We start from the raw sequence: 112,608 nt of genomic DNA on the forward strand, positions 1-112,608 counted from the left end.
GCGAAATTGAAGGTTGCGTTGCGATGCGCCAAGTCACTCCTGAAATTTGTGAAATGAAGCGACTATATGTTCGTCCCCATGCTCAAGGACGCCATCTTGGTCGCGCCCTCGCCGAACGCCTGATCGAAGAAGCGCGCACTGCGGGCTATAGCGAGATGAGGTTAGATGTGCAGGCGAAGTTCGTTCCCGCGCGCAAGCTGTATGAAGCTCTCGGTTTTGTCGCCGCCGAGCCGATCTCTTTCAATCCGGTCCCCGGCGCGTCATTTCTCGGTCTCCACCTGTAGCTAACACGATACTTCATCTCGGTTGGTGGCCGACAAACAGGCGATAGCCGCTACCCGCCGTGTCTTTCCCGCCCTGATGCAAAGCGGGCCGGGCCAGCCCCTCGCTGCGGGTCGCTCCCGCCTTACACTTCGTCCAGATGGACCAAGTTCATGCCCGTCATTCCGGCGCTACGCAGCGTTTCGGCCAATTTATCCGACATGAAAGGGCCGTTGCCATGATGCTTGTCATACCAAAGATGGTGAGCTCCGATCTGACTAGAGTTGAACACCACCCGCCCTTTGACATTCGGATCGAAATCAGGAGGCCATTGCTCGCGCGGGACTTCACGCCCCGGCATCCAATGGATGCCATGAGCGGGCAAGAGTGTTGTCTCTTGCCGGTCCACGCTGTCGAGCCGATTGCAGACCACCATGAAAAACATATTGGCTATGACGGACCTACGCGCCCCGACAATCTGCATGGGTAGGAATTGATGCACGCCGGGTTCGAGCCGTTCGACAATATCACGAAACGCAGCGGTCACAATTTTCAAGCCGTAGAACTGGCCGTAGTCAGGAATGATCCCGTTCGTCCGTGCCTTCATCTGCTTTGGCAAGTGATCGGTCTGAACCCTTCGGCCACTTACGTGCGCGCGTCCGTGTCCAAAGAACAAGCCGCCATCTGGGGTGGCGTCCGCGACTTCGATTAGCTTGTCTCCATCACCGGGGACGGCATCATAGCCAATGACTGCTCGGCCATTAGCCCGCAGTTCCGCCGTCAAACTATAGACCATTAAGTGGCCTGCTGCCGGTTTGGTTAGGTCTGAGTGTCTAGGCCCGAGACTCAATCAAAGCCAGAACGCCAATGCAGTGACGAGCGCTACGCCTGACAGGAAGTTGGCGGCCAGCTTGTCGTAACGGGTTGCTACGCGGCGGAAGTCCTTGATCCGGCAGAAGGCGTTCTCGATGAGATGTCGCCCCCGGTAGCGCTGCTGATCGTAGCGGATGGCGCGCTTGCGATTGCGCCTGCCTGGGATGACAGGGCTGGTGCCGTTCTCGCGCAGGGTCTTGCGCAAGCTGTTGGCATCGTAGCCTTTGTCGCCGAGCAGGTAGCGCATGTGGCCCGCGCGTTCGAGCAGGGCCGGGGCGGCCTTCACGTCGCTGACATTGCCGGCGGTCAGCATCAGTGCGTAGGGTCGGCCAAGCACGTCGGTCAGGGCATGGACCTTGGTTGTCCAGCCGCCGCGAGAACGGCCGATCGCCTGCGTCTGGCGCCCCCTTTTCCGCCAAACGCCGAGCGCTGGGCCTTGATGTATGTGCTGTCGATCGCGGTGCTCTTCGTGACCGCGCCTGCTTCGGACAGGGCATCGAGCAATTTTGTCCAGAAGCCTCGCCGCGACCAGCGGTTGAAGCGGTTATAGATCGTCGTGGAAGGCCCGTAGTCCGCTGGGCAGTCGCACCACCGGCAACCGGACTTCAGAACATGCAGGATACCTGAGATCACACGCCGATCGTCCACCCGGCGGGCACCGGGCTGGTTCTTCGGCAGGTGAGGCTCGATCGCAAGCCAGGCTTCATCCGACAACCAAAACAACGAGCGCGACATCGACAGGAGCCTCCATCCATCGTGGATGGCAACCTTGAATCAACCCATGCACGCATTTTCAAGAGGCTGATTGGGTTTGGACCCTAGCTAAGATTTGCGGGCTACCGATGTTGCGGAGGTAGCGAACGTAGCAGACGCGATCTAAAGAGCACCGGGTTTGCCCCTCGCCACGGCAATCATTGCCAAAAGATGGGCTTGCAGGAAGTCGTCAGGCTTTGGACCAATCGATATTTGCCGCACGGCGATCTGCCTGGTCAGCGTTGAATATTGCCGTCATTTCGGCATTGGTCGGGCGCACGATCAAACGGGTGTAATTGCGATCGGGGGCCCATGGCCCAAGCTGCGGAGCCTTCTTATCTGATCGAATGAGTTCGAAGGGTTCCATGCCTTCGTAGTCGATCCGGGCGTGTTTTGCATCCAACTAGTGGAAACGGAAATCGTCGGGGCGTGAGTTGGATGCAGGATCGTCGAAGCTCATCTCCACGTCGTCGTCGACTATTATCACGCTTTTGGCACTGCGGCGCAGGGTGGGGCCTGAGACTTGCGAGAATGTGTCTCCATCTAACTGGAAGTGCTCAGGGCGTCCCCAAGTTGCCTCTGTTCCAAGCAGTGCATCACGCACATCGAACCGGTTCGCGAAGAGCGTAGGTCCGGTCCTCTACGGAAGACCGGACCTACGCTCGAGAACACCGAAATCACCGCGCCGTGAGCGGGGGTCAGTTTCTCAGTTCGACGAAGGGGTCAAACCCTCTGTTCGGTTGACAATCCTGATAGGTTGGATCGGAAGAGCCCACTCAATTGCAGGTTAGGCAATAGTTCGCCCAACAGCAGTGCCACTGAGCGATCAGACCCGCCGGGCAATGCGATGAAACCGTCAATCGCTCCCACATGTGCCCACCGCTCTATCTCGCGCACCGCATCGGCAGGCCGCCCTACGAAGAGCCAGTGCGCCGATCCTGCAACCTCGGGCCGAGAAAGAAGATCACCAACCGTTGGCGCATCGCGTGCGATCAGGCGGCGCAAAAGAGCTGCGTGCGTCCGGCTGCGCACGTTCCGGTCCTCATCCGGCAACATCTCCAGCGTGATCTTCTCGCCCTCCGGCATCGAGCTCACATCCAGACCAAGATTATCCGCGATCACGCGATATCTTCGGGCCTCGCCCAGACCCCGATGCGTTTCGGCAAACATATCCCGGGCTTCCGCCTCGCTGTCCGCAAGATAAAGGCTAAGCCCCGGCAGGACGCGCACGGCGTCGGGATCGCGTCCATGGCGCGCGGCACGTTTACGAATATCCTGGCGCAGTTCGATAGCTGCGGTCATGTCGGGCGTTGCGGCAAATACGCCATCGGCGACCCGAGCCGCGAAATCTCGTCCTTCATGCGAGGCGCCCGCCTGAAATAGCGGAATGCGTCTACCCGGGAATGCTGGCAGGTTGAGCGGCCCTTCGACCGTGAAGTGCGCGCTACGATGTCTGATCGGTCGGACCCGATCAGCATGCCCATAGAGTCCGTTGCCCCGATCATAGACCAGCGCCTCCGCCGGATAGCTCGACCACAGCGCCTGCACGACATCGATGAATTCGGCCGCCTGGGCATAGCGCTGGGCCGAAGACGGGAAGGGCTCGCTCCCGAAATTGCCGCTTCCGTCCATGGAGGTGACGATATTCCAGCCCGCCCGCCCATTGCTGAGCCAGTGGAGCGATTGTAGCTGCCGGGCGATGATATAGGGCGGGTAGAAACTGGTGGACGCGGTCGTCACAAGCCCGATGCGCTGGGTCTCGCGGGCGAGGGTGGCGAGAAGCAGCGTTGGATCCAGGCTGCTGAACCCTGGCGACTTGCTAAGTGCGCCGGGATCGAGGAACAGCGAATCCGGGCGGAACAGAAAATCGACCCCCGCCGCTTCCGCACGCCGGGCGATGTCGATGTAGAAGTCGCTCGAAAATATGTCCTCGACCCGGCTATCGGGTCTGCGCCACCCATTGCCGGTCAGCCAGGTGACCGCAAGGCTGAGTCCGACGCATAGCGGCGGTGTCGTCGTCATGCGTACGCCCCGGTCTGGCTACTGACGGGCACGACCATCGGCGCGCCAGTGACAGGATCGGGCATGACCAGCGAGTCCATGCCGAATATCTGCGCAATCCTCTCGCGCGTAAGCACAACTGCTGGCGTGCCAGTAGCGACGATAGCACCTGCCTTCATCGCGATCATATTGTCGGCATAGCGCGCCGCCAGATTGAGGTCGTGCAGCACCATTACCAGCGTTCGCCCTTTGGTCCGGTTGAGATGCCGGCACAGGTCGAGCAGCTCGAGCTGATGGGCGATGTCGAGATAGGTGGTCGGCTCGTCGAGCAGCACGAGCGGCGTATCCTGCGCGAGCGTCATCGCCAGCCAGACACGTTGGCGCTGTCCGCCCGAGAGGGCATGGACCGGACGATCGGCAAGATCGCTGATCCACGTGTCGGCCATCGCCGCATCGACCGCCCGTTCATCTTCTGGGGACCATTGGCGCAGCAGGCTCTGATGCGGATAGCGACCGCGCGAGACCAGATCGGCGACGCTTATGCCCTGCGGTGCGATCGATGATTGCGGCAGGAGCGCCATGGTGCGCGCCAGATCGCGCGCCTTCCAGTCCCGCAGGTCACGGCCATGGAGCAAAACACGGCCGGAAGAGGGGGCAAGCAGCCGGGACAGGGCGCGCAGCAGGGTCGATTTGCCGCAGGCGTTGGGGCCAACGATAATGCTGATCCGGCCGGCCGGAATGGCGATATCGAGACCATGCGTGATCTCGCGCGCATCATATCGCAGGGTCAGGCTCTCACCGCGCAGGATCGCGCTGTCGTCATGCATACTGGTCGTCACAATTCCCTCGATCGGGTAATGAGCCAGGCAAGATAGAGGCCGCCGATAAGACCGGTCACGCGACCGATCGGCAGCGTCGCCCCGAAGGACAGAGCCTGTGTCAGGACATCGGCGAGCATCAGCAGCACAGCGCCGGTGAGCGCGGCCGTCAGAACCGGCATATCCCCATCCCGCACCAGATTCCGCGCAATCTGAGGGGCGGCCAATGCGATGAAAGCGATCGGCCCGGCCGCGCCGGTCGCGAGCGCCGCCAGCACGACGGCGATGGCCATGGCGCCAAGGCGGCAACTCCCGACGCGAACGCCAAGCTGGCAGGCCATATCGTCGCCAAGCTCGATCATGCGGAGTGGTCGGGCGCACAGCATCGCCAGCGGTGTCAGGAGCAGGACGCCAAGGGCAACCGGCAACGCATGCCCCCAGTTGCGGGCACTAAGCGATCCGGCCAGCCACAGATTGGCCATGACCGCATTGTCGAGCTGTCCACGCGCCAGCAGCAGGCCGTTCAGAGCGGAGAGGACAGAGCCGACGCCGATCCCGATCAGCACCAGGCTTTGGCTCGCGACCGCACCATCACGAAGCGCAAGGAGATAGACAAGGATCGCCGTCAGCAGACCGCCGGTGACGGCGGCAGCCGCAACGGGAAGCGGCGATGCCCCGACAAGAACGATCCAGCCAATGGCGCCGGTCGCCGCTCCCGTGAGGAACCCGATGACATCGGGTGAGCCCAGCACATTGCGTGACACGGACTGGAAGATTGCCCCGGAGACGCCGAGTGCAGCGCCGGCTCCGCAAGCGGTGATGACGCGCGGCAGACGGATGCCGAGGATGATCCTGCTGGCTGCTTCGTCGTTCGAAGTCCCGGCGAGGATCGCGGCCACCTGCGCGAAGGGCACATCGATCCGGCCCATGGTGAGGGCCACAAGAGCCAGGATCAGAAGCATGAACAGCAGACCCGCTCCGAGCAGCAACGCTCTGGGCGACAGGATCAGCGACAGGCCGCCCGTACGCGAGACGATGCGCCTGCCATGGGCCGTGATTGGCGTGCCCGTCATGAATGGCCGAGCCTTCGCCCGCGCACCAGCGCGATGAAGAAAGGGCCGCCGATGAGTGCGATCATGATGCCGACACCGACTTCTCCGGGGCGCGCGACCATCCGTCCGGCCATGTCCGCCACGATCATCGTGCCGGCCGACAACAGCATCGCCCCGGGAAGGAGGCGGCGATGCGCTGTCCCTACGATCGCGCGCGCGGCATGCGGGGCAGTCAGGCCAAGGAAGGTGATCGGTCCAGCTGCGGCGGTGGCGGCTCCCGCAAGCAGAATCACTGCGAAGGCGGCCAGCGCCCACGTCCGGCCTGGATGGCTGCCCAGCGAGCGGGCCAGATCGTCGCCGAGCGCGACGGCGTCGAGCCTGCGGGCAAGTCCTGCCACGATCAGCAGTCCGGCGCCGATCGGCAGGGCGACCGCGCCAAGGGCGGCAAAGCCGCGCCCTTCGAGGGAGCCCACCGTCCAGTGCCGGAACTGGTCGAACACTTCGGCTTCGCTGTTGATCGTCACCATGTGGGTGAGAGCCAAGAACATGACCGTCAGCGCCGATCCGGCAAGCACCACCCGCACCGGATTCATGCCCTGGCGCACTCCGCCAAGCAGATAGACGGCCAGACCGGAAAGCGCTGCGCCCCCAAGGCCGAACCAGACGTAGGCACCAGCCTCGGCCTGTCCGAAGAAGGCGATGGCGATCGCGATGCCCGCGGCCGCGCCGGCATTGACGCCCAGGAGACCCGGGTCCGCGAGCGGATTGCGCGTCAGCGCCTGCATCACCACGCCGGCCGCGCCCAGCGCCGCGCCCACCAGAAGCGCTGCCAGAGCACGGGGGATGCGCAGATGCCGGACCAGAAGATGCCGGTTGTCGGCCGGATCGAACGCGGTCACGGCATCCCAAGCCTGCCCGGGCGACAGATCTTCCGCGCCGATGGCTATGCTTGCCGCCGCCAGCAACAGGACCCCGGCAATTCCGGCCACCAGCCAGAGCCCCTGGTGTTGATGCCGCAAGCGTTGATCGCTGACATTCGCATCCATCATTTCCCGAAGGTCTTGACGATACCGTCGACGATCTGGGTCGCGCTATAATAGTCGATCCGGAAGCTGTTGGCGCCCAGGCTCTGAACCTGTCGCGTGCGGACCGATGGCAGATTAGCAAGAACCGGATCGCCCAGAAACGCCGCAACGCGTTCGTCATTCGCGCGCAGCAGGAAGGTCGTCGCTGCGGTCAGCCGGGGCAGCATCTCATAGGGGGCCCAGACGAAGTCGCCCCGGGCCTCCGAGGCGGCGTGCCAGGCCGGATCCGGGTCTTCGACTGTGAAGCCAAGGCCGGAAAGGAGGCGGCCATGCGCGCCATTGGCGGTTGCGATCGGATTGGTCGTGCCCGATCCATTATAGCTGATGATGTTCACCTTACCCGCCGGCACGGCGATCTTTCCGCGAGCGTCCGCGACATAGCGGTCGAACGCGGCGATTCGCGCCGCCGCCTGCTTTTCGAGACTCGCTGCCTTGCCGAGCTGGATCGCCAGATCCTGCCAGGACTGGCTTCCATAATCGACCAATATGGTGGGCGCGATCGCCTGGAGCTCAGCGCGCTGCGCGAGAGCGGAATCGGCGCCGCCCGTCGAGACCACGATGAGGTCGGGCTCTACCGCAATGGCAGCCTCGATATCGACATCGCCGGCTGGCCAAATATTTTCGATGCCGCGCTCTTTCGCGACGCCCGCCCATTGGGGAAAATACTGACCATTGGCGGCAGAGGCGCTGGCGATCAGCGGCGCATCGATGGCAAGTAAGGTGCCGGTCACCGACGCAGCCGTAGAGAGAATGCGATGCGGTTTGGCAGGAATGTCGGTGACAGTACCGTCCGCATTGGTGAAGCGGATGCTTCTCTCACTCGGCGACGTCGAACCATCAGCACTTTTCCCGCACCCACCAAGGCCGCCGCCCAGGAGTGCGAGGCCGAAAGTCATAACCGCATGCCGACGCGTTACCGTCATTCCGTCCATCGCGGGATCAGCCTCCATCAATATGCTTGCACCGGCCACAGGGGGCGCTATTGTTGCGAATGAATCGCATTAAATGCGTTAGACCGGAAAGCGCAAGCCTGACGCCTATCGCGAGATGCGGGAATGCTATCGTGCAATCGCGGGGGTTTCGCGCACGGCTGTGCAGGATGCCTCCTGGACAAGGTGGGAATGTCATGCCTTCGACGGCCGCCGCGCTATCGGTCGCGGACGTTTTGAAACAGGCAGCGCAGCCGGTGCTGAACGCTAGCGATGTTGATATCGAGGGCGCAGGCCCCGAGCGAACCATCATCTCGGGCCAGCTGTTCTCGCGCGAGGTCCAGACTGGGCTCTACGTCAATATGCATGACGTCCTCTATCTGGGCGATTGTGCCTTCGATGCCCGCAAGGAACGATCTCTAAGCTGCGGCCTTCTCCTCGCGGGCGAAGTCGCGCCGATCGGCATCCGGGGATATGATCCCGTCATGCAGACACGCGGGCGACCATTCCTCTTCGGTCTCGGCCAAGCCACGCAATGCGACCGGCTCTGGCGCGCTGGTACCCGCAGCCGCGGCGCCGGGGTGACGCTGAACCCCGACTTTCTCGAGCGTTTTGGAGCGGATGTGGCCGACGACGGTCTTGCACTGCTCCATCAGTATTTGCAGCCCGGCTCGCGTTCGGCCGTGCTGCCCTCCTCGCGCGCGCTGACGCAGATAGCGGTACGCCTTCTCGATCACCCCTATCGCGGGCCGCTGGCGGCTCTGTTCCTGGAATCCAGCGCGCTGCAGTTCGTGCTCGAGATAGCGTTCCTGCTGCGCGATGAGGACAGGCTCGCCCGTCAACTCGGTCGTTTGCACCTTGGCCGGGTGACCGAGGCGCGCGAAATACTCGATGCGCGCCTGGCCGATCCGCCGAGTTCGCTGGAGCTCGCCCGACAGGTCGGCGTGAACCTCACCACCCTGCAGGAGAATTTCAAGACGGCTTACGGGATGACCTTGTTCGCCTATGTGCGGGTCGAAAGACTGAAGTTTGCGCGAGAACTCATCCTCGATCAGGGGCTCGGTATCGCTGAAGCGGGCTACCGCGTCGGCTTCGGTAGTCCGGCCGCCTTCACCGCCGCCTACCGCCGTCAGTTCGGGCATCCCCCATCGGCAGAGCGCGGCGCCATGCTCAATTGAGCGACGCCGCGCCCGGGCCAGAGGTTACCAGCTCAGCCTGATCGATCCGGTCAGTGTCCGGCCCGAGCCATAATAGCAGGCCGTCAGGGCTGAGCAGGTGGCGACATAGCGCTTGTTTGCAAGGTTGCTTCCGTTGATGGAAAGCAAGGCCTTCGCGCCGCCGATCTGCCCGAGATCGTAGCGGATCGCCGCGTCGAAGAGATGATAGGCGTCGATATGCAGGGTGTTGGCAAGATCACCATAGGTATCGTCGACATAGCGGGCGCCGGCGGCCAGGCTCAGGCCGGTCAGCGCGCCTTGCTGAAAACTATAGTCAAGCCAGAGAGAGCCCATCCAGTCTGGAACCCGGATCATCCGGTTGCCCTGGTTCGTCGTATCCCGCGTGACCTTGGAATCGAATACGGTCGCCGCCCCGATGACGCTGAAGCCCGGAAGCGGGGTTACACGGCCCTCGAGTTCGATGCCGCGGATGCGGACCTCGCCCGTCTGCACCTGGTAGGATTCGGTGCTCGTATTCTGCGGGTCGGCGGTGAGGACATTCTTCTGCCGCAGGTCGAACGCCGAAAGGGTGATCATGCCGTCGATCGTCCGGGGCTCATATTTGAGGCCGATTTCCCATTGATCGGCGGTGATCGCCTTGAAGGTGCTGCCGTCGCGCGCCGTGCCGATCGCGGGCTGGAACGACTGCGAGAAGCTGGCATAGGGCGACAGGCCGTTAGGGAAGGCATAGAGCAGGCCTACGCGGCCCGAAAAGGCTTCGTTCCGCGACCGGGTGGCCGCATTGTTCAGCGTGTTGAGCGAGTTGATCTTCGCCCAGTCGTAGCGGCCGCTCATGGTCAGTCGCCAATTGCCTGCCGCGATCTGGTCCTGGAGATAGGCGCCGCTCTGGCTGTCGGTCTCGCGCGTGCCGACCTGATTGACCAGCGTAGGCGCGAAATCATAATGCGTGTAGACGGGATCGTAGATGTCGATCTGGATCGCGGTCTGCGACACCGCCGCCTGCTTGCGCAGGAAATCCCACTTGGTCCGCTGCCAGTCGAAGCCCGCCAGCATGACATGCTCGATGCCGCCAGTGGCGAACCGGCCTTCGAGCCGCGTGTCGATAGTGTAGCCGTTGGAATCGCCTTCACCCTGGACCGCACGGCGCGGGAGAATGCGCCCGTTCGTCAGCGTATTCGGATTGGTGACGGTCTGCCCGCGCACGCCATAAACGACGGTGGCGCGATAGAGCGAGTCGACATGGGTGAAGCGCGCATTCTGGCTGAGCTTGAGCGCGTCGCTGAACTTGTGCTCGAACTGCCAGCCTGCCGACCAGACCGTACGATCATAAACGTTCCAGTCCGGTTCGCCGAGGAACGTACGGTTGTCGATATATCCCTCCGCCGCCGGGATCACCGATCCCTGATAGGGCAGGAATTGGAAGGTGCTGCCGCCGCTGTCTTCCTGGTAGAAGGCCTGCAGCGTGAGCTTCGTCCTCTCGCTCATCTCGAAGGCGACGCTTGGCGCCAGAAACCATTGCTGGTGATCGACATGTTCGAGTTGCGTGCCACCGTCCTTGAACAGGCCGACGAAGCGCGCCGAAACGCTGCCGCTCTCATTGGCCTGCCCGAGGTCGAAGGCGGCCTGGTATTTGCCATATTCGTCCGTCAGCAATTGCAGCACCTGCGGCTGCCCCGCTCGCGGCGTCTTGCTGATCTGGTTGACCATGCCGCCGGGCGCTAGCTGGCCATAGAGGACGCTCGACGGGCCTTTCAGCACCTCGACGCGCTCCATGTTCCAATTGTTATAGGCCGCGTGGTTCCAGCTCGAGGAACTGTCGGACGGCATCCGCAGTCCGTCGAGCATGATGTTGCTGGCAAATCCACCCGCATCGAAGCCGCGGATGTACATGTCGTCGATGCGGTTATCCATGCCCTGGCTTTCGGGTAGGACGCCGGCGACATAGCGGGTGGCTTCGTTAAGCGTCTGCACGCCGCGCGCGTCCAGTTCGTCGCGGGTGATGACAGACACCGATTGCGGCGTCTCGCGCGGCGGGGTGGTCGTCTTGGTCGATGCGTCGATCGTCTCGGCCGGACGATAGGCGTTCACGACGATGTCGGCCTCGTTGCTATCCTGCGCAACCGCCGGCGCCGCCGACATAAGCGCATAGGCCAGCAGGGAGCCAGCCAAGGCCGGCCGCTTCAGCCGGGTTGCTCCCCGAATGCTGGACATTGCTTTACGCGCGGATAGTCTCAAACCACTCATCTGAATCCCCTATTGCGAATGTTTTGCAATAGGGTGAAGGCCGATCACGCCGCAATGTGCGGAACTATCGCGAAATCCAAAATTTCTGTCGTGCGATCCAACCCGGGGACATCTGCTGTGGCGGTTTACTGAACTAGGATCTTACAGTGGCGACAAACGCGCGCGCCGGTGAGGCCGCTTGCTCAATTAGGAGATCGAAGATGGCCGAGAGCCATGTTACCATCGCGACGACGAATTCCAGACGATACCAAAGTCAGCTTTGCAAGCATTGGAGGCACAAACTCGACGTGGAAGGGCATGAAACCCATGCTATCGTGAGACTGCCGCGGGCGCTTCTGACTATGCATGCCGACGAAGCCGCTCTACAGGTTCACTTGCTAGCCGACGATGCGGATGGGCTGGAAGCCATGAAACATGTAGTGACCTCGCATCTCGATCGCTTCGCCTTTCGCGAGGCACCATTTGATTATCTGTGGAACGACGCCTGATAGCAAAACTCGCATAGGAAAGCTGGCGATTTGCAAATGGAATCCGCCTTCATATGCTCCAAAACTTTAACGCACAGTAGGGTGACCTATCGAGCCCGACTTGGAAACGCAGATATTTGGCCGCGTAAGCGTTTCAACCTGCTGCCGGCCCGATGCGGCCCATGACGTGTCGACTGATTCTGCGCTGGACCAGTGGTATCCTGATATCCGTATCTTAGCACTCAATCAGCGCCTCTGGGAGCAAGCAAAGAAATATCGCCCAGTAATGGCGATCACCCGGCAGATGCTGCCAAGCTCAATGCTGCACCCAAGGGCCATTATATCGGATTGTACCCGTGCGAATTGCATTCGAGCGTGTGCAGGACGAGCCGAAGTTACCTTTTGGTGGCGAGACTGGGTAGATACTGAATCGCCGGTCCATCGCCAAACTGACGCGCCGCCGCCTGAGCGAAGCGCTTTGTGTCGAGGGCCAGATCGAACGCACGAGCTAAGCAACCCATAAAAACTGCGCCCATCCCGGTCTTCGCGGCGCCTTATAACTTCTCTTGAAACCTGACCGGCAGGTTTGTGCGTGCGCTCATGCCGTTTGCTTCTTTGACCGGCTGTGATGGGTGGAAAACGGACAGGCAGGTTTCAGCTGAGGACCGGAGTTAACTGCCATCAGCGATCGTCCTGAAAACAATCGAGTTTCGGGACGCTATTTTGCAGGGTCGGAGAGGTGATCGAATAGTGCCTTCGCTGGCGGGGTAAGGTCGCTTTCATCACGTACACACAAAGACAAATGGCGCATTGTCCATTCGTCACGGAGCCTGGTGATCGCGATCCGCGTCGATCGCTGGCATCGTTTTGCCGCAGACTCGGGAATGATGCCAACGCCCGCGCCAGCGCCTGCCATCTGGCAAATGCCCTGGAAGTTACGAAGACGTATACGCATCTTCATCTTCGTACCCAACCGGGATGCTTGGTCTTCGATATGATCCTGCAAGGCACCGCCCGCCATGCCGATGAACTGATCGCCGAGAAGGTCGACGAACCGTGCCTGACGGTTTTGGATCAGCGGATGGTCTCTGGACGTTACGGCAACGAGGCGATCGACCGCAAAGGGCCGCATGGTCAGGCTACCCGTCTCGACTGCGCTCGACAGCACACCGATCTCGGCGAAGCCCGCGCCGACGCTTCTGGCGATTTCGCCGCTTTCACGCTCCTTCAGGTCGACATCTATCTGCGGATGCGTAGCCATCCAAGAGCCAAGCCGCTCGGGCAGAAACTCTGTGATGGCGGCGGTGTTCGCGAAGATGCGCACGGAAGCGCGTAACCCCTTCGCATATTGTCCTATGTCGCCCCGCATCTGTGCCATTTGGTGCAGGATCGTGCGAGCATGGTGTGCCAGCATTTCTCCGGCTTCGGTCGGTGCGATGCCACGACGCCCCCTGTTGAGCAGCGTCACTGCTCCGGTCGCTTCCATATCTCGAAGGCGTTCGCTAGCCGCCGGGAGCGACAAGCCGACTTCGGCTGCGCCGTGGGTGATGCTCCCGGCATCGACCACAGCCAAGAACAGCCGAAGGTCTGTCAGGTCGAATCGCATCGTGGCAACCTAGTGCATCCCGTGACTTCGGTACAGCCGAAGCCAGCCCTCGGGCCTTCCACATTGTGCGCGCGGATGTGACGGTTAGGTCTGCAGTATGTTCGATTATTCGCTCTCCCTCTTCGCCGCGATCGTCGCCACCTTTTTTGTGGCGGGCGTCGTGAAGGGCGTAACGGGCATGGGCCTGCCCACGGTGGCGATGGGCGTGCTGGGATCGCTGCTGTCGCCGCTCGCTGCCGCAGCCCTTCTGCTGGTGCCGTCGTTCGTGACCAACGTCTGGCAGCTTCTGGCCGGGCCTCGGTTCGCAATGCTAGTCCGCCGCCTTTGGCCGATGATGCTGACAATCGTGCTCGGTACCGTTTTTGGCTCGATGCTGCTGACCGGGGGGCAGACCGAACTCACGACGATTGGCCTCGGCGTTGCCCTCATCATCTACGCAGCATACACGCTACTCGCCAAACCACTTCATGTCTCGGCGAAATGGGAACCGTGGTTGTCGCCGGTGGTCGGCCTCGTCACCGGACTTGTGACGGGCGCGACGGGAGTATTCGTGATTCCGGCCGTGCCGTACATCCAGTCGCTCGACCTGGAGCGAGACTATCTGGTGCAGGCACTGGGCCTGTCCTTCACCATATCAACGATTGCCCTTGGCATCGGCTTGTTCTGGCATGACGCAGCTCCGGTCGGAAATCTCCTGACCTCGACGCTGGCTATTGTTCCCGCGTTGCTCGGAATGGCAGCCGGACAGGTGATCCGCGAACGGATCAGCGCCCAACTGTTTCGGCGGCTTTTCTTGATCTTCCTGCTGCTGCTCGGTCTGGAAATGGCCTTGCACGGGCTGCTCTGAAACAAGGGAGCGAAAGCATGGCAATGGCATTCAAGGATGTTGGTGTTCTATCGATTCTGCTGTGCCTCGACCTGCTGTGCCTGTCGGTCGCTGTTGGTAATCTTAGCATCGGGGCAGGCACTCAGAGAGGTTTGATGTGCCAAGACAACGGCGCGATCCGAATCCTACCGCCAAATGAGCAAACCGCTATGCTCAATGAAATGATGCTGCATGACTGATCCCGCAGCGGCGTAAACGGCTGCAACGCGTTGGGAATTCGCCCGAAAGCACCCGAGTCTGGGCGAATGTTCGACAAACAGATGCTTCCGCCAGCGTCCGTTTCTGTTCATCGCGGATTGCCCCAGAAACGACCGACTTGGGGCGGTTGCTGACGGGCTGCACCGGCGGTTAAATGTTTGTAAGTCCGATCGGCTGCTACGCGCCCATTCCGGTCGCTAATCTGAATGGGAGCCTTTCCCGAAAGCCGTCATTCTAGCATGCCTCGGCAGCTGAAGGGTGGGCATCATGCCCACCCTTCTCGTATCAAGCCACGAGGTGCTGTTTGAAGAACGCGGTCAGTTTATCGAATGGAATGATGTCCACCTGGTCGTAAAGGTCGGTGTGCGTGGCGTCCGGAATGATCATCAATTCCTTGGGCTCTGCTGCCGCCGCATAGGCCGTCTCGCTGAAGTAGCGCGAATGGGCGTTTTCGCCGTGGATGAGCAAGACCGGCCGGGGCGATATTTCCGCGATATAAGTGAGGATCGGCAGGTTCATGAACGACAGCGGCGTGGTGAGCGACCATGCGGCGTTCGAGTTGATCGCACGCGGATGGAAGCCGCGTTTGGTCTTGTAGTAGGCCGCATATTGCACGACGAACTCCGGCTCGCCGCCCTTCAGTTCCAGCGAGACCGGGCCGTAAGCAGGGCTGCCCTTCTCGGCGTCGGTCCAGCGCTGCCGGCTCATTTGCTCCAGCGCCTCGGTACGCTGTTGCGGGGTCGTACTGTCATTGTAGCCCTTCGACATGACCCGGGTCATGTCGTACATCGTGCTGGCGACGACGGCCTTGATCCGCTTATCAATTGCGGCGGTGCTGAGTGCCATGCCACCCCAACCGCAGATGCCGATGACGCCGATCCGTTCGCGATCGATCTCCGGTCGCAGCCCGATGAAATCGACGGCCGCGCTGAAATCTTCCGTGTTGATGTCAGGCGATGCGACGTTACGCGGTTCACCGCCGCTCTCGCCGGTGTAGGAAGGGTCGAAGGCCAGGGTCGCGAAGCCGCGCGCAGCCATGGTCTGGGCATAGAGACCAGAGGACTGCTCCTTCACGGCACCGAAAGGCCCGCTGACCACGATTGCCGCGAGCTTGCCCGTCCCGCGCTCCTTGGGGAGGTACAGATCCGCGGCGAGAGTGATACCGTAGCGGTTCTTGAACGAGACCTTCTGGTGATCGACGGCTTTGCTGCGTGGGAACGTCTTGTCCCAATCCTGTGTCATACTTGGTGCCTTTGCTGAGGAAATGTCGGGGATCGAAAGAGTGCCGAGGGTGACAAGGCCGGCAGCGCCGGCCTTCAGCACACCGCGGCGCTCGAATGAGAAGGATCGGTCGGTCATGGCGAGGCTCTCCCTGGTCAGGCGGGTTGTTCGGTGAAGCTCGGCGTGACGCCGATGCGTGATGTGACGATTGCCAGCAGCGAGGCGACCATGAGGAGACCAGCGGCGAGGCTGAATGGACCACGATAGCCCCAGGCGTCGAACAGCGTGCCGCCGACAATCGCGCCCAGCATGATCGCAAGCTGGATGATCGCGACCATCAGCCCGCCGCCGGCCTCCGCCTCGTGCGGCATGGTTTTGCTGAGCCAGGTCCACCATCCGACCGGCGCGGCCGTTGCCAGCAGGCCCCACAGGGTCAGCAGCAGACCGACGTTCAGCGGGGTGCCGTCGATTTCGACGAGCGTTATGGCGATGACCGCCATTATGGCGGGAATGGTGATCAGCAGACTGTAGAGCTGCGACTTGAGCAGCCAGCCGATCACGATCGTGCCGACAAAGCCCGCAACGCCGAGCGCCAGCAACATGCCCGAGATCAGCGGTGCGTCGTTACCCGTCACCAGGTCCAGGAACGGGCGCAGATAGGTGAATAGGGTGAACTGGCCGAAGAAGAACAGCGACACAGCGACCATGCCAATGGCGAACTTGCGATGCTTCAGCAGAGCGAATACGTCGCGCGCGCGGATTGTCGCCTTTTCAGGTGGCAAGGCGGGAAGGCTGCGCCACTGCCACAGCAAAGCGATGACGGCGAGCGGCACTACGCAGAAGAAGGCGCCGCGCCAGCCGATCAGGCCGCCGAGCAGGCTACCGATCGGCGCGCCCAATGTGGTCGCTACCGCATTGCCGCCATTGAGCAGGGCCAGCGCCTTGGGGACTGACTCCTCGGGCACAAGGCGCATGACGATCGCCGCCGATATCGACCAGAAGCCGCCAATCGCGACGCCGAGCAGGGCGCGTCCTGCCATTAGTAACGGGGCATTGGGCGCGAGTGCGACCATCACGCCCGACACGACCATCAGCGCAGTAAAGATTAGCACGACGCGGCGCCGGTCCGACACGCCGATAATCGCCGAGATGAACAGGCTGGTGACAAGCGCGAAGAAGCCGGAGATGGAGATCGACTGTCCGGCATGCCCCTCGGTGATCGCGAGATCGCGCGCGATCGGGGTCAACAGGCTGACCGGCATGAATTCCGATGCAATCAATATCGTGGCGCACAGCGCCATTGCGATCACCGCTCCCCAGGCGGGCGCAGTCGTGGCTTTGCCGGATGCCGGCATGGACTACCTCATTCTTCTCTGATGAATTCCTTCTCCGCTATCTAGCTCGCGCGCCGATCCATTATTAGAGGTATAAGTCTTCTGATAATCAGTAGGGATTGTAATCAATGGCGCGGGACACGCTGAGTGACATCACCGCCTTCGTGGCAGTGGCGCGCGAGCGCGGCTTCACCAAGGCAGCCGGTAAGCTCGGCCTTTCCCAGTCCGCGATAAGCCAGATCGTCAAGAAGCTGGAGGATCGGCTCGGCGTTCAGTTGCTGGTTCGCACGACCCGTAGCGTGGCCCCGACCGAGATCGGCGAGCGGCTGCTCCAGAAGGTGAGCCCCTATCTGGACGGGATCGAGGCGGAACTGGCCGCCGTCAACGAAACGCGGGACCGGCCCGCGGGCAAGATCCGTATCAGCGCATCGGACCACGCGATCAACGAGCTTCTACTGCCGAAGCTGTCCGATTTCATGAGGGACTATCCCGATGTGAAGGTCGAGATGATCACCGATTACGGTCTGATCGACATCATCAGCGAACGCTACGATGCCGGTGTGCGCTACGGTGAAACTCTTGCCAAGGACATGATCGCCGTGCGAATCGGGCCCGACGCACGCATGGTGGCGGTCGGATCGCCGGCCTATTTCGAGCGCTATGGTCGACCCAAAAGTCCGTCCGATCTGCAATCACACAATTGCATCGGATTGCGCCAATCCTCCGGTCGCCTTTACGCATGGGAATTGCAGCGGAAGGGCGAGGCGGAGATTAAGGTGCAGGTCAGCGGGCAGTTGATCTTCAACAACAGCTATTCCTGCCTCAGCGCAGCCGTGGCGGGACTTGGCCTCGCCTTCATCCCACAGGATCTGGCCGAAGCGTATCTACAGGCTGGAAGGCTCGAAATCGTGTTGGACGAATGGAGCCTGCCGTTCCCAGGCTTCTACCTTTACTACCCGACTGTCACCCAGCCATCGCCCGCCTTCTCGCTGCTGGTTGAGGCACTCCGATATCATTGGCCACGATGACCTTGAACAGCTGAATGACTGGCATTTGTCGAGGTCAGCAGGGGCAGCAACGCGCCCATTCAAGCCGTTCGACGGAGATCATGGCGAACAGATGAGCGGACATTCTGCTTAAGACCGTGGCTGGGACATAGTGGCCGTTGCGGCCAACGGTCACGAAGCGCAATTTTCAGGTCGTACCTCGCCAATCACGTTGCTCAGTTCTGAGTGAAAAAATCAATTTCTTCTGAAGTTTGGATCATCATCGATACCATTGTGTTCAGCGGTATGTGGTTCCGTCCAGCCTGCCTGTCGCGCGCAGCATGGCGGCCTGGGCAACCAGGAGATCGGACCGAGCCATGGCTACGGCAAGCTCCGCAGCGCGGAAGCCTTGGTCGGCAACGAGAATATCAACAGTGGAGCGCAAGCCGAAGCTATATTCGGCCCTGACGCCCTTTAGCGCGAGATCGGCGGCGGCAAGTCCCTCTATGTTGGCGCGTAGGCGGCTGCGGGCGGCGTTCAGCATGGCCCATGCGGTGTCGGCACTGCGCAAGGCATCACGCTCGGCGGCATCGGCCAGGAACCGCTCCGCACGGTTGTTCGCTTCCGCCTGCCGGATCCGCGAGGAGACGAGGCCGCCGGTCAGCAAGGGCACGCGCAGGGTCATCCCGACCTTTCCGGCGCCTGCGAAATCATGCAGGCTTCCGCCCGAAAGCCTTTCGCCACGTCCATAGGCGCCGCCGAGGTCAAGCGAGGGGGCTCCCTCAGCCCGCGCGCGCTCGATCCTTGCGCGTGAGGCTTCGACAGAAAGGCGCTGCTGGAGCAGCATCGGATTGGCCGTTTCCGCGGCCTGGCGTGCCTCGTCCCGGCTTGTCGGAAGCGCGGCAGGCGGCGGGACTTCGGCCGTGAGCGTACCGGCATCACGACCTACCGCTGCCCGATAGGTCGCCGCTGCCGTGGCGAGCGCGCCTTCGGCATCGGCAAGGTTGGCGTCGATGGTGGAGCGCTGCGCTTCGAGTTGCGCCACGTCGGTACGGGTCGCCTGCCCGAGATCGTAGCGTGCGCGGGTTTCCGCCACTTGCGTGTTGAGTCGCTCAATACCGACCCGCGCCACTTCCACCGCCTGCTGGTTGTAGAGCAGTGCGGCGTACGCGGAGACGACCCCTTGCAGGATCGCCGCTTCGGTGTCGCGCAGCCCTTCCTCTCCGGCAGCGACATCGCCATTGGCAGCGCGCACGGCCGAGGAGACCCGGCCGCCGGTCCAGATCGGCAGGGCGACGTTCGCGGTCAGCGAAGCCGCCTTACCGTAGCCCTGACGGTCGTAACCTCCATCGCCGTCGATCGACAGTGTGGGCCGTGCCAGTGCGCGCTCTTGCTCGGGCGTTTCGGCGAGGGCTTCTTGCCGTGCGCGTGCGGCGGCAAGCTGCGGGTTGCTCTCGTAAGCCGCGGCGATTGCCTCGCCGAGGGTTTCGGCAGAGGCCGGAGAGGCCAGCAGCAGGGCGGTGACCATCCATGCCGCTCGCTTATTCAGCACCCGTTTATTCATGACGGAGCGCCCAGGCCGGAGCCGCACGGCTGGCGCGTAGCGACTGTCCAAGCACCGTCAGCACTGCAATCACCGTCGCCAGCAGGCTGCCGCCGATGAAGAAGAGCGGCGAAAGCGCAATGCGGTCGTCGAACCCCGTCAGCCAGGTCCGCATCGCCACGAAGGCCAGCGGCCAGGCGAGCAGGTTGGCCAGCAGCACCGGGCGCAGGAACTGGCCGACCAGCAGCCTGGCGATATCGCCGGAGGAAGCACCGAGAGTCTTGCGGATGCCGATTTCCTTGATCCGCATCTGGGTGTTGTAGGAGGCCAGCCCCCAAAGCCCGACGCAGCCGATCAGCACGGCAAGGCCTGCACCGATGGCGAAGAGCCGCGTGGCGCGGTCGTCCGCCTCGTAGAACTTGGTGAGCTGGGTGTCGGCGGTTTGCGCCTCGAACGGCACTTGCGGCACTGTGCGCTGCCAGATCGTGCGCACGGCATCCATCGTCGCACGGGGATTGCCGGTGAAGCGGATCGAGGCGACGGCCGTGCTCGCACGCTCCGCTTCGCGATAATAGATGTAGTAGCTGGCGCTGGTGGGTTCACGGGGGGAGAAGAAGCGCATGTCCTCGACCACGCCGATGATCGTGCGCGGTCGGCTGCCGCCGACGGTTTTGCCCACCGCGTCTTCCGGCGATCGGAAGCCGAGCGTCGATACCGCGCGGCGGTTGATGACGATGTTGACCACCTTGGATGCATTACGGCCCAAGGAGTCATCTTCCCGGTGGGCATCTTCGAACACGCGGCCGGCAAGAAGGCGGGTACCGTAGGCTTTGAAGAAGTCGGGACCGGTGACGATCCAGCGCAGGGAAGGTCCATCGCCTGCAACGCCCGGCAGGGGGACGTTATCGGCATTGTCTTCACCGCTGCCGCCAACGGCATTGTTGCCGATCGCCACGGTACGGACAGATGGCAACTCGCGGATGGCGGAAACGACCGCGCGGGTCTGGGCGCTGGAGACGAGGTTGTCGCGGGTGGAGAGCAGCACCATCAGCCCATCGCGCCGGAAGCCGAGGTCGGATTGCCGGACATGGCGGGTCTGCGCGACCAGCACGCCGGTACCGACCATGAAAGCGATGGCAAGGCCGAACTGGAGCACGACCAGCCCTTCACGAACGCGGGTGCCGACACGCCCGCCGCCGGGCGAACGGGCAGAAGCAAGTACGCTGTCGGCCGGAAAGCGGGACAGCAGCAGCGCCGGGTAGAAACCTGCGAGAAGGCCGACGATCAGAGTGAGTACCACCAGCGCGGGCACCACCAGTGCATAGGGGATCGTCAGCGAGAGACCGCCAGCGGCGTTCACCAGCGGCAGGCTCAATTCGGCAAGAATGAGCCCGATGAGGGCGGCGATGCCCACCGTGAACATCGCTTCGCCCAAAAACTGGCGCACCAGTGCCAGCCGGTCTGCGCCAAGAACCTTGCGCATGGCGACTTCTCGGGCGCGCAGGTTGGCGCGCGCCGTCGCGAGATTGACATAGTTCACGATCGCCACCAGCAGCGTCAGCAATCCGACGATCCCGAGCGTGATGACCGTGATCTTCGCGCTGGCGCTAGCCGAACCGGCCGGCTCCAGATGCATCCGGGTGAGCGGGAGCAGCTTGAGTTGGTGAACCTTGGAGGCCTCCTTGCCCATATCGGCAAGGGCGCGCCGGTCGACGAAGGATGGCAGCTTCTGCTCGAATGCGCGCGCGGCCTGCGGAGTATCGAAACGCAAGAATGTCTGGAGAGAGGTGCTTCCCCAGTGAAACCACTGCCTCGATGGGGGTGTAGAGGGCAACGGTAGCAGCAGCGAAATCTTGAAATCGCTGTTCTTGGGCATATCGCGGAACACGCCGGCGACGCGGTAATTGGCGGTCTTGTCCACCGCGATGGTCAGCGTCTGGCCGATTGGATCGCTCGTCCCGAAATACTGGCGGGCCAGCGTCTCGCTGATCAGCATATTGGCGGGCTGGCGCAAGGCCGTGCCGCTGCCGCGCACCATCGGCAGATCGAACACCTCGAAGAACTGCGGGTCCACTTGCGCGACATCGGCCGGTACGGCAACGCCGCCGCGAATGACGGTGCCGCCGTTCCTGCCGCCCCTTATGCGAGTGCCGACAACACCGGGAAAGTCCTCGCGCATCTGTTCGAGCAGGCCGCCCATCGTATAGGGATAGGCACCGTTGAATGGGCTTTTCGGCATGTTCCACACGGTCTGCACCACGTAGATGCCGGCATGCCGGGGCAGCCATTTCTCGTAGCTGGTCTCGAACCGGGCATAGAGGCCGAGGACGAGGAACACCGCGATCCCCACCGCCAGTCCGCCGACATTGAGCGCGGCATAGAGCTTGTGGCGGGTGAGCGAACGGTAAAGCGAAAGCAGGGCGAAGCGGTTCATCGGTTACCCCTCAGATCGACCGCATCGCCGAGGCGACGATGCGCCCGTCGAGCATGTCGATGCGGCGCTTTGCCATGTCGGCATGGCTGGGCGAGTGGGTGACCATGACGATGGTCGCGCCTTCGTCGTTGAGGGCCTGAAGGATGTTCATCACCTGCTCGCCATTGGCGGTATCGAGGTTGCCGGTCGGTTCGTCCGCGAGGATCAGCTTGGGGTCGCCGACGATGGCGCGGGCGATCGCTGCGCGCTGCTGTTGGCCGCCGGAAAGCTGGTGCGGGAAATGGCGCGCGCGGTGGGCGATGCCGACTTTGTCCATCGCCGCCGAAACCCGTGCGCGGCGGTCTCCGCCATTCGGGCGGTAGGCGAGGCCGAGGGCGACGTTTTCCTCGATGGTCAGTTCGTCGATCAGGTTGAAACTCTGGAACACGAAGCCGAGCGTTGAGCCGCGAAACTTCGCAAGGTCCTTCTCGCCCATCGCGGCCAGGTCCTGATCGCCGAACAGATAGCGGCCGCCCGTGGGCCGGTCGACCGTACCCAACGTGTTGAGCAGGGTGGACTTGCCGCAGCCCGAAGGCCCCATGATGGCGAGGAATTCGCCAGCGGCCACCTCAAGGTCGATATCGCGAAGCGCGGTCGTCTCCACTTCGTCGGAGACATAGCGGCGCTGGATATTTTCCAGACGGATCATGAGCATGGTTCCCTGTTAGCGGAGATTGAGCATGTCGCCGGTGACCGACGAAGTATTCGAAGTGACGATGCGTTCGCCCGGTTGGAGGCCGGATAGGATTTCGACCTGTTCGGGATTGCGGCGGCCGGTCTTCACGGCGCGGCGGCGGGCATGGGCGCCATCGGCGTCGAGCACGAAGACCGAGGTGCCGCCGCCCGCTTCCAGCCAGCCACCGACCGGAGCGACCAACGCAGGCGCTGTGCTGCCCAGAGTGATGCGGATATCGAGCGTCTGCCCGCGATTGAGCCCCGCGGGCGGCGCACCCGCGAAGTCCAGCTCCGTGCGGAAACGGCCGTCGTTCACGGCAGGAAGGACTTTCGAAACGGTCAGGCGGGCACCGTCCACGGCGGCCTTCTGGCCCACGGTCACGCGGCGCAAGTAGTATTCGTCGACATCGGCGGTCAGCTTCCACGAGCCTTCGCTATCGACCTGCCCGGCCGGATCGCCCGGCTTCAGCGCCTGTCCGGGCTGGATCGTGAAGTTGGTGAGGCGGCCGCCCATCGGCGCGCTGATCGTCAGTGCATCGAGACTGGCGCGCACGGCGGCGAGATTGCTTTCCAGCCTGCCGCGCGTGTCGTTGAGCCGGGCACCCTGCGTGGCAGTGATGCCCGCCTCCCGCGCGCTGCCCGATTGCAGCTGGGCAAGCCGCTTCTGCTGGTAGGCGGCCTCTTCGGCATAGCTGCGCACCCCGGCGTCAGAGAGATAGCCCTGATCGTAAAGCTGCTGGCGGATCGCCAGTTCGCGGCGCGCCTTGATGAGATCGTAATTGGCCTGCGCGACTTGTCCGGCGCGGTCGATGCTGTTGCGCTCGATGCCGAGGTTCTCGCCCGCCACGCCGCCAAGCTGGCTGGCGATCTGCGCCTCGCGGGTGAGTACGTCGAGCCGCAGCTCTGGGTTGGCCAGCGTGGCCAGCGGCTGGCCTTCGGAGACCATGACACCGTCCTGCACAAGCAGTTTCTCGACCTGCCCGCCCGAGAGCACGCCGACCAGCGTGGTGACTTTCGGTGCGACTATCGCGCGCACAGGCAGATAATCGGCGAAAGGCGCGCGGCTGACCATGCCGGTCTCGATCTGCGCGGCGGCGATATCGGTCGACCCGCTGGCCGGCAGCAGCCGCCAGAGCAGGACGGCAGCCACCGCGCCCCCGGCAATCGCCAGAACCGCAGGCCGACGCCATAGCGGCGCGCGGCGGCGTTCGACTTTGCGATCCATCTCCGCGCCGGGGGAAACGGTTGCATGTGCGGGCTGTTCGGTCATCATGGGGACAGTGTCGCTCATCTCCGCCGGAAAGCCTAAACGTCGATGAATGCTGGAGTTTTTGAAGATATCGGTTCCGGTGACCGTCCGGCGGTGGACACAGTGTCCGCAAATGGACAGTCGGGTAGCCTGTCAAGCGATGGTGCGATCCTGCTGGTCGATGACAACCCCGCCGTTGCCGGGGCCATGGAAATCGCTTTCCGCATGGCGGGACGACGGCTCGAGACTGCCGGTGGACCGGAAGAGGCGCTCTCGCGTCTGGCCAGTCGGCGCTTCGATGCGATCCTGCTCGACATGAATTTCTCCCCCGGCCAGTCGAGCGGAGAGGAGGGACTGGCCTTGCTCACGCGGATCATGGCGGACGATCCGGCGGCCTGTGTAATCGTTATCACCGCGCACAGTGGCATCCGGATCGCGGTTGCGGCGATGCAGGCCGGGGCGCGGGACTTTGCGATGAAGCCATGGCGGAACAGTGAACTCTTGGCCAAAGTGGAGGCTGCCATTGCGCGCGAGGCGCCTGCGGGGCCGGTTTCGGCTTCCGCCGCGGTCGATGTAGAACCTGTCCGCCTGCTGGGTGAAAGCACGGCGATGCAGGCCCTGCGCGAGCTTGTCCGCCGCATTGCGTCGACGCCTGCCGGGGTGACGGTGACCGGGACCTCCGGCAGCGGACGTATGCTGACGGCGATGGCGGTTCATGCCGCATCGGGGCAAGGTGAGGGCGAGCCGCCGAGGATCGATCTGCGCGATGAGAGCGCATGGGGGCGCTTGCAGGACAGCTCCGGCACCGTGATCCTGCGTCATCCTGACAAGCTGAGCGAAGTGGCGCAGGCGCGTTTGCTGGATCGCCTGTCGCCCTCCATCCGCTGTATTGCGATTGCCGACGATCTTGCCGCACTGACGCCGGCCTTGCGACGGCGGATCGCGACCGTCGAAATCGCGGTGCCGCCGCTCGCCCGGCGGGAGGGCGATGGTATCCTGCTCGCCCGGCACTTTGCACGCATGGCGGCGGAGCGGTTCGCTCGTCCGACGCCCCGGCTGACGGCCGCTGCCGAAGAGGCGATCCGTGCGACCGTGTGGGATGATGAAGTGCGCGGTCTTGCTCTGGCGATCGAGCGTGCGGTGCTGCTGGCGGAAGATGGCACGATCGATGTGGCGGCGCTGGCATTGCCGGTGCCGCAGGTCGCCGTGGGAACGGTGGAAACCAGCTTCGACCTTACCGATGCCGAGAAGGCGATGATCGACGCCGCCTTGCGCGAACATCGCCATAACGTGACGCATGCCGCCACCGCTCTGGGTCTCAGCCGAGGCGCGCTCTATCGCCGAATGGCGCGCTATGGGCTCTAGATGGCGCGCGGTCCTGACCGGGATCGCGCTTGCGCTCAGCGGATTGGTGGCAAGCGAGGCCTGGCACCGAGGCATGTGGGGCACGATGACCGGAGCCGGGCTGGTCGCCGCCTGGATCGTGCTGCTCCATGCTTGGCGTTCCGGCCTGGATAGCGTGCCTGCAAGCAAGGCAGCTCCGGCTCCGGCTGGGCAAATCGGCTCGCATCGTCTGCTGCTCGATGCCGCCCCCACGCCGATGCTCGCCGTTGAGGGTGGCAGTGCGCGAGCGCTGAACCGGGCAGCGCGGCAGCTTTTCGCGACCGACGACAAAGTGCTGCCCATGCCGACCGCGCTGGCCGAGGGCGATGTGAGCCATTTCCGCCATGAAGGGCGTAGCTGGCGGATCGATCGGGTGCAGCTCGCGGCCGAAAACCGCGCCGTGATCACCCTGATCGATATCGAGCAGGAGGAACGCGCGGCCGAAGCGCGCGCTACTGCCGAAATGATCCAGGTGCTCGGCCACGAACTGTTGAATGGGCTGGCACCGATCGTCTCGTTGGCGGATAGCGGGCTGGTCGCAATCGACAATTCAAATCCCGACATGCTGCTGCTTCGTGAGATACTCGGCACCCTGACCCGGCAAGCAGAAGGGCTTCAGCGGTTCGTCGAAGCCTATCGCACTTTGGCGCGTCTGCCTGCGCCTCAGCTCTGTCTCATCCCGGTCGAGCAGCTCATCGCAGATCTCATGCGTCTTTTCGCAGGGCGTTGGCCGCAGGTCGCGATTTCGGTCGACGTCGACGAAGATCTTTCCTGGCCGATGGACCGCGATCAGATCAGCCAGGCCCTGTGGGCGCTGATCCAGAACGCGGCGGAAGCGGCGAGCGCCGATCGCGGTGCCGATGCCAGGATCGAGATAGCCGTTTTCTCTCGCGATCAAAGCCTCGCCTTCGAAGTCCGCGATAACGGCAATGGCATTATGCCCGGCCATGAAGCGCTTGTATTTCGGGCGTTCCACACGACGAAACCCGAGGGCACAGGGATCGGTCTCAGCCTTGCTCGGCAGATCGCTCATGCTCATGGCGGAACACTCTCAAGCCATAGGTCCGCTTATACGGTATTTAGTTTGCTATTGCCCAGGAAAGGTCGTGATCTCGGGGTCTCGTATTGAGCCATTAGTGGCAAAAGGGAGTACCTTGAACAGCAACACCGGACGCTGACAGACGCAGCTCAGAAAGACCGGGTCGGCTGCCGAGTAGCGCGAGCGTCAGCTATCCTCGCGAGCTGGCTCCGATCCGGACATTCGCCTAACGGCCAGATCCGGTCACTCTGTTTCTGTATGGAGAAAAGGGCATTCCCCGCCGCCGCCAACGATAACTTATCCGGTCGAGTGCAAAATCGTCGCTTCCCAGCACAATCGTCCCCGGTAAACCCGGCGATGCGAGAGGGCGCGAAACCACTGACAAGATCACCGCATCGCCGCGCATGGCGGGATCGACGACGTGCGCTAGCGCCCAGCGCAACCACACGTCCTTGCGGAAGAGTACAGTGCCGCTAAGCCCGGACATTGCAAAAACCAAGCCCAGAATTCTCCCGCCCAACCGTGCAGGAGAGCGAGTGTTTGCGATCATCACCAGCTATGTCTGTAAGCGACCGTCAACGTGGCTCCGTTTGCCGGGATGCGCGTGGAATTGAGGTCGTTACGAAGTAACTGGCTGTAGACAGGCAGATATTGCTCATTGAAAATGTTCTCGATGCCCGCCGTGACCAGACCCCGTTCATTGAGACGGTAGCTTCCCAGCAGGTCAAACGTCACATATTGCTCAACCTTGCGTCGGCCGAAGCTGGTAGCGTCATTCAGCCGGTAATCCCGATCGCCGGAAAGCAGGCCCTGCAGGCGGATATTCAACCCTTCCAGCGGCGTGATACCCACATAAGCCGTCACTTTCAGCGGCGGGATGCGATAACCAGTCATGATCCTGCTTGCGGACGCATTGGCGGGGCGTTCCCGGCCCTCGATATAGGTGACGCTGGCGCCGGCACTCACGGGGTCACTGCTCTCCCCGACGTCGATCGCCGCTTCCACGCCGCGTATTTTCTCGGCGGTCCGCAAAAGGAAGAGAGCGTTGTTCAGGCTCTGGATATCCCCCAGCTTCGAGTTCGTCTGAAACAGGGCGAGCGTCGCCCTGGCGCGATCGAAGCGACCGCGCCATCCGATCTCATAGCTGTCGATCTTCACGGGACTGAGTTCCGAACCCCGGATGTTGAAGCCGGGCCGCGCATTTCGGACCTGTAATCCGACGTCAGGAAGTTGAAAGCCCTGGGAGAAGGAGGCGTAGACATCATGATCCGCCACAGGCGTTACCGTCACGCTGCCGTTGAACGTCCAGGCGTCATAGGTCACCGACCCGCCGGTGACAGTGCCGGGAACTGCAACACGATACTGGTTGAGCGGGGTGAAGTCCTCGAAGGACGCCCGAACGCGATCATAACGGGCACCGCCCTCGATCCCCAGCCAGTCGGCAAATCTGTGCTGAAGCTGCGCGAGGCCGCCGAATGTTCGTGTGGTCACTTTCGGCATATAGATGAGGGTGCCGGTGCGATCGAAGACCAGGCCGCCGCTCGCATCATAGGCTGCCGGATCGAAGACATCGAGCGGCATGTCCGTCTTCTCCTGGTTGAAATCTCCGCCCCAGGTCAACGAGGTCCGTGCCGCCAGCGGTGTCTCGATCGTTAGCCGCCCGCCAAGCACCGTACTATTTTGCATGACCTGATCCACATTGTTGCCGCGATTGGGTGATGAACGGAGATCATTGGGCGTGAAACGGAGAAACGTGTCGCGATAGTAGCCAAGCAGGTCCAGACGGCTGCCGAAAAGATCGCGGTCGGCATAGTTGACGGTCAGAATCGTGTTCCTGACCTGGTTCTGCTCTGCAAGTTCCAAACCTTTGAGCGCGCCAGCCAAGGCGGTGCCTGGCGAGAGTCGGGCGGGCGCGGGATCGGATGCATAATCACTATCCTGATCGAGCCGATAGAAGCCGCCAGAGACCTGGAAATAGCGCATATCATCGATCCGCATGCCGATCTTTCCGCCGATGCTGACGATATTGCTGTCGAACTGGTCGCCCTGGCTGGGTTCAGGGGCACGCCGGTCGCCACGCGCATCATAGCTCCCTCCAACGTGTTGGAGAGTGCCATTGAGGGCAAAATCCAAGCCTCCGGCAGAACCGGATACGAACTGGGTCAATCGACCGCTCAAACCTTCATCGGTTATTCGGGAAAGCGAAGCCGTTCCGCTGAGCGTCGTTTCAAGCCGCAGCGGTCCGCCTGCTGGCCGCGTCGTGATGGAGATGATGCCACCTGAAGCGCCGCCGCCGTAAATCGCGCTACTTCCACGCAACACCTCGATACGATCAATATTGCCTGGGTCGAGGCTGATAAGGTCACGGGATGCGTTGCGATTATTGTTGTAGGGCACACCGTCCACCAGCACCAGCGCGAGACGGCCTCTAAGCGTTTGGCCGAAGTCGCTCATCACACGACTGGAATCCGCCAGACCCGGCACCGCCTTGGCCAAAAGGGTGGCCAATGTGTCGGAGGCCGCGCGACCGGACTCGACGGATTGCCTGTCTATGATCGTCACTTGATGTCCTGGTGCTACGATCCCTGCGCGGGTCCGTTGTGCGGTGACGACAATATCCTGTGCGGGAGTGTTAGCCGCATCGAGGGTGGATGGCTCCGGTTCGTGGGTGATTGCGCGCGGGCCTTGGCGTGCAGCCGGCGTCGATTGGACAACCCTTGTTCTTTGGATTGTAAAGCCACCCCTTCCATCGGGACGTGCTTCGATGCCGGTGCCCGCAAGCAGGCGGTCGAGCGCTTGCGCGGGCGTGTAGGGCCCGCGTAGGCCGAGGGTGCGCTTGCCTCGCACCAGCGCCGGGTCGAAAACGATCATTACGCCGGTCTTTCGGCCGAGCTGGGCGATGGCGTTGCCGAGCGAGCCGGCGGGAATGTCGATGTCCCTTGCCGCTTGTGCCGTCTGCGCCTGCGCCGGCATGGGGAGCGCACCGATTCCTGCCCCCAAAATCGCGACAGTCGCCGCGCCGCACATTCCCTTGAATTTCACCACCCGGAATACCCCATTTCACATACCGCTTCACCAAGGGGGACGGGCGAATCTAAAAATCGGGAACCGCTTGCTGAAAATTATTTTGCGCGTACCCACAGCTCGCCGTCGGCGGTGCGCGACACGCGCAGCCCGGTTGATCGCAGGATGCCGTGCAACGCGCGATCGGTGTTGGCCAGAGGAAAGCTGCCCGACACCCTGACGCCGGCCAGCTCGCCTTCATCGAAGCGCAGCGGCTGCGTGCGATAGCGGTTGAGTTCGCGCAGCACGCCCGCCACCGGCTGATCGTCGGCCGCGAGCCAGCCTTCGGCCCAGATCGCTGCCGTTTCAGGATCGACACGACCGAGGCGGGCGAGCTTCCCCTGTCCCATGCGCACCTGGTCGCCGGGAGAGAGATCGACGCAGGCTTCGGGTCCAGCCACCGACAAGCAAGCCCGCACGCTGGACTCGATGACGGTGACGATGGTCGCATCGGCCTCCATGCGCACGATGAAGGCGGTCCCGTGCGCGGTCGCAGTGCCGTCGTGAGTTTCCACGGCGAACGGTCGCGCACTGTCTTTCGCCACTCGCGCCAGGATTTGACCCCGGAAGAGAGTGACGATCCGGTCTGTGCCGCTGGCGCGGAAGTCCAGCGCCGCGTCAGTGTCGATGGTGAGGCCGCTGCCATCAGCGAGCGTCACGGCGCGCTGCTCGCCGCGCGCTGTCTCGTAGTCGGGGAACCATGCCCGAACGGTCAGCGATTGTGCCGCCATCCATCCGCCGCCGGCGATCAGGACCAGGCCGAGCGTCAGCCCGCCGAACCAGCGGCCCTTTCTGGATCGCCTTTCCAGCACGGCGTCGATCGTCTCGCGCCCGATATCGTCCGTGCTGTCGAATTGCGCGTCGAGGCCGCGCATCCGCTCCATCGCCAGGCGATGCAACGGATGCTCGCGGGACCACGCCTCGCAGGCGTCGTGATCCTCCTGGGTGGCTTCATCGGTCGCGAGCTGGGCCGCCCAATAAGCCGCCTTCTCGACCATCTCGGGGGTTGGGCGGGGCGCTTTCACTCAGTCAGGATAGGCGAGCGCGTAGCAATGCGCATAGACCTTCGCGACATGGCGCTTGACCATGCGCTCCGATATGCCGAGTTGGCGGCCCGCATCGGCATAGCGCAGGCCGTCGAAACGGACCATCATGAAAGCATGGCGCGCCTTCTCCGGCAGGGTTTCGAGCAGGCGCAGGACCGCGCCGAGAAGCTGCGCGGCTTGCGCGATGCGCTCGGGCGTCAGATGGTCGGCATCGCCCATGCGTGCGGCATGGACCGCGAGATAGGCACGTTCGATTTCGCGATGGCGAATGTCGTCGATCAGGATACGGCGCGCGACGGTGGACAGATAACTGCGCGGATCGCGCACTGGCTCGGGGTCTGATTCAAGGACACGACAGAACGTATCCTGCGCTAGATCGGCGGCGCGGTGCGAGCATCGCGTGTGCCGCCGGAGCCATTCGCGCATTCAGTCGCCGTGCGACGCATAGAGCGCGCTGACATCGATTGTTGCTGCGGTCGCCGGCACTTCTGACTACTCCCTGATCGCAACCCGGCGATCATCAGACAGTGACGTCGAGCAGATTTCTCCCTAGCCTTCATGCGATTGGTTCGCAATAGTGCAAGCCGGTAAATCGGGAAATTGGTGAAAACCTCCGTTTACCTCGGTTCAGGATCGGTCAGGCGAGTATCTGGATACCGTGCTTTTCGAGGAGCGACAGGAGCTTCAGCGCTGCGCTGCTGGGCTTCTTCGCCCCGGTTTCCCACTTCTCCACCGTGCTTTCGCTGGTGTTGAGATAGCGCACGAAAACCGGCTGACTGAACTTGTTCCGTTCGCGTAGCCGCTTGATTTACTCTGGCGCGATCATCGGGGGCTCGACCAGGCAGCTTTGATCGAAATGGCGCATCGTGGCCCTGTCGATCGAACCGACACGATACATGCCAGCGGCGGCGCTATGAATTGTCTCGAAAGCGTCGCTTTTGAACTTGGACTTGGCCGTCATTGCATATCTTCGTTGTCTCACGCGCCGCCAACTCTCGCGCAATCTGATCGTCCGTTTTTTAAGTATAAAGATCGACGAGATCGCGAAATGCCGGTAATTCAGCATCATCAATGTTGGCGCGGTCCTTCCTGGCGTAAACCCAGAAACGCCGCCCACTTCGCCGATTCGTTGCATGTCGATCGATCCGACTTATAGGTCGGCTTGTCGAAAGCCCTCGGTGCCACCTGCCCAGGACATATATCGAACCGGGGTACGCGGCGTCGTAGACCTGGTTGAGAAGCCGAAGGACATGCAGATGAAACTGACACGGACGCCTATCACCATGCACGCCGCCGCGATCGTCGCCTTAGCGACTACCGGGTCATTTCTCACGCCCGTCCCCGCCGTCGCGCAGGGCGTCGATTATCACAAGGCGCAGCAGGCCGGTGAGGTCTGGCAGCGCAAGCAGGCCGAGAACAACCGGCGCGCGGTCGAGCGCCAAGGCAGCGACGCCTACCATGCGCCGCTCGCCAGAGGCGAGCGGCTGGTGGCATTGGTGAAGTACCGCGACCGCTACAACCGCATGGTCAGCAGCGTCGGCCAGAAGAACGCCGACAGCTGGCTGGGTGGCATGGCGCGCGCAGATCGCGCCAAGCGATAGGAGGCCCACGATGAAGATCCTGCTCGTAACCCTTGCTTTCGCCGCTGCTTCGCTCACAACCATGGCAGCGAACGCACAAGGCGTGAACTACCACAGCGCACAGCAGGCCGGAAAAGTCTGGGGCGACAAGATGGAGGTCGACACCCGTGACCGGAAGCCCGCTACGACGGCGGAACTCAACGCCGCCCGAGTGCGTCACGCTGCCGAATACAACAGGCTGCTTGAAAGCGTCGGCCGCAAGAATGCCGAACGGTGGCTAGGCATGCAAGCCCAGCAGGATCGCCGCGAGCGCACCGCCGCCCGACGTTGAACCCTCGGGGCGTGCCCGCATCTTCGCGATGAAACGGCAACGGTTCCGGTCGAACGAGACTATCTCGGGGGAATAGCACGACAGGTCCGGTAACCGGAAGCGATCGGATTGTCCGCTTCGCCGCTGGTAAACACCTTAAGGCCCGCATCCAATCGCTCATAGGTGAAGACGCAAGTCGCCAGGCCGGTGCGGGCGCACGCCGAGCCTTCGGTGATGTCCTTGGCGGCAAGTGCCGCCGCGCGATCATCCCTGCGATTGTGGTGATGATGCATCGCCGTCCAGCCATCGCGTCCCAACAGCTTGCGGCGTTCCCCGACAGACTGCTCCATGATGGCGGGCAAGGCAACGGCGGCACCGCATTCGGAAATGGCGCGCGCAGGTGTTTGCGGCCCGAATTCCAAGGTTAGCCTCATTGTTGCGTCGCGAGCCACAGGGTCCGGTAGGATGTGCATCGCCGCATTAACTCCGTATGCGTCCCGCTGCCGACCAGACTGCCGCCTTTCATGAAAAGAACCTGATCGGCACCCTTCGCTGTCGCCAGGCGATGGGTGATCATAATAAGCGTCGTCGCGTTATTGGTCCTGCACCGCAGCCTCGCGATCACATCGGCCTCGCTGCGCGGATCGAGCGCGGATGTGCTTTCATCCAGGATCAGGACCGGCACGTCCACCCCCGCCAAGCGCGCAAGCTCCAGCTTCTGGATCTGGCCACCCGATAGGCGCTCACCCTGTTCTCCCAATTCCATATCGAAATCGATCGGTCTCCCGGGCTCGTGAAAGCGCCAGACATGAAGCAATTCCTCGACGTCGCTGATGGGCTGGCTGGCCGGGGGATAGAGGATATTCTCCCGCAGCGATCGGTTGAACAGGCCGATGAACTGCGGCGCATAAAGAATATAACGATGACGCTCGCTCCAGGGGATCGTCGCAATATCGACCCCTGCAATCTGAACCCTTCCCGAGGCAGGTGCGAGCACGCCGGCAAGGATTTGGGCAAGCGTGGATTTGCCCGAACCGTTCGGGCCAACGATGGCGACGAAGCGGCCTGACGCGATGTGCAGTGAAATCCCGGCGAGGGCGGGCAAGCCATCATCATAGCGGAAGCTGAGATTTTCAGCGGCGAGATCGGCGTCGGCAAAGCGGTCGGGCTGCCAAGAACCCCGCTCATCCTCGGCATTCGTCAATGCCAGAACGTCGCGAATGTTGGCGATCGCGACACCGGCCTGCGCCAGGATATAGCCCAGCGAACTCAGCGGAACCGTCAGTCTAAAGGCGTAGGTCTGCAACAACACGAATTCGCCTGCCGTCATTCGCCCCTTGCCGACATCGAGACCGGCCAGCATGAGCAGCGCCACAAGTCCGGCTCCCACGATGCAGAACTGCAGCGCTGCCATGACACTCAGCGAACGGTACATGGCCACATTGGCCTGCCGCTTCGCGCTCAATGTCCTGCCCACATAGTGGAGTTCGCGATCGAGAGCGCCGTTGAGGATGACCCGGCGGGCATTGCGCACGATGTCGCCGATCGTGCGGGACACATGCGATGCCGCCGCATTGGTTGCATCGGCATGCACACGATGGCGTGCCGCACCCATCCAGGTTGCCCCGAGGAATCCCAACAGCGTTATGCCGAGAATCAGGACATAGCGAGGCTCGATCAGGCTGGCGATCACCGCGAGACTGGCAAGAGCCTGCAGGAAGACAGGGCCCAGCCGCCAGATCAATCCTTCCACGACCAGGGTCAGGCTATAGGGCAATCGCTCCAGCATGCCGGGAACGCGTCCGCTCCGGCTGTCGCGCGCCGCGGTGATTTGAGGCAGGGCGGCGCCAAGCGCATGGGTTTTAAGCTGCCGCGCCAGTGCATCGACCATTTTCGCGGTGCAGGAAAGCCTCGCCGTTTCCAGGATGGAGGCGCCCGCCCAGCATCCCACGAACAGCAGGATGTACAACAACAATTGCATGGGCGGTCCCACTGGTCCGGCCAGCGTGTCGATCAGCAGCTTGAGCGCATAGGGACCGGCGACGCCCATCGCGATCACGAGGGCTTCCAGGGCGAAAGCCTCTATCAGGCTCCGCCTGGCACCGAGGTCCGCAGACAGCATCAGCCGCGTCAGCCGGACCAATATGCCGAACGTCGTCACTGTAATGGCCTCCTGGCAATCGATGAATGAGCCAGAAGGAGGATTTGGAACGCGGCCTCTATCCTAGCGGCAAATCAGGCTGTTGCGAAGCCGGGATCGCGAGACGCCAGAAAGGGAAGGGAGGGGCGGGAATGTGACGGGAGACGTGGATCGTCCCGTTGTTCCTCTATCTCAAGGAGATGGTTCCCATGGCGACCCTTGCCCGCATGAACGAAGCGCCCCCCGTATCCGCCCCCTATCGCATCGATGTCTCGCGCGGCCGAATGAGCAGCCGCGTTTCGTCGGAATGGTTCTCCCGGCCCGACGATGAGAAATATCTCTCGCTGACCAGCCTCTATGACGCCGTTCGTGGCCGCGCGGACCGGGCGACCACGCGCATCGTCGAAAGCCGTGCGATCCGGGTCGAAGCGAAAAGCGACAATCCTGAACGCCTGATGCTGATGGCGCCCGGAGATGATCGCCCCCTGGCGCCGACCAACTGGTCCTTCGGCCAGATGGCGAGCCTCGTTGGGGCACCGGCCTCCTATCTTCGCCAGCTGCCAGCGGCCCTTGCGGGCATCAACCTGCAACATGGGCTCATGACCCACCGCGGCGAGCAGGTCAAACTGCTGCAGACGGACAATGGCAGAACCGAACTGCGCGCTGCTACCGGTTCCGAATATGGACGCATTTTCGACTGGGAGTTGGTCCAGGCTGTAATGGCCTTTGCCGGCGATGGCGTCGGGGATACGCGCTGGAAGGTGCCTGGCACAATCCAGTGGGGCAGCGTGACCTACAATCCCCACGTGGATATCACCAAGGAGACGACCACACTCTACGCATCGGACAGAGATATTTTCCTGTTCCTCGTCGATGATACGCATCCGATCGAGGCAGGAAAACTGCCAAATGGCGATCCTGACCTGTACTTTCGCGGCTTTTATGCCTGGAACAGCGAGGTCGGCTCGAAAACGCTCGGCATTGCAACGTTTTACTTGCGCGGAGTATGCGCGAACAGATGCCTTTGGGGTGTCGAGAATTTCGAGGAAGTCAACATCCGCCACTCGAAATTCGCCGGCGCCCGTTTTGCCCATCAGGCCGCTCCGGCACTCGAGCATTTCGCGAACTCCTCTCCGTCGCATTTCATCTCCGGCATCAAGGCCGCCCGCGAACGGATCGTCGCGCGTAAGGACGAAGATCGCGAGCCTTTCCTGCGCAGGCGCGGCTTCTCGAAGGCCGAGACCACGAAAATCATCCAGACCGTGCTCGCCGAGGAAGGCCGGCCGCCTGAATCCATCTATGATTTCGTGCAGGGCATAACCGCGCTCGCACGGTCGAAGCCCCATCAGGACAGTCGCCTCGAACTGGAAACCAAGGCCCGAAAGCTCCTCGAACAGGCGCTTTGACGCCCGGCCTTCGTCCGCTTCTCCGCTCTTCAGTCCCGCATCCTGGTCCCGCGCCAGGATGCCCTTCGTCATGAAAGGATGCCCTCATGCGTCCCCATCAATCCGCTCCCCTCCAGGAATTTACCGTCGACGTCGCCTTTTTCAGCGGCGCAGACCCTTTCGCCACCGAGACATATCGGATCCCGGCCGCGACATGGTTCAGCGCGCAGCAGCAGGCGCTGCATATGTCGGTGAACAGCGTCTACGATAATGCGCGCATTCCCGATCTCCGTCGCACCGCCACCGTTCGGTCCGTCTGACGCTCATCTGCGATCAAGTCGGCCATAGCCAGCCACTCCGGCGCATCATGCGGCGGAGTGGCCTGTCCCGATCAAGGACATCATCATGCAAAAACCCGACGATTGCATGTGGCGCGCGCTGCTCGATTTCCGCGCGCGTCATGGCCGGCGCTGGAAGGACGCGCTCACTCTTAAATGGATGAACGGCGATGACGAGCGAGAGCCACATAGCGCATCGCTTCGCATGATCCGCAACCAGTTCGGGCCATCCTGGCTCTGGGACTTGCCCAGGCTTCGCCTCGACAACGCGGCGCGGCGCCTCGCCAATCTGGAAATGCTTCCAGATATGTGCGCCTGTCCTCATCCGGAGACCGGCGAGACCATCATCATCAAGCGCGGCGAGACCGGATATTGGCCGATGCCCTCGCTCATCGCGGTCGATGCGTTCAATGCCAGTTTCAATGCGAGGCCTGCCGCGATCGCAGCCATGCAAGCCGGAGCCATGTTCGGATGGCATGTCCCGGCAGCCGATCCCGATCACCAAAGGCGATAATAACGACTTCGGCTTCACTTCTAACAATGATTACGCTTGGTGTTGAGGTGAACCGGTCTGCCGATCTATATGCGTCAGTTCTGACAGAGACATATAGATTGGCAATGACCCTCTGCTCGGCGAGGATTGGAAGATGAAGATGCTCGGCAAGGCCGCCTTTATATTCGGCGCGATCCTGCTTTCGCCAAATGCTATAGCGCAGGTGCCACCTCCGCCTCCTCTTCCGCAGCAAGGGAAGATTTCTGAAGATTTGGTTCGTGTCTTCGCTGACAAGGATCTCAGCGGATATTCGAACCTTCTTGCTGACGATCTTAAAGTCTACGAAGATGACGTATTGATAGCGCAGAGCAAAGGAGAATGGCTCAAACGCTTTGGTCCAATGCTAGGTGCTAAGGGCGTGTCATTCACCCTATCCCATGGATTCGCGTCCACCGGCAGAATCCTCTTCACGGAATACTACAATACGGTGGCAAGCTGGGGCGGATCGGTGCCTGCCCATTGCTGCTGGGGATATGATGCTGTCGCCTACGACATTGCTGACGGGAAAATTAAGTCAATCCGACGGCTCAAAGGCGGTGATATGAAACTCGATGAGACTGGCAAGCGTGCCACTCCATAGCTGTAGCACATGGCAATGGAGGAGGGTGAAAAATGACGGCCCGTTCTCTGACGCCATGATGCGAGCGCCTTGAGCCACACTGACCTCAGCTAGTCATCTGCACGCAGAGGTGGTCTGCGCTTTGCCCGGTGTTCAGGACTCTCGATCTTATCGGCAGACATGCCGATCGGCTTGCAAGCGATCGTTCCGGCTGTAGACTTGTTCGACCATTGTCTGGGAGAAGGGCCACGCAACATGGCGCACAAGTTCGAAATCTATAAGGACAAGGCTGGCGAGTTTCGCGTACGCTTCAGGTACAATGCCGAGATATTGTTCTCGACCGAGGGCTACAGCAGCAAAGCCTCGGCGAAGAATGCGATCGACTCGATCAAGAAAAATGGCCCTGAAGCGCCCATCGAGGATAATAGCTAAAGGCTCGCCGCCAGGGCTCGGCACCAACTTTCCCGAGCGACACCTTGCCCTGGTTGATGCCTGTGGCCGCCATATCCACAATCAAATGGCAAGGCGACGTGCCGACCACGTTCGGCCATGTCCATCCTTTGAGCGCGGGAGGCCTTTAGTGCTTTAGCCTATGACCGATCGTTACAGCTTCGACGGCGCGCCCTTCGAACAGGATATCTTCTCGCATTTCTTCCTCAATGTGGCGCAGGCGAATGTGGCTGCTGCTGAACGCTACGGTGAGGACAGGGCGGCCATTGCGCAGGCGGTCGATCGGGCGATTCTCACCGAACTCCAGGCCATCCTGCCCTCGATGAATCCGGCGGCTCTGCTGGGTTTGCGCGCCGGTTTTCCCGATGCGATCCGCCACCCCGCCTTCGGCAGGGCCTGGCTCCTCGTCCGCGAGGCAGCCTCCCATTATAGCGACTTTCTCGCGATCAGTTCTTCGGTCGAACCCGCGATCATCATGGCCGCCCTCGATATTCCCGTTATACCCTTGCGCGGGACCGATATCGACAGCCTCGCCCCGCCGACAAGCGATGTGGACAGGCTTCTCGAGCTATGGGACACGCCACCGCATCCGATCGTCGGATTCGAGCCTGCATCCCTCGATCACTATTTTCTCGTTTCCGGTTCCGTCCGTTCGCTGCGGCGCTGTCTCGCCGGCGATCCGCGTTTCCAGTCGCTGCGCGCGATCATGCGGCCTGCGGACTTTCCCTTGCCGAAAAACCCGACCGGAACCTGCGGGATAAGGCCCAAGCAGCAGGGCCAGCGCATCGGATCCGTGTGGCACAAGGATAATCCCGGCGGGCCCCTCATCACTATATTCATTGGTGGATGGATGGAGGGCGGCAAACCCTGCGACAACGGCGCGCCGCTCCATCAGCCGATGCCGATGCGCATCCTGGAATATATCATGCGGCATGGCGTGCTCGCGATGTCGATCGTCCAGAAACCCTCGGGCAAGACCTGATCGCACGCCGGCAATCTTCACGTCGCATCAAGGCCTCCATCCGTCGATGGATGATCCCGATGCTCTGGCCTGTCGCCGCCTTCCCGCCTATGCGCGCGCCGGGCCGCGGCTTCAAAGCAGCATATGGCCTCCACTCCTGACGGCGACTCTCATGCTGCAGCCGCCGTCAGGAGACCAGCCAACGTGCTGAAATAGACGTCAATTCACCTCGTATCCCTATTCTGCGACGTCTATGCACCAAGCGCGCTGGCGGCTCTCGGGCGCCCTTGCGCCAAATCGTTCCAGGCCCGCCAAAATAAATTCGTCCAGTCGGGGACCAATCAGCGCGTGAATCGTTGACCCGGCTGAGCAAAGCGAAAGCCGCATAGGGGACTGCAGTGGTGATACCGTCCGTCGCCGAAGATCTTCGGCCGCTCCACATTCTCGTTGTCGACGATGATCCGTTGCTTCGTGCCTTCCTGGCAGACGATCTCCGCGACGAAGGCATGACAGTGATCGAAGCATCGAACGCCGACGAAGCGCTGACTTATTGCCAGTCGAACGCACCTGTCGACCTTGTCTTTACCGATGTGCAGATGCCCGGCTCGATGGACGGCATTGGTCTCGCACACAGGCTCAGCAAAACGGAACCCGGCATCCCCGTCATTGTCACTTCGGGCGCAGTCCCGGTTGACAGCCTCGTTCCCGAGATCCCGTTCATCGCGAAACCCTATGCTGTGAAGGACGCCAGAACACTGATATTCTCGACCCTGGGTTTGGAGCCACAGGACACCGAATGACAAGCCTTCTGCTGGTGGAAGCCGATATTCTGGTGCGCGCGGCACTCGCGGCTTACCTTCGTGAATGCGGCTTTAGGGTGATCGAAGCCACGAGCATCGCCGAAGCGCGCATGTTCCTTGCTGACGTTAACGCCTCCATCGATCTCGTTCTGGCCGAAATCGGGGGAACGGATGAGGATGGCTTTGCCCTTGCGTCCTGGATCAGAAAGGAGCGCCCTGCGATAGACGTCATCCTCGCTGGTACGCTCGAAACGGCCACGAAAAAGGCCGGGGATCTGTGCGAGAGCGAACCGTCGGTGACCAAACCTTATGATCACCAGCTTGTGCTGGATCGCATCCGCCGCGCTGTCGCGGGCAGAGAACGTGGTGCCAAATAGACCGATAAACTGCGCCCACCACATCATACGCCGTTGTTCAACCTGCCGACCGGCTTATCGTCGACATAGCGGTCATCTCGCCTGAGCAGTCCGACATCGTCAGTCGAGAAGATCACCCTTCTGCATCGCAGCAAACACTGGAAGGCCGGGCGTAGCCGCAATTGCAGGTGGTCCATCTCCCCGCCATATGGCGCAGACCACAGCGATCACCTGTGCGCCTGCCTCCTCGACCAGCCGGGCGGCGTCCGCGACCGCGCCGCCGGTCGTAATCACATCTTCGACAAGCACCACGCGCTTGCCCGCGACGTCGCCACCTTCGACTGCCTGGCAGGTGCCATAATCCTTTGCCTTCTTTCTTACGAAAGCGGCCGGCAGCCCGGTCTCAAGCGACATAGCGATTGCGATCGGCACGCCGCCAAGCTCAAGTCCGGCAAGAACCTCACTTCCCTCGGGCAACAGCAAGATCATCTCGGCGGCCACGCGCCTTAGCAGCGCTGGGTCAGCCTCGAAGCGATACTTGTCGAAATATGTCCATGAGATCTGCCCCGATCGCAGGCGAAACGCTCCCTGCAACGAAGCAACGGCTTTGACGGCCTCGGAGAGCGACGGATCGATCACGACCGGACAATGACATAACCGCGTCGCGGTCGCCAGCAGGAGCACCTTCGCTGCGATCCGTCGCCAGATGGCACAGCGATCCGTCGCATGCCGATCCCAACCACGCCCGTCATGATCCGATCCCAGGAGAAGAGGGGGAGGGATGGCGTGATCCTCGAGGAGATCGCGCATGCATGACAATCCGCTCAGAAATTCCGTCCAGCATGGTTGCGGGCCGTCGCTGCCTTCCTCCGGTGCCGAGGCCTTCCGCCATGATTGAAGCTTCGACAGCCTTCGATCCCGCCGACGCGCGATGCTGGGTCGCGCGGGGCCGCCCCGAAGATCATGCAGAGCAACTGGCTCGCGCATGGGCTGACTTCCCCGATCTTCCGAATGAGGCGCCAGCCCAGGACCGGATGGCCCGCATTCGCGAGCGCGTCGCGGCGCTTCGCCCCCTCAACGACGCCATCCGCGAAGAAGGCGAACGCGAGCGGAAGCGCAGGAATTTCGCCTTCGTCGAGTGCCGCATCGCGGAAGGGAAGGGCGCCGCACGTGATCATTTCATCCTGCAGGCTTCCTCCCGCCATGGCTATGACTGGGACGACGCGGTTCAATATGCAGATGGCAGTATCGCGGCAATATCAGGCTGGGAGCCTCGCCGATCCTTCCATACAAGGTCTGGCGTAAACGCTGATCGCCTCGACAGCGCCTATGCCCAGGGCTTTCGCGATGGCGGAGGCTGTTTCGAGGACCCGTTCGATGCCGCGCGGCGCGCCAATGCCGCCGCGACCGCCACGCAGCAGGAGCCACGAACCGCCTCTGTCCAGCCGATGTCCCGGCCGCTTCCAAGCAGTTGGCCTCTGCCGACAGACGCGCCGCGCCCCACGCGATGGTCCAGGCGCCTGCTGATCATAGGTGCGACTGCTGCGGCGGATGCAGGCCTTGCCCCTGCTGCCATGCTCCAGTCCCGGTCAGGCCATCACGACATGACAATGATCCTTGCCGTTCCCGGCCGAGGATTTTGCCTTTGGGACAGCATCGGCAATGCCGGAACGGAGAGCGCGCAGAGCCCCTTGCCTGTCCTGCTTGCCGATGTCGATCCTGACGATATTCTGATCGTTGCAGACGGCGATGATCTCGACTGGATCGACCATCACGCCGATCTTCTTCCCCTATGCCGCACGATGGAGCGGACGCGAAACTCGGTGATCCAGCAACGCGGCCAGTTTCGCACCTGGCTCGATCGTGGACTCGATACCGGCGAAATCATGGCAGGCGGCCATATCTGCTGGACGAAGGTCGCCCAGGGGCTCTCCGGCCGCCTTGGCGAATTTATCGCCCGCTATGGTGGTCCCGCCCGCCCGCGCGGCCATCAGATCGTCGTCGAACTCACAGACGGAACGTCCGCAACCGGCTTCATGACGCCGCAGGGCGACCTGCTCAAGCCGGAAGCGATCATCTCCAACAAGGCGCATTTGCGCAAGCATATGGCGGCAATGCTGCGCCGCTTCGCCTCAGCGATCCCGCACTATTGACCTCTTCTGGACCACGCGACGCCGGCTCGCATCGCGAGATTGGAAACCCATCATGACCATCCCCACGACCAGCAGGGCCATCATTCAATCCAACATCGACAGGACGGGTCAGCATATCTTCGCAATCTTCCCCGACGCCGACAATGCAGGCTTTGCCTATACGATAGGCAACGCCCGTCTCGGCCTCCCCGAACTGCTGATTACCGGAAATTTCGCGCCGATCCTGATGGCATCGGTTCTCAACGAAGTGGGCCAGCGAATGCGCCAGACGGACCAGGTGCCCGACAAGGATATCGATATCGGCGGCGATTTCCCGATCCGTCCCCGCCTTGCCGGGGCTGAGGCTCGCACCGCATTCACCATCCAGGTTGGGCGCTTTCTCGGCCATGATGAATATGCCGTCGTTCAGCTCCTCCTGCCCGATCCGATGGGCTTCTATCCCGGCGAGCCAGGATGCGACCCTCGTTACGACGTTCCCCGCCCATGATGCCCTGCCGTTGAGGAACGCAGCCATGCGCCCGACCGCGAAAATCCCATGTACCGAACCACGCCAGCAAAAGCCGGTGTCCCTGATCGTCAGGCAAGCCGGATATCCCGACCTCCTGGTGGAAACGCTTGAGCATGCGTCGCGCGGCTATTGCGAACGCCGCGATCAGACCGGCCTTGGCGCCAGCGCTTTCCCGGAAGCCGAACTCATGCGCAACGGCGTCATCGTCGGCCGCATCAGCTATAACGGCCGCATCTGGCATCCCATCCCATGGCGACCGGGCGACAAGCCCATCTACGACAACGCAGCTTGCCATGGCGGTGAGGCCGCGCGCTGACATCCGCTTCAGCCCAATCCGGCCCATTTCTCCGGAGTATCCAGACCGCTCTTCGGACCGAGCAGCGGAGCGGAGGGGGAGGGGGGTGTGGGAAGCGCGAGCAGCATTGCGCGCCCATGTGAAGGAGACCCCCGATGGATATGATCACCTGCAGGGCCCGCATCGGCGGGCAGGCTCCGCTTTACAGCTACCGCGTCCTTGTGCCGCTGGACCAGCTCACTCCCCTCCGTCGTCATCGTGTCGTCATCCTTCATGCCGTGACACCGGCCGGACGACAGCCCTGTACCCGGCTCGCCGACGTGCTGGCGCCCAACCGCTGGTTCGAGCGCTATCTCGCCATGCATTGCGGCCTGGCGGCGCGCCTCAATCTCGTGTCCCGCCGTGTCGAAGCCATCATCCTGCACGCCATTTTCCCTGAAATGACTGCGCGTCTCGTTCCGCCGATGCTTCAGCTCGATCATGATCCCGGGGAGGCCAGCCATCGCATATCCGGCATCGATCTCAACGCAGCCTTCGATAGCCTCGCACCGCGGATCGAAACGCTAGTGGCCGCCGATCTCGGGCTTTGCATCGATAATCAACGCCGCGCAGCCTGAAGCAGGATCCAGCCCATGACCAGCTATGCCCCATTCCGTCTCGAAATCGCCGCCTGCCTTTGGGAAACGGTCCTGAACTTTCGCGACCGGCCTCCCACCGATCCCGATGCGCTGGAGCGCGCTCTCGCCATCCATAGAGCATTTGACAGGCTTGGGGCTGACGCCCTGCGTCCCATTGTGCTCAGCTGGACCCCTAAGATCGAACGCGCATGGCAGGACGTCGATGACGATTGCCCCTTCGGTTACGACTGGGCCTATATAGGCCGATGGATGGTCGAGAATGTCGACTGGACCCATCCGCACCACCCGGTCCTGCACTCCGATATGACCGGACAGGATGCTGAACACGCTTCGCCAACCGGCATTGGGGAAGAGGCATCGTCGGGACCGACGGATACAGTCAACTGCCAGGATCACCTCGCCCTTTTGGCGCGGGCACGCTCCGCCATCGAATATCCCGATGACCTCGCAAACCATGCACGGACCCAGTTGGTCGCGGAAATCCGCGGTGCCGAGGATCGATTCGAACGATCGCCCTTGCCCTGGCCGGTCCATCTTCATGCCGCCGCTATCGAGCACCGCTATGGCACCAATATCCATGCCGCCATCGATGAGGCCACTCTGGACGCGGAAATCGCCGCCTGGTGCCGGGAGTGGTGGAAAGAATCCGGCGATGAACGCGATCCCGCCACGCTCGATGATGAGACCGTGATCGCCGTCTATTTCGACGGGCATCCGTCGGACGGATGCGTAAAGGACCAGCTGCAGGTCGTGCCGCCAGGTCTCAAGGCAACCAGCACTTCGGATCCGGTAGAAATGGGACGCTATTGTGTGCTCTCGACCGCGCATCTCACGGTCCAGACGGCCGGCCTTCTCGATGGCTGGGCATCCTGGCCGCCGACCGAGCGGCCGATCGACATCGCCGCCTCCGTCTACGGCTGGTTCGTGCCCACGCGGTCGCTCGAAGAAACGCGCCAGGCGCTACTGCCGGCAGACCTGCTGCGCTTGATGGCCTTCGGCAGGAGCAGGGGCTTCCAGTTCCTGCTGCTCGATTGCGACGGCGACCGCTCGGACGATTTGCCGATCCACGACTGGTGATCCCGCACTCGAAAGGAAATCCCGATGATTGGAACGCTTGAGCATGCCGCGACTCCCAGCCGCTCGGCCGGCGCCCAGACACCGCCGACAATACCCGCCCTGCCGCTGCAACCGGGCAAGCTTTATCTTCGGCTCTACCACGGCCGCGCCACGCCCGACGAGCAGATGGAGGACTGGGGCAGCGATGGCCCCGTGATCGGACCGCTCGCCTCGATCCATGTCACTTATACGTGTCATCTGAAATTCGCCGCGGCCCCGGACGTCATGGAACGCTTTTTCCCGGAGGTCATGGCGCAGTGGCAAGCCAGCGGTGTCAGTAACGGTCATGGACCGCTTTGCGACTGGCAATTCAACGTGATCGACGATCTCATCGAATATGGCGGCATCCTATATGGGGATTGGTCGACTTTCCTCGCCGACGATCATGCTGCCCGCTAGCGCGTCCCACCCCATCATGGGCCATCGGCGCTACCCTCCAGCAACGACAGCAGCATCACATGGAGGGCATCTTCCGCGCGCTCCCGCCTTGTCGCATCGCTCGAAGCCAGATCCTTTCGCATCCAGTCGGGCAATCGCCGCACAAGGTCGCGCAGTTTCACATCGTTTGACTGGCTCATCACCCTTCCTTTGCAGGACGGTCATCCCGGCGGCAACCGTCTTGCCCACCTGGCATCCGCAAACCGGGATGAAAGGGGAGGGGGCGGCGCAAGGGAGGCGGACAGACGGTCCGTCGTCGAGACCGGAGATGATCATGCCTCTTCCCGCCACCATCCAGACCGCCGTCAGCCAGGATGCGATCGGCCGCGCATCTCGCCTTTTCTCGGGGGATAGCCGCGACTGTCTCCAGGAGCTGTGCCAGAATGCACGGCGGGCCCGCGCTACGCGCATCGCGATCGATCTCACCCAGCAGGACGGTCGCTTCACCCTTCATGTTCGCGACGATGGTTGCGGCATCGACGATCCGGCCGCCCTGCTGCTGCTCGGACACTCCGGTTGGGACCATGACATCGCACGGTCCGAAGACCCCGCCGGCATGGGCATATTCAGCCTTGCCGGCCGCTCCGTCGAAATCCAGTCCTTCTCGCCGTCGGCGGGCACGGCATGGAAAGTGGACATCCCGGCCCAGGCATGGGACAACGGCGCACCGCTTGCCCTTGAACAGGGCACGATCGGCTGGGGCACGCTGATCTCGATTGCAATGCCCGATGACTGGCATTTCGGTTTACACAGCATTGTCGCGGATATCGCGCTCCACTTTCCCTTGCCGATGACGATGAACGGGGTGTTGCAGCCGCGGGAGGATTTCCTCAAGGATGCGCTGCTGGTCGAAGACGCCTGCGGCTGCCGTATCGGCGTCTACAATCTCGACCCTGACTGGCAAGATGGCCGCCGCATCAACTTTCACGGTTTGCGTGTCAAATGCCCCTTGCCCACCATTCGCGAAGTCAAGGACAGCTTCGACCACTGGGCCGTCCGGATCGATATTGTCGACGCGCCTGAAATCCATATGGTACTCCCGGCCCGCAAGGACGTTATCGAAAACGCCGCACTGAAGCTTCTTCGCGAAGCCGCGGAACGAGCCATGTATAAATTCATCGCCACGCAGCCCGATCATCGCCTCCCCTTCTCTGCCTGGAGACGGGCTCACGAACTGGGTGTCACCCTGCCTGAAGCGCGCTGCGCCCTGTCTCTCTGGCGTCCACAGACGCCCGACGACCATCATGCGCGCGTCAGCACCGAGTTCGCTTCCGAGGGCCCGATGCTGCTTGTCCCCACGCTGGAGTCCGACATCGAGCAGCCACTCGCGCTCGCCCGGCGCCAGGCGCCGCTTCAGGCGTTCCAGCTCGTCGAAGAGGAACGCTTGCTCGAAGGCTATAGCTGGTATGACCAGCTCCCGATCATCGATCAGCTTTCCTTTCAAATCCACCATGATGGAGCTGAATATCGCCATGGCGACGACCACCATCACCCCGTCGATCTGCCTTCAGGTTTTGTCGACAGCATCACCCTCGAACTGACTGTCGCTCAGTCCGAATGCGAAAACGCACCACAAGCCATGCATTCCATCGAAGTCCCGGCTCTTGTTTGCCCCAACAACGGTTGGGACATCGAACAGGCAACCATCCTCGTGGCACGCGACAGCGACATCAAACCGGACCGGCTGGGGCGCCTGATCTACGCGACATTATTTTGTTCGATCGACGATGACGACAATGATAGCTGGGAAACCCAGTCACGCGCCTTCGAGCGCGATGCCCGCCAGGAAGCGACCCGCATCCTTCTCGGCGAGGATGCGGCTATCCTTCAGGCCATCACGATGAACGCATGGGATCATTTGACCTGGCTGATCCCGCAGGATCGCAAGATCGTCATTCACGCCGAGCGCGACGCTTTCACCGTGGATTTCATCTCCAACTGAACCGCCGGCGGGAGTGCCTGGCGCTCCCGCTGCTCCTATCCGCCCCCATGAAGGAGACCGGCCATGCGCCGCTTCCCCGTCTGCGCCTGCTCGACGGCGCATCTTCCCCTTGCCGAGCGCGACGCCATTGACGGTCTGATCCGGAATGCGCCCCGAAGCGGCGGCCGCCTCATTGTCGATCATCCGCTATTGTCCATCGAGCCACACCAATATGGCTTCTGGATCCATCTTGGCCTGCTCGATGACTGGCCGGAGCGCCCCGACGCACTTTCCCCTGAGATCTGGGTTCTGCTGACCCACGCCCGCACGACCGGCGCCAACTGGATCAGCTTCGACCGCGACGAGCCGCATTGCAGTCGCTTTCCGGTCTTTCCCGCGATTACGGAAATAGCGGCAACGCAATCCGGCGACCTCGCCGAACCGGTGGCCACCGCGAGGCCTGTGGCCGGGACCACCGTGCGCTGCGCCTCTTGCGGCAGCGCGGATGTGATGCGCGACGCCTGGGCCTGCTGGGACGATCACACCCAGGACTGGGTTCTGGGCTCGGTGTTCGACGCAGCCTTTTGCGAAGCCTGCGAGAACGACACGACACTGGTCGTGGAGATCCTTGAAACCACGGAGATTGCAGCATGACCATGCCATCGGCCTCCATCGACCATCCTGTCACCCATGTCGCCCTCAGCAGCCTCGAGCGCTCGGCCTTGCAGGTCTCTCTTTTCGATCCCGCATCCATCGCGTCGATCCGCGGTGGCGCGCGGCTCAACCTGATCGACGCGGACGACAGCGGCACGCTCAAACATGTCGTCGCCCTGGGCGAATATCCCGATGCGCTCTGGCACGCGGTCGCGTCCGCCCTTGTCGAAGCTCCAGTTCCCGCCACTTCACCAATCTCGCTGGCCGAACTTTATGCGTCCCGCGCCGTTCCCGATCCGCAACTGTGTGCCTGCTTCATCGCGCTGATACCCGCCGAACTGGAAACGGCGCTCGAGGCCGAGCATCCCGATGCGCTGGACCGACGCGACGCAATCGGTGCCCGGATCCATTGCATGCACCAAATGCGCTGGTTCAACGATATTTTCGCCTTCCTGCCGCTCGAGGCGCTGTCGCAAACCGGCTGGCAGGCTGCCGCACGGCAAATCGACCAGCCCGAAGGGCTTCGCTGGGCACCGGACCTTCTGCTGCGCCGCCGCTCGCTGTTCAACGATCCCAAGCTCGACCGCGCAGCCGCCCTGATCCGGGAGATTGAGGCGTCGCTCTGGATTACCTGCGAAGAACCGTTCGGGGCAGGGCAGGATTTCGATGCCTATCGCGCCGGCCTGTTCAAGCACCTGATGGCCGACCCCTGCGCGCTGGGAATCCTTCACGATGACGGCGATCGACAGTTCGCTGTCGTGACCGATGCCCTGGAAGCGGCCGGTCATGACTGGCGCAATGCTGGACCCATCATTCTTCCGGCAGCGATCGCCGCCTGAATTTCCCCTCCACGTTCAACGCGAACGACCGCCTTCTGGCGGCCGGTCAAGGAGTATGTCCGATGAACATTCCCATCAGCAATTTCACCCGCGACGCCCGCGTCCCCCTCGGCCATTGCTCGACCGGTTCCCTCGAACTGGATCTCGGCAAGCTGATGTCGGGCCGCTGCCTGATCCAGGGATCATCGGGCGCGGGCAAGAGCCAGACGCTGCGCCGGATCATCGAGGAGGCCTTCGACTATCTCACGACCATCATCGTGGACCCGGAGGGAGAGTTCGCCAATCTCGCCGCGCATATCGGCGCTACCACCGTGGTCGCGCGCGACTATGCCAATGACGGTCTCACCGCACTCGCGCTGCGCACGCGCCAGCACCGGATCGCGTTGCACCTCGATCTCACCGATCTCGAACCCGATCACCGCATCGAGAAGGCGGCCGCCTTTTTCGCCGGGCTTCTGTCAGCCCAACGCGAACATTGGGCGCACACGGTGCTGGTATGCATCGACGAAGCGCATCTGCTGGCACCGCATATGGCAGCGTCCGCCCGTGATGCGGAAACCCGCCGCCTGGGCGTTGCCACGCTGACCGACATGTGCGCCCGGGGGCGCAAACGCGGCATCGGCACAATCATCGCTACGCAGCGCCTCGCCAAACTCGCCAGTTCGGTGGTCTCGGAACTGCATAATCATCTGATCGGCCTCAACGTCTTCGACCGAGATGTGGCGCGCGCCGCGGACCTGCTCGGGTTCGGCAGCGATCAGGCGGCGCTATTGCGCCTGCTTCCACCCGGCGAGTTCTTCGCCTTCGGTCCTGCGCTGTCCGCCACGCCCGTGCTCGCGAAGATCGATCCGACGATCACGCCACATATCGGCCGCACGCCTGACCTTGTGGCCGCTGCCGACCTCGGCCCGGACGAGAGCCGCACTTTGCTCGACCTTGATAACTTGCGCGAGGTCGCGCCGGTCAGGACCACCCATGCTGCCATGCGGGGACAGCGCGCGCTCGACGCCTTCCTGCTCGACCCTGCCGCTGCCGCCGCCGCACGCATTGTCGGTGCCCTGGGCAACATTGCACCTAATGCCACTACGTCCGACGATCTTGCGCGCCATCTTGCGCTTGCCGCCAATGATGTCGACGCAGGACTGGATCTGCTCGCTGCCATCGGCGCGTCCGATACGATGCCGCGCGGGGATACGCGTATTGCGCGTCTGTCGGCCCGGTTGCGTCTGCGCGTCGTCGATACACCCGTCGTCGGTCTGGTCTGAAGGAAGCGCATCATGACCCATAAAAGCTTCGATCTCGACGCCGATATCGTCGAACTGACCCCCTTCGTCCCCGAAGCGGAAGCTGTTCCGACCGCGCCGCTTGCAGAGCTGGCTTTCCGCGCGGACGCTTGGCTCCCCGATGAGACGGAGCGTCTGCGCGCCGCATTCGCCGACGATCGCACGATCGATGAGATAGCGGCCATGCTTGGCAGGCCTCGGGCGGGCGTCGCCACGCGTATCCATGATCTTGGCCTTCGGCGTAACTCGCGGCGGTCTTGGACCGAATGGGACGACGAGGAAATGGCACGCTGCTATGCGCACGAACCGACGGCAACGCTGGCTGCCCGGCTTGGCCGTGGTGTAAGTGCGCTCTATGCCCGCGCACGGCTGCTGGACCTGTCCGAGCCCGGATCGCCACCCTATAGCGGATGGGAAGATGCGCAACTTCGCGCCGGCTACGAGAAAGGCGTTCCCGTCGCCCAGATCGCGAGCCTGATCGGCCGCCCGTTCACTGGCATCATTGCCCGCGCATCGACATTGGGCCTGCGCCACGCCTGCCAGCCCGACGACTGGAGCGACGCGGAAATGACCCGTGCGCTCGAACTTGCGTCAACCGGCGCACGCTATGTCGCCATTGCTCAGGTTCTGACGGCCGAAGGCTTTCCGACCCGCAACGGTCGCAGCCTCGGGCAACGCCTGCGCAAACTGGGCTATGGTCGGGGCTGGGGACGTCCATGGATTGCTGAGGAAGACGATCTGCTGCGACATGCCTATACGACCGGCGCGAGCCTGACGCCGCTGCGCGAACGTCTTGAGCGCACGCCGCACTCGATCCGATGGCGGGTCGAGGCGCTGGGCTTGCGCGGCACTCATATCCATCGCGACGGCTTTCGGCAGGGGCCCGTCTGGACGGCCGAAGAAGAAGCCCGATTGCGGGCGGACTATGGCAAAATTCCGACACGGCAGATCGCCGACCAGATTGGCCGCGGGGTGCGCGCCGTTCTCTACCATGCCAACCGGATGGGTCTTACCCATGGTTTCATGCGTGCGTTCAGCGCCGACGAGGACAGGGCGATCCGCAATGCCTGGACATATGGCGTCTCGATGGTCGATGCCGCCCAGGCGCTGGGCCGCGATCCCGCCGTCATCGGTAAACATGCCGCGCGTATCGGCTGTCGATTCAACGATCCTGCCAGACCTGTCCGAGGCCCGAAGATCCGGCGGGCAAATCGCACGCCTGTCACGCTTGAGAGCCTGCTCGCGCTCGATCCTGCGGAGGTGGTCGATGTCGACCTTCCGCTCGCTGCCTGATCCTGTTCCAGCACGGAGATCATCATGTCATCGTCTGATCATCGCGGCCCTTCCGCGTCACCATCCACAAGGCCCGAATTTACCTATTCCCGCTGGAGACATGGCGGCTGGTATGTTCACGGCGTCCGCTACCCAAATGGTGCGATCGGTTGTGTCTCCCGAAACTATCCCGACGGCAAATGGCGCATCGTTTGCGATCCGCGCCCCTTCGAGGAACGCCCAACCTTCCAGAAGCGCGACGACGCCGCCATGGCCGAATGGCGACTGGCGCAAACGCAAGTTCAGGAGAGCAATAGCGGCACTCCGCACTCCTGCTCACAACCCTGATCCTCGACACCCACCGTCAACCGGATGGAGGACACCATGCCATCTGCCTGGAAAACCTGTTGCTGTTGCGGTCAATATGCCGGCCATTTCGAGCAGCACTGGAATCGCGATACCGGCTATGGCCTTTGCGAGGATTGCATCGACTATTGTGCCCGTGGCGAAACGGCCGAGAGTTTCGAGCGGACCTACGGCGTAGCGGGCGTCCATTATGCCCGAAGCCCGTCGCCCGGCATCCTGCGCAATTCGGACTGAGCGACGAAGCCCGCACGATCCCCAAGAGATCGCGTTTTAGGCTCTCCGAGCCGATCAGGCTGGTGATCTACGCGACTATGTCGCCAATCCCCGTCGACGCACGATCCCGTACCGCTCGAAACACGGCTGCCGCTGCCGCCGATCTGTCGATCGCGGCCTGACTTTCCGCTCTTCCCACTGGAGGCTCCATGTCCCCGCCAGACCAAAGCAACGGTTTCTCGCCACTGAGGCAGAAACTCTCCTCTTTCGATAATGCGTACAAAATCGCCCTTATCCTTCGACGTGACAAAGGCGTCCCGCATTATGTCGTACGCGGGATCCTTCCCCTCCAGGCCTATCGGGTGACGACGAGGCCGCCGGCCTGGCCGGACCGCTGGCTGGCGATGGTCGCATGAGCGCGGGCAGTCGTGCGCCCGTCGTCGCGGCATGGGGTGCGGGCACCAATTCGACCGCGATGATCATCGAGTTGGTCCGCCGCGGCGAAATCCCGGACATGACGTTGTTGGCAGCCATGCCCGAGCAGCCACACACGAGGCGGCTTATCCCTGTCTTCCGCCAGTGGATGGACGATCATGGCGTTCCCAACGAGATCGTCGAATATCAGGCCCGGTTCTTCAAGCATTGGCCACCCTACACCTCGCTGCTCGATGCGTGCCTGACGAACGGCACATTGCCGTCAATTGCCTTCGGGCAGCACAGCTGTTCGGCCCGGCATAAAATTTCGCCGCAGGATAAGTGGGTCAAGGCATGGCCTTCCGCCCAGCACGCCTGGGCGAATGGACGCAAGGTTATCCGCCTGATCGGCTACGACTGCTCCGCCCGGGACAACCAGCGTTATGCTCATCGCGAAGGGCATGTTTCAGATCTTTTTGAGTACAGGTACCCCCTTCGGGAATGGGGTCTCACGCGCGAGGATTGTGAACACATCATCGCAGATGCTGGCTTGCCAAGCTTTTGTAAAAGTTCATGTTTCTTCTGCACGGCAATGCAGATTTCGGAGGTCCGCGCACTGCCTCGCGAGGAATTGCGGCTCATCGTCCTGCTTGAAGCGCGCGCCGCGCCGAGGCTTCGAACCGTTGAAGGTCTATGGCGCAAATCGACGAAAAAACGTCCCGGTTCGATGACAGCGTTCATCCGTGCCGAAGGGTTACTCGATCCCGGCGAGATCGACGAGATCATCGCCAACGCGCCTCTCGATCTTCTTGAATTCCAGCGTGCGGCCGCTGCTGTTCCGATCGAGCAACGATCCCATATCAGCACATGGATCGAGCGTTTCAATGCCGGTCGAGCCTGTACTCCCCCGCCCGCCAATGATCCGGATGACCTCCCCCGGACGGCTTGATCCCTGGCTCCAGCGCGGCATGGGACATATCCGGTGCCGGCGGCCTTGGCACCCATCACGGACGTTGGCTGAAACGATCAGTGCAGTCAGCACAAAGGCGTCGTCCGCCGCTTCGTAGTCAATCGCGATCCATGCGCTTTGCTGTGCGTGCCATAAGCTATCCCCGATAGGGACGAAGTGTTCGGCGATCCCGCCGTGCGGCCCGCCACCATCCCCTGATGGTTCCCGCTACCGGAAACGCACCGGCCGGTGCCGCCCAGCATGGACCCGTTCGGTCTGCCTGCAGGAACCGCCTGATCATGTCGCCCCCGCCGCTACCGCTACTCCCGCCGGCGTAGCGCCAGCGCGGCTACCGCCGCGCCTCCAGCCTCGCTCCCCAACCCCTCTTCGGCCCCGCATCTTCCACCCCGGCTCCGCGCCATGCCGCGGTGGTCGCGCAGAGTTGTGGGCGGGCCGCGGCGTTGCGCGTGGGGCAGGCGGGGAGGCGTCGCGCGGGAGGCATGCGGAGCGCTGTCCCACGGGCGGGCGGCGCGCGGGGAGAGGGCGGGACAGAGAGGAGAGAAGGACCGGGGAGGGTGTCGCCGGAGAATGGTCTTCGAGCGACATTCGAAAGGTCAAGACGATGAACATCGGTGAAATCTTCAATGTGAACAACCGCCTGACGGGCTCGATCGCCACCCGCACGATCGACCTGCCCCGCATCGGGCTGCGCAAGGTGATGAGCGAGAACGAGAAGGCTCCGGCCTACGAGATCCTCGCCCTGAACGTCGCACGCCGCTGGGTCCAGATCGGCGCGCTGTGGGAAGCCGTCTCGAAGCGCACCGGCGAAGTGTTCCTCGCCGGGAATATCGACGATCCCAGCCTGCCCGAACCGATGCCGATCGCGCTCTTCCCGGCCGATCACGGGGGCTACATGGTCGCGTGGCGGCGCGACACCATGCGTTCCGACTTCGGCGGTGGCATGGGCGTGAGCCGCACGAACTATGACGATCGCGGACCGCGCGATCAGGATGGCTTCGGCGGCAGCACCGCCGGTGCCAATGGCGAACTGACCGGCGCGGGTGCGCCGTTCGGCGAGGAGGACCCGTTCTGATCGCCGGTTGATCGGAACAGGTTCCGGGCCGGGGAGGCGTCAGGCTTCCCCGGCCCTTTTCTTTTCTCTTGCCTGAGGAGGCAGCCCATGCCGCTCCCTTCGTTGCACGACCTCGCCCCGCTGGCCGATCTCTCCGCGCTCTGCGCAGCGATCATGGCCAGTCCCGCCATCCGGGATATGCTTTCGCCGCCGTTTCCTGCGGCCCATATTCCGGAAATCCCGGCCGGGATCACCTGCGGCGAGATCATCGCTGCCATTTACGACCTGCTCGAGGGCACGCCCTTTGCCCCGCATGCCGCTGAAATCGTCGGGGCCGTCCTGACGCGCTCCGCTGCCTTCGCCGGCATCCGGGCGAGCATGCACTGATCCGACACCATGGGGGCGGGACGCCATCGCGTCTCGTCCCTTTTCTTTTCCATCATGCAGGAGAAGTCCCATGACCCAAGACCGTTCGCGCAGCATCAGTCGCTTCGCAGACCTGCCGGCATTGTTCGCCGAGATGACGGCAACGCCGGAATTCCAGCGCGCCTTTGGCGATCCTATCCCGCTTTCGATCATCCAGCCGGGCGACGAACCGGGCGAGCATGACATGCCCGATCCGTTGCACGCGCAGGCCGATTGCGCGGGGATCATCGCCACGATCTTCGACCTGCTGACCGATACAAGGCTCGATGCGCTCGCGCCCGAAATCGCGTGGGGCACCGTCAACAGCTTCCATTTCGTCGCTGGCAAGCTGGAAAAACAGGAGGACGCACTGGTCGACGAGCTGCGCGACATGATGCGGCGGAACGATATCTCCGAAGTGTTCAACACCGAACTGGAGGAGAAGCAGCTCCTGTGCCAGTCACTGTCCGAACAGCGCGAGGCGGTCGAGTGCATGCGCGACTATGCCGCCGAAACCTTCCGCGTGCTCTCGGGCCGCCCTTGGTCGCCCGCGCGCGGCTCGCGTGTCTCGAAGGCTGCCACCGCCACGCAGGTGTCGATACAGGACTTCCTGCGCGCCCGGGAACTGGCCGACCGCGAGCGTTACCGCCCGCGTGGTCCGATCGTCGTCGCCTCGGGTCATGCCGAATGGCATGATTGGCAACTTCTCTGGGACCGGCTCGATTCCATCCTCGAGCGCATCCCGCACATGACGCTGGTGACGACAGCGCAGCGCAAGGGCTTCGATGCGATCGTGGCTTCATGGGCGGGGAACCGCGAGGTCCAGCTCGTGACCTACTCGTTGACAGGCTCGGGACGCGGTGCGCCCTTCGCGCGCAACCGCAAGCTGGTCGATCTCAAACCCGTCGAAGCCTTGCTGGGGGAGGGGTCAGGCATTCAGGCCAATCTTTATCAGGCCCTGCGCAAGGCAGGTGTCCCTATCCATGCCTTCCGCAAGGTGGATCAGGTTCCGGCCGAGAAGGTCGCTCCGCCGGAGCGGGGGCGGCTGCGTCGGGCGGCATAACTTCCGCGAACTTCTTTCATCCTGTCGGGGACGGCGCTTCGCGCTGTCCCCGTTTTTTATGGGAGCGCATGATGGCGATACCCGATCATCACCGAGCCAATTTTCAAACTTTGCTGGATGCCGCCATGGACGGCAATCTCGCTTTGATGGAATGCCTCGATGCGGTTTCCGGTGAGCCCCGCTATGTGGTCTGCGCCGTCGGCCGGAGCGGGGAGGAATATCTGTTCACGCCGTTCGGGCACTTGCATGACGGCAATCCCTTCGCCGCCTATGTTCCGCCAGCGCCCTGAGCAGGACGCGCCCCCGATCAGGCGGAACGACGTGCGGGCATCGCGAGCAGGCTCGCAATGCCCTCCCATTCCCATGATCGTCATGGAGGCGTCGGTTGGCGTCAAGGACGGCGGGGCCCCACCATTTTGCTCCGCAAAATCGTTGCCCCCACCGCCGCTTCGCGACCGCATCTGCGGTCCTTGACCCCGGCCCTCACCGTCCATGGACATTGAGGGCAGCGCTCGGAGGCAACCATTTGCGAATCAGGGGCATCGAGCCCCAGATTCGCAAAGCCTCTTCTCTCTCTCAAGAATTCCTATGGTGGCACGGGACCGCGTCGGCCTCAAGGACGACGGGGCCCCACCATTTTTTTGGGCGGGTCGGGCGTCGCGCCTGGCCTGCAGTGTAAGTGGCCGCCCAAAAAAATCGTGACCCCCATCGCCGGCTGCGCCGGTCGCTTCGCGATCCTTGACCCCGCCGCTCGGAGCCCGTGCCCAATGGGGAACCTCTTTCGTTTCAGCAGGAGGTTCCAATGACGAATATCAACCGCAGCATCCGCCCATTCTCCGACATCGCCGAATTCATCGCGCAGGAGACAGCAGCCACCACCGACGATTTCCACGCCGCCTTCGCCTCCAATCTCGAGGGGATCCGCATCGGGCGCGGTGAAGAGGAGATGGCGACCGACATGCCCGATCCGCGGGATGCGCAGCTTGCCGTGGAACTCATTGTCACGACACTCTTCGACGTGCTTCGGGACACCCGGCTGCAGCCAGCCGCGGAGCGCCTCGCATGGGGCATCGTCAACAGTTTCCATCACGTAGCCGACCAGTGGGCGGGCCAAGCCGACAAGGCGACGCGCGATGTTCAGGACCTGCTGCGGTGCGCCGATGGCAGCGAAATCCACGGCGTCGAACTTGAGCAGGCGCGCGATAACCTCGAATTCCTCGATGAAGCCACCGACGCCCTGCGGTGCATGCGCGACTACGCCGCCGACGTCTTCCACACCGAAACCGGCCGCCCGTGGTCCGCTCCGAAGGGGTCGCTGATATCGAGCAAGCGCACCGCCTCGGTGATCGCCGCCACCGATTTCCTCGCCGCCCGCCGCCTCCGCAAGAACGAAGCGCACTACCCGGAAGGGTCCGTCGTGATCTTCTCAGGCGGCGCGGACTGCTGGTTCGACGAGCGCCTCATCTGGGGGAAGCTCGACGAAACGAAAGCGCGAAATCCGATGATGCTGCTGGCGACCACCGCACAGGATAAGGGGTGCGACGCTATGGCCGCAGCGTGGGCAGCCTCGCGTAAGGTGAAGCTCATCACGTTCCGCCTCAGCGCCAAGCTGGGGAAGAGGGCAGGGTTCGTGCGCAACGAGCAGATGGTCGGACTGCGGCCCGTCGAGGCGCTGGTCTGCGAAGGGTCGGGACTGCAGTCTCACCTCGCGCGCCTCGTGAAGGAGAAGCGTATCCCGGCGCGGTTCGTCAGGCTCAGCGATCAGGGATGGGAGGCGCAGTGAGGTTCCGCCTGAGGATCGGTCCGGTTCGCCGGGCCGGTCCTCATTTCTTTTATCAAGCGTCACATTCGCTCCCGCTCAGGGACCCGCAAGCGGGCCCGTCGCGGGCGCGATGCGGAACCGCCAGGGCGGTCCCGGCCGTCTGCGCGCGGCTCCGCCGTGCTCGCCGCAGGGACACCCTTCGGGTGCGGTCTGGGCGGGGTTGGCTGAGGTGGCGAGGCCCGCGTCCTGCCATTAGAGGAGAGGAGGGCAGAGAGGAGTGGCTCATTCGAGGAGATTAAAGCCATGTCCGAGCATACCCCATCACACCTCTCCGGTTCGGCCGTCTTCATTTCCGGATCGCTGTCCATTACCGCGCTTCCCGAACCTGTCATCGAACGCATCGGCGGCATCATCGAGCGCGCTCTTCCCATCCTGATCGGGGACGCGCGCGGCGTGGATCGGTTGGTCCAGCGCCATCTTGCCGACCGGGATATCGCTGCCGTCACGGTCTACTGCTCCGGCGAGGGACCACGTAACAATCTGAGCGATTGGCCTGTCCGGAACATTCCTTCTTCCGGGCGAAAGGGCACCGCCGCCTACCATGTCCCGAAGGATGCGGCGATGGCGCGCGATGCCTTCAGCGGTCTCGTGATCTGGGACGGTCGAAGCCGGGGGAGCCTTGCGAATATCCACCGGTTGGCGGCGCAGCGGCGCTTCATCATGATCTGGTTCGGGCCCGAAGCGCGGTTCATCACCCTGAGATCGGATTTCGACAGGGACAGCTTTCTCGATGCGTATCCCTGCCGGAACCTGTGATGACCAGCGGCGTGATCAGATCGCCGCTGGCAGTCCTTTAACCGCCGTCAGCGCCGCACTGCCACCGACCCTGATCGCCTGTGTGAGAAGCTCGCGGAACTCCTTTTCCGTGAGTTTTTCCACCGGCATCTCCGCGATCATTGCGGCATATTTGCCGCGCAGGGCACGGCGCGCGCTTTCCAGTTCATCATTCATCTTGCGCTGACGCGCTTCCAGATCGGCGAGCCGATCCCTTTCCGTCATCTTTGGCATGTCCATCGTCCTTCCCCGATGGCCTGCCCGTCACGGTACATTCTGCCATAGCCACCCGTGGAGGCAAGGGCCGAACGCCGCTTATACCGGCACCGGCGGCTCAGATACGCAGTTCCATGCCCTCCCGAGATATCATCTTCCCATCATTCCTCCCCTGCGCAGGCAAGGGAACGAGGAGACTGTCATGTCGATCACCGATCCCCATCTCGATCGCTTTGTCGGACCCAATGACCCCGATTACCGGGCAGCGCAGATCAGAGGTTTCGCGCTCATTGCCCAGATCGAGGAACAGGTCAGACGGGCGGACCACTATGCCGGTGGCTACACTGGCTACACCGACCCGGTGACCCACGACCTTGTCATCACCGGCGAATGCGACGCTGAATATGATGAGGCGACGACCAAGGCCCATAACCTCGGCTGGATCGCCGCAACCTCGAATGCCTATCTGATCCTCAAGGCACAGGGGAGGACCGACGAGACCGCGCAGATCGTCTACAACGCCCACTACAATATCTTCCACAGCGATCCGGAGCCTCCATGCCCCGGCGAATGATAGCGAACGACTTCCGGGGTCGGGCTCGCGCCCGGCCCCTTTTTTGCTTGCGGGGAGTCCGCACCAATGGCCTTCGTCCCTCGTGCCGCTGCAGCGGTGAACAACAATCTTCTGAAGCAAGGTTGCCCCGCGCCTTCCGGCACGAGGCTGCGCAGCGCGAGCGCGCTGCGTAAGGCTGGACGCACGGCACGAGGCCGTTTGTAATGGACCCTACGCACGGGTGCTGCGGAGAGAGTTTCTTTTTCTTTCATATCCTTAATCTCGTACTTCTCGTGATACGCATTTCTTGCTTTCTGTAGTACAGGGCACACAAAAGGTCAGCTGATTCAGGCCCAAGACATTGGAATCCCGACAAGATTTTGCGTATTGCGCGTCATACATGGCCAAGTTCGTTGCCGGGATAGCGCGGCAAGGATAGCCTCCCTGCATGACTGGCAAAGCATCCAGTCCCGACACTGTTCGCAACGCGCTGAGATCCTGGATCGGCGTTGAGGTTCTCACGCCCGGGACTGTAGAGGCGGGGGGCTGGAACGGCTATGCACAGGCAATAGGTGGCCAGATTCGTAACAGGGCAACTGAGGCGCAGACCGGGCAAAGTCTCTGGGATACTCCTGAAGACGACGATATCGCGCCATGGTTTGGTGAGGTGCAGACCGAAATAACCGAAGCGGAAGACCCGATCGCTTCCCCGGATGGCCAAGCTGTTTTGCCTAATGAGGGCGACGCCACGCCTGCGCGGAAGCGGCAACTCAAATCTCGTCCCTGGTACAAGATCGTCCTTGCGGCGATGCCGACAGCAGGCGCTATAAAACTCCTCGACGGTGTTTTCGGCGATGAGGTTGATGAGGATACCGTGGATCGTAAGATGCGGGGGAATGTCCTCGCCGCAACTCTAATTCTAGATGAGTTCGGGATCCTCGTGCCTGACAGTATGGCGCTTGCAAGCTTTGCCTGGGGTATCGGGAAGCTCTGCGCCGATGGCGCTACTGCCGATCTTTCGGCGTGGGAAAGCGAGGAATCACCACTGCTGCACGAGGTGACAGCCCGCCTTTCGCCGACCGATGCCGAAGGTCGCCCGCGTCCCCTAAGTTGGCAAGATCTGCGCGACGTATCGCGCAAGCTGCGGACCGAGTTGGGCGTTCCGGAGGATCTCTGGATCGTGACCCCTTGCGCTATCAGGACGATAAAGAAAAATCCGCCAAGCGGAGATATCCTCGCCACTTTCTATCTCAGGGACCTTATGGCGATTGAAAGGGACCTGCCGGGCGTCCCTGCCGCCACAAGAGCTTATCTCGGTCTCGATCGCCCCGACGAGAGCTGGGATGCGCTCAGTGACAGGCGACAGTTGTCGCACCTCCTTCAGCCCGCGCTTTTTCCCCTCGCCCGGTGGCGCGGCCCAGGGCTCCATTCTCTGACCCTGTTGCAACAAGGGGCTGTCAACGCCGCCGTCCGCGATCTTTCGGAGAAAGGGCTATTCGCCGTGAATGGTCCTCCAGGGAGGGGCAAAACGACCCTGTTGCGGGATGTCGTTGCGCATGTCCTCACCAGCAGAGCCGAACGCCTGGCCGAGATCGAGAAGCCATGGAATGGGCTCGGCGACATTGATCTTATGGACTATGCGATCGTAGTGGCGAGCAACAATAATGCTGCCGTCGAGAATATCAGTCTGGAACTTCCCCTCCGCGAAAAGGCGCTCGATCCCAGTATCTGGAAGGAGGGCCGTCTAACCCATTTCTCGCATACCGCGAGCCATGTTCTGGGTTTATCGCAGGATGAAGCCGAAGCCCGAAAGGCGTGGGGCGTGATGGCGGCGAAGCTTGGTAATTCCAACAACCGTTACGAGTTTCACCAGCGCTTCTGGTTCGACAAGGACTGGGGATTATCCGAGTGGCTCGACCGGGTGTGGTCGCCAAATCAGTCGCGGTTCGAAGGGAAAGAGCCCAGCCGGCTCTGCAAGGTCGATCCACCGCCCACAAGGGAGCAGGCGCGCGCAGAATGGCGAAAGGCACGATCAGAATTTCGCATCGCATTGGAGAAGTGCAGGCGCTTGCGCTCGGAGTTGATCGAAACGGCACGCGCACAGGACAGGCTGCGTTTGCTGGAGAGCGGAAAGCCTGCTCTGCAGGAAAAAATCCGCGACGCGATTCATGAGCGCGAGGATGCCGAGCGGGCTCTCGTCGTTGATGAAGAGCAGTATAAAGTGGTGGAAGCCGCCAGCCAGGCAGAAATAGGTACGCTTTCGGCCCTGAAGAGTGCGAGGCCAGGTTTCCTGGCGCGACTCTTTGGATCGGACAAATGGCAGGCATATCAACGTTCGATTGAGGCGCGGGTCAGCACTGTCGATCGCACCCGCAACGCGGCCGCCGAGGCAGCGCGAGATCGGGATACAACGAGGCACCTGGTGAAGATGCTTGCCGCGCGGTATGATGAATTAGAGCACCAATTGCGTAATCTGGACACCGAAATTGAAGATCTTTCCGCCAAAGTTTCGATGGATGAGAGCAAGTTGGAAGATTGCTATCCCAAGCCCGGATTCTGGGAGCAGTCTGAAGAAGTCTTGCAAAAGACAGCGCCCTGGAACGGCGGCGAGTTCCGCGCCGTTCGTGATGCCCTTTTCGTGGCGGCCGTGCGCCTCCACCGAGCATTTGTGATCGCCGGTGTGAAGCATATCAAACCGGCTTTGAACAAGGTGATGTCGGCCAGCCGAGGTGATCCGCCGACCGCGCGTGATTGGGGCGCATTCTTCCTGCTCGTTCCCGTTGTGTCGACTACCTTCGCTTCGTTAGGGCGAATGTTTCCCACTCTCAAAGGGGCATCGGTGGGGTGGTTCCTGCTCGACGAGGGGGGGCAAGCCTGTCCCCAATATGCCCTCGGCGCGATCTGGCGTGCTCGCCGCGCGATTGTGATTGGCGATCCACTACAGATTCCGCCAGTGGCTACCCTGGGTAAGGAGACAACCCGGCAAATCTTCGAGAATTGCGGGAGCCAGGTTACGGAATGGGGCGCACCGGGCCAGTCGGCGCAGACGCTGGCGGATCGCGTCAGCGCCATTCAGGGGCAGTTCCCTGCGCTGGATGGGCGGGTTTTCCGCTTCTCGTGCATCGGCGCTGTGATGACCCCATGTTCGCCATCGCCAATCGCATCGCCTATGGCGAACGGATGATCCACGCGACTCGCAGCGACGACTCCCGGCTACGCGAAATGCTGGGCCCTACAGCCTGGATCGATATCGATGCGCCGTCCGCCGACAAGTGGGTTGCGGAAGAAGGACGAGTGATCGATCACGTTCTCCGCTCCCTGTTGCGAAACGATCAGGATTTGCCCGACCTATATATCATCAGTCCGTTTCGTGTGCCGATAGCCAATCTCAAGGCCCTTTTGACGCGTAGAGATGCTGCCTTGAGTAAACTTTCGCGGAGGAGGGCGGAGGTTTGGCTCGATCATCATGTCGGAACGCTCCATACCTTCCAGGGTAAGGAAGCCGAAAGCGTTATTCTGATGTTAGGAGCCGGGCGAGGCGCGAAGAACGGTTCTCGGAAATGGGCAGGCAGGACGCCCAACATGCTGAACGTCGCAGCGACCAGGGCAAAGCGAAGTCTGTATGTGGTCGGCAATCGCGAGTTATGGAAGGGAGCCGGGGTATTTGCGACTGCCGCTGAAATGCTCCCTGTGGTACCTGCCGATGTCTGGGCGGAAGCGCGTCGGAGCATCGGTGTCAAAGCTGGGTGACGGTTCTCCAGTGGCATATAACACTGTAGGCATCGACGAGCCTGCGAAGATTTTTGGTTCGTTGATGGGGGTACAAACGGACAGGGAATAGCTCAGACTCAAGCTATTCTCGCAGGTTCTTTTTGTCGCTGAGAGCTTGAACATGAATGGTGCTCATCAGCGGCGGCCCCGCGCGTAAAGCGGGCGGGCAAAATCGTTGGTCCACGCGAGCGCTGGCAGGCGGCAACCGATCCTGGCCAGTTCGCGGCCGCACGTCGCCAATTCGATGCGCAGCTCGGCCGCCGCGTCCGCATCGATCGTCAGTCCAAAGGTGAGATAGTCGTCCATCGCTGTTTCGCGTGGGGCATAGGCGAGCCAGGCCAGCAAACGTAGCTCGTCGATCGACAGCCACGCGCTGCCGGGCCGACGCACTTCAATGCCCGTCCGCGCCAACAGCGCGCAGAGGGCCGCTATGCCAATCCGACTCCTTTCGTCACCGCCCACCGCGACTATCTCCGCTGCGGCTTCGGCGCGCGCAGCATCATCGACGAGGCAACCGCGAATGATGCGTATCACCTTCTGCTCGCGCTGCGAGCGACGGCGCAGGACGTAGGAGGCAAAGCCGTTTATCGTAAATTGTACTCCACCGGGACGGTCAGCTCGACCACATCGGGCCTGTCTGCGGGAATGGCAGGAAGGGGCTGGGCGCGCTTGAGCGTATCGAGCGCGGCCTGATCCAGATCGAAGGAACCAGATTTCTTCACGATGACGGAGGACAGCACCATCCCTGTACGGTTCATCGTGAAGCGAATAGTGGTGACGCCTTGTTGACGAGCTGCGCGGGCGCGGGCCGGATAGCGACGGAAGCGCTCAAGATGGGAAAGCACCAACCCCTCCCAATTGGGCTTCGCCTCGCTCGATAGCCGGTTGGCTATCGGCGCGGCGATACTCTTGGGCGCAGTGGTTTCCGGCACGGGTGGCCCCGGATCGACAATCTCAACCGGCTTTTGCATGTCCGCCTTGACCGATGGACTCGTGGGAAGCTGGATGAGGGGAACCGGCAGCACTTCCCGTTTCGGTTCGGGTTTCGCTTCCTGCTTCTCCACCTGTTCAGGGCCGGGAGCGACCTCGCGCACCGGCTCCCGAGGGGCAGCCAGCGGTGCGAGATTCACGACCGTCAGTGGCCGCGAAGTAGAAGGAACCGGGGGATGAACCACCTTCCATGTCAACAGGGCGGCCGCCAGCACTATGCCGAAAATCGATGCCGTCCCCCCAAAGCCGGCCATGCGGGTTCGCCAGTCCATCGGCTGATCGCAATAGCGACTATGGCCGCGCAACACCTCGCCGACGTGCGGATCGGCGACAGGCGGAGCCAAGATGTCTTCCTGCTGTGGCGGCCTGTTGGGATAATAGGATCGGAAGACGACATGCCCCTCAAAGAGGGCGGTTTCATCATTCGCAGCGGCAAGCTGCGCTCCGCGATAACCGCCTGCCTTCATCGTGACACTCCCGGCTCGGGCCGCCGAACGATCCAGATCGCCCAGAACAGCATGAACGCGGCGACTGCACTGGTGAGGAGGAGGCCGGGGCGAAGATGAAACCAGAACAGACCATAGCCTAGCGCCATGCCAAAACAGGCCGCGATCTTGGCATGGCGCGGCACCGCCCGCTCCGTTCGCCATGCACGCAAGCTCGGGCCATAGCGGGGATGGTTCAGCAACCAGCCTTCGAGCCGCGGCGAGGACCGCGCGAAGCAGGGTAGCGCCAACAACAAAAAGTCAGTGGTAGGCAGCAGCGGTACGAAGATACCGACGAAGCCGATCACCACCAGCGCCATCCCCAGCATGAGCCACCCGGCGCGGGCCACTCGCCCGCGCCGGAGGAGATCATTGCCTGATGCTTCAACCAAGACGCGCATCGACATGGGCCTGGACCCGCGCAAAGGCTTCGAGCGCGCCTTCCTTAGCACGCTTCTCCTCATCATCGGTCAGAGCAACCGCATCGAGGGCAGCAACGAAGGCGCGCCAGTGAGGCGCTGGGCCTTCGGGCGCCGGGGCGAGATGGCGCGCACCGAGATCATCGGTCAGGCCGAGCTTCTGCGCTTCCTTGCGCAGCAGGGCGGCCCCCATGTTGGAGCCTTCGGCGACATAGAGCCAGCCCAGCGCGCTTCCCACGTCGATCGGAGTATCAGCGAGGAATACAGGTGCCCCCCCATCGGGCGCTGCGGCCCCGAGATCGTCCATGTCGGCCATGACGAGCGGGAGGCGGCAGCGCTGAACGAGATCCGGGAAGGCCTCCTGCAGACGGGCATCCGCATAGAGGGCTGCCACGTCGCGGTGGAAGAGATACTGGATCGCCAGGAACTCTTTGTAGCGATCAATGCTGGAGAAGGAGGCGGTCGACATGATCGAGCGATCGACTCCCTCATGCACACTGCTAGTCAGGGCCTTCAGCCGTTTGGCGCGGCTTTGCTCCTCGATGGGGCGCTCGCTTGTGGTCACGGTCATGGGCAATTCCTTCTAGCTGGTGGTCGAATGAAAGCGCGGGTGGACGACGGCGGGAACTTCAGGGGCAATGGTCGTGGATGGACCATTGCCCCCTCCGCCCGAATCGCCGTCCTGGGGGAATGACGGCGACAGCAGCGAATCCGTGAAGACATCCGCACGGCAAGGGTCGGAGCATCGGCCCCCCGCGCGATTGCGACATAGCGCACCTGAAGAGCTAGAAGGCACGGCTGAGCCTCAAGCTTGTGATTGTGCGATTGTAGGAATAGAGCCAGTCGATGTTGCTCTCGACGCGCGTGTGCTGGACCACGACCTCGGGCGTAAGCCCGACGAGTTTGAGCGCCGGGAAGCGCGCGATAGCGGTGGCGTTGAACTGGTCGTCGCTCCGCTTGGCTCCGAACAACTCGCTATAGGCGCGATTGTCGCGGTGGCGATAAGAACCGATCACGAGCAGGCTCGCGTTCTTGCCAAACGCCTTGCTGACGCCGAGACGACCGCCCCATTGCCGATAGGCATCAACGTCCGCAGGGGTGTCTTTTGCGACAAAATCCGGTCCGCCAAACAGGGTCAAACTTGGCGAGGCGAGGTAAAAGGCCGTCACGCTTGCGTCTGCCTGCGGGCCGTCCTGTGAGGCGAAAGCGCGTTGGCGATAGCGATAGTCTCGGTAGTTTGCCTCCGCCCGAAGCAGGATGTTACGTCTGGCGGTATGCGTCCAGTCCAGATTGGCGCCCCAGGCATTGTAGAGCACCGAAGACCCAAAACTGCCGATGTCGAAGGATGGTGACAGCGAAAAGCTATTGCGGGCGGTTTGATATTGATAGCCGACCCGCGTGATAAGGGTTGCTTGGGAAAAATCGTGTTCGCTTGGATAAATGTCGCCGAACAGTAGCGCGCTGGCGCGCAAGCCATGATGCCCGGATAGCGGAATACTGCGGCCCAGCGTCCCCTCGAAATTGATTCCGGTGGCCTTGATCGGATCGGGCACCTTGCGGTCGAAAACGCAGGTGCCGTCATCGGTCGCGAGAAGGCAGGTATAGCTGGCCGACGACTGGTTGAGATTGGTGCTGTAGCCCGGGCCTATGGCGATCGTACCCTGCCAGCCTCGCCGTTGCTTTAGGGCAGCAAGGAAGGCGTCCACGCTGCGGACCACCCCTGCCGACTTGCCGCCTTCGGCGACAAGCTGGGCGCGCACTTGCTCGAATGCCGCCCGCGCCTCGCGATCCTTGCGGTTCTCGAACAGCACGCGAGCCATTTCGAGCTGTCCGGACAGGAGTTCGGGATTGAGTGCCACCAGTTCGCGGTAATGCCGCTCGGCTTCGCCCAGCTTACCAGCCTGTCGTGCAAGCGCGCCCTTCGCAAACAGTACGAGCTTCGGATCACGATCGGGATAGCGCTCATAGGCGGCGAGGAACCGGCGAACGTCGCCCCATTGCTGCCGCCTGACCGAGATGTAGAGGGCCTGGCCCATCTCATCGGCATTATCGCCGACCGAGTAGCTCTTGCCATCGATCTCCAGCGAAGATGGCGGACCATCGAGAGCGTCCGTATCTTTCAGAATCTGCGATTCCGCCTTGCGCTGCTGCCGCTGTATTTCCTGATCCAGGCGAAGCCGGGTGTCCTGGTCGCCTGCGCTTTGTGCAAAGGCAGGCAAGGGCAGGCATGCGGCGCTGGCACATAAGATCGCAGCCAGGCGCCGCCGGTGAGATTTGAGAATGATCTTCGGGATCGGCATGCGTCGCTTCGGTTTCCGCAGGGCTTTCGCAAAAGAGAGGCCATGGCCGGGAAAACGCGGCCATGGCCCCGTTCGTTATGGCTGCGCGATTACTGCGAACCGCCGAAAGCAGCGTCATACTGGTTGTTGGCAAAGGTCGCGACGCCAGCCAGCGCCTGTGCGGCAGAGCCGAAGAAATTGCCGCTGACATTGCCGTTCGTGGCCAGCGTGGCGCTGGTGCTCGGGTTGGATGCGACTGCGCCCGACCCCGAGAAACCGTTGCCACTGATATTGGCGGTGCCGATGTTCAGCGCATAGGTGGCCGAGGCGATCGAGCCGGTGAGCGTGCCGCCGCTTCCGGAGAAGTTGGCGGTGAACGTCCCGTTCAGCTGGCTGTTGTTAGCGTAGTCGCTCAGGCCCTGAACGCTATAGGTCGCCGTGCCGCTGGTAGGAACATTGGCTGCAAGGGTGGCGCCAGTGCCGGCGAAGTACACGGTGTGATCGCCCAGCGATGCGTCATCCGACTGGTTCCACTCGCCATAGAAGACGTTCTGCCCATCGACCCGCGTCAGGTCGAAACGACCATATTGAGAGTGATCAGTGATCGTTCCGGTGGGGTTGTTGACGGTGGTCACGCCAGGCAGACCGGGGGTGATGACCACCGGCGCTGAGGCATTCTGCAGGCCCTCGAAATCGACGAAGAACGTGCCCGGCCCCAGAGCAGGCACGGAAATTCCGACCTTCCCGGAGGTGTGAGGTCCAAACGGCACATTGCTGACGCCGATTTCGACGTTATCGACGTCGCTCGTTCCGGAAGTGATATCAGCAAGAACGACCTGTGCCTGAGCAGCACCGCCCATGGCGACGGACAGCGCCATGGCGCCAACTACGGCTTTGAGATGCGTGAACTTCATCTTATTCACTCCTACGTTGTGAAGCACCTGACGTTTCAGGTGCCTTCATCCAGGGTCGCCGCCGTCATCCCGATTGTCGAAGATGGTGGATGCAGTGGCGGCCCTGAATCTCGGGTCAGAACCTCCCCGTAAGGCTCATGCGCACCGTCCGTCCCGGAGCGGGCATCATCGAGCGTGAGAGGGGGTCCATGTAATAGCGATCGTTAAGGTTCGTGCCGGCGATCTCCGCGCTGAACCTCTCGTTGATCCGGAAGCGCGCATAGGCGTCGAAGGTAATGATCTCGCCCCAGGTGTAGGGAATGTTGAGCGCGCAACCTCCAACGCAGGTCGTGCCAGTGGTCCATTCCGCGATAGGGTCGGAATTCCTGTAAGCACTGTACCAGATGAGCCGCCCGCCAACTTCCAGGCGGCGGTCGAAGAAGCGGCCACCGACATTCCAATTCACACTGGTTTCCGGCGTCGCCTGCGTCAGGAGGAAGCTGCTGACAAAGCCATATTTGACGCAGTTAGGCACCCGGTACCCACGCGAGAAGTCGATGCTGGCGGCAACGCTTTCGTCACAGACCTCGTTCTTGGTCATGTGACCGGCGCTGATGTCGGTGAAGAAGCGTCCGTTGTCGAAGCGCGCCTGCAATTCGAAACCCGCGATCGTCTGCTTGTCGATATTGCTAAACAGCAGGTTGCTGGTGCGCTCGATCACATCATGCGTGGTGTTATGATACCAAGTCAGCTTGAGATCGGCATGTTGGTTTTCGCCACGCAAGCCTAAAATCGGGCGCAAATCCTGGATGAAAGCCGCTTCCCATGACTTCATCCGTTCGGGTTTCAAATCCCACAGAGGACTAATCGAAGCGGAAAAGCCGATGGTGCTTTCGAACAGGCTAGGCCAGCGTAGGGCTTCGGCATAGCGCAGATAGGCACGGCTGCTATCGCTCAAATACAGGGTGGCGGACGCGCTGGGCACCCAGCCATGCCCGGATTTGCGCTTGGCTTCCGTGACAGAAACGGGTGTATTCCCTGCGGCGCCGCTGAGACTGCATCCAGTCACATTCGCGATAGTGTCGAGGAAACCGTTGATGCAGATATTGTCGGCGCGATGGTACTTCCCGTTCTCATCGCGCACCCAGTCGGGACCCGCATGGGTCCAGGTGAAAGTCCGTGGGTTGGCGGCGAAGGCGGTTACTTCGCGAGCTACAGCCGTTTCAAGTGCTGAACCGGTAAGACCACGGCCGGAATGATACTCGCGGCGAGAAGCTTCGTAGGCCTCGATCGTATTTTCTGTGGTTCTATAGCTGGTCGTGTATTTCGTGTTTACATACTGGGTGATCGATCCACCGCTATACTCGATCAGCTTGGGTAGAAAATCATCCTTCGCCCAATAACCGGTATAGGCCAGCCCCGCATTAAGCTTGAGGAAACTGACGGGCTTCCACTCGCCGCTCAGATTTATCCGATACTCCTCGCGGCGACCTTCTCTGGGATATGCGCGCCATCCAGCAACCTGCGTCGAGAACAGATAGTCGTCGTCCGAACGCAGCTTCTCGTGCTGCCAATTACCTTCGAGTAGGAAACTCAGCGTGGACGATAGATTGAACTGGTTACTCGCGCTGAAGCCATAGCGGTCGTTGCGGGCGTTAGAGATAGCGGTATTGACGATGAGCGGGTTGGCGGTCGAAGCGGCATTGGGAAAGCCGCCCGCGCTGTAAGTATCGCTGTCTGTATCGGTCAGCCAGGCTGTTGCCCTGAAATCGATAAAGCGGCTGTCCGGCTGCCACTTATATTCGGCATTATAGGCTTGCACATGGACCTTGCTCTCAGGCCACTGGATGTTGCCGAACGTATACCCATCGCCCGTCGTCATGATCCGCGAGGGCATGATCTCGCCGAAACTCGAACGGGTATCGCGGAAGCCGATTTGCAGCGTCTGATCGTCCGTGATGCTCCACGCCACCTTGAGCATGACGGATTCAAGCTCGCTCGACGTATTCGGCACCTCGTTGCCGGGCTCATAGTTCAGACCAAGCAGGCGAACATAATTGGCGGCGTTGAGCGGCAGCCCTTCCTGCTGGTAGTAATCGGCCTTGGTTGTGCCTGAAAAATAGTTGCCGCGCTCGCGATAGGCATAGGCGCCGAACAGCTCGAAATCGCCGACACGGCCCGCCGCCGCGATCCGGATTGCGCGATCACCTGCGGAAAAGGCCTCGTTGTCATCTTCCGTGCGTAAATTCACGCGGAGCGAAGGATCTCCATAGGGGTAGCTGGCTTGCCAGCCTGTCGGGAAGCCAGGAATATCGCGATAATCCTGCCCCGTCAGCAGTGTCGGCCAGCGCGGGTTGGTGGAATTATTGCCGCCTTCGAGCTTCAGTTCGATGCCGAAGCTTTGTCCTGGCTTCAATATGTCGGCGGCGTCGAGCGTGTTGACAACCACAGCGCCACCAGTCGAGCCGTTGACCCCACGTGTGGATACAGGTCCCTTGAGAACCTGTACGCCAGAAATCAGGCTGGGGTCGATATAGCTGCGATTGCCCGCGCCATTATACCCGCGCCAGACCGTCAGCGCTTGCTCGCTGCCGTCGATGATGACCGGCACACGCCCTGGCCCCTGGATGCCGCGAATGCTGGGATCGAGCGCGCCACCGTTGCGAGCGTCGCCGCTGAACACATTGACCATGCCCTTGAGCACGTCGGCCGTGTTGGTGCCCCGGTAGCGCTCGACTTCCTCGCGGCTCGCGAAGGTCGTGGAAATGTCCTGATCGTAAATTTCATCCTTGCGGCGGGCATCGCGATCGGCGCCGGTCTCCTGTGCGACAGCGAGGCTGCCCGTCTGCTCTCCATCTACGCGCAGCGGACCAAGGTCCACTCTGCCTTGAGCATCACCGGAGGCTTGCGCGGTCCGGGGCGCTGGGGTGAGGGTGACAAACCCATTGTCGAGCCGCCAGGTGAGGCCCGTTCCCGTCAGAATGTGGCTCAGCGCCTGTGCATTCGACATGCGGCCAGCTACTCCCGGCGACGATCGCCCGCGAATCTGGTCCGCATTGACGTTGACCTGCATTCCCGATTGCCGCCCGAAATCGGTCAGCGCGTCGCTCAGCGTGCGTGGAGGAATATTGAACTCACTGGTGCGGGCGGCGCTGCTGGTCTGGGCACGGGCGGCGTGGGGCGCCACAAGACCCACGGCCGCAACCGATGCCATTAGCGATGCCGCAAGAATCCGATCCCGCTTCTTCGTACTTGATCTAAAAATCCCCGGAAACACTATCCTACGCACCTTTCGTTCTTTGTCGGGGCATCACATGCAATTGCGAAGCAGTTGCAGAATCCCCTAATTATAAGAACAATCCAGGCGGGGGGTTTTTCGGAAAAAAATGCAGGGCCGCAGAAAAAAATTGCAAACGATTGTCGGTGCCGCCTAAATCGTTGACTCGGCCGATTAACCTGTTGATTCTCCAGTATCGGAGTAAGGCGGCACCGAAAACGATGGCTACTCGGCTGAAACCACCGTGATCCACGGGGTTAGGTTGCGCACCGTGATATCCTGCGCCTTGGCGAGCGCCTGTAGGGCGCGGGCAGGATGGTGCGCGTCGTAGACGCCTGTGACGCGCCGTTTGGCAAAGCCCTCGCCAAAGGTCAGGATGACGCCGCTGTGCCAGGGCTTCAGCGCGTCGATCACTTCCATGACCGGCCTGTCGCTGGCAACGATCTGACTGTCGGTCCACGCCGCGATTTGCGTGGGATCGATGCTGCTTCGGACGGCACTGGCGTCATCGCAGCGCAGGCTGAGCGTGTCGCCCGCCGTCAGCCCTTCAGTCAACCGGGGCTGAGCGTCGCACGAGACGCGGACATGCCCGTGCTTGACGGCCACAGAGGCTAGCCGGTCGTCGATTCGGCTGACCTCGAAGCCCGTACCGAGAACCGTCGTGGTCGTATCGGCAGCGGCAACCCGGAACGGGTGATCTGGATCCGGCGCGACTTCGAACCAGGCCCTGCCTTTGATAAGGCGGACTTCACGTTGCCCGCCTTTGCTCACGTCAAAGGCGACCGCGCTTTGCGGGGCGACAAGCATGGTGCTGCCATCGGCCAGATGGACCGACTGTATCTCGCCTGTCCCGGTCGAAACGTCGGCGCGCAGATCGAGGAGCAGGCTGGGGCCGGCGACAATCGCCAGACAGGCGGCCGCAGCCAGAGCGGCAATGCCGGCCCCATGTCGCCTTCCCTTCCCGACGAACGGAAGAATGATAGGCGACCGCCTATCCCAGCGGTTCGGCGAAGCAATCGGCGCGGTCCGGATCACATGACTGATACGCTGTGTCTCGGCCCATGCCGCGCCATGAACAGGGTTTGCGTCGAGCCACGCGGAGAACTCGGCGCGCACAGCCTGATCGTCAGGCTCTTCCTGAAGCAGGATAGCCCATCCCGACGCCTCACGATTGGCTCGACCGCGTTCAGCCCTGTCTTCCTCACGCCCAGCGCTCATGATTGCCCTTTTGCCGGGACCGTTGCCACAATAGCTCCCTTATTGATTAAACAACCGAGCGGCGCGATTTTTCGGCAGCACTCGGAATTTCTCATGCCGGTCCACGATCCGCTTCGGCTCGACAGCGCTCGATGCCGTTGATGACGAGCGTGTGCGCGGTGGTCGTAGAGACACCCAGATGCGCGGCGATGTCCTTCAGCCTTTCCCCACCGATCCTGTGCATTTCTACTGCCTTGCGCATATTTTCCGGCATCCCGTTGAACGCGGCGATGATCCGCGCATATTCATCGCGTGAAATCGCGGTGGCTTCGGGGTCCGGCAATTCCGAAGGGATCTCGACTGTCTCTGTTTCACCCTCTGCTTCAAATATGCGCGCCTCTATCCTCTTGCGTCGAATGCCGTTGAGGGCGAGGTTGCGCACTGTCATCCGCAAATAGGCCATCATCTCTGCGGCCGGCAATTTGGCAGCCCCGGTGGTGGTCCGCAGCCATGCTTCCTGAACGATGTCTTCCGCATCGTCCGTGTTGCCCGCCATTCGTCTGGCGTATCGGATCAGGGATGCGCGATGCGAGAGGAAGAGCTTGAGCGGGGCCTTCCCATCCGACACTCTCAACTCCCTCACACCATTAAAACCAAGATGGGTTAGCACTTTTCTTTAATGCGAGTCACTCGCAAATGCACTCACAGCCCTGCATGCCGAATTACTTCCACGATGACGCTCAAGCTTTAGATCGTGGGAGGGCAGGGTAGAGCGTATTGCAGAATCCAGAAAATTCCACTAAACGGGTAATGCTTCATGACATCTGCGAAGGTATCCGATTACGGAGGTCCTTCGCTTGTCCAAGGTCAATTTCCGTCTTGAACCAGCGCTGCATGTCGCGTTGATGCGACGCGCGCATGGCGCCAATCTCTCGCTATCCGCCTTCATCCGCCAGGTGCTTGAGCAAGCGGTCGATGAGCGCAAGCGCTACGTCTTCTCCTCGCAAGACGAAATTCTCGCCACCTCCATCCAGATCCTCTCGATCCTCGCGACGTCGGTCGGTCAGCGATCGCCCGCGGCATTGGAGCAGGGCATGGCGCAGGCCCGCGCCATACTTGCTGAACGCGGATTGCTGGGCGAGGAGGACGCCTCGTGAGCATCTTTCGCAACGACACGCTGGGCAGTTGGACACGGGGCGGGCAAGCGATCGTCCACAATGTCCGCATGACCACCCAGGTCTTCTACCAGACCATGCTGGCCGGGTTGATCATCTGGATCATCGGCGCGCTCTGGTATGCCTTCGAAAAATCGACGGAATATGAGCGCTTCGTGCTCGTCAAGCTCGCGGAGGCGATGATCAAGGTCGACGCAGCGGGCGGCACCAACGATCCGGTCCAGTTTCGCACGCCCGCAGGCCAATCCTACTGGACGTCCGCGGACTGGTTGGTCGCTTCGACCCTGGCAAAGAAGACGCTGCACCAGTTCGAGATCTATCTTCTGCACGGCGCTCTTCTATCGGGGCTGTTCACCCTCGTCATGCTCGGATGGGCATGGTTCTACTTCACGCGGACGGGCAGGGGCCTTGGCTCCAACGAATATCTGCGGGGCGCCCGCTTCGGTACCATCCGGCAAGTGAAGCGCGCACTCTGGCCGCAACGCAAGGGACCGTTGGTCGTAGGCAATGTCCCGGTCCCGGAAGCCTTCGAACCCGAGCATATCCTTCTGTGCGGCGCGCCGGGTACAGGCAAAACCAACCTCATTAACGGCATGCTTGACGGCATTCGCAAGTCGGGGAGGCGTGCGATCGTCTACGACACGGCGGGCACTTTCGTCGAGAAATTCTATCGCCAGGGCACGGACATGCTGCTCAATCCGCTCGATCAGCGCACGGCGCGCTGGTCGCCCTGGGTCGATGTGCCGCGCGATTATCATTATGACCAGATTGCCGAGTCGACGATCCCCGAGAAGCATGGCGATCCTTTCTGGGCCAAGGCCGCGCGGGGCACCCTTGTCGCGGTCATGCGCAAGCTCGCGCGGCAGAAGCATACCTATGTCTCGGTGCTGCTCGACCGGCTGCTACGCTCCAAACTGAAGGATCTCGCCGCTTTCGTGTCCGGGACGGATGCAGCAGCCTTCATCAGCACCGAAGGCGAAAGGACCTCGGCAGGCATTCAGGCGGAACTGGCGTCGGTCATGCGCAGCTTCGGGTATCTCGACGATACCGAGGATGGCTTTTCGATCCGCGACTGGGTGAAGAAGGGTCAGGAAGGGAGCTGGCTCTTTATCACCGTCAAGGCAGATCAGTTGCCCTCGTTGCGGCCCCTGATCACCGTCTGGCTCGATATCGCGATCAGCGCGATCATGAGCCTCACGCCGGACCGCGGTCGGCGTCTCTATTGCGTGATCGACGAGTTGCCGACGCTCCAGAAGCTGCCGTCACTCTCCGACTTCCTTGCCCGGGCCCGTAAATATGGCGGCTGCGGCATATTGGGGTTCCAGTCCTATCCCCAGCTTGAAGCCACTTACGGCATTCAGGATGCCGCTGCCATCACCGGCTATTGTTCCACATGGGTAGCGTTGCGGGCCAACGATACCGCGACGGCCAAACATGTGTCGGAAAATCTGGGTCAGGTCGAGCAGGTCGAGGCCAATGAGGGCATGTCCTATGGCGTCAACGACATGCGTGATGGCGTCAACCTCTCGCGCATGCAGGTGACGCGGCCGCTGGTGATGCCGACCGAGGTCACCAACCTGCCTAACCTGGTCGGATTTCTGCGCTTCGGCCGCAATCTGCCCGTTGTCCGCTTCGACAGCCGCTTCAATGAGATTCCCTCGCTCGGCCCCGCCTTTATCGAGCGGACGGAGCCCCCCATTCAGATCGATAACGCGAAGAAGCTCGCCCGGATCGCCCACGCCGAAGCGCGCGTGCGGGAGGCGATCGAGCGGGAAGCGAGGCAGACGCCGCCCCCGCCCACGAAACTGCCGGCCAGTTCCCCGGACGAGGCGACGAGCAGTGAACTACCGCCCCAATCACCGCCGCGGCAACCGGACCTGTTCCAGCCGCCTGAGCCGCACGTCGATACGCAGCGGGTTGAAGCCATTCTGCTGAACGAGGAAGACGCTGAACTCCCGGTTCCGCCCCGGCTCGCCTGGACGATCCTGGCCGGCAAGCAGGGCGAAATCCGCTCCGACCTGGTGCAACATGAGCGGGACGATGGTCCGCGCGAACCGTCACGGCCGGCATGATCCAGCCGCAACGTCTCCACGGCCAGCCCGCCAATATCGCCCGATATTATACGGTTGGGGACTATTACACCAAGGGCGGCAACGAGCCGTCCGAATGGGGTGGCAAACTTGCTGCCGACCTCGGCCTTTCCGATCCCGTCGACGCCAGGCAGTTTCGTGACCTGCTTGCCGGCAACGTCGGCGATCAGCAACTGGGACGACACCGCGCGGACCAGGAAATCGAGCATCATCCCGGCTGGGACTTTGCCGTCAATGCCCCGAAATCCGTGTCGATCATGGCACTGGTGGCGGGGGACGAGCGAGTGCTCGCCGCACATGAACATGCTGTCACAGCTGCCATCACCTATCTGGAGGAACAGGCACAACTTCGCCGCCGCGAGGAAGGCAAGATCGTTCATGAGACCACGGGGCGCATTCTCGTCGCGCGCTTCACCGAGCATGGCAGCCGGGAACTCGATCCGCACCTCCATACCCATCTGGTCGTTCTAAATATGACCAATCGCCAGGATGGCGATCCGATGGCGAGCCTGGAAAGCCGCGTCATGTATGGTGAGCAGCGCGTCGCCGGGCAGATTTATCGCAATGCGCTCGCCTTCAGCCTTCGCGAAACTGGTTATGAGGTCGAGTTCGATCCTCGCACTGGCTTGTTCGAGATACGAGGCGTGCCCAAGGAACTCATCGAGCGCTTCTCGCAGCGCGCAGAGGCGATCGAGGAGCATGCCCGGGAACATGGCCTGGTCGGCCAAAAAGCCCAGCGTGCCTCCTTCTATGCCACCCGCAAGGCCAAGGTGAAGATCGGCGCGCAAGAACTCACTGTGCAATGGCATGAACGGACTGGCGACCAACTCGAAAAGCTTGAAAAGATCGCTGCCGTTGCACGCGAACGGGAGGGACAGCATTCTCCCCCGACCGAACGCACGGCGTCACGCGCTGCCCTTTTCGGCCTGCGGCAACTGGAAACCGCCGAAGCCGTCAACAATCTCGGCGATATCCTGCGCACGGGGCTTGCAGCCCATGTCGGGGAAATGCGGCTGGAGGACCTGCGCTCCCGGATCGAGACGCATGAACTCATGCGAAAACTGCTGCCGACCCACGAGCAAACGGGCGACAGGATCCTCACGCATGGACGCACCACCCGCAAGTCGTGGCGCCTGGAACTGGCACTTACCCAAAATATTGCTCTTGGCCTCGACGACGCCCGGCCGATCGCGTCGGGCGACCGGCTTTTGGCCGTACTGGAAAAGACGACGCTCAATGCGGAGCAGCAGCGGGCCCTGGTCGAGACCGCTATGTCGCGGGATCGCGTCACCGGGATCCATGGCGTTGCCGGATCGGGCAAGTCGACACTGGTGCGGGTCTTGGGCGAAGCGGCGGAACCAGGAACGACGCTGATAGCATTGGCGCCCACATCATCGGCGGCTGCGGAACTGGGGCAAAAGGCCAATATCGACGCGCACACGGTCGCCAGCTTTGTAGCGCGTGGCGGCCATGGCATAACGGACCGCCATGTGCTCGTGCTCGACGAAGCCGGTCAGCTTGGCAACCGCCAGGCCAGAAGGCTGCTCGAGATCAGTCGGATAACCGGAGCGAGGCTCCTGTTCCTTGGTGACGAGAAGCAGACCGGCGCCATCGAACAGGGCAAGCCCTTTTGGCTGATGCGCCGGCTGGGATTGCCGGTGGTGGAACTGACCGAGGCGGTTCGCCAGGAAACCCGTACGATCAAGGAAGCGGTCGCTCAGGCGAGGGCCGGCAACTTCGAGCAGTCGCTCAAGAATCTCGACAGCGTAACGACCGTCACCGACAACGAGGCCATGGCCGCGCTGGTGGTCAACGCCTGGGTGAGGCTCAAGCCCGACTCCCGGGCGGGCACTAACATCCTCGTGCTCGACAACGCCACGCGCCTCATCGTCAACAGCAAGATCCGCGAAGCGCTCAAGAACGAGAATGGGTTGGCAGCCGAAGACAGCAGGCTCTCGATCCTCGCCCCGGCAGGCTTCACCGATATCGAAAAACATATGGGCCGTTTCTACGGAGCAGGGCAGGTGGTGCGCTTCGACCGTGACATCGCCGGTCTCGGCGTTGCCCGGCATACGGACTATCGCGTCGTAGGGCTCGGACGGGAGCCTAACGGCCGGCAGGTCGTGCGCCTTGTCGATGAACAGGGGCGCATGATCCGCTGGGATCCTCAGACGACACGGGCCCGGCACATCAATGTCTTCAACCCCGAAGAGCGTGATCTGGCCGAGGGGGATCGTATCCAGTGGCGCCTGGTCAATCGCGATCTCGATCTGCGCAACGCCGAGCGCGGCACTGTCGAAAAGCTGGACGGTGACCTTGCTACCATCCGATGGGATCGGGACGGCCGTGTACAACAGGTCGACCTGTCAGAGCACAAGACCTGGGACCATGGCTATGCCGAGACGGTATATTCCTCCCAGTCGAAGACCTATCCGCGGGTCTTCCTGCTGGCGCCCGTGGAATCGCCGCTGGTCAATGCCCAGAACTTCTACACTGCCATTACGCGCGCCATGTACGGCGTCAGGCTCTGGACCAACAACGTCAAGGAACTTGTCGCCAAGCTGGAGCGCCAGTCGGGTGAGAAGACGTCCTCCACCGAGGGCCTTGGACGCATGGACCAGGACCGCGTCGGTCCGTTCACGAACCGGCAGCGAGCGCGCCTGGCGACGCTGAAGGCCGAACAGGAAAAGGACCGAACGTCGCGTCGGGATCGAGCCCTTGAAAGGCAATTGTCTCGCCGGGATCGCGGGCCACGAGGGACAGCAGAGCATATCGCGGAAGGCGCCCGAAGCGTCGCCCAGGTCCTCGACCGGTTTCTCGAGGGTATTCTCGATCGGGCTCGCACCCGGATCGAGCCCTCGACAACGCATCCTGAACGGCAGTCGCCATCCCCCGCACCTCAACTCGAACCCTCCCCCGGTCCCGAACGATAGAGACTCGTCCCATGCTCCTCATCCTGCTCGCTGTCGCGTTGGTGCTCCTGGCCCTTGTCCTGCGCCGCTTTCACGTGCCCTTGCGGCATCGATGGCGTCGCAGGCAGGCAAGGGTCATGGCGCAGCAACTGCGCGGCCGTGATCGCCTGCAACCGCCCCAACTCCTCTATGCCAGGCTAAGAAGCATGGATCCGCTCGCCTTTGAGGAATTGCTGCTCGAAAGTTTCGAGCGTCGTGGTTTCAGGGTCATCAGAAACCACCGCTACACCGGCGATGGCGGCATCGATGGAAAGGTGATGATCGACGGCGCTCTCTGGCTCATCCAGGCCAAGCGCTATGCAACGGCCATCCGGCCCGAACATGTCAGCGCTTTCAAAGCGCTGTGCCGGGCCAGAAACTGTCGCGGCCTTTTCATCCATACCGGCCGAACAGGACCGCAGAGCCGGGAATCCATCGACAACAGCAGCCACGTCGAAATCATATCCGGTCGGAGGCTGCTTGCCCTGGTGACTGGTGGCCCGATAGCAGTGCCTGAAGCACCAGGCCGTGCCACGCTTCCCGTGAAGCCTCATCGAGCAAAGCCGGGGCGGGCAGGGTGATTTGGCGCCTTCTCTCGAGCACGACATGGGCAGCCACTGCGCTGCTTGCAGCATCGCCGGAACGGGCCATGGCGGCGCCCGAAAAAGTTCAGGAGGAACAGCATATAGCTTTCTGCATACGTCAGGCGTCGATGGGGCATGCGTGGCTGGAGAAGACGCTTTGGGGCCTGCGAGATCAGGAAGCAGGCTGGATCGGTGCTGAAGTCCTTAACAGCAATGGCTCGCATGATCTTGGACCCTTGCAGATCAACAGCTGGTGGGTACCGCGCATCGCCGCGCAAGTCGGGCACTCCGAACACCAGGTGCGACACTGGCTGCGCTTCGATCCCTGCTTCAATGCTGAAACTGCGCGATGGATCTTTCTTTCCGGGCTACGTGCGGCAAAAGATTACCGGGTGGCAATTGGCCTTTATCACAGTCCCACAACGTGGAGGCAGCTCAGATACTCGGGTTCGGTCTTGCGTCGGATAAGAGCTCGCTTTGGCGAGAAGGTCTTTCACGAGCCAATGCCGACAGGAAAATGACGCCGGGAACGACCTTTCCGACTGTCCAAAGCCTGCGTGGAAGCCCGACACACTGTCAGCCTGGAACTACTGCTTAAATGCCACGGGATGGTGAGATAGCGATGCCAACCAGAGCAGGAAACGCTTTGTCGATGCAAAGCCTCTGTTGGCGTGATCCGGACAAACTGGTAAGAAGCAGAGTGCGTTTACACACAGAGAGGGGTTCGCATAAAAGCGCTTCATGATTGCGGGAATGGCGCATTCCTTTATTGCATAGGTCGTTGTATTGGATTTGCCGGGAAGGATTTAGGCCCGCTATTCCTTTGTTTTTCCGCTATCGAGAGCGTCAGCCCGCGTGACCAGCAGCCTCGCGCCGGCACCTTCACTGGCCAGCAGATCACCTGGATTGCGTAACGGACAATCCTCGAGCGACAAACACCCACAGCCAATGCAGCTTTCCATCTGATTGCGAAGCTGCAAAAGGCTGGTGATGCGGTCATCGAGGAGCGCTCGCCATTTCTGCGTAAGGCTGCGCCATGCCTTTGCCGAGATCGGCTCAGACGGCAGCGCATCGAGATGCTCCTTGATGATCGCCAAGGGGAGCCCCGCGCGCTGTGCGATTCGTATTACAGCCACTCTGCGTAATATCCGGCGAGAGTAGCGCCGTTGATTGCCTGCGGAACGCCATCCCTGAATGAGGCCCTTCGCTTCGTAGAAATGGATTGTCGAGACAGGAACGCCGCTGCGCTTGGCGACCTGACCGACGGTTAACTCATCGTTGCTATCGGCGACCGACATTTCCTACTTGACCTCAATATTTGTTGAGGTCGTATAGAGGATTCGGTTAACGGCCACAAGCTCGGTGGCGAACGGTAGGGAGCCGGCAAATATGACAGATGTCCTGAGCAGCAGGCCGTTCCCTCAGCGCTCGAGAACCGGCCGCGCTATGTCCGGTTCCTTCCCTATTGTAGAGGCATCGCAGAGTATGTACCCCCCTCCCGCCTGCATGCTTCTACAGGCTCGCCGACCCCATCCGGAGCCCGCCCCCGAGACGCCGGGCCGGGTCGGCGGGCCAGCAGTCAGTACGACCTCATCTTCAGCCGCAAGGCATCGGGTGACGCTCGAAAGTTCATGTCCACTCAACGAATGGGATCTCAGCGCATTGCGGATCGGGTTGTCCGATGCGCTGACGGGACGCATCGTACGAGACCAGCAGTATCAAAGCCGGACGGGCAAGTGGCTTAGACGTGTGTTCGGCTCAGAAATGGCAACGCCGCTTGCCGATCGGCGCCTTGAGGCGTTGCGAAGTTTTGCGCAATGCTATGCTCGCGCGCGAACCACGCGGTCAGAAACGCAGGACGGAAAAGAAGCCTTCTGGGCAGAATTGCATACTTCTGCCCGGAGGTTCATTGCTTCACCAGGAATTCCGCTGGGCAAAGGCAGCGAAGGACAGGCGCCGCTCCCCTCAAGTGTAGCCCTCCTTCCGGATCACATAGGTGCATCGCCGCCCGCCCTCGATGATATGCTCAGCCCGCGTGATGGAGACGCCGGGACCGAGCGCGGACCGGAAGACTTCGAGTTCGGCGCGACAGAAGCCGGCGCATGCGATGGCCGCCGCGCAGATGGGACAGTGGTTCTCGATGAGAAGAAGCGACCCGTCCGGTTCTTCCCGCCACTGGGCCATGTAACCTTCTTCGGAACGTAGCGCGGCAAGCGCTGCTACACGCTCGGCAAGGCTGTCCTTTCCTGACAGTTCGTCCTGGTACCGCGCGCGGGTCTCTGCCTCGCGTACATTGATGATCGTCTCCAGCGCGCTATCGCCCATGTGAGACCGGATGATTTCGAGAAGCTGGGCGGTCAGGCTCGCATGGGTATCGGGGAAACGGGACTGTGCCGCAGGCGTCAGGTTCCATAGTAGCGATGGGCGGCCAACGCCCCGGGCCTCGCTGATCGAGGTTACGAGATCCTGCTCTGCGAGACGCAGAAGCTGCTGACGCGCGGCCTCTCCAGTGATGCCGAGCTGCTTGCCCAACGCGGCAGATGAGAGCGCGCCGTGCATCTTGAGGGCCATCAGGATGCGATCGGCTGGCGTCTTCACCTGCCAGGCATAATTTTCCAAGCTATAGCTTGACATATTAGGTGATTCAGTTTTCAAAGCCATAGCTTGTTTAATAACGCCCCTCGCACGTCTTCACAAGAGCGGCGCAGGATAACCAGCAGAACAGGAAGACGCGACGATGAAGCCCATGCTTCCCGCATTCAAGCCGCATTCGGGATCATGGGTCCTGGCCGCGTGCGCCGCATATCCCTCCAGCCCCGAGGTGACGGCATGACCGATCCGCTTCACGACATTCCCGAACAGGACCGCTCGAAGCGGCCCCAGATCCGCACCATCATCATCACGCTCGTCGCCCTTGCCGTTCTTCTCGGCGGTCTCTTCCTGTGGCGTTCGATCAAGACCGGGCAGGGGCAGGGGTGGCAGCCGCAGGCGGTTCCGGTGGCGGCGGTTGTCGCTGCGCCCCGCGACGTTCCTGCAGGCCTGGAGGCGGTGGGAACGCTGACGGCGGTGCGCGAAGTGACGCTCTCGCCTGAGGTTGCAGGCCGCGTCGCGGCCCTCAACATCACGGCGGGCGCTCAGGTCCGTGCGGGATCGCTGCTGGTGCAACTTTTCGATGGGCCCGAGCGGGCCGACCGGCAAGCCGCCCAGGCAAGGGCGGCGTTCGCCAGCGTCCAGCTGACCCGCTCGGAGCAGCTTGCCCCCACCGGCGCGGAGCCGCGCGAACTGCTGCAACAGCGCCGAGCCGAGCGCGACCAGGCCGTCGCGGCCGTGCGCCAGATCGATGCACGCCTCGTCCAGAAACAGGTGCGCGCGCCCTTTTCGGGCGAGATCGGCATCCGCCGCGTCAACCTCGGCCAATATCTCAACCCGGGCGATCCAGTGGCGACGCTGACCGCACTTGACCAGCTCTATGTCGAGTTCGCACTGCCGCAACAGGAACTGGCGCGCCTCAAGCCCGGCTCATCCGTGATCGTGACCAGCGATGCCTATCCCGGCCGGACGTTCAGCGCGCGCGTCAACGCGGTCGAGCCCAAGATCGGCGAAGACACCCGCAACGTCAGTGTCCAGGCGCTCTTGCCCAATCCGGGTGGCACGCTCCGGCCCGGCATGTACGTGACAGCCTCGCTCACCCTGCCGCCCCAGACGGGCGCGATCGTCGTGCCCGCCACAGCCATCCAGACCTCCGCGCAGGGTGACAGCGTCATCGTCATCCGCGGCACGGACGCAAGCAAGGGCGGCAAGGCTGAGGTCGTACCCGTCGAGACGGGGCGGCGCGTCGGCAACAACGTCGTAATCGAGAAGGGGCTCAAGAGCGGCGACGTCGTGGTCTCGGAAGGCCAGCTTCGCGTTCAGCCAGGGGCCGAGCTCAAGGTCGCGAAGATCATTCAGGCGGGAGGACGCTGAGATGGCCTTCACCGACATATTCATCCGCCGCCCGATCCTGGCGATCGTCGTCAGCCTGCTCATCCTCCTTGTAGGCCTCAGCGCCATGTTCGCGCTTCCGATCCGGCAGTATCCGGGCATGGAAAGCGCGACCATCACGATCGACACGTCGCTTCCGGGCGCCTCGCAGGACGTGATGCAGGGCTTTGTCACCACACCGATAGCCCAGGCGATCGCGACCGCTAACGGCATCGAGTATCTGACCTCCACTTCGCTTCAAGGCAAGAGCCAGATCAAGGCGAAGCTGGTCCTCAACGCCAATGCCGATCGCTCCATGACCGAGATCCTCGCCAAGGTGCAGCAGGTCAAGTACCGGCTTCCGGCGGGCGTCACCGATCCCGTGATCGCCAAGATCACCGATGGCGCCTCGGCCATCCAGTATATCGCCTTCACGAGCGATACATTGTCCGCGCCGCAGATGGCGGATTTCGCGACGCGCGTGGCCCAACCGCTGATTACCTCGGTTCCCGGCGTTGCTTCCGCGCCCGTCACCGGCGGGGCGCCGCTGGCCATGCGTATCTGGGTCGATCCGGTGAAGCTAGCGGCGCGCGGCCTTACCGCCAGCGACCTCGCGGCTGCCCTGCGAACCAACAACGTGCAGGCAGCTCCCGGCCAGCTCAAGGGGGAGAGCACCGCGATCAACATCACCGCGGGCACCGACCTGCGTGACGTCGAATCCTTCCGCCAGATGGTGATCAAGACGGGGCAGGAGAGTGTCGTTCGTGTCCGCGACGTCGCGACCGTCGAACTGGGCGGGCAGAATTACGACGGCAGCTTCCTCACCGGCGGCAAGCCGAGCGTGACGATCGCCATTTCACCCACGCCTGATGGTAATCCTCTTGAGATCGTAAAAGCCGTCAAGGCACTGATCCCCGACATTCAGCGTGTCGCGCCGCCCGGCCTCAAGGTGACGAACGTGTTCGACCGGGCCCAGTTCGTCGACGCTTCGATCGAGGAAGTCGAGCATACGCTGATCGAGGCGATCGTCATCGTGATCGTGGTCATCTTCCTGTTCCTTGGCACGTTCCGCGCTGTCATCATCCCGGTCGTCACCATCCCGCTCTCGCTGCTGGGCACGGCGGCACTGATGCTGGCCTTCGGCTTTTCCTTCAACCTCCTGACGCTGCTCGCCATGGTGCTGGCGATCGGCCTCGTCGTCGACGACGCCATCGTCGTCGTCGAGAACATCCATCGTCATATCGAGGACGGCCTCAAACCCTTCGATGCCGCCCTGGTCGGCGCGCGCGAGATCATCGGTCCCGTCATCGCGATGACCATCACGCTCGCCGCCGTCTATGCCCCGATCGGTCTCATGGGCGGCCTCACTGGAGCGCTGTTCCGCGAGTTCGCCTTCACCCTGGCCGGCTCTGTGATCGTCTCCGGGATCATCGCGCTTACCCTGTCTCCGATGATGAGCGGCGCGCTGCTTCATTCGAAGATGGGGGAAGGGCGTCTGGCTCAGGCTATCGAACGCAGCATGCACAAGGTCACGGGCGGTTATGTACGGCTCCTCGACAAGACGCTTGCCGCGCGGGCGGCCGTGCTGATCGTGGGCATCACGATCATGGCCGCCATCGTGGTGCTGTTCACGGGTGCACAGCGCGAGTTGGCGCCGCAGGAGGACATGGGCTATGTCTTCGTCCAGACCAAGGCGCCGCAATATGCCAATGTCGACTATACGGCGCGGTTCAGTGCTGAGGTCGAGCGCCTCTTCCACGCGCTTCCCGAATATAAGGACAGCTTCTTCGGCATCGGCGGCGATCAGAATGCCAATGGCGGCTTTGGCGGCATCGTCATGAAGGACTGGGCTGATCGCTCGCGCAACGGCGATCAAATCCAGGCGGAGCTCGCCGGTCGTACAGGCGCCGTAACGGGCGTGTTCGCGACCGCCTTCCAGGACAGCCCGCTGCCGGCGGGCAGCGGTGGCCTCCCTGTGCAGATGGTGATCCGCTCGGCGGACGACTTCCCCGAGATATACAAGACGCTCGAGGCGCTCAAGGGCGCGGCATGGGGCAGCGGCCTGTTCGCCTTCGTCGATACCGATCTCGCCTTCGATAGCCCCGAGGCGCACATCAGTATCGACCAGGGCAAGGCGGGCGAGATGGGCGTGAGCATGTCCGCCATCGCCGACACGCTCGCGGTGATGGTGGGCGAGAATTATGTCAATCGCTTCAACTGGCACGACCGCTCTTATGACGTCATCGCGCAGGTGCCCCAAGGCAAGCGGCTGACGCCGGACAATCTCGGCCAGTTCTATGTGAAGGCAGCGTCGGGCAGGCTGGTGCCGCTTTCCACCATAGCCCATGTGGAGGTGCGGCCGCAGCCCAACCGTCTCCCGCAGTTCAACCAGATGAACTCGGCCACGCTCTCGGCCGTCCTGCTTCCCGGCGTGACCATGGGCCAGGCGGTCGATTTCCTGAAGGGCCAGCCGCTGCCGCCGGGCATGACCGTCGACTGGCTCTCGAACAGCCGGCAGTATGTGCATGAAGGCAATCAGCTCACTGTTTCCTTCGGTTTCGCTCTGATCGTGATCTTCCTGGTGCTTGCCGCCCAGTTCGAGAGCTTCCGCGATCCGCTGGTCATTCTGGTCACCGTGCCGCTCGCAGTGTGCGGCGCGCTGGTGCCGCTCTACCTCGGTTTCACCACGCTCAACATCTACACGCAGATCGGCCTGGTGACGCTGATAGGCCTTATCTCCAAGCACGGCATCCTGATGGTCTCCTTCGCCAACGAGATGCAGCATAGCGAAGGTTGGGGCAAGATGGAGGCGATCCGTCATGCCGCCGCCGTCCGCATGCGGCCAGTCCTCATGACGACCGCCGCGATGGTCGCAGGTCTCGTGCCGCTGTTATTCGCGGGTGGCGCAGGGGCGAACAGCCGCTTTGCGATCGGCATCGTCGTGGTCATGGGCATGCTCATTGGCACGCTGTTCACGCTGTTCGTGCTGCCGACCGTCTACACGCTGCTCGCAGCCGACCACCGGCCAAAAGCGAAGCCGGAAAGCGAGCCGACTGATGCCCCCACCGACACGCCGCTCGAAGGAGGGCTGGCCCATGCGTAAATATTCCTACCCCTTGGCACCACTTGCTGGCCTGGCGCTCTCCTCCTGCGCGGTTGGGCCCAACTACCGGCCGCCTGCTCCGCCGTCGACAGCGGCCGGGGCCTTCGTCACCACCGCGCCGGCGATCGACCCGGCATCGGCGCTGCCCGACGACTGGTGGAAGCTCTACAACGATCCCGCTCTCGACGACCTGGTAACCCGCGCTTTTGCCGCTAACAGCGATCTGCGCGTAGCATCCGCCAACCTTGCAAAAGCCCGGGCAGTGCTGAGCGAGGCACGGGCGGGAAGACTGCCGTCCACCACCGCCAATGGCGGCGTCACCTATGGTGACGGCATCCAGGGCGGCGGCCAATCCGGCTTTCCCGGCAATCTGGGCGACGCCCAATGGTCGCAGTTCGCGGGCATGTCGCTGTCCTGGGAGGTCGATCTTTTCGGCCGTGTTTCCCGTGCGGTCCAGGCGGCGCGGGCTGACGCGGCGGCGGTCGAGGCGGCTCGTGATGCGGTGAGGGTTACGGTCGCGGCCGAAACCACGCGCGCCTATCTCAACGCCTGCTCGTCGGCTTACGCGCTGGATGTCGCGCGCCAGTCCTACAAGGCCAGCGGCGAAAGCCTCAGGCTTGTCTCCGAGCAGGAGAAGGCGGGATCGGTCGGCAAGCTCGATGTCGAGCGCGCCGGCGCCGCGACCGCGACTGCACGCGCCGCCATCCCCGCGCTCGAAGGACAGCAGCAGGTCGCGCTGTTCGAATTGGCGGCGCTGCTCGGCACCACCCCCGATCAGGTGCCGGAGACCGCGCGCAGATGCACGGCGCCGCCCGAGCCCACCGCCTCGATCCCCGTCGGCGACGGCGCGGCCTTGCTGCGGCGCCGGCCGGACCTCAGGCAAGCCGAGCGTCAGCTTGCTGCCGACACGGCACGGATCGGCGTGGCGACCGCGGATCTTTATCCCAAGATCAGCCTGGGCGGCTCGGGCAACTTCTTCCGCAACGATTCCGTACGGGGTGACAACAGCTTCACCTTCTCGCTGGGGCCGCTCATCTCATGGAGTTTCCCCAATGTCGCGGTGGCGCGGGCGCGCATCCGGCAGGCGAAGGCGCAGGGCGAGGCGTCACTTGCGGCATTCGACGGCCGCCTCATCACCGCGCTCAAGGAGGTCGAGCAGGCGCTGACGATCGTCGCCACCGAGCAACGCCGGCTCGACGCCCTAGGCGAAGCGCAGGATCGTGCGGAGAAAGCCTACAAGTTTGCTGATCTGCGCTACCGCGCCGGCTCGATCGGCTACCTCGATGTGCTGGTGGCGCAAGGCGAGATGCTCGATGCGCGCAGCAGCTATGCGAGCTCGATCCAGCGACTCTCCTCGGGGCGGGTCGATCTGTTCAAGGCGCTGGGCGGGGGATGGCAGAGCGGCGCGGACGGGCAGGCGCAACCAAGGCGGGCGGCCAGTCCTGCGCTGGCATCGTCGGCACAAGAGGTAGCGGCCAATGCGGCGGATCGCTGACGCGGCTCTGCCGTTGGGCCTGGCCGCCTTTTTCCTGATCGGCGGCCTCGTCAACGGCACCGCTTCAGATGCGACCATGGCGGCGTATGTCGCATGGGGCTATCCGCGCTGGTTTCCCTATGTCACGGCGGCGATGGAGGGAGCCAGCGTCATTCTGCTGATCCTTGCGGGTACCCGCCTCGTCGGCGCCGCGCTTGGCACGGCGGTCATGACAGCAGCCCTGGCGACGCTGATCGGAGCTGGAGAATATCTCTATGCCGCCACACCTGCCGCGCTCATTTTCCTGAGCGCCTTGGCGGGTTGCCGGGCGCTTGCGTACGAAAAAGTGATCACAGTCGAGACTGTACCGGAGCATGATCGCAACGCAAATCCATGGGGAGGGTATGAAGCTTGAGCGTCTCTCACCTGTTACCCTGGATCCTTGCCGTCCTCCTCATGGCGGGCGGCGTTCTAAATCTGTCAGCGCCGGTGCGCATCCGCAGGCGCTATGCGCGCCTCGGTTACGGCCCCCGGCTGCGTTACCTCGTGGCCGGCGGCGAAATCCTCGCGGCAGGCCTCGTGGCGCTACCCGCAACGCGGGAGAGCGGGGCGGCACTAGCCATTGCCATCCTTTCCGCGATCATCGGCAGCGCGCTTGCCCATCGCCAACCGGGCATGATCGGTGTTTCCGCGTTCCTTTTATTGGTGGCGCTCATGACCATCGCGATTTCCTGACCACAACTCCATAAGATCGAGGAGCAGACCCATGACCTTTACTCTTCCAGCACTGCCATATTCCAAGAACGACTTTGGCGACCTGATCTCGCCCGAGACCTTCGACTATCATCACGGCAAGCATCACAATGCCTATATCGTGAAGGCCAATGAACTGGTCGCCGCCGATCCAGCCCTGCAGGGCAAGTCGCTAGTCGAACTGATCGAGCTGACCGCCGCTCACGGTCCCAAGGGGCTGTTCAACCAGGTCGGCCAAATCTGGAACCACAGCTTCTACTGGCTCGGCCTTAGCCCAGAGAAGAAGGAGCCGACCGGCGCATTGCTCGAGCTGATCAATGAGGCGTTCGGATCGGTGGACGCACTGATTGAGAAGCTGAAGGCCGAAGCGGTGGGCCATTTCGCCAGCGGATGGGCGGCGCTCAACCTCAAGGACGGCAAGCTAGAAGTGACTTCCTATCACGATGCCGATACGCCCGTCGCGCATGGCGCGGTGCCGCTCCTCATCCTCGACGTCTGGGAGCATGCCTATTACATCGACTATCGCAACGCACGTCCAGACTATGCCGACAAGATCCTGCGCAATGCGATCGATTGGGATTTCGTCGCACAGAATCTCGATGGTTTGGGCCTGACCCGGGCCGACCAGCCAGGCAACAAGGCTTCCTGAACCGCAGCGGCTGCATATGAGGAGGTGTCAGGTGACGAGGACACGCGAAATTTGCCTCAGGAAACATCCTGTGGGATCACTTGGTGTTGATGATTTCGGAATCGTCGAACGAGAGTTGGCAGCGCCGGACAAGGGCGAAGTCCAGGTGCGCAATCTTTGGATGTCAGTCGACCCTGTCACCCGTCTGCGTATGAATCGCAACGATGACCCGAACATCGCGCCGCCAGCCTTCGCTCTCGGTGATGTCCTGGATGGCGGGGCTGTAGGGGAGGTGATCGCTTCGCGAGACCCGGCCTTTGCCATCGGAGATTTGGTGCAGTCGTGGCTGGGCTGGCGCGAGGCCTTCAATGCGCCGGCCTCATCGTTGCAGAAGCTCGATCCCGGCGGTCTGCCACCGCAATCCTTTCTGGGCGCGGCCGGCGCCACGGGTTTGGTTGGTTATGTCGGTCTAGTCCACGTTGGAAGACCGAAGGACGGCGAGGTCATTTTCGTATCGAGTGCCGCCGGTGCGGTGGGCTTGATGGTATGCCAGATGGCTAAGGCGATGGGATTGAAAGTCATCGGCTCGGCGGGCGGTCCCGACAAGATCGCCTTGCTACGCGAGATCGGCGTCGATGAGGTTATAGACTACAAAGCCGCAGGCGATCTCACCGCTGCCCTGACAGCCGTCGCGCCGGAGGGAATCGACATTTATTTCGACAATGTGGGCGGTGAGCATCTGGAGGCGGCCTCAATGCCGGGCGGCCGTCTGCCCGTATCATCCTTTGCGGTGCGATTTCGGCTTTTAATGGCTCGGAAGCTCCGTCAGGCCCGCGAAATCTCGTGCTGATGATCGGAAAGCAGATGCGGATGGAGGGCGTCACGCTCTTGGCGCATCTCGACAAGATGGCGGAGTATCGGTCCCATCTCGCTTCTTGGATATCCCAAGGCAAGATCACATGGCGCGAAACCATATTAGAGGGCATCGAATGTGCTCCTGACGCATTGGTTCGGCTCTTCGATGGCAATGGTATCGGGAAGATGCTGGTCAAGCTCGCGTAAATACAAATTCCAAGTATTCACGGCCTGCGTTTGGACCTTTCTCGCATATGGATGAAGAATGAATAATAATCATCCAGAGGATGGGAATAATTTTTATTCTCAAGCGAATAATGCGATTTCTCAGATCGGAGGTAAATGGACTATCCTCATTGTTACTGCCCTGTCCAAGCGACCTCATCGTTTCAACGAATTGAAGCGGAAGGTGCAAGGGATTTCACAGCGCATGCTGACCCTCAGGCTTCAGGCGCTGCAACGCGATGGACTGCTCGACCGAACGGTCATCCGAACTATGCCGGTGCGGGTGGAATACAGCTTGACGGCGCTCGGACATTCCCTTGCCATTCCCCTGAACGCGATTGCTTGCTGGGCCGAGGCGAACTCCGCAGTCATAGAGCTTGCCCGTTCTGAGTTCGATGGTCGAAATGCGCGGAGCTAAAAGTGCAGTTCGGGAGGATGCACAGGGAGTATTTGGTCTGGCCGAGTGACGTCCAAGCCGGGACCCTCTGATTCGTTACGGCGCATGACCCTCAATGCTATCGGGCCTGATTGAAAGAACGCCCCGCTGTTCAAAGTGGCATTCAGCAAATTTAGCCTGAAAGTCTTAGGCAACAGGGATCGCGGTGGCGACCTGATCGGATGAGGGTGGTGGCGTTCTCTCTGCGAGGAGAGCGATGCTGGCGCGTTTGTGAACCTCAGTAGGAGGATCGGCTCAAGATAGTAGGACCGTCGAACGCGCGCCTTAGGGAGGGAACTCTCATACTTACCCCTGTCCTTGCACCTCAATAGGCACGCGTCGGGAATTACCGACATCGTCCCCGCCTGGACGAATTCACGGACCAAGGGCGGGGTGATGTCTGCATCGAATTATTGCCGAGCCCCATTCTCGTCTGGAGAGAAGCCGAACAGGAAAAGCTGCGCAGCCTTGAAATCGCTTCTATATAGAAGTATATGTGTCAGCGATCGGAGCGACATGCCGATGGATGGGGCATGCTGCGAGGAGGGCATCGTCATGATCTCGTTCAGAGTTGGTCTTATCGGAAAAGAAGACGGCCCCAGATTGACTAAGTTCTCGGCACGAAAATTGGCGGCCATCCTGTGGGATGCGATCGGCTGGTTGGCGAGCATCCGCGGCGGAGAGTGCCACCCGGTCGTTCAGCCGACTGGGCGAGCTCAGGTCTCGCCAGGCATCAATGCATTTACATCGACACTTCAGGAACTGCTTGCCGAACAGATCCTCGCGGTTCTGACGATAGAAAAATACATTTCTGATGCGAAGACCGATTCCGCCGTCCGTACTTGTTTGGCATGGAGTAGTTTGCTCGGGATCCGGGAAGACCTACAACGCCAAATTCGCGGAAGCCACGACAGTCGCCATGACTAAAGGGCGGCTCGAAAAGAGCGGATGAAATGGCTCGGCTCCAGTAATATCTTTATAATTTTGCGTCAGGTTTAAATAACATACAATATTACTCTACAGGTAATTTGCTTTGTACTGGATAGAAAACGGTATTGTTCGCGCAGTGCGGTCTGCAATCATTGTAATAGCTCGACATTGTCCATAGGAGAGGAAAAAAATCATGGCATTTCGACTTCTGATCGATGGAAAGCTTGTTGAAGGCGCATCCAGGCTGGACGTGATTAATCCCGCGAGCGGCACCGTTTTTGAAACCTGTGCGTGCGCCGACGAGGTCCAGCTCGAGCAGGCTATAGCCGCAGCAAAACGCGCCTTTCCCGGCTGGGCTTCGCTGACGCAGGCGGCGCGTGGCGACTGTTTGGATCGCCTCGCGGATGCGGTGCAGGCTCGGCTCGACGAATTCAGCTCTTTGCTTACAGGCGAACAAGGCAAACCTCTCAATCAGTCCAAAGGCGAGATTGCGATGGCGGTCGCGACGCTGCGCTATTTCGCGACTCAGGATTTGCCCCTCCAAACGATCAAGGACACCGAGGAAGGGCGGGTATTGGAGCAGCGAACTCCGTTGGGAGTGGTTGCCGCTATCACGCCGTGGAACTATCCTGTCTACTTGCTTGCAGTGAAGGTGGCGCTCGGGCTGGTGGTTGGGAACACGATGGTCGCAAAGCCCGCCCCGTCGACGCCGCTTACGACCTCATTGTTCGGGGAAGTCGCCGCAGACATCCTTCCGCCGGGCGTGTTTAACGTCATCATTGATGCGAACGATCTCGGCAGCAAGCTCACCACGCATCCAGACGTCGCCAAGATCAGTTTCACCGGCTCGACCTCCACTGGCAAGCGGGTAATGGAAAGCGCCGCTGATACGCTCAAACGGGTGACGCTGGAACTCGGAGGTAACGATGCCGCCATCATTCTGGATGACGTCGACGTCGCGGAAGTCGCGCGCAAGGTCTTCACGGCGGCTACAGTCAATGCCGGCCAAATTTGCCTCGCAACCAAGCGGATCTATGCACCGCGATCACTCTATGACGCGCTTTGCGATGAGTTGGCAACGCTTGCCCAAAAAGCCGTCGTCGATGACGGGCTGAAACAGGGAACGCAAATCGGCCCGGTACAGAACAAGCAGCAATATGAGAAGGTCCTCGACATCATCGAGGAAGCCAAAACCCTGGGCACGGTAATCGCTGGCGGTCATGCGCTGGATCGCCCCGGCTACTTCATCGCGCCCACAGTGGTGCGGGACCTTCCCGACAGCGCTCGCCTGGTTCGCGAAGAACAGTTTGGGCCGGCCATTCCGGTCCTCGCCTATGACAGCGTCGATGAGGTGATCGAGCGGGTCAACGACAGCGAATACGGTCTTGGCGGAACGATCTGGACGGCCGCCACGGATCGCGGGCTTGAGATTGCGATGCGTATCCAGTCTGGCACAATTTGGGTGAACAAGCCTGTAGAGTTGCCGTTCGACATTCCGCTTGGCGGTGCGAAGCAATCTGGCATCGGTCGTGAACTGGGCATCGATGGCATGAAGGAATTCACGCAAGGCAAGATCATCAACGTAGCTCGGCATAGTTAGAGCGACATCCACAGTGAACTTAAGGAAATTGGCTTGGTGTGGCATTTGGATGCTCGTGCAAACGTCGCGTCGGCGCGCGCTGCGTATCTCGTGACTGTTGCAAAACAGGCGAGTAGCCGGCTGGTCAGACGGAACATCGGCCACTCGGTCCAAGCGTGGACAGATTGAAGGGACAAGTATGTCGGACGAACTTTCAGGAAAAGTTGTGCTTGTAACCGGCGCGGCCCGCGGGATCGGACAGGCAAGCGCGATCCGCATCGCGAGGGCAGGCGCCAACGTCGTCGTCAGTGATATCCTGGAAGAGGAAGGTGGACAGGTCGTCGAGATGATCAAAGAAGCCGGCGGCACCGCAACCTTCGTTCGAGCCGACCTGTCCCATGAAGAGGAGATTTCGGGATTGATCAACAAGATTACTTCCGACCTGCACCGCCTGGACGGCGCTTTCAACAATGCAGGTGTCCTACAGCATGGGAAATCGCTTCATGAACTTGCGACGGAAGAATGGGAGAAGGTGATCAACATCGATCTCACGGGTGTCTTCCTGTGCATGAAGTACGAGATTATGGCCATGTTGGATCGGGGGGTGGGCGGCGCGATTGTGAACACGGCCTCCGCGCTGGGGCAGGTGGCCATCACCGGAGCCAGCGAATATATCGCCGCTAAGCATGGTGTCCTGGGCATCACACGGGCGGCGGCGGCGGAATATGGCGCGAAAGGCATACGTGTGAACGCCATCCTCCCGGGCATCGTCGAGACTCATGATGAAGGTCTTCTGGACAATTACCTCAGGCAAGTGTTGTCAAGTTTGAAGTCGCGGCATCCAATCGGCCGTTTTGGACGACCGGATGAAGTCGGCGATGCCGCCGTCTGGCTTCTGTCGAACGGCTCGTCATTCGTGAACGGCGCAGCGATCCCCGTCGACGGGGGTTATCTGGCTACCTAGAGACGATTACATAGCAGCCGAGATCTCAGCGGCTTGCTTGATCATAAATGCGTAACCGTGGCGCCGAAGCCGCCTTGCGCGGTAACGGGATGCAGGGCGGATCCCCGTTTGGGCAAGGGCAAGGATGGTTTGCAGGAGACGGTGGACAAAGCGCGGCGTGAAAACGCCAATCCCGCCGCAAGTGAATTTAACAGGGTGGCCCTGTCGAAGAGAGTTCGCCATAGACTACCAATATGAAAACCTATGGCGGAGGCATCCTCATGAGGCCGACGCCGAGGACGTGGACGTCCTCGGCCGTTGCTCATCATCGCACGAAAGCTCTTGCGCCGCGAGAGGCGGCCACGACTGCTTTCCGGGTTCTAGACCGCCTCGAGTATGGGCAGCCAGGACGCGAGGTGAGCGATGAGAGCGCAAGTCAGCAAGGCGAAACGCGTTGGTCCTCAAGCAAGCTCAGGACGGCACGTGGATCGGAAAGTTGTCATCACGCTGCCAATTCTACACCCTCAGGTGGATCGTAACGAACAACTTCTTGAATATCCGCGTCGCTTAGTTCCGCAACCGCCTCGTACATGGGGCGCGGGATTGGGGTTGGATAGATTGCCGTAGTGGGGTCAGGCTGTGCTACCGCGCCCCGGTGGCCCGCAAAGGCGGGAGGAGATGCGAACCTTTTCAAATCTTCTAACTCGATTCCGACTGTCTGCGCGGCTTGTAGGTCCGTCCACGCTGCTGCAGTCATCTTCGTGCAACCTTCCGATGTGGAGAACTCAAGAAGGATTCCCTCAGGCGCGCCCAAGTACATCGAGTGGCTGATCATATGATCAAGCGGACCAACCACGGCGTAGCCGTTGCTGCGTAACCGATCGCGCAGGTCCATCAATTCCTCAAAGCTGTCGACGTTGAACGAGATGTGCTGCATAGCGCCACCGGCCACCGGGTGGGATGCATCCAATGCGTGACTCACGCCCATGACCGGACTCACACCTGGCCCCGGCATTTGAATAAAGCTGAGGTAGCAGTTCTCGCCAGATTCGAGGAAGCAGTGCGTGGCACCCTCCGTGCCGTGCATGGGAAAAAGTCCGACGAGCTTCATGCCGACGACCTGAGTGAAGAACTCGATCTGCGACTTCATATCATTGGTGCAGAACGCAATATGATGGACGCCTGAGATCTTCATTCCCAACTCTCCTCTACCCAGCGGGGCATGTTTCTACACACCACAGCCTACTTCTTCCGCATCTTGTGCAATGCCGGATATCCTGTCTGTTAAAATAACTTCGATATAGAATTTGTCAAGCGCAAATGCCGTAGACGGGCTGCGCAAGGGGGTAATGTTCAGGGGAAGGGCTGCAGTAACCCATGGCACCTGCAAGATGGGTCGCCCTGTCCGCAAGCCCCCGGTTCCCTCTGCTTTGATCACACCGGTTGCGCCGGCCCATCTCCGACAAGTACCAATCAATCGCAATTTGAAAGGTGTGGGCGAATGCGCCAACTTTCTGGCGTACGAATCCTCGGCGCTAGCCTGTGTCTGCAGTGCGTGTTAAGCAGGATGATCAACCTTTATGTGCCAGATGGCGGGATGAGGAGATCAATTTTGAAGTCGGAGCGGGTTGAGGATCGGCAAATCAAGCGTCGGCGATCGCAGAGCGAACGTCGGGCAGAAACCCGGGCGCGCCTTCTGGATGCGTCCATACGGCTGCTCCAGGAAAAAGGATTCTCCCGTTTCCGCATTGCCGATGCTGCGGCCCTCGCTGGCGTCTCCCGAGGCGGGCAGACACACCATTTCGCAACGAAGGGGGAGCTTATTGAGGCTACGATAGAAGCACTTTTCGAAAAGGAAGTCGAATCGGCGCATGAGGATGCCAACCTCGCGGCGGGCGGCGAAGAAATATCTAGCGCTACGAAGCACTTCGAGACGTTCCAGCAGAGCGATCTATACCAGGTCAGCCTTCGGCTCGTCATCTCAGCGCGTTCCGTCGAGCAATTCAGCGAAGGAATTCGGGCGATTTCTGCAGGAAGCCGCCAGGCCATCGAGCAGGCGTGGATCGATCGCTTTGTAAAATCCGGAGCCAAACGGAAGAAGGCCGAGGAGTCGTTTGGCATCCTGGCTAGCGTTTTGCGAGGCTTTGCCGTGCAGGAAAGCATCAAGGACGAGGATATGGAAATAGGGCCTGTAAAGGAATTGGCAATGGAATTAGTCAAGAGTCATCTACAAGAATAATTTTCAAGACTTAATTAGTTGAGGAAGTATTATTTGAGGGCGCAGTAGCTGATTTTGCCAGAGGGGCAGGGGAGGGAACCACAAAGAGGGGCGGCGACTTTTCGAGGTGACGCGAGCGATCGGAGCAGACAGTAGGAGTAACCCACGGCGGTAAGGATCCCATTTGTGAACATCGCCTCAGGATCAGACGAAGAAATCCCAGTTAAGAAAGCCTATGTGATGGACGGTCTCAGTCAACCGGGCGATCATATGGTCGTTACCCGGCTGCCGCTAACCTGATCAGGAGTTTCCCGTCGTTTTGGCCGCTGTACAATCTCTGAAGCGCCCCGGGAGCGTTCTCCAGTCCCTCCAAAATGTCCTCGCGATACCTGAGCCGGCCCTCCCTGATCCAGTTCGCAAGCTGGGCCGCCGCTTCGTTGAAACGGTCGCTGAAATCAGTGGCGAGAAACCCCTGCATTCTGGCTCGCTTGACGATAAGATGCCGCTCCGGCCGTGGACCGGTATTCCAGGGATTCCAGCTCGGATAGGCAGCTGTGCCGCAGATCACGACGCGAGCTCCTATATTGATATGGCGCATGACCGCATCGCTGACCGGTCCTGATGTGTTGTCGAAGTAGACGTCAACGCCCCCAGGAGCGACTGATGCGATCGCGCCGTCAATGTCATTGGTAGACTTGTAATCTATTGCGGCCTCGTAGCCGAACTCATCCAGACATTGCCGGACTTTCGCCGGCCCGCCGGTAAAACCCACCGTCTTGCAGCCTTTGATGTTGGCAATCTGCCCGACGATGGAACCCACAGCGCCAGCAGCTGTTGAGACCGCGACTGTTTGCCCGGATTCCGGACAGCCGACTTCAAGCAATCCGAAATATGCTGTAATACCGTTCAGCCCCAATGCTCCTAACGCGAGTGAGCAAGGCAGATCACGTTCTTTCACGCGCAGAAGAACCGCATCAGCCGCCACGGCCGCATATTCCTGCCATCCAAATATACCCATGAGCATTTCACCCACCACATAATCCGGGTTCCGCGACATGAGTACCTCTCCAACGGCGAAGGCGCGCATGGTATCGCCGACCTTGACTTGCGGAAGATATCCTCGGGGATCGGCGATCCAGCCTCGCATGGCTGGGTCAACTGATAGATATTGGTTACGAACCAGGATCTCCCCCTCGGCAATGTTGGGGATCTCGACCTCACGAATGCCGAAATGTTCCGCATGCGGAATGGCCGTTGGACGCGATGCAAGCCAGACTTGACGGTTGCAGGTATCAGACAAGGCTCGGTCTCCCGGACATATAAGATGTTCCCTCGTAAGTTGGAAACTCGCTTCTGAAAAAGGCAGGTCAAGATGGTAAGGGAGCTGGAGCAGGTAGTTCCTGTCCATCGGAAGCCGAGGATGGCGTGGTCCGCCTGACTGGCACATTTCGGCGCTTTTTGGAGATATTGCTTCTTGCAGCGTTCATGGTGGAGATCGTCCGCAGGGCTCGCTGATTGCTGATGGAGGTTTGCGACACCGATTCACTCGCCGCAGGCGCCCACGCCGACGCGGATCGTCGAGGACGGTATTCGCTTGAGGCCACCGATCGCGCAGTCGCCTGTCTTCCAGAATGCAGCTCCCCTTCTGCTGTTGGCAAGCTCAGATCTTTGTCCGACAAGGCGCTCTGCTCAGACACTCGACGCCGGCCGATGGACTGGGGTAGGGCGCCCGGTAGCCGAAGCATGCTCTCACGCGCCTCGATACCGGACACTCGGCAAATGTTTGTCGCGATCTCATGCTCTGCACCGCCGCAAGCTCAGAAATATCGCTCTGCGCCGCCGGCTCCCGCAAGGCCTTTGCGTTAGGCTCTTAACCTTTGTGCACATTTGCACCGCCTACGGTTAGAGCTGGGTGGGCCACTTCCCTCTTAACCGAGGCGTGCCATAGCAGCACGATACTCTTCGCCTAATCGCCGTATGCGTTCGGCAGCCGGCAGGATCTCTTTCACCGTTCCTATGCCTTGCCCGCATCCCCAGATGTCTCGCCAGGCTTTGGCTCCGTCGCCATGTCCCACGAGATCCATGCGAGAGGGATCGCCCAGGGGCAAATTATCGGGGTCCAGGCCTGCCTGTCGAATAGACGGCTTCAGATAATTCGCGTGAATTCCGGTAAAGAGGTCGGAATAGACAATATCTTCAGCAGACGAGTTCACCACCATTTGCTTGTATTCAGAGGCAGCATTCGCCTCGTTCGTCGCGATGAATATGGAACCCAGATAGGCTAAGTCTGCGCCCATCGCCTGTGCGGCTAACATGGCGCTTCCAGTCGCAATTGCGCCGGAAAGGACAAGCGGACCGTCCCACCATTCCCTGATTTCCGCGATCAAGGCAAATGGCGACAGCCTGCCGGCATGCCCGCCAGCACCTGAAGCTACGGCGATCAACCCATCAGCGCCCTTCTGGACCGCCTTCTGCGCGAACGTGTTGTTGATCACGTCATGGAGAATAATTCCGCCATAGGCATGGATCGCATCGAACACCTCCGTATTTGCGCCGAGCGAGGTAATCACGATAGGGACCTTATAGCGGACGCAAAGGGCGAGATCTTCCTGCAGCCTGCCGTTCGATTTGTGAACGATCAGGTTTACCGCAAAGGGGGCATCCCGATCAGTAAGTTCGACCGAGAGCCGCTGCAGCCATTGTTCAAGAACGCCGGAGGGCCTCGCATTAAGCGCCGGAAAGGAGCCAACGATCCCGGCCCGGCATTGTTCGATAACTAGATCGGGCTGAGAAATAATAAACATGGGGGCGCCGATCGCGGGTAGCGCGAGCCGGTCGGCGAGCAGTTGCGGCACTGACATATTCACTCTGCCTTGGCGATAGTGTAACTTAATAGCGCCGCCAGCAATCCGCATCGCGGCGACGTGGAGCCCCGGCGGCATGAAGCCGTGCCGCCGGGGCAATCGGCTTAGCGTTGCGGGACGCCAAGTAGCGCACGCATCTCGTTGGCGGTTGCCGGAGTTCGGCCGTGGAGGGCAGCAATCTCCTTGGCGGCCTTGAACATTTCAAGATTGCTCGAGAAGCGCTCATCGGAGTTGGGATATTTCCACTCGGTGTCTTCCGTCCCCACGCGGATGTGGAGCCCCAGCATCGTTGCCAGCGTCGTCATGTACATCGTCGCACGGCCGGCGGCGCAGACGTGTATGGGGGCCGTCGGATCAACCTTGCGGATCTGGTGCACCATCAACATCATCTGGCGGACCATGTCGTCAACGTCCGTCACCGAGTTCCCAGAGAGCAGCGTACGACCGACGTCGAAGGGCAAACCAAATAGAAGCCCCCAGTACACCGTACCCTTCAAGATTCCGGTGTCGATCAGCCGGCGCTTGGCCAGTTCGATCTCGCCCGAATTGTGGATCGCCAATGCCGGAACCACACCATTGGCAACGAGCGTACGGACCGCCGGACCCGCGAAGGATTCGGGATGTCCCGGCGCGCACGGCCCTATTTCCGCCAGACCGGCGACAGCCGGGCTGAGGCACTCCTCGAACGTGGCGCCATTGAGCACGTTCAGGTCGGCCATGAAGCTATAACCATAGCGTTTGCGGAGCGGCTCCAGCACCATCGAGTAGGCCTCAACAGGGGGAATCTTGTCCAGCCGACGGCCCTTCTCGTCGGTTACCCAGGTGAAGTCAATGTGAACGGAAAAAGCACCCTCTTCAATGACCGCGGATGCCTCGTCGATATAGCGTTCGATGGAATTCGTCGTATGTCCGCGCTCGGAACCTTCCGAGAAGCGACTGGAGACGGCGCACGAAATTCCGATTTTGTTCGGTATATCCCACTTTGGCTGCTCATAGGAGCCGAGGAAGCTATAATCTTCCATCTCCCGGCGCGCTGCCTCCCAGAGCGAAGGAATTTCTTCCTGCACCGATGATACTGAACTCATCTATCCTCTCCTTTTGAAAAGCATTCATCACCCAGCGATGATAGAGACCGTTCATACTGCTTTTTTATGCTGGCGCAATCCTTGCGGAGAAAAATCTCTCCCTCCCTCTGCTGAGCGCCCCTATTGCGAACTGGGTAGGAGGTTGCTATTTACAAGCGGGATATCCTGTTTGCGTGTTGAATGGCCGTAGTGCATGGCGTAACGCCAGGTCCAGAAATCTTGGCTTCTATTCTGGCATGAATCGTAATTTTTCGGGTAACTATCTGAAAAGATCAAAAATGAAAAAACTGCGAATGAAAATCTGAAGATGGCGCGTCAATAACCTAGCATCTTTCTTCGAGTAACAGGATCATATCGTATATTAATATTTGGGGAGGATTGTTTTATGAGTATATCGCTGACATCCATCTTTATTTTTCTGGCTGCATTGATTACCCAAATCTCGGGGGCGGCCCTCATTCCTAGAACGGCAGGTTTCACCGATATTGGATGGACAGCGACATGCCTGGCCTCATACATCGCATCCACCTGGCTCCTGGCGATCCTCGTCCGCCAAGGCGTGGCATTGAACATCGTGGTGCCCTTCATGGCTGCGGCAGTGCCACTCTCTACGATTGCCATCGCTTATCTAGCATATGGCCAAAGCGTGTCTTTGCCGAAGCTGGGACTGTTGGTGGGGGCATGCTGCGCGATCGGCATCGCCGGGTCACTGAAGTAGGATCACGGCGAAGGACCAGCAGCAATGCGCGCCTGACAAACGCCTCGCCGCCTTGGACCCATCAGTTTACCGACCTTGGGCGATTGAACAGCATGCGCGAACGACTTCTGGCATTGGTACTGCCATCGTGCCGCGAGCATTCAACGGATGTAGGGTGCGATATTAGGTTAGTATCGCGGGTAAGGCGCTGGTCTGCTGCAGTGCGGCAGCTTTAGCTCTCAGTTGTACCGCCAGCATTGATAAGAACTCATGGTGTCAACCGAACCGGGGATTTGACCCGTCGTGTTTCCAGGTTCGTCTGACACATGGACCCGTTGGCGTAGTCCAATCGGCATGATCCGCTACGTCGGATGTAGCGCCCCAGCAGCCCTTGGCCGGTATGTTGATCTGCTGATTTTCCTAACCCGATCTACTCGATCTTTCGCCAGTTCGGATCGTCGCCTTTATCACTCCTCTTATCAAGCGTCAGTTGGCGGTACTTCCACCATGCGGCTGCGGCTTGGCCGGAACCTGATAATCTTCACTCTTCGTCAGCGGCGCTCAAATTATGCACCATCTTGTTGGCCGGTACGATCAGCGCGCGCGGGCACAGTCGGCTTGAAGCGACACGGCTTATGCCTGGGCCAATCACCAGCAAAAAACGCATTGACAGGCAGGATGTACTGTTCCTAATAAATGGCGACGCTCGATGAAACAGAGCGAATCCAGCGGTTGGTCACTCAGCTGAAACGGTGCCCATCGCTTTGAAAATCCTGGGAGGGGAAGAAGAAATGAAGCGATTCAAGCTGCATACCGCACTCGGCCTGTTTCTTACGGGAACGGGAGCACCGGTCGTCGCTATTGCGCAGACTTCAGTGACGGATGCCGGAAGCGCGACCGCGTCTTCCCTGAGCGAAGACATAATCGTCACCGCGCAAAAGGACCGGCAGACGCTGCAGCGAACTCCCGCAGCGATCACAGCTATTCAGTCCACTGAAATCGTGACGCGCGGCATCACGGATCTTGTGAGTGTGCAGAACTTTGTGCCTTCGGCGCGCATCCAAGCCCAAGGTGCTTCGGTCGAGGTCTACATTCGCGGAATTGGCACGACCAACGATTTTGCCAATACCGAGCCGCCGGTCGCATTCGCTATCAATGGCGTATATGTGCCTCGCGAGGCCATGAGCACACCCTTTTTCGACATCGACCAGATCGAGATTCTGCCCGGTCCACAGGGCACGCTTTATGGTCGCAGCGCCATTGGCGGCATCGTGAACGTCACTCTGAAGCGTCCGACCCATGAATGGGAAACCCAGGCTATCGGCGAAGTTGGCAATTACGGCCTATTCCATGGGACACTGGTCCAGAACATTCCGGTTTCGGACAATTTCGCCCTGCGCGCGGGTGTCGACTACACGAACAGAAATGGCTATCAGAAAAGTGGCGCATCGGCTGCGGATGATCTGGCAGGCCGCCTCTCTGCCCTCTATACGCCGACGGAGAACTTTTCTGCGTATGTCTGGGGCTTCCTAACCCGCAAGCGCGGCACTGCGACGAACCTCGTCAACAAAGGCTTCAATCCAGTGACCGGGCAGGTTGACGGTAAGTCGTTCCTGCATAACGATCCGTGGGATGACACTCTTACGGGTCCGCTTCTGGAGCCATATACGGCACTCTTCGGGCCGGTCAAAAGCTTCCCAGTCGACTATGATGGTCTGTCTGTCGGCGCGCAATTCGATCTGACGCTCGGTGACGTGACGATTTCGGCGATTCCTGCCTATACGAGTGTCGATTCCAAGATCAACTACTTCCTCGGTTCTTTGTTTGCTGTCTACAATGCGAAGATTAAGGCATACTCGAATGAACTGCGAGCCTCCGGTGACAGCGGTCGCATGAAGTGGCAGGCAGGCGTCAACGTCTATCGCCAGGTGAACTCGGACGTGACCGGCATTCCTCCAATTTTCATTAATTACAATTACAGGAATCGCTCGAAAGGCGTGGGCATCTATGCACAAGCGACCTACAGCATCACTGACGAATTTCGTATCACTGGCGGCGGTCGCTACAGCTCCGACAGCCGCACGGGACGGGGCGTAACGGCGCAAGCAGCTTTCGACTACAGCTCGAATGCGCCTTGGACTGCTGACGTAAAATCGAACCATCTCGACTGGAAAGTCGGACTCGAATATGATGCGACAGACAAAGTTCTGCTATACGCTACCGTCCAGTCCGGCTACCAGCCGGCGACATACAATTCGACCCCCGATACGGATTCCTTCGACAACCGCGTGGATTCCTCAACCATCATTGCCTACACTGCAGGCTTCAAAAGCCGCATGTTCGATAATAAACTGACCCTGAATTCCGAGTTCTTCTACTATGATTATAAGAACCTGCCGCTTCAGGGCTATGACCCCGATCTTCTTTTCAACCCAATTTTCAACTCGCAAAAAGTCGAAATCTACGGGAACCAGACAGACATCATATTCAGACCTACGCGTAATGACAATCTGAGCGCCTCGATCGGTTACCTCCATGCGCGCCAGACGGAGGCGATCGTTCCCAGCTCGCCTTTCTTTGGAAAAGCGGCGGGCCTTGACGTCAGTGGCCTGCAGATGATGAATGCGCCGACCTGGACAATCACGGCCAGCTATTCGCATGACTTTCAGCTGTCCCGAGGGTACGTACGTGCGTTTGTCGGAACCCGTTATGAGTCCGACTTCTACGGCTCCTACACTCATGGCATCGGATCGCGACAGAAGGCTTACTTCATGTCTGACGCAAACCTGACTTATCATGATGAGCAGGGAGGGTGGAGTTTGGGTGCGTGGATCAAGAATATCGAGAATGAGGCTGTTCAGTCCGCTCTCGGACTGGGCGGCACCCCAGGACCAGCAATAACCTTCCTGCAGGCGCCGCGTACCTACGGGCTGCGCGCGACCTTCGATTTCTAGAGTGTACCTGGGCGGATCGATACGTCTGTCAGGTCTGAAGTCCCGGACGAAGCCTTTGGGTAGCAGATAATCCTTTCCGAAGCGGCCTCCCTCCGCCCAGACCTTAGTCCTCAGGATATAATCGATGCATTTGAAACGACTTGGCTTTCGTCTCCAATCTGGCCGCCGCAAGCCACCTTTCAACTCCGGACAACGTTCCGGAATAAGTGGGAGTATGTGACATGCCTGGAAGACTGGCTGGTAAAGTCGCTATCATCACCGGTACGGGCAGCGGTATGGGACGGGCTGCGGCAGTGGCCTTTGCCCGTGAAGGCGCGAAGGTGGTGGGATGCGACATTAATGAGGCGCGTGGTGAGCAGGTCGTTGCAGAAGTGACCGCCTTCGGTGGCGAGATGGTATCGTTGCAACCTGTGGACCTTTCTGTTCCCGATGGCGCTAATGCCTTGATCAACTTCGCACTCACGCAATACGGCGGAGTAGACATTCTTTATAATAATGCGGCGATGGCCTATTTTGACTTCTTTCCCGCGATGACTTATGAAACGTTCTCGCGAACGATGCGAGAAGAGGTCGATATCGTCTTTCTTCTCACTCGCGAGGCTTGGCCGCATATGGTGAAGCGGGGCGGGGGATCCATAATCAATACTGGCTCTATCGCGGCGAGGGTCGGATCGAAAAGTCAAGGGTCTCTTGCCCATACCACTGCGAAGGGCGCAGTGGTGGCCATGACCCGCCAGCTTGCCGCGGAAGGTGGTCCGCACGGAATTCGTGTCAACTCGATCTCGCCGGGTTTCATTCGATCGGCGCAGACTGAGCCCTTTATCGCCGATACTAAGGTCATGGATATGATCAGCGAAAATTTCCTCATTAAGCGTGCCGGCGAAGCAGAGGAGGTCGCATCCTGTGCGGTCTATCTTGCTTCCGATGAGAGCGGTTACGTGACGGGGGCTGATTTCCTCATCGATGGCGGTTTCACGGCCATTTAGCAGGCGGTCTGGCTGCCGGTGCATGAGGCTACCGAAACGGCTCGTATCACCAATTTGAAAGACCGGATATACCGTTTGTTTGTGCGTAGTGATTTGTGGCATTATCGTCGACGGTTCGGTGATCGCAGCAGGTGTCATGTGCAATTGTCAGTTAGGTGACTCGGAAATCTATCGTCGGACCGGAAAAGTGAAGGGCGGTGCCTCAGAGCGCAAAAATGATCGGAGAGATGTCATGGTTCATGATAAGAAGTCTGCAAAAGTTATAGCTAAAATGTTTTCATCAATCGAGCAGGGGGATATGGAAACATTCCGCACCTGCTTCGAAGCAGGCGCCATCATTTGGCACAATTTTGATCAAGCTGAGCAGACCGTCGAGCAAACGGCGGATATCCTGCAATACTTCTGCTCCTCAACGGTATCTCGTAAATATCAGCAGCAGCGGATATCGTGGGCCGACGACGCGGCATTTTCTCAGCATTTTCTGACAGCAAAATTCCCGTCCGGCTATGAAATGCGACTGCCTGCGCTCATGCGTATTGTGATTGGCGCTAACGGTTTAGTTTCGCGGATCGATGAGTACTTCGATCCAAAGGACTCGGTGGTCCCCGAAGTCGAGCAATCTGACCTGGTCGCGTCGAACTAGAGGCGTGGGGTAGCGTGCGACGGAGACATCGCCGCAGTCCAAGCAATGGGAGAAAGGAAGGCAGGACATAACCTGCAACCTGCCTGCGCCCCGCAACACAAATCGAGGAATTTGCTATGTCAAAGATCATTATCAGCTGCGCGGTCACAGGCTCGGTTCATACTCCGACGATGAGTCCACATCTGCCTATCACACCCGATCAAATTGCGCAGCAGGCCATCGAGGCTGCCGAAGCAGGTGCTTCCATTCTTCACCTTCATGCCCGCAATCCGGAGACTGGCGAGCCGACCCCGGATCCTGCCGTTTTCATGGGTTTTCTGCCTCGGATCAAGCAGGCAACTGATGCAGTCGTCAACATCACCACGGGCGGTGGGCAGAACATGGCGCTGGAGGACCGGTTAGCGGCAGCTGAGCATGCCTCACCGGAACTATGCTCTCTCAACATGGGATCGATGAATTTCGGTCTCTACCCGATGATTGACAAATACAATTTCAGCCAGGAATGGGAAGGGGCCTATCTAGAGGCATCCCGCGACAGGATATTCCGAAATACCTTCAAAGATATAGAGAACATCATTGAACGTCTTGGTGTGCGACATGGTACGCGCTTTGAGTTTGAATGCTATGACGTGGGGCATCTCTATACGCTGGCCCACTTCCTAGACCGGAAGCTGGTCAAGCCGCCGCTGTTTGTGCAGTCGATCTTCGGTATTCTCGGTGGCCAGGGTGCAGACACAGAGAACCTCCTTCACGCCAAGCGAATCGCGGACAAACTATTCGGCGACGACTATCAATGGTCCGTAATGGCTGCGGGCCGTCACCAGCTTCCTTTCGTGACGATGGGCGCATTGAATGGCGGCAATGTACGCGTCGGTCTGGAGGATTCTCTTTACGCCGGGAAAGGGCGTCTCGCAACCTCCAATGGGGAACAGGTTCGTATCATTAGATCGGTTCTCGAATCGTTGTCTCTGGAAGTTGCGACGCCGAGCGAAACGCGGAGCATCCTCGATCTGAAGGGCGGAGACAATGTTTCGTTCTAGTGGACGTTATGGATGAGAAATGATCGTGGGGAAGGACTCCAACAGATGAACTATCAGACGATCAAGTATGAGATCGACGAGACGGGCATTGCTCTTTTGCTGCTTAACCGGCCCGATCGACTGAACGCATTCACGGTTGAGATGTGCCAAGAACTCGAGCACTTCTATCGCGCGGCCAGCTTGGATGATTCCATTCGGGCAATTATCGTATCCGGTGAGGGAAGGGCATTCTGTGCAGGCATGGATCTTGGCGTCCAGGGCAATGTCTTTGGTCTCAGTGAAACGCTGCAGCCTACGCTTGAGGACATGAACAAGCGGCTACACGACGAAGCGATCCGGGATGGTATTCGCGATACGGGTGGCCGCGTCACGCTGGCCATGTACGACTGTCTGAAGCCCATCATCGGTGCGATCCATGGTGCAGCCGTGGGTATCGGGATTACCATGACGCTGCCCATGGATATCCGCTTGGCCACCAGGGACGCCCGGATCGGCTTTGTGTTCGGCCGGATCGGCATCGTGCCGGAAGCCTGCTCCAGTTGGTTTTTGCCGCGGATCGTCGGCGAACAGACTGCCCTGGAATGGACATTGAGCGCCGATATCATCGATGCGGACACGGCACATGCCGGCGGGCTTGTTCGGAGCGTCTATGACGATCACGCGACAATGCTGGAGGAGGCTTATGCCCTGGCCCGTCGCATGACCCAGAATCGTTCGCCCGTTGCGGTCGCGCTCACGCGCCAGATGATGCGCCGGAATCCGGCGCTTCCGCACCCGGTCGAAGCCCATAAGATTGATTCTCTTGCCGTCCTTCACGCGAGCAGGCTGGAAGGCAAGGAAGGTGTGAGCGCTTTCCTCGAAAAGCGTGAGCCCCGTTTCACTGGCAAAGCCTCGGAGCTGTCCTTCTTTCCATGGGAGTTGACCGACCGCTGAATCTCTATGAACCGCACCCGGTTTGCCGGAGGCTCCAACTCCTGAGAAGGTGGAGTCGGTATGAGCAAGACGACGAAAAAGTTTGCGCCGGAAGTTCGCGAACGCGCGGTACGAATGGTTTTCGGCCACGAGCGGGATCATCCCTCGCGATGGGCCGAGGTGGTGTCTATCGCGGAGAAGATCGGCCGCGTTCCGCAGACGCTGCATGAGTGGGGTGAAGAAAGCTGAGTTCAACAGTGGCAAGCGTGCCAGTGTCCCGGCCGAGGTTGCCGACAAGGTGAAGGCGCTTCAGCGCGACGTCCGTGAACTGCGGCAGGCCAACGAGATTTTGCGCAAGGCGTCCGCATATTTTGCGCAGGCGGAGCTCGACCGCCCGTTCCGGCGATGATCGCGTTCATTGACGGTCACCGCGATTCCTATGGGGTCGAGCCGATCTGCCGCTTCCTGCCGATCGCCCCATCCACTTACCACGAGCGCTTCATCCGTCCCCGGGGATCACCGGCGCTGCGTGGTAAGATCGCACCGTACTTCATGAGATCGTCACAGCCGACAACATGGTGGCTGACGGCTGCGCCAAACGGGTCCCACGCGACGATCACAGATGCTGGCTTCGCGTTAGCAGCGTTGCCAGTGGGATACCTCTTTGGGCTGGCGGCAGAGACAGGGCAGCCGTCACCTCTAGCCTTCGGCTCAAATGGTGACTAGGAATCTCGGACTAACACCAGTCTGTCGTGAAGGTAATTTGATGGGAAACTACAGTGTGGCAGCGGAAGGAAGATCGGGTTCCTTCCAAAAGGCGCGGGGACAAACCGCCCCCGCCGCCGCGCATGCGACGTCTATCTGCTACGGTTCCTTTTCGAGGCCGATCCTTTGATGGCGAGGCATGTCAGCGAAGAAGAGGCCTTGCCAGTACGACAAAGCGACCGAAGTGCTATCACACGCAACAAGCTGATGGACGCAACTTACCGCATCCTTCGGGACGTTGGGCATGCTGGACTGCGATCAGCCAATATTTCCTCCGAATCCGGAGTGTCACGTGGCGGCTTGCTTCATCACTACCCCTCTAAGGAGGAACTTGTCGCTGCAGTTTATGAGCGCATTCTCGTGGACATGGAACAAAACGCCAGAAGTGCCTTGGTCGGCGTCCGGAATGAAGATGTTTTGAAGCAATTTGTCGGCGTCGCGCAAAGGCGGTTCTTCGACGAATCGTACCGCATCGTACTTGACATACTCGTCGCGTCGGGCTCCGAAGAACCTGTGATCAAGGTGCGGGAGGCATATTCCTCTCCCAATTACCGCATGGCGAGACTGGATTGGGCAGAGAGGCTTGCGGACACCGGCATCGCCTTCGACCAGGCAAGCATTGTGACGCGGTTCCTTTGGGCCACGGTTAAGGGCACCGCTATTCGTGCGCTGGTTCGCAGGGATGATGTCCTGGAGGATCGCATCATGAGATCGGCTCTTCGCCTCGCCGAGCAGCACTGTGATGCATTGAGAAGATCAGCCTGACTGGCCGATGGCAGCCGAAGCATTTCCAATCGGTGAGGCAGTTGCGGTGAGCCATGCTAAGCGGCTGCCGGGTCCGGCATCGCCGTGGCGCCGAGACCGCATAGTTTATCACAATTCCGCAGCTGCCTTGCTTTGCGTAATTAGGTCTACCCGTGCCACTCATACTTACCAGATCAGTCACGGATTCGCCGAGGCGGATTTCCTCAACATGGAGGCGGTTCAGGAGCACTGACACCCGAAGGATTTAGGTACGTCACGAGCCACAGCGTGGAAAAAATATGAGTATGGCGGGGTTGGGGCCATCGGTTCCGGACCCGTTGTGGCTCTAGAATCGCCATCCGTTCCTTGCCGTAAATGGTGAGCGATCAGGCGTCGCCGCCGGCAACGGTGCCAGCATCCAGATAACGGTCCGCGGTTTCCTGCGAAGCGAACGCCTCCAAGGCGACGCTGAAATAGTAGGCGCCGCCGCGCGTTCTACTCGGCCGGCCACACGGCATCACCATTGTCGCGCAGGCTGGTGGTCAGCTTTAAGATATCCTGAACGAGCAACAGCCATCGGCCATCTGACAGAGCGGCAGCCGGAGCGCCCTCGATCTTGCCGAGCGTTGGCCGCCGGATTGCTGCTCAAGTGGGTTCAGACCTGTGCGTCCACGGGCAGCAGTCAAAAAAGATGCAACTCGGACTTGATACTAAAAGAACTTCGATATAGAAGGATATTCGATCTCGATGATTGAATGTCCAATGCGAGTCGCGGGGTTACACGCCGACTGCGACATAAGATAAGGAACCGTTGTTCCATGACCCCTGAACAGAATGATCTTTTGTGTCGTGTTGAGGGCGCAGCCCCGATGGGCGAGTTGATGCGCCAGCACTGGATGCCAGCGTGTATGATCGAGGAAGTGGCCGAGCGTGACGGAACGCCGTTGCGCGTGCGCCTGCTTGGTGAAGATATGGTGATATTCCGCGACACAGAGGGGCGGGTAGGCGCGCTCGACGAGAAGTGCCCTCACCGTCGCGCCTCGCTGGCGTTCGGCCGTAATGAGGAGTGCGGACTGCGCTGCCTCTATCACGGCTGGAAATTCGACGTGGATGGCAATGCCGTCGACATGTCGTCCGAGCCGGTCGATGCCAAGCTCCGGTCGACCATGAAGACCAAGGCCTATCCGGTGCGGGAAGCTGGCGGATTCGTGTGGGTATGGATGGGCGATCCCGATCAGGTTGCGCCATTCGATGTACCGAACTGGGCGACGGCGCCAGACAGCAAGATCAGCATCGTCAAGATGCACGGGTCTTGCAACTGGGCGCAGGTTCTAGAAGGGTCCATCGACTCCGCGCACAGCTCCAGCCTGCACTCGTCGAACATGCCTACCGCCACCGGGGTAAGCGGCTCCACGGCCACCGACACAGCCTGGCTGCGTCCGTCGGCGGACAAGGCACCGCGACTGGAGGTTCAGAAGACCCCCTTCGGCTTCCGCTATGTGGCCATCCGCAAGCCGATCGTGAACGAGGACACGACCGACTACATCCGAATGACGCTGTTCGTGGCGCCGTTCACAGTCCACATTCCTTCGAACGACCAGTACCACCTCAGCCAGATGCTGGTTCCGATCGACGACGAGAATACGATGTTCTACTGGATCGCCTGGCACCCGACCAAGGGTATCTCGCAGGATGCATGGCGCAAGTTCTGCGGCGCTGAAATCGGCAAGGATGTGGAGCCGATCACCTTCAGGAAGATCCGTACGCTGGAGAACAACTATCTCCAGGATCGCGAGGCGATGAAGGCGGGCGACTTCACCGGTATCTACGGCATCCCCACCCAGGACATGGCGATGTGGGAGTCGATGGGCAAGATCGCCGATCGTGGCGATGACCGCCTGGGATCGAGCGATAAGGCAATCTTCGCCTTCCGCACGCAGATGTACCGTGCCGCCCAGGCAGTGGCCAGGGGCGAACCGGCGCTTGGTGCCGGTACGGGCATTCCACATGCGAAGCTGATGTCGTTTGAGGGCATCGTACCCAAGGGTACGGACTGGCGCCTGCTCAATGTGTCGGAAGAGGAAATGGCCATCGGCGCGGATCAGAAGTCCCGCACCGATCTCGAGGAGATGGTTCCCTGATGATCGACACACTGGAGGCACTGCCGCCGACTGCCGGACTCTATCGCAAAGGACTGGATGACTTCGTGGCCAGGGTGCTCGCGGAGGATCTCGGAATTGGGGGTGACGTCACAACCTCGTCCACTATCGGCGCCGACGTTCGTCTTTCCGCGCAGATCCGCAGCCGACAGGACATCGTTCTTGCGGGTGTGGATCTGGCGGTCGCCTTCTTCATGGCCCTGGACCCGCAGGTGCGCGTCGAGAGGTTGGTGGAAGACGGGGCGCGGGTGCAGCCCGATCAACCGATCATGCGTCTTGAAGGCAATGCCCGCGCCATGCTCGCCGCTGAACGCTCGGCGCTCAACACGCTCCAGCATCTCAGCGGCATCGCCACGCTGACGCGCCAGTACGCCGATGCGGTCGCAGGAACCGGCTGCACGCTGCTCGATACGCGTAAGACCGTTCCCGGCCTGCGCGTGATCGAGAAGTATGCGGCGCGCATGGGCGGGGCGACCAACCATCGCATGCGGCTGGATGACGGTATTCTGATCAAGGACAATCATCTGGCGCTCTGCGACAGCGTGGAGCAAGCGGTGCGATCCGCCAAGCAGTCGGGGCTGGAGGTCCAGGTCGAAGTGGATCTGATCGAGCAGATCGAGCCGGCACTCCGTGCGGGCGCGGATCGTCTGCTGTGTGACAACATGTCGCCCATGAAGCTGCGCCAAGCGGTCGCATTAGTGAACGGAAGGGTACCGATCGAAGCATCGGGCGGCGTTCGGCTGGACACCATCCGAGCAATCGCCGAGAGCGGCGTGGACTTCGTATCCGTCGGCCGCATTACGCAGAGTGCGCCGGCTGCGGACATCGGTCTGGATTATACAATGGCTTCAGACTAGGCCGTAAACTCATAAAATGGCTTGAGGATTGACCGTTTGCGTGATTCAGGAGCCTCCAGATTTGGAGGACTTGATGGCACGGCGGCGGTATGAACTGACAGATCGGGAATGGGCCATCATCGAGCCGTTGTTGCCCAACAAGCCGCGTGGCGTGGCGCGGGTTGATGACCGGCGAGTGCTGAACGGGATCATGTGGCGTTTCCGGTCCGGTGCGACATGGGCGGAAATTCCCGAGCGCTATGGCCCATCGACGACCTGCTACAACCGGTTCGTGCGCTGGCGCAAAGCCGGGGTGTGGGACCGGCTTCTGGCTGAGGTTTCCGCCGGATATAATGGCGAACTGGTGATGATCGATTCCACCTGCATGCGCGTCCACCAAAATGGTGCGACGGGCAAAAAGGGGGAAGCTGCGATCGTGGCATGGGACGTTCCCGGGGCGGCCTCACCAGCAAACTCCACGCTCTTGTCGATGCTGACGGGCGTCCTGTCAGCCTGAGACTGACAGGCGGGCAGATTCACTATGCCTGCGAGGCGGAGGCGCTGATCGAAGCCATTCCCGAGGGTGCAACCTTGCTGGGCGACAAAGGGTATGACAGCAACGCCATCCGTGAAGCCGCTGCGGCCAGGAACGTCTGGGCCAATATTCCCAATCGATCCAACCGCAAGCAGCGCTTCGCCTTCTCGCCATGGCTCTACAAGCAGCGCAATCTTGTCGAGCGCTTCTTCAACCGCATCAAGCAGTTCCGCGGCATCGCCACCCGCTACGACAAGGATCCCGACAACTTCCTCGCCGCCATCAAACTCATATGCGTTCGCCTCTGGTGCAACGCGTAATGAGTCATCGTGTAATTGCGGCTGCTTCCTCGGACCCCGGTGGAGGCGCACACTTCTGGTTGTCGAATCCTGAAGGAAGGAAGCAGCCATGAAG

The 112,608-nt window shown here is 61.2% G+C and carries 110 protein-coding genes, 2 pseudogenes and 1 other annotated feature (1 of these 113 cut by a window edge); of the genes and pseudogenes, 70 read left to right on the plus strand and 42 right to left on the minus strand.

Annotated features, from left to right (window positions below; genetic code table 11):
• Positions 1 to 284 carry the 3' portion of a GNAT family N-acetyltransferase gene (locus JQK15_RS20280; RefSeq protein WP_251007897.1) on the plus strand. 259 nt of this gene lie to the left of the window's left edge, so only the last 284 of its 543 coding nucleotides appear in the window; its start codon lies off the left edge, out of view; the stop codon is at positions 282 to 284.
• Between the two features lie 122 nt (positions 285 to 406).
• Here the strand turns inward: JQK15_RS20280 and JQK15_RS20285 are convergent, their stop codons facing one another.
• From JQK15_RS20285 to fepB, 8 genes are all read right to left on the minus strand, one after another.
• On the minus strand, positions 407 to 1,057 hold the full coding sequence (locus JQK15_RS20285; RefSeq protein ID WP_214867286.1) for an imm11 family protein: 651 nt from the start codon (positions 1,055 to 1,057) through the stop codon (positions 407 to 409).
• A 54-nt stretch (positions 1,058 to 1,111) separates the two neighbouring features.
• Positions 1,112 to 1,869 (minus strand): IS5 family transposase gene (locus JQK15_RS20290; protein ID WP_214867288.1). Its coding sequence is split into 2 segments (ribosomal slippage): positions 1,112 to 1,530 and positions 1,530 to 1,869, totalling 759 coding nucleotides; the frame shifts between segments, so codons are not numbered across the junction.
• 208 nt (positions 1,870 to 2,077) lie between these two features.
• Complete coding sequence (locus JQK15_RS20295) at positions 2,078 to 2,254, minus strand: hypothetical protein (RefSeq protein ID WP_214867290.1); 177 nt, start codon at positions 2,252 to 2,254, stop codon at positions 2,078 to 2,080.
• A 356-nt stretch (positions 2,255 to 2,610) separates the two neighbouring features.
• Positions 2,611 to 3,909, minus strand: coding sequence for an NtaA/DmoA family FMN-dependent monooxygenase (locus tag JQK15_RS20300; protein ID WP_214867292.1), 1,299 nt, complete (start codon positions 3,907 to 3,909; stop codon positions 2,611 to 2,613).
• A complete protein-coding gene (locus JQK15_RS20305; RefSeq protein ID WP_353047234.1) occupies positions 3,906 to 4,727 on the minus strand; it encodes an ABC transporter ATP-binding protein in 822 nt (273 codons plus the stop codon). The genes JQK15_RS20300 and JQK15_RS20305 overlap by 4 nt, the downstream gene beginning before the upstream one ends.
• On the minus strand, positions 4,724 to 5,779 hold the full coding sequence (locus JQK15_RS20310; RefSeq protein ID WP_214867294.1) for a FecCD family ABC transporter permease: 1,056 nt from the start codon (positions 5,777 to 5,779) through the stop codon (positions 4,724 to 4,726). Before JQK15_RS20310 ends, JQK15_RS20305 begins: the two co-directional genes overlap by 4 nt.
• Positions 5,776 to 6,807, minus strand: coding sequence for a FecCD family ABC transporter permease (locus tag JQK15_RS20315; protein WP_214867296.1), 1,032 nt, complete (start codon positions 6,805 to 6,807; stop codon positions 5,776 to 5,778). The genes JQK15_RS20310 and JQK15_RS20315 overlap by 4 nt, the downstream gene beginning before the upstream one ends.
• Complete coding sequence (gene fepB, locus JQK15_RS20320; RefSeq protein ID WP_353047235.1) at positions 6,804 to 7,793, minus strand: Fe2+-enterobactin ABC transporter substrate-binding protein; 990 nt, start codon at positions 7,791 to 7,793, stop codon at positions 6,804 to 6,806. The genes JQK15_RS20315 and fepB overlap by 4 nt, the downstream gene beginning before the upstream one ends.
• A 176-nt stretch (positions 7,794 to 7,969) precedes the next feature.
• Between fepB and JQK15_RS20325 the strand changes: the two genes are divergently transcribed.
• Positions 7,970 to 8,950 carry a helix-turn-helix domain-containing protein gene (locus JQK15_RS20325; protein ID WP_214867300.1) on the plus strand — a complete coding sequence of 327 codons (981 nt, stop codon included), beginning with the start codon at positions 7,970 to 7,972 and terminating at the stop codon, positions 8,948 to 8,950.
• Positions 8,951 to 8,974: 24 nt separating this feature from the next.
• Here the strand turns inward: JQK15_RS20325 and JQK15_RS20330 are convergent, their stop codons facing one another.
• Positions 8,975 to 11,119 carry a TonB-dependent siderophore receptor gene (locus JQK15_RS20330; protein WP_214867302.1) on the minus strand — a complete coding sequence of 715 codons (2,145 nt, stop codon included), beginning with the start codon at positions 11,117 to 11,119 and terminating at the stop codon, positions 8,975 to 8,977.
• Between the two features lie 275 nt (positions 11,120 to 11,394).
• Between JQK15_RS20330 and JQK15_RS20335 the strand changes: the two genes are divergently transcribed.
• Positions 11,395 to 11,682 (plus strand): DUF2218 domain-containing protein, encoded by a 288-nt coding sequence (locus JQK15_RS20335; protein WP_214867304.1) that lies wholly within the window; start codon positions 11,395 to 11,397, stop codon positions 11,680 to 11,682.
• Between the two features lie 697 nt (positions 11,683 to 12,379).
• Here JQK15_RS20335 and JQK15_RS20340 read toward each other — a convergent pair.
• Complete coding sequence (locus tag JQK15_RS20340) at positions 12,380 to 13,267, minus strand: LysR family transcriptional regulator (RefSeq protein WP_214867306.1); 888 nt, start codon at positions 13,265 to 13,267, stop codon at positions 12,380 to 12,382.
• Between the two features lie 97 nt (positions 13,268 to 13,364).
• Between JQK15_RS20340 and JQK15_RS20345 the strand changes: the two genes are divergently transcribed.
• Both JQK15_RS20345 and JQK15_RS20350 read left to right on the plus strand, forming a co-directional pair.
• On the plus strand, positions 13,365 to 14,114 hold the full coding sequence (locus JQK15_RS20345; protein ID WP_214867308.1) for a sulfite exporter TauE/SafE family protein: 750 nt from the start codon (positions 13,365 to 13,367) through the stop codon (positions 14,112 to 14,114).
• A 17-nt stretch (positions 14,115 to 14,131) separates the two neighbouring features.
• The gene (locus JQK15_RS20350) at positions 14,132 to 14,332 is read left to right on the plus strand and encodes a hypothetical protein (RefSeq protein WP_214867310.1); all 201 of its coding nucleotides are present in this window, start codon (positions 14,132 to 14,134) and stop codon (positions 14,330 to 14,332) included.
• Between the two features lie 304 nt (positions 14,333 to 14,636).
• On the opposite strand, the gene JQK15_RS20355 is transcribed toward JQK15_RS20350, so the two are convergent.
• Both JQK15_RS20355 and JQK15_RS20360 read right to left on the minus strand, forming a co-directional pair.
• Positions 14,637 to 15,710, minus strand: a complete 1,074-nt coding sequence (locus tag JQK15_RS20355) for an alpha/beta hydrolase (protein WP_251007898.1) — start codon at positions 15,708 to 15,710, stop codon at positions 14,637 to 14,639.
• Between the two features lie 17 nt (positions 15,711 to 15,727).
• Entirely contained in the window at positions 15,728 to 16,927 is a 1,200-nt protein-coding gene (locus tag JQK15_RS20360) for an MFS transporter (RefSeq protein WP_214867312.1), read from the minus strand.
• Between the two features lie 107 nt (positions 16,928 to 17,034).
• Here JQK15_RS20360 and JQK15_RS20365 point away from each other — a divergent pair, with 107 nt between their 5' ends.
• Complete coding sequence (locus JQK15_RS20365) at positions 17,035 to 17,934, plus strand: LysR family transcriptional regulator (RefSeq protein WP_214867314.1); 900 nt, start codon at positions 17,035 to 17,037, stop codon at positions 17,932 to 17,934.
• A 256-nt stretch (positions 17,935 to 18,190) separates the two neighbouring features.
• Here the strand turns inward: JQK15_RS20365 and JQK15_RS20370 are convergent, their stop codons facing one another.
• Genes JQK15_RS20370 through JQK15_RS20385 form a run of 4 tightly spaced genes read right to left on the minus strand, consistent with a single transcriptional unit; the run spans position 18,191 to position 23,874 of the window.
• Positions 18,191 to 19,456 carry a TolC family outer membrane protein gene (locus JQK15_RS20370; RefSeq protein ID WP_251007899.1) on the minus strand — a complete coding sequence of 422 codons (1,266 nt, stop codon included), beginning with the start codon at positions 19,454 to 19,456 and terminating at the stop codon, positions 18,191 to 18,193.
• Positions 19,449 to 21,869, minus strand: a complete 2,421-nt coding sequence (locus JQK15_RS20375) for an ABC transporter permease (protein ID WP_214867317.1) — start codon at positions 21,867 to 21,869, stop codon at positions 19,449 to 19,451. Before JQK15_RS20375 ends, JQK15_RS20370 begins: the two co-directional genes overlap by 8 nt.
• Positions 21,870 to 21,879: 10 nt before the next feature.
• Entirely contained in the window at positions 21,880 to 22,557 is a 678-nt protein-coding gene (locus tag JQK15_RS20380; RefSeq protein ID WP_214867319.1) for an ABC transporter ATP-binding protein, read from the minus strand.
• A 15-nt stretch (positions 22,558 to 22,572) separates the two neighbouring features.
• Entirely contained in the window at positions 22,573 to 23,874 is a 1,302-nt protein-coding gene (locus JQK15_RS20385; protein WP_251007900.1) for an efflux RND transporter periplasmic adaptor subunit, read from the minus strand.
• Between the two features lie 81 nt (positions 23,875 to 23,955).
• On the opposite strand from JQK15_RS20385, the gene JQK15_RS20390 reads away from it, so the two are divergent.
• Together JQK15_RS20390 and JQK15_RS20395 are read left to right on the plus strand one after the other, a co-directional pair.
• Positions 23,956 to 25,197 carry a sigma-54-dependent transcriptional regulator gene (locus JQK15_RS20390; RefSeq protein WP_353047236.1) on the plus strand — a complete coding sequence of 414 codons (1,242 nt, stop codon included), beginning with the start codon at positions 23,956 to 23,958 and terminating at the stop codon, positions 25,195 to 25,197.
• Between the two features lie 73 nt (positions 25,198 to 25,270).
• Complete coding sequence (locus tag JQK15_RS20395; protein ID WP_251007901.1) at positions 25,271 to 26,344, plus strand: sensor histidine kinase; 1,074 nt, start codon at positions 25,271 to 25,273, stop codon at positions 26,342 to 26,344.
• A gap of 459 nt (positions 26,345 to 26,803) precedes the next feature.
• On the opposite strand, the gene JQK15_RS20400 is transcribed toward JQK15_RS20395, so the two are convergent.
• From JQK15_RS20400 to JQK15_RS20420, 5 genes are all read right to left on the minus strand, one after another.
• Positions 26,804 to 29,299, minus strand: a complete 2,496-nt coding sequence (locus JQK15_RS20400; protein ID WP_214867324.1) for a TonB-dependent receptor — start codon at positions 29,297 to 29,299, stop codon at positions 26,804 to 26,806.
• A gap of 77 nt (positions 29,300 to 29,376) precedes the next feature.
• Positions 29,377 to 30,315, minus strand: a complete 939-nt coding sequence (locus JQK15_RS20405) for a FecR family protein (protein ID WP_214867326.1) — start codon at positions 30,313 to 30,315, stop codon at positions 29,377 to 29,379.
• Between the two features lie 27 nt (positions 30,316 to 30,342).
• Positions 30,343 to 30,789, minus strand: coding sequence for a sigma-70 family RNA polymerase sigma factor (locus tag JQK15_RS20410; RefSeq protein ID WP_214867328.1), 447 nt, complete (start codon positions 30,787 to 30,789; stop codon positions 30,343 to 30,345).
• Between the two features lie 211 nt (positions 30,790 to 31,000).
• The gene (locus tag JQK15_RS20415; RefSeq protein WP_214867330.1) at positions 31,001 to 31,126 is read right to left on the minus strand and encodes a helix-turn-helix domain-containing protein; all 126 of its coding nucleotides are present in this window, start codon (positions 31,124 to 31,126) and stop codon (positions 31,001 to 31,003) included.
• A 45-nt stretch (positions 31,127 to 31,171) separates the two neighbouring features.
• The gene (locus tag JQK15_RS20420; protein ID WP_214867332.1) at positions 31,172 to 31,498 is read right to left on the minus strand and encodes a hypothetical protein; all 327 of its coding nucleotides are present in this window, start codon (positions 31,496 to 31,498) and stop codon (positions 31,172 to 31,174) included.
• Between the two features lie 121 nt (positions 31,499 to 31,619).
• On the opposite strand from JQK15_RS20420, the gene JQK15_RS20425 reads away from it, so the two are divergent.
• Entirely contained in the window at positions 31,620 to 31,964 is a 345-nt protein-coding gene (locus tag JQK15_RS20425; protein WP_214867333.1) for a hypothetical protein, read from the plus strand.
• 10 nt (positions 31,965 to 31,974) lie between these two features.
• The gene (locus JQK15_RS20430; RefSeq protein ID WP_214867335.1) at positions 31,975 to 32,274 is read left to right on the plus strand and encodes a hypothetical protein; all 300 of its coding nucleotides are present in this window, start codon (positions 31,975 to 31,977) and stop codon (positions 32,272 to 32,274) included.
• Positions 32,275 to 32,333: 59 nt separating this feature from the next.
• Here the strand turns inward: JQK15_RS20430 and JQK15_RS20435 are convergent, their stop codons facing one another.
• The gene (locus tag JQK15_RS20435; protein ID WP_214867337.1) at positions 32,334 to 32,675 is read right to left on the minus strand and encodes a hypothetical protein; all 342 of its coding nucleotides are present in this window, start codon (positions 32,673 to 32,675) and stop codon (positions 32,334 to 32,336) included.
• Between the two features lie 8 nt (positions 32,676 to 32,683).
• Entirely contained in the window at positions 32,684 to 34,414 is a 1,731-nt protein-coding gene (locus tag JQK15_RS20440; RefSeq protein ID WP_214867339.1) for an ABC transporter ATP-binding protein, read from the minus strand.
• A 188-nt stretch (positions 34,415 to 34,602) separates the two neighbouring features.
• Here JQK15_RS20440 and JQK15_RS20445 point away from each other — a divergent pair, with 188 nt between their 5' ends.
• The 8 genes from JQK15_RS20445 (at position 34,603) to JQK15_RS20480 (ending at position 39,816) form a co-directional block, all read left to right on the plus strand.
• Positions 34,603 to 35,799 (plus strand): DUF932 domain-containing protein, encoded by a 1,197-nt coding sequence (locus JQK15_RS20445; protein ID WP_214867341.1) that lies wholly within the window; start codon positions 34,603 to 34,605, stop codon positions 35,797 to 35,799.
• A gap of 86 nt (positions 35,800 to 35,885) precedes the next feature.
• Positions 35,886 to 36,098 carry a hypothetical protein gene (locus JQK15_RS20450; protein ID WP_214867343.1) on the plus strand — a complete coding sequence of 71 codons (213 nt, stop codon included), beginning with the start codon at positions 35,886 to 35,888 and terminating at the stop codon, positions 36,096 to 36,098.
• Between the two features lie 106 nt (positions 36,099 to 36,204).
• Positions 36,205 to 36,630: a hypothetical protein gene (locus JQK15_RS20455; RefSeq protein ID WP_214867345.1), complete on the plus strand. Its 426-nt coding sequence runs from the start codon at positions 36,205 to 36,207 to the stop codon at positions 36,628 to 36,630.
• Between the two features lie 133 nt (positions 36,631 to 36,763).
• Positions 36,764 to 37,249, plus strand: coding sequence for a nuclear transport factor 2 family protein (locus JQK15_RS20460; RefSeq protein WP_214867347.1), 486 nt, complete (start codon positions 36,764 to 36,766; stop codon positions 37,247 to 37,249).
• A 234-nt stretch (positions 37,250 to 37,483) separates the two neighbouring features.
• The gene (locus JQK15_RS20465) at positions 37,484 to 37,660 is read left to right on the plus strand and encodes a YegP family protein (protein WP_084515015.1); all 177 of its coding nucleotides are present in this window, start codon (positions 37,484 to 37,486) and stop codon (positions 37,658 to 37,660) included.
• 244 nt (positions 37,661 to 37,904) lie between these two features.
• On the plus strand, positions 37,905 to 38,660 hold the full coding sequence (locus tag JQK15_RS20470; RefSeq protein WP_214867349.1) for a hypothetical protein: 756 nt from the start codon (positions 37,905 to 37,907) through the stop codon (positions 38,658 to 38,660).
• A gap of 377 nt (positions 38,661 to 39,037) precedes the next feature.
• Entirely contained in the window at positions 39,038 to 39,439 is a 402-nt protein-coding gene (locus JQK15_RS20475) for a response regulator (RefSeq protein ID WP_353047237.1), read from the plus strand.
• Positions 39,436 to 39,816, plus strand: coding sequence for a response regulator (locus JQK15_RS20480; protein ID WP_214867351.1), 381 nt, complete (start codon positions 39,436 to 39,438; stop codon positions 39,814 to 39,816). Before JQK15_RS20475 ends, JQK15_RS20480 begins: the two co-directional genes overlap by 4 nt.
• A 99-nt stretch (positions 39,817 to 39,915) precedes the next feature.
• On the opposite strand, the gene pyrE is transcribed toward JQK15_RS20480, so the two are convergent.
• Together pyrE and JQK15_RS26995 are read right to left on the minus strand one after the other, a co-directional pair.
• Positions 39,916 to 40,605 (minus strand): orotate phosphoribosyltransferase, encoded by a 690-nt coding sequence (gene pyrE / locus JQK15_RS20485; RefSeq protein WP_214867353.1) that lies wholly within the window; start codon positions 40,603 to 40,605, stop codon positions 39,916 to 39,918.
• Positions 40,606 to 40,619: 14 nt separating this feature from the next.
• Positions 40,620 to 40,973, minus strand: a complete 354-nt coding sequence (locus JQK15_RS26995) for a hypothetical protein (protein WP_251007902.1) — start codon at positions 40,971 to 40,973, stop codon at positions 40,620 to 40,622.
• 426 nt (positions 40,974 to 41,399) lie between these two features.
• Here JQK15_RS26995 and JQK15_RS27000 point away from each other — a divergent pair, with 426 nt between their 5' ends.
• The 6 genes from JQK15_RS27000 (at position 41,400) to JQK15_RS20515 (ending at position 44,904) form a co-directional block, all read left to right on the plus strand.
• Positions 41,400 to 41,948, plus strand: a complete 549-nt coding sequence (locus JQK15_RS27000) for a hypothetical protein (protein ID WP_251007903.1) — start codon at positions 41,400 to 41,402, stop codon at positions 41,946 to 41,948.
• Positions 41,949 to 42,000: 52 nt separating this feature from the next.
• A complete protein-coding gene (locus JQK15_RS20495; protein WP_214867357.1) occupies positions 42,001 to 42,435 on the plus strand; it encodes a DUF4262 domain-containing protein in 435 nt (144 codons plus the stop codon).
• A 25-nt stretch (positions 42,436 to 42,460) separates the two neighbouring features.
• Entirely contained in the window at positions 42,461 to 42,772 is a 312-nt protein-coding gene (locus JQK15_RS20500; RefSeq protein ID WP_251007904.1) for a hypothetical protein, read from the plus strand.
• A gap of 134 nt (positions 42,773 to 42,906) precedes the next feature.
• Positions 42,907 to 43,368 carry a hypothetical protein gene (locus JQK15_RS20505; protein WP_214867359.1) on the plus strand — a complete coding sequence of 154 codons (462 nt, stop codon included), beginning with the start codon at positions 42,907 to 42,909 and terminating at the stop codon, positions 43,366 to 43,368.
• A gap of 15 nt (positions 43,369 to 43,383) precedes the next feature.
• Positions 43,384 to 44,466 (plus strand): DUF5983 family protein, encoded by a 1,083-nt coding sequence (locus JQK15_RS20510; RefSeq protein ID WP_214867361.1) that lies wholly within the window; start codon positions 43,384 to 43,386, stop codon positions 44,464 to 44,466.
• Positions 44,467 to 44,490: 24 nt separating this feature from the next.
• Positions 44,491 to 44,904 (plus strand): hypothetical protein, encoded by a 414-nt coding sequence (locus JQK15_RS20515; protein WP_214867363.1) that lies wholly within the window; start codon positions 44,491 to 44,493, stop codon positions 44,902 to 44,904.
• A 14-nt stretch (positions 44,905 to 44,918) separates the two neighbouring features.
• On the opposite strand, the gene JQK15_RS20520 is transcribed toward JQK15_RS20515, so the two are convergent.
• Positions 44,919 to 45,083 carry a hypothetical protein gene (locus tag JQK15_RS20520; protein WP_214867365.1) on the minus strand — a complete coding sequence of 55 codons (165 nt, stop codon included), beginning with the start codon at positions 45,081 to 45,083 and terminating at the stop codon, positions 44,919 to 44,921.
• A 128-nt stretch (positions 45,084 to 45,211) separates the two neighbouring features.
• Here JQK15_RS20520 and JQK15_RS20525 point away from each other — a divergent pair, with 128 nt between their 5' ends.
• The 14 genes from JQK15_RS20525 (at position 45,212) to JQK15_RS20590 (ending at position 57,972) form a co-directional block, all read left to right on the plus strand.
• Entirely contained in the window at positions 45,212 to 46,885 is a 1,674-nt protein-coding gene (locus JQK15_RS20525; protein WP_214867367.1) for a sensor histidine kinase, read from the plus strand.
• 63 nt (positions 46,886 to 46,948) lie between these two features.
• Positions 46,949 to 47,518: a DUF5983 family protein gene (locus tag JQK15_RS20530; RefSeq protein WP_214867369.1), complete on the plus strand. Its 570-nt coding sequence runs from the start codon at positions 46,949 to 46,951 to the stop codon at positions 47,516 to 47,518.
• Positions 47,515 to 48,357 carry a Cof-type HAD-IIB family hydrolase gene (locus JQK15_RS20535; RefSeq protein ID WP_214867370.1) on the plus strand — a complete coding sequence of 281 codons (843 nt, stop codon included), beginning with the start codon at positions 47,515 to 47,517 and terminating at the stop codon, positions 48,355 to 48,357. The genes JQK15_RS20530 and JQK15_RS20535 overlap by 4 nt, the downstream gene beginning before the upstream one ends.
• A gap of 62 nt (positions 48,358 to 48,419) precedes the next feature.
• Positions 48,420 to 49,622: an ATP-binding protein gene (locus JQK15_RS20540; RefSeq protein ID WP_214867372.1), complete on the plus strand. Its 1,203-nt coding sequence runs from the start codon at positions 48,420 to 48,422 to the stop codon at positions 49,620 to 49,622.
• Between the two features lie 12 nt (positions 49,623 to 49,634).
• Positions 49,635 to 50,933 (plus strand): hypothetical protein, encoded by a 1,299-nt coding sequence (locus tag JQK15_RS20545; protein WP_214867374.1) that lies wholly within the window; start codon positions 49,635 to 49,637, stop codon positions 50,931 to 50,933.
• 24 nt (positions 50,934 to 50,957) lie between these two features.
• Positions 50,958 to 51,260, plus strand: a complete 303-nt coding sequence (locus JQK15_RS20550) for a hypothetical protein (protein WP_214867376.1) — start codon at positions 50,958 to 50,960, stop codon at positions 51,258 to 51,260.
• A gap of 36 nt (positions 51,261 to 51,296) precedes the next feature.
• Positions 51,297 to 51,512, plus strand: a complete 216-nt coding sequence (locus JQK15_RS20555) for a hypothetical protein (RefSeq protein WP_214867378.1) — start codon at positions 51,297 to 51,299, stop codon at positions 51,510 to 51,512.
• Between the two features lie 391 nt (positions 51,513 to 51,903).
• Entirely contained in the window at positions 51,904 to 52,854 is a 951-nt protein-coding gene (locus tag JQK15_RS20560) for a hypothetical protein (RefSeq protein WP_214867379.1), read from the plus strand.
• Between the two features lie 622 nt (positions 52,855 to 53,476).
• Positions 53,477 to 53,947, plus strand: a complete 471-nt coding sequence (locus tag JQK15_RS20565; RefSeq protein ID WP_214867381.1) for a DUF736 domain-containing protein — start codon at positions 53,477 to 53,479, stop codon at positions 53,945 to 53,947.
• Positions 53,948 to 54,049: 102 nt separating this feature from the next.
• Positions 54,050 to 54,313 carry a hypothetical protein gene (locus JQK15_RS20570; RefSeq protein WP_251007905.1) on the plus strand — a complete coding sequence of 88 codons (264 nt, stop codon included), beginning with the start codon at positions 54,050 to 54,052 and terminating at the stop codon, positions 54,311 to 54,313.
• A gap of 70 nt (positions 54,314 to 54,383) precedes the next feature.
• Positions 54,384 to 55,394, plus strand: coding sequence for a DUF2493 domain-containing protein (locus JQK15_RS20575; protein ID WP_214867385.1), 1,011 nt, complete (start codon positions 54,384 to 54,386; stop codon positions 55,392 to 55,394).
• Positions 55,395 to 55,462: 68 nt separating this feature from the next.
• Positions 55,463 to 55,684, plus strand: coding sequence for a DUF6117 family protein (locus tag JQK15_RS20580; protein WP_353047238.1), 222 nt, complete (start codon positions 55,463 to 55,465; stop codon positions 55,682 to 55,684).
• A gap of 512 nt (positions 55,685 to 56,196) precedes the next feature.
• Complete coding sequence (locus JQK15_RS20585; RefSeq protein ID WP_214867387.1) at positions 56,197 to 57,177, plus strand: SLOG family protein; 981 nt, start codon at positions 56,197 to 56,199, stop codon at positions 57,175 to 57,177.
• A 282-nt stretch (positions 57,178 to 57,459) separates the two neighbouring features.
• A complete protein-coding gene (locus tag JQK15_RS20590) occupies positions 57,460 to 57,972 on the plus strand; it encodes a hypothetical protein (RefSeq protein WP_214867389.1) in 513 nt (170 codons plus the stop codon).
• A 15-nt stretch (positions 57,973 to 57,987) separates the two neighbouring features.
• On the opposite strand, the gene JQK15_RS20595 is transcribed toward JQK15_RS20590, so the two are convergent.
• Positions 57,988 to 58,230 (minus strand): hypothetical protein, encoded by a 243-nt coding sequence (locus JQK15_RS20595; RefSeq protein WP_251007906.1) that lies wholly within the window; start codon positions 58,228 to 58,230, stop codon positions 57,988 to 57,990.
• 178 nt (positions 58,231 to 58,408) lie between these two features.
• On the opposite strand from JQK15_RS20595, the gene JQK15_RS20600 reads away from it, so the two are divergent.
• The 3 genes from JQK15_RS20600 to JQK15_RS20610 all read left to right on the plus strand — a co-directional run bounded on the left by JQK15_RS20600 (position 58,409) and on the right by JQK15_RS20610 (position 62,509).
• Positions 58,409 to 58,780, plus strand: a complete 372-nt coding sequence (locus JQK15_RS20600; RefSeq protein ID WP_021228391.1) for a hypothetical protein — start codon at positions 58,409 to 58,411, stop codon at positions 58,778 to 58,780.
• A gap of 427 nt (positions 58,781 to 59,207) precedes the next feature.
• Entirely contained in the window at positions 59,208 to 61,943 is a 2,736-nt protein-coding gene (locus tag JQK15_RS20605) for a hypothetical protein (protein WP_214867391.1), read from the plus strand.
• Entirely contained in the window at positions 61,901 to 62,509 is a 609-nt protein-coding gene (locus tag JQK15_RS20610; protein WP_214867393.1) for an AAA domain-containing protein, read from the plus strand. The genes JQK15_RS20605 and JQK15_RS20610 overlap by 43 nt, the downstream gene beginning before the upstream one ends.
• A 156-nt stretch (positions 62,510 to 62,665) precedes the next feature.
• On the opposite strand, the gene JQK15_RS20615 is transcribed toward JQK15_RS20610, so the two are convergent.
• From JQK15_RS20615 to JQK15_RS20655, 9 genes are all read right to left on the minus strand, one after another.
• Entirely contained in the window at positions 62,666 to 63,064 is a 399-nt protein-coding gene (locus JQK15_RS20615) for a hypothetical protein (RefSeq protein ID WP_214867395.1), read from the minus strand.
• Between the two features lie 50 nt (positions 63,065 to 63,114).
• Positions 63,115 to 63,987 (minus strand): energy transducer TonB family protein, encoded by an 873-nt coding sequence (locus JQK15_RS20620; protein WP_251007907.1) that lies wholly within the window; start codon positions 63,985 to 63,987, stop codon positions 63,115 to 63,117.
• Entirely contained in the window at positions 63,984 to 64,412 is a 429-nt protein-coding gene (locus tag JQK15_RS20625) for a YbaN family protein (RefSeq protein ID WP_502956848.1), read from the minus strand. Before JQK15_RS20625 ends, JQK15_RS20620 begins: the two co-directional genes overlap by 4 nt.
• Positions 64,390 to 64,995: a biliverdin-producing heme oxygenase gene (locus tag JQK15_RS20630; RefSeq protein ID WP_214867397.1), complete on the minus strand. Its 606-nt coding sequence runs from the start codon at positions 64,993 to 64,995 to the stop codon at positions 64,390 to 64,392. The genes JQK15_RS20625 and JQK15_RS20630 overlap by 23 nt, the downstream gene beginning before the upstream one ends.
• Before the next feature lie 214 nt (positions 64,996 to 65,209).
• Positions 65,210 to 66,724 carry a surface lipoprotein assembly modifier gene (locus JQK15_RS20635; RefSeq protein ID WP_214867398.1) on the minus strand — a complete coding sequence of 505 codons (1,515 nt, stop codon included), beginning with the start codon at positions 66,722 to 66,724 and terminating at the stop codon, positions 65,210 to 65,212.
• 89 nt (positions 66,725 to 66,813) lie between these two features.
• The gene (locus JQK15_RS20640; protein ID WP_251007908.1) at positions 66,814 to 67,617 is read right to left on the minus strand and encodes a Slam-dependent surface lipoprotein; all 804 of its coding nucleotides are present in this window, start codon (positions 67,615 to 67,617) and stop codon (positions 66,814 to 66,816) included.
• Positions 67,618 to 67,732: 115 nt separating this feature from the next.
• Positions 67,733 to 70,810: a TonB-dependent receptor gene (locus JQK15_RS20645; protein WP_251007909.1), complete on the minus strand. Its 3,078-nt coding sequence runs from the start codon at positions 70,808 to 70,810 to the stop codon at positions 67,733 to 67,735.
• A gap of 288 nt (positions 70,811 to 71,098) precedes the next feature.
• Entirely contained in the window at positions 71,099 to 72,091 is a 993-nt protein-coding gene (locus JQK15_RS20650; RefSeq protein WP_214867400.1) for a FecR family protein, read from the minus strand.
• A gap of 91 nt (positions 72,092 to 72,182) precedes the next feature.
• Complete coding sequence (locus tag JQK15_RS20655) at positions 72,183 to 72,698, minus strand: sigma-70 family RNA polymerase sigma factor (RefSeq protein ID WP_031299104.1); 516 nt, start codon at positions 72,696 to 72,698, stop codon at positions 72,183 to 72,185.
• A 229-nt stretch (positions 72,699 to 72,927) separates the two neighbouring features.
• On the opposite strand from JQK15_RS20655, the gene JQK15_RS20660 reads away from it, so the two are divergent.
• The 5 genes from JQK15_RS20660 (at position 72,928) to JQK15_RS20680 (ending at position 79,391) form a co-directional block, all read left to right on the plus strand.
• Positions 72,928 to 73,227, plus strand: coding sequence for a CopG family transcriptional regulator (locus JQK15_RS20660; RefSeq protein WP_214867402.1), 300 nt, complete (start codon positions 72,928 to 72,930; stop codon positions 73,225 to 73,227).
• A complete protein-coding gene (locus tag JQK15_RS20665; protein WP_214867404.1) occupies positions 73,224 to 75,317 on the plus strand; it encodes a type IV secretion system DNA-binding domain-containing protein in 2,094 nt (697 codons plus the stop codon). Before JQK15_RS20660 ends, JQK15_RS20665 begins: the two co-directional genes overlap by 4 nt.
• Positions 75,314 to 78,268 carry a MobF family relaxase gene (gene mobF / locus JQK15_RS20670; protein WP_214867406.1) on the plus strand — a complete coding sequence of 985 codons (2,955 nt, stop codon included), beginning with the start codon at positions 75,314 to 75,316 and terminating at the stop codon, positions 78,266 to 78,268. The genes JQK15_RS20665 and mobF overlap by 4 nt, the downstream gene beginning before the upstream one ends.
• 11 nt (positions 78,269 to 78,279) lie before the next feature.
• Positions 78,280 to 78,867 (plus strand): restriction endonuclease, encoded by a 588-nt coding sequence (locus JQK15_RS20675; protein WP_214867408.1) that lies wholly within the window; start codon positions 78,280 to 78,282, stop codon positions 78,865 to 78,867.
• Between the two features lie 68 nt (positions 78,868 to 78,935).
• Positions 78,936 to 79,391 (plus strand): lytic transglycosylase domain-containing protein, encoded by a 456-nt coding sequence (locus tag JQK15_RS20680; RefSeq protein WP_251007910.1) that lies wholly within the window; start codon positions 78,936 to 78,938, stop codon positions 79,389 to 79,391.
• Positions 79,392 to 79,685: 294 nt separating this feature from the next.
• Here JQK15_RS20680 and soxR read toward each other — a convergent pair whose 3' ends face one another.
• The gene (gene soxR, locus JQK15_RS20685) at positions 79,686 to 80,168 is read right to left on the minus strand and encodes a redox-sensitive transcriptional activator SoxR (RefSeq protein WP_214867410.1); all 483 of its coding nucleotides are present in this window, start codon (positions 80,166 to 80,168) and stop codon (positions 79,686 to 79,688) included.
• A gap of 667 nt (positions 80,169 to 80,835) precedes the next feature.
• Positions 80,836 to 81,489, minus strand: a complete 654-nt coding sequence (locus tag JQK15_RS20690; RefSeq protein ID WP_251007911.1) for a helix-turn-helix transcriptional regulator — start codon at positions 81,487 to 81,489, stop codon at positions 80,836 to 80,838.
• 210 nt (positions 81,490 to 81,699) lie between these two features.
• Here JQK15_RS20690 and JQK15_RS20695 point away from each other — a divergent pair, with 210 nt between their 5' ends.
• From JQK15_RS20695 to JQK15_RS20745, 12 genes are all read left to right on the plus strand, one after another.
• Positions 81,700 to 82,833, plus strand: a complete 1,134-nt coding sequence (locus JQK15_RS20695) for an efflux RND transporter periplasmic adaptor subunit (protein ID WP_214867414.1) — start codon at positions 81,700 to 81,702, stop codon at positions 82,831 to 82,833.
• A gap of 1 nt (position 82,834) precedes the next feature.
• Positions 82,835 to 85,933 (plus strand): efflux RND transporter permease subunit, encoded by a 3,099-nt coding sequence (locus JQK15_RS20700; protein WP_214867416.1) that lies wholly within the window; start codon positions 82,835 to 82,837, stop codon positions 85,931 to 85,933.
• Entirely contained in the window at positions 85,926 to 87,428 is a 1,503-nt protein-coding gene (locus tag JQK15_RS20705; RefSeq protein WP_214867418.1) for an efflux transporter outer membrane subunit, read from the plus strand. The genes JQK15_RS20700 and JQK15_RS20705 overlap by 8 nt, the downstream gene beginning before the upstream one ends.
• The gene (locus JQK15_RS20710) at positions 87,412 to 87,822 is read left to right on the plus strand and encodes a DoxX family protein (protein ID WP_214867420.1); all 411 of its coding nucleotides are present in this window, start codon (positions 87,412 to 87,414) and stop codon (positions 87,820 to 87,822) included. The genes JQK15_RS20705 and JQK15_RS20710 overlap by 17 nt, the downstream gene beginning before the upstream one ends.
• Positions 87,819 to 88,142, plus strand: coding sequence for a DoxX family protein (locus JQK15_RS20715; RefSeq protein WP_214867422.1), 324 nt, complete (start codon positions 87,819 to 87,821; stop codon positions 88,140 to 88,142). The genes JQK15_RS20710 and JQK15_RS20715 overlap by 4 nt, the downstream gene beginning before the upstream one ends.
• A gap of 31 nt (positions 88,143 to 88,173) precedes the next feature.
• Positions 88,174 to 88,809, plus strand: coding sequence for a superoxide dismutase (locus tag JQK15_RS20720; RefSeq protein WP_214867424.1), 636 nt, complete (start codon positions 88,174 to 88,176; stop codon positions 88,807 to 88,809).
• A gap of 31 nt (positions 88,810 to 88,840) precedes the next feature.
• Entirely contained in the window at positions 88,841 to 89,638 is a 798-nt protein-coding gene (locus tag JQK15_RS20725; protein WP_353047239.1) for a zinc-binding dehydrogenase, read from the plus strand.
• Complete coding sequence (locus JQK15_RS27005; RefSeq protein WP_251007913.1) at positions 89,632 to 89,850, plus strand: MDR/zinc-dependent alcohol dehydrogenase-like family protein; 219 nt, start codon at positions 89,632 to 89,634, stop codon at positions 89,848 to 89,850. The genes JQK15_RS20725 and JQK15_RS27005 overlap by 7 nt, the downstream gene beginning before the upstream one ends.
• 58 nt (positions 89,851 to 89,908) lie before the next feature.
• Entirely contained in the window at positions 89,909 to 90,286 is a 378-nt protein-coding gene (locus JQK15_RS20730) for a winged helix-turn-helix transcriptional regulator (RefSeq protein ID WP_214867426.1), read from the plus strand.
• Between the two features lie 534 nt (positions 90,287 to 90,820).
• Positions 90,821 to 91,231, plus strand: a complete 411-nt coding sequence (locus JQK15_RS20735; RefSeq protein ID WP_214867428.1) for a hypothetical protein — start codon at positions 90,821 to 90,823, stop codon at positions 91,229 to 91,231.
• A gap of 196 nt (positions 91,232 to 91,427) precedes the next feature.
• On the plus strand, positions 91,428 to 92,834 hold the full coding sequence (locus tag JQK15_RS20740) for an aldehyde dehydrogenase family protein (protein ID WP_021235643.1): 1,407 nt from the start codon (positions 91,428 to 91,430) through the stop codon (positions 92,832 to 92,834).
• A 178-nt stretch (positions 92,835 to 93,012) separates the two neighbouring features.
• Positions 93,013 to 93,777: an SDR family NAD(P)-dependent oxidoreductase gene (locus JQK15_RS20745; RefSeq protein ID WP_214867430.1), complete on the plus strand. Its 765-nt coding sequence runs from the start codon at positions 93,013 to 93,015 to the stop codon at positions 93,775 to 93,777.
• Between the two features lie 481 nt (positions 93,778 to 94,258).
• Here the strand turns inward: JQK15_RS20745 and JQK15_RS20750 are convergent, their stop codons facing one another.
• Positions 94,259 to 94,951 (minus strand): VOC family protein, encoded by a 693-nt coding sequence (locus tag JQK15_RS20750; RefSeq protein WP_214867432.1) that lies wholly within the window; start codon positions 94,949 to 94,951, stop codon positions 94,259 to 94,261.
• A 372-nt stretch (positions 94,952 to 95,323) separates the two neighbouring features.
• On the opposite strand from JQK15_RS20750, the gene JQK15_RS20755 reads away from it, so the two are divergent.
• Positions 95,324 to 95,995 (plus strand): TetR/AcrR family transcriptional regulator, encoded by a 672-nt coding sequence (locus tag JQK15_RS20755; RefSeq protein WP_161626760.1) that lies wholly within the window; start codon positions 95,324 to 95,326, stop codon positions 95,993 to 95,995.
• Positions 95,996 to 96,251: 256 nt separating this feature from the next.
• Here JQK15_RS20755 and JQK15_RS20760 read toward each other — a convergent pair whose 3' ends face one another.
• The 3 genes from JQK15_RS20760 to JQK15_RS20770 form a co-directional block, all read right to left on the minus strand.
• Complete coding sequence (locus JQK15_RS20760) at positions 96,252 to 97,274, minus strand: NADP-dependent oxidoreductase (RefSeq protein WP_251007914.1); 1,023 nt, start codon at positions 97,272 to 97,274, stop codon at positions 96,252 to 96,254.
• A gap of 628 nt (positions 97,275 to 97,902) precedes the next feature.
• Entirely contained in the window at positions 97,903 to 98,835 is a 933-nt protein-coding gene (locus tag JQK15_RS20765; RefSeq protein ID WP_021228420.1) for an NAD(P)H-dependent flavin oxidoreductase, read from the minus strand.
• A gap of 107 nt (positions 98,836 to 98,942) precedes the next feature.
• Positions 98,943 to 99,923, minus strand: coding sequence for a 3-keto-5-aminohexanoate cleavage protein (locus JQK15_RS20770; RefSeq protein ID WP_200861680.1), 981 nt, complete (start codon positions 99,921 to 99,923; stop codon positions 98,943 to 98,945).
• A 385-nt stretch (positions 99,924 to 100,308) separates the two neighbouring features.
• Between JQK15_RS20770 and JQK15_RS20775 the strand changes: the two genes are divergently transcribed.
• From JQK15_RS20775 to JQK15_RS20825, 11 genes and pseudogenes are all read left to right on the plus strand, one after another.
• Positions 100,309 to 100,641, plus strand: coding sequence for a hypothetical protein (locus tag JQK15_RS20775; protein ID WP_021235666.1), 333 nt, complete (start codon positions 100,309 to 100,311; stop codon positions 100,639 to 100,641).
• A gap of 770 nt (positions 100,642 to 101,411) precedes the next feature.
• The gene (locus tag JQK15_RS20780; protein ID WP_214867436.1) at positions 101,412 to 103,574 is read left to right on the plus strand and encodes a TonB-dependent receptor; all 2,163 of its coding nucleotides are present in this window, start codon (positions 101,412 to 101,414) and stop codon (positions 103,572 to 103,574) included.
• 221 nt (positions 103,575 to 103,795) lie between these two features.
• On the plus strand, positions 103,796 to 104,560 hold the full coding sequence (locus JQK15_RS20785) for an SDR family NAD(P)-dependent oxidoreductase (RefSeq protein WP_214867438.1): 765 nt from the start codon (positions 103,796 to 103,798) through the stop codon (positions 104,558 to 104,560).
• Positions 104,561 to 104,792: 232 nt separating this feature from the next.
• Positions 104,793 to 105,203, plus strand: a complete 411-nt coding sequence (locus tag JQK15_RS20790; protein WP_152524756.1) for a nuclear transport factor 2 family protein — start codon at positions 104,793 to 104,795, stop codon at positions 105,201 to 105,203.
• Positions 105,204 to 105,319: 116 nt separating this feature from the next.
• Positions 105,320 to 106,243, plus strand: a complete 924-nt coding sequence (kce, locus tag JQK15_RS20795) for a 3,5-dioxohexanoate:acetyl-CoA acetone transferase (protein ID WP_021235670.1) — start codon at positions 105,320 to 105,322, stop codon at positions 106,241 to 106,243.
• A 45-nt stretch (positions 106,244 to 106,288) separates the two neighbouring features.
• Positions 106,289 to 107,176 carry a crotonase/enoyl-CoA hydratase family protein gene (locus tag JQK15_RS20800; RefSeq protein ID WP_214867440.1) on the plus strand — a complete coding sequence of 296 codons (888 nt, stop codon included), beginning with the start codon at positions 106,289 to 106,291 and terminating at the stop codon, positions 107,174 to 107,176.
• Positions 107,177 to 107,236: 60 nt separating this feature from the next.
• Positions 107,237 to 107,650, plus strand: a pseudogene (locus JQK15_RS20805) (transposase); the annotation flags it as partial.
• Positions 107,519 to 107,635 (plus strand) — a sequence feature (AL1L pseudoknot). It overlaps the preceding pseudogene by 117 nt.
• 399 nt (positions 107,651 to 108,049) lie before the next feature.
• Positions 108,050 to 108,685, plus strand: coding sequence for a TetR/AcrR family transcriptional regulator (locus JQK15_RS20810; RefSeq protein ID WP_081674144.1), 636 nt, complete (start codon positions 108,050 to 108,052; stop codon positions 108,683 to 108,685).
• Positions 108,686 to 109,482: 797 nt separating this feature from the next.
• Positions 109,483 to 110,805: a Rieske 2Fe-2S domain-containing protein gene (locus JQK15_RS20815; RefSeq protein WP_031343120.1), complete on the plus strand. Its 1,323-nt coding sequence runs from the start codon at positions 109,483 to 109,485 to the stop codon at positions 110,803 to 110,805.
• Positions 110,805 to 111,680 (plus strand): carboxylating nicotinate-nucleotide diphosphorylase, encoded by an 876-nt coding sequence (gene nadC, locus JQK15_RS20820; protein WP_021235900.1) that lies wholly within the window; start codon positions 110,805 to 110,807, stop codon positions 111,678 to 111,680. The genes JQK15_RS20815 and nadC overlap by 1 nt, the downstream gene beginning before the upstream one ends.
• A gap of 73 nt (positions 111,681 to 111,753) precedes the next feature.
• A pseudogene (locus tag JQK15_RS20825) lies at positions 111,754 to 112,514 on the plus strand (IS5 family transposase).
• Positions 112,515 to 112,608: the final 94 nt, after the last annotated feature.

It is taken from the genome of Sphingobium sp. BHU LFT2, assembly GCF_018604485.1.
GTDB classification, from domain to species: domain Bacteria; phylum Pseudomonadota; class Alphaproteobacteria; order Sphingomonadales; family Sphingomonadaceae; genus Sphingobium; species Sphingobium yanoikuyae_A.

Coding starts and splice junctions, on each gene's coding strand:
- JQK15_RS20285 (WP_214867286.1), bottom strand. CDS start 1,057: ATGGTCTATAGTTTGACGGCGGAACTGCGGGCTAATGGCCGAGCAGTC.
- JQK15_RS20295 (WP_214867290.1), bottom strand. CDS start 2,254: ATGGAACCCTTCGAACTCATTCGATCAGATAAGAAGGCTCCGCAGCTT.
- JQK15_RS20300 (WP_214867292.1), bottom strand. CDS start 3,909: ATGACGACGACACCGCCGCTATGCGTCGGACTCAGCCTTGCGGTCACC.
- JQK15_RS20310 (WP_214867294.1), bottom strand. CDS start 5,779: ATGACGGGCACGCCAATCACGGCCCATGGCAGGCGCATCGTCTCGCGT.
- JQK15_RS20315 (WP_214867296.1), bottom strand. CDS start 6,807: ATGATGGATGCGAATGTCAGCGATCAACGCTTGCGGCATCAACACCAG.
- fepB (WP_353047235.1), bottom strand. CDS start 7,793: ATGGAGGCTGATCCCGCGATGGACGGAATGACGGTAACGCGTCGGCAT.
- JQK15_RS20325 (WP_214867300.1), top strand. CDS start 7,970: ATGCCTTCGACGGCCGCCGCGCTATCGGTCGCGGACGTTTTGAAACAG.
- JQK15_RS20335 (WP_214867304.1), top strand. CDS start 11,395: ATGGCCGAGAGCCATGTTACCATCGCGACGACGAATTCCAGACGATAC.
- JQK15_RS20340 (WP_214867306.1), bottom strand. CDS start 13,267: ATGCGATTCGACCTGACAGACCTTCGGCTGTTCTTGGCTGTGGTCGAT.
- JQK15_RS20345 (WP_214867308.1), top strand. CDS start 13,365: ATGTTCGATTATTCGCTCTCCCTCTTCGCCGCGATCGTCGCCACCTTT.
- JQK15_RS20350 (WP_214867310.1), top strand. CDS start 14,132: ATGGCAATGGCATTCAAGGATGTTGGTGTTCTATCGATTCTGCTGTGC.
- JQK15_RS20355 (WP_251007898.1), bottom strand. CDS start 15,710: ATGACCGACCGATCCTTCTCATTCGAGCGCCGCGGTGTGCTGAAGGCC.
- JQK15_RS20360 (WP_214867312.1), bottom strand. CDS start 16,927: ATGCCGGCATCCGGCAAAGCCACGACTGCGCCCGCCTGGGGAGCGGTG.
- JQK15_RS20365 (WP_214867314.1), top strand. CDS start 17,035: ATGGCGCGGGACACGCTGAGTGACATCACCGCCTTCGTGGCAGTGGCG.
- JQK15_RS20370 (WP_251007899.1), bottom strand. CDS start 19,456: ATGAATAAACGGGTGCTGAATAAGCGAGCGGCATGGATGGTCACCGCC.
- JQK15_RS20375 (WP_214867317.1), bottom strand. CDS start 21,869: ATGAACCGCTTCGCCCTGCTTTCGCTTTACCGTTCGCTCACCCGCCAC.
- JQK15_RS20380 (WP_214867319.1), bottom strand. CDS start 22,557: ATGATCCGTCTGGAAAATATCCAGCGCCGCTATGTCTCCGACGAAGTG.
- JQK15_RS20385 (WP_251007900.1), bottom strand. CDS start 23,874: ATGAGCGACACTGTCCCCATGATGACCGAACAGCCCGCACATGCAACC.
- JQK15_RS20395 (WP_251007901.1), top strand. CDS start 25,271: ATGTGGGGCACGATGACCGGAGCCGGGCTGGTCGCCGCCTGGATCGTG.
- JQK15_RS20405 (WP_214867326.1), bottom strand. CDS start 30,315: ATGGTCGAGAAGGCGGCTTATTGGGCGGCCCAGCTCGCGACCGATGAA.
- JQK15_RS20410 (WP_214867328.1), bottom strand. CDS start 30,789: ATGCGCGAATGGCTCCGGCGGCACACGCGATGCTCGCACCGCGCCGCC.
- JQK15_RS20420 (WP_214867332.1), bottom strand. CDS start 31,498: ATGCAACGAATCGGCGAAGTGGGCGGCGTTTCTGGGTTTACGCCAGGA.
- JQK15_RS20425 (WP_214867333.1), top strand. CDS start 31,620: ATGAAACTGACACGGACGCCTATCACCATGCACGCCGCCGCGATCGTC.
- JQK15_RS20430 (WP_214867335.1), top strand. CDS start 31,975: ATGAAGATCCTGCTCGTAACCCTTGCTTTCGCCGCTGCTTCGCTCACA.
- JQK15_RS20445 (WP_214867341.1), top strand. CDS start 34,603: ATGGCGACCCTTGCCCGCATGAACGAAGCGCCCCCCGTATCCGCCCCC.
- JQK15_RS20450 (WP_214867343.1), top strand. CDS start 35,886: ATGCGTCCCCATCAATCCGCTCCCCTCCAGGAATTTACCGTCGACGTC.
- JQK15_RS20455 (WP_214867345.1), top strand. CDS start 36,205: ATGTGGCGCGCGCTGCTCGATTTCCGCGCGCGTCATGGCCGGCGCTGG.
- JQK15_RS20460 (WP_214867347.1), top strand. CDS start 36,764: ATGAAGATGCTCGGCAAGGCCGCCTTTATATTCGGCGCGATCCTGCTT.
- JQK15_RS20465 (WP_084515015.1), top strand. CDS start 37,484: ATGGCGCACAAGTTCGAAATCTATAAGGACAAGGCTGGCGAGTTTCGC.
- JQK15_RS20480 (WP_214867351.1), top strand. CDS start 39,436: ATGACAAGCCTTCTGCTGGTGGAAGCCGATATTCTGGTGCGCGCGGCA.
- pyrE (WP_214867353.1), bottom strand. CDS start 40,605: ATGCGCGATCTCCTCGAGGATCACGCCATCCCTCCCCCTCTTCTCCTG.
- JQK15_RS26995 (WP_251007902.1), bottom strand. CDS start 40,973: ATGATCACGTGCGGCGCCCTTCCCTTCCGCGATGCGGCACTCGACGAA.
- JQK15_RS27000 (WP_251007903.1), top strand. CDS start 41,400: ATGACAATGATCCTTGCCGTTCCCGGCCGAGGATTTTGCCTTTGGGAC.
- JQK15_RS20495 (WP_214867357.1), top strand. CDS start 42,001: ATGACCATCCCCACGACCAGCAGGGCCATCATTCAATCCAACATCGAC.
- JQK15_RS20500 (WP_251007904.1), top strand. CDS start 42,461: ATGCGCCCGACCGCGAAAATCCCATGTACCGAACCACGCCAGCAAAAG.
- JQK15_RS20505 (WP_214867359.1), top strand. CDS start 42,907: ATGGATATGATCACCTGCAGGGCCCGCATCGGCGGGCAGGCTCCGCTT.
- JQK15_RS20510 (WP_214867361.1), top strand. CDS start 43,384: ATGACCAGCTATGCCCCATTCCGTCTCGAAATCGCCGCCTGCCTTTGG.
- JQK15_RS20515 (WP_214867363.1), top strand. CDS start 44,491: ATGATTGGAACGCTTGAGCATGCCGCGACTCCCAGCCGCTCGGCCGGC.
- JQK15_RS20520 (WP_214867365.1), bottom strand. CDS start 45,083: ATGAGCCAGTCAAACGATGTGAAACTGCGCGACCTTGTGCGGCGATTG.
- JQK15_RS20525 (WP_214867367.1), top strand. CDS start 45,212: ATGATCATGCCTCTTCCCGCCACCATCCAGACCGCCGTCAGCCAGGAT.
- JQK15_RS20530 (WP_214867369.1), top strand. CDS start 46,949: ATGCGCCGCTTCCCCGTCTGCGCCTGCTCGACGGCGCATCTTCCCCTT.
- JQK15_RS20535 (WP_214867370.1), top strand. CDS start 47,515: ATGACCATGCCATCGGCCTCCATCGACCATCCTGTCACCCATGTCGCC.
- JQK15_RS20540 (WP_214867372.1), top strand. CDS start 48,420: ATGAACATTCCCATCAGCAATTTCACCCGCGACGCCCGCGTCCCCCTC.
- JQK15_RS20545 (WP_214867374.1), top strand. CDS start 49,635: ATGACCCATAAAAGCTTCGATCTCGACGCCGATATCGTCGAACTGACC.
- JQK15_RS20550 (WP_214867376.1), top strand. CDS start 50,958: ATGTCATCGTCTGATCATCGCGGCCCTTCCGCGTCACCATCCACAAGG.
- JQK15_RS20555 (WP_214867378.1), top strand. CDS start 51,297: ATGCCATCTGCCTGGAAAACCTGTTGCTGTTGCGGTCAATATGCCGGC.
- JQK15_RS20560 (WP_214867379.1), top strand. CDS start 51,904: ATGAGCGCGGGCAGTCGTGCGCCCGTCGTCGCGGCATGGGGTGCGGGC.
- JQK15_RS20565 (WP_214867381.1), top strand. CDS start 53,477: ATGAACATCGGTGAAATCTTCAATGTGAACAACCGCCTGACGGGCTCG.
- JQK15_RS20575 (WP_214867385.1), top strand. CDS start 54,384: ATGACCCAAGACCGTTCGCGCAGCATCAGTCGCTTCGCAGACCTGCCG.
- JQK15_RS20580 (WP_353047238.1), top strand. CDS start 55,463: ATGATGGCGATACCCGATCATCACCGAGCCAATTTTCAAACTTTGCTG.
- JQK15_RS20585 (WP_214867387.1), top strand. CDS start 56,197: ATGACGAATATCAACCGCAGCATCCGCCCATTCTCCGACATCGCCGAA.
- JQK15_RS20590 (WP_214867389.1), top strand. CDS start 57,460: ATGTCCGAGCATACCCCATCACACCTCTCCGGTTCGGCCGTCTTCATT.
- JQK15_RS20595 (WP_251007906.1), bottom strand. CDS start 58,230: ATGGACATGCCAAAGATGACGGAAAGGGATCGGCTCGCCGATCTGGAA.
- JQK15_RS20600 (WP_021228391.1), top strand. CDS start 58,409: ATGTCGATCACCGATCCCCATCTCGATCGCTTTGTCGGACCCAATGAC.
- JQK15_RS20605 (WP_214867391.1), top strand. CDS start 59,208: ATGACTGGCAAAGCATCCAGTCCCGACACTGTTCGCAACGCGCTGAGA.
- JQK15_RS20610 (WP_214867393.1), top strand. CDS start 61,901: ATGTTCGCCATCGCCAATCGCATCGCCTATGGCGAACGGATGATCCAC.
- JQK15_RS20620 (WP_251007907.1), bottom strand. CDS start 63,987: ATGAAGGCAGGCGGTTATCGCGGAGCGCAGCTTGCCGCTGCGAATGAT.
- JQK15_RS20625 (WP_502956848.1), bottom strand. CDS start 64,412: ATGTCGATGCGCGTCTTGGTTGAAGCATCAGGCAATGATCTCCTCCGG.
- JQK15_RS20630 (WP_214867397.1), bottom strand. CDS start 64,995: ATGACCGTGACCACAAGCGAGCGCCCCATCGAGGAGCAAAGCCGCGCC.
- JQK15_RS20635 (WP_214867398.1), bottom strand. CDS start 66,724: ATGCCGATCCCGAAGATCATTCTCAAATCTCACCGGCGGCGCCTGGCT.
- JQK15_RS20640 (WP_251007908.1), bottom strand. CDS start 67,617: ATGAAGTTCACGCATCTCAAAGCCGTAGTTGGCGCCATGGCGCTGTCC.
- JQK15_RS20645 (WP_251007909.1), bottom strand. CDS start 70,810: ATGGCATCGGTTGCGGCCGTGGGTCTTGTGGCGCCCCACGCCGCCCGT.
- JQK15_RS20650 (WP_214867400.1), bottom strand. CDS start 72,091: ATGAGCGCTGGGCGTGAGGAAGACAGGGCTGAACGCGGTCGAGCCAAT.
- mobF (WP_214867406.1), top strand. CDS start 75,314: ATGATCCAGCCGCAACGTCTCCACGGCCAGCCCGCCAATATCGCCCGA.
- JQK15_RS20675 (WP_214867408.1), top strand. CDS start 78,280: ATGCTCCTCATCCTGCTCGCTGTCGCGTTGGTGCTCCTGGCCCTTGTC.
- JQK15_RS20680 (WP_251007910.1), top strand. CDS start 78,936: ATGGCGGCGCCCGAAAAAGTTCAGGAGGAACAGCATATAGCTTTCTGC.
- soxR (WP_214867410.1), bottom strand. CDS start 80,168: ATGTCGGTCGCCGATAGCAACGATGAGTTAACCGTCGGTCAGGTCGCC.
- JQK15_RS20695 (WP_214867414.1), top strand. CDS start 81,700: ATGACCGATCCGCTTCACGACATTCCCGAACAGGACCGCTCGAAGCGG.
- JQK15_RS20700 (WP_214867416.1), top strand. CDS start 82,835: ATGGCCTTCACCGACATATTCATCCGCCGCCCGATCCTGGCGATCGTC.
- JQK15_RS20705 (WP_214867418.1), top strand. CDS start 85,926: ATGCGTAAATATTCCTACCCCTTGGCACCACTTGCTGGCCTGGCGCTC.
- JQK15_RS20710 (WP_214867420.1), top strand. CDS start 87,412: ATGCGGCGGATCGCTGACGCGGCTCTGCCGTTGGGCCTGGCCGCCTTT.
- JQK15_RS20720 (WP_214867424.1), top strand. CDS start 88,174: ATGACCTTTACTCTTCCAGCACTGCCATATTCCAAGAACGACTTTGGC.
- JQK15_RS20730 (WP_214867426.1), top strand. CDS start 89,909: ATGAATAATAATCATCCAGAGGATGGGAATAATTTTTATTCTCAAGCG.
- JQK15_RS20735 (WP_214867428.1), top strand. CDS start 90,821: ATGCCGATGGATGGGGCATGCTGCGAGGAGGGCATCGTCATGATCTCG.
- JQK15_RS20740 (WP_021235643.1), top strand. CDS start 91,428: ATGGCATTTCGACTTCTGATCGATGGAAAGCTTGTTGAAGGCGCATCC.
- JQK15_RS20745 (WP_214867430.1), top strand. CDS start 93,013: ATGTCGGACGAACTTTCAGGAAAAGTTGTGCTTGTAACCGGCGCGGCC.
- JQK15_RS20750 (WP_214867432.1), bottom strand. CDS start 94,951: ATGAAGATCTCAGGCGTCCATCATATTGCGTTCTGCACCAATGATATG.
- JQK15_RS20755 (WP_161626760.1), top strand. CDS start 95,324: ATGATCAACCTTTATGTGCCAGATGGCGGGATGAGGAGATCAATTTTG.
- JQK15_RS20765 (WP_021228420.1), bottom strand. CDS start 98,835: ATGTCAGTGCCGCAACTGCTCGCCGACCGGCTCGCGCTACCCGCGATC.
- JQK15_RS20770 (WP_200861680.1), bottom strand. CDS start 99,923: ATGAGTTCAGTATCATCGGTGCAGGAAGAAATTCCTTCGCTCTGGGAG.
- JQK15_RS20775 (WP_021235666.1), top strand. CDS start 100,309: ATGAGTATATCGCTGACATCCATCTTTATTTTTCTGGCTGCATTGATT.
- JQK15_RS20780 (WP_214867436.1), top strand. CDS start 101,412: ATGAAGCGATTCAAGCTGCATACCGCACTCGGCCTGTTTCTTACGGGA.
- JQK15_RS20785 (WP_214867438.1), top strand. CDS start 103,796: ATGCCTGGAAGACTGGCTGGTAAAGTCGCTATCATCACCGGTACGGGC.
- JQK15_RS20790 (WP_152524756.1), top strand. CDS start 104,793: ATGGTTCATGATAAGAAGTCTGCAAAAGTTATAGCTAAAATGTTTTCA.
- kce (WP_021235670.1), top strand. CDS start 105,320: ATGTCAAAGATCATTATCAGCTGCGCGGTCACAGGCTCGGTTCATACT.
- JQK15_RS20800 (WP_214867440.1), top strand. CDS start 106,289: ATGAACTATCAGACGATCAAGTATGAGATCGACGAGACGGGCATTGCT.
- JQK15_RS20810 (WP_081674144.1), top strand. CDS start 108,050: ATGGCGAGGCATGTCAGCGAAGAAGAGGCCTTGCCAGTACGACAAAGC.
- JQK15_RS20815 (WP_031343120.1), top strand. CDS start 109,483: ATGACCCCTGAACAGAATGATCTTTTGTGTCGTGTTGAGGGCGCAGCC.
- nadC (WP_021235900.1), top strand. CDS start 110,805: ATGATCGACACACTGGAGGCACTGCCGCCGACTGCCGGACTCTATCGC.